The following is a 113,066-nucleotide window of genomic DNA, read 5'->3' on the forward strand; positions in this document are numbered from 1 at the left end:
CACCACACCCCTACGGCCCCGCCGCCCAGGGTGAAGGTGAGCAGCCAGGCACTCGGCGCCCCCACCAGCCAGTAGCAGCACAGCCCGATCAGGAAGGTGGTCTTGGCGTCCTTCAAACCCCGTATCGAGCCCATGGCTATGGTCTGCATGCCATCGAACAGCTCAAACCATGCCGCCACCATCAGCAACTGCACCGCCAGCTGATAGATCGCGGCGAAGCCGGGGTCGCTGCGGTCGATGAACAGCCCCACCAGCGCCTCCGGCATCAGCAGGAACAACGCTGCAAAGGCAAACATGATCGTTGCGCCGAAGCCGATCCCCACCCGCCCGGCGCTGCGTGCGGCCAACAGATTGCCGGCACCGTAGTACAGGCCCACGCGCATGGTTACCGCATAGGACAGCCCGGTCGGCACCATGAACGCCGTGGAGACGATCTGCAGGGCAATCTGGTGTGCCGCCAGTTGCGTGCTGCCCAGCACGCCCATGCACAGTGCGGCGAAGGCGAACAGCCCGACTTCCACCATGTAGGTGCCGCCAATCGGCAGGCCCAGCCGCCACAGCTCGCGCAGGGCCGGCAGCGAAGGGCGCGACAGCCCTTTGCGCAGCGGATAGGCGGCATAGGCAGGGTGCCAGCGGATGTACAGCGCCAGCGCGATGGCCATGCCCATCGACACCACGGCCGTGACCAGGCCGATACCCATCAGGCCCAGCTTCGGCAGGCCGAACATGCCTTCGATCAGGGCGATGTTGAACAGGTAGTTGAGCACTGTGCCGACCAGGCTGATGACCATTACCGGGGTCGAGCGCCCTAACGCGCTGGTGAAGCCGCGCAGGGCCATGAAGGTCAGGTAGCCGGGCAGGGCCAGCGGCAGCAGGGTGAGGAACTCGGCTGCCGAATTGACGTTCTCCGGCTGCTGGCCGAACAGCAGCAGTACCGGTTTCAGGTTCCACAACACCAGCGCTGCCACCAGTGCCAGGCCCCAGGCCAGCCACAGGCCGTTCTGCGCCAGGCGCGTGGCGCCCTCGATGTCGTTGGCACCCTTGCGAATCGCCACCAGGGTGCCGACTGCGGCGATCACGCCCAGGCAGAAGATCGACACGAACGAATAGCTCGCCGCGCCCAGCCCGCCACCGGCCAGGGCCTGCGGGCTGATGCGAGCCATCATCAAGGTGTCGGTGAGCACCATCAGCATGTGCGCCAACTGCGAGGCGATCAGCGGCCCGGCCAGGCGCAGCAAAGCCTTGAGTTCTGTGGTGGGCGCGACGTGCATGGGTGAGGTCCTTGTGCCTGATGCTGTGAGCGAGGGACGATTCTGAGGCTTCGGTCAACTTTGCACAAAAGGATAAATGCGATGGTTGGCATGAGTTGAACTCATGCATATATGATTCAGTGCATTCCATTCCCGACCCCGTATGACAGGTGCCCCATGTCCCGCCAGCTGCCTCCCCTGTATGCACTGCGCGCATTCGAAGCGGCTGCGCGGCTGAGCTCGTTCACCCGGGCCGGTGAAGAGCTGTCGATTACCCAGAGCGCGGTGAGCCGGCATGTTCGTACCCTCGAAGAGCATTTCGCCTGTCGGCTGTTCGTGCGCAGTGGTCGCAGCCTGCAACTGACCGAGGCGGCCCGGGTGCTGCTGCCCGGTGTGCGCGAAGGCTTTGCTGCGCTGGAGCGGGCCTGCGATACCTTGCGTGGGGAAGACGACATCCTGCGCATGAAGGCGCCGTCGACCCTGACCATGCGCTGGCTGCTGGCGCGGCTGAGCCGCTTCCGGCACCTGCAACCTGGCAACGAGGTGCAACTGACCAGCGCCTGGATGGATGTCGACCATGTCGACTTCAACCAGGAACCGTTCGATTGCGCGGTGCTGCTCAGCGACGGCATGTTCCCGGCGGATTGGGAGGTGCGTCGGTTGTTTTCCGAGCTGTTGATCCCGGTGGGTGCGCCGGACCTGCTGAAGGAGGGGCGGTGGGACGAGCGGCGCTTGGCGAGCATCGAGTTGCTGCACCCGACGCCCGACAAGCGTGACTGGCGCGAATGGCTGGAGCGCATGGGCCTCAGCGACAAGGTGTCGCTCAAGGGCGGGCAAGTGTTCGACACCCTGGAGCTGGGCATGATCGCTGCTGCGCGGGGATACGGCATTTCAATGGGCGATCTGCTCATGGTCGCCGAAGATGTGGCCCAAGGGCGCCTGAGCTTGCCTTGGCCGACGGCGGTACCCAGTGGCATGGATTACTACCTGGTATGGCCGCGCACCCGGCCTGGCGGGGAGCGGCTGCGGCGCTTGAGTGTGTTTCTGCAGGAAGAAGCGGCGGCGATGGACTTGCCAGCTGTGGAAATCCTGCCACCGCTTTGACAGCCTCCCAAAGGCGATACAGAAAGGGAAAACGTTTGCGAATACCCCGGTCCGACACTCAAGTATTCAGCTACGACGCCGATCCAATGGCACCAGCGTCCCGGAAGAGGGCGCGATTTCCCGACTAAAACAAGCGGGTGGTCAGCGTGATCAGGATGATCCCGGCCTCTTGTCAGGAGCTTCATCATGTCTCAACCGCGTGCCCGAATTGCTTCGCAGCTCGGTGTCGCCCTCGCCATCGTGCTGGCGTTGGTGATTTCCGGCAGTACCCTGTTCGCCCTGCGTGCGCTGGATGACGCCAACCTCGCCACCCGCCAGGCCCACCTGGCCAGCGAGGCGCGACTGCTGGCCGACCAGCTCGATACCTTCCACGGGTCTCTCAAGGACAACACCCAGCGCCTGAGTGGCCTGTTCGAGCGCCGCTTCGCCTCGGGCCTGTCGCTGCACCCTGGCGAAACCGTGCAGGTCGCCGGTCAAAGTACGCCCGCCCTGTACCTGGGCGACCAGCTGCTGAACAACGACTTCCAGGTGGTCGACGAATTCCAGCAGATGACTGCCGGCATCGCGACCCTGTTCGTGCGCAGCGGTGATGACTTCGTGCGCATCAGCACCAACCTGAAGAAACAGGACGGCACCCGCGCCATCGGTACCCAGCTCGACCGTCAGCACCCGGCCTACAGCAAGCTGCTGGCCGGGCAGATGTACGTCGGCCGCGCGGTGCTGTTCGAGCGCAACTACATGACCCGCTACGTGCCCGTCAGCGACAGCAGCGGCCGGGTGATTGCGGTGCTGTTCGTCGGCTTCGACTACACCGACGCCCAGAATGCCCAGTTCGCCAACCTCAAGCGCTTCCGCATCGGGGCAACCGGTTCGTTGGCCATTCGCGATGACCAGGGCCAATGGCTGGTGCCGCCGGCCAACGCCGACCAGGACCTGTTCAGTGCCAGCGCGCCGTTCGCCGAGGGCCCCTGGACCGTGGTGGCGAGCATGCCCAAGGCGGAAATCCGCGAGGTGACCTGGAGCGTCGGCCTGCGTCTTGCCATCGGCAGCCTGCTGGCGATGCTGCTGGCCGTGGCCGCCACCCTTTGGCTGCTGCGCCGCAAGCTGCGCCCGCTGGATGACCTGGTGCGTCAGGCCGAGGCACTGGGTGCCGGCGACCTGAATGCGCGCCTGAATGTGACCAGCCATGACGAGATCGGCCAGCTGGCCCGCAGCTTCAACCAGATGGGCGAGGCGCTGGCGACCATGGTCGAGCACATCCGCAGTGCTTCCGAGCAGGTCAGCAGCCGTGCGCGTTCGCTGTCCGGGTTGTCTACCGGTGCCTGTGAAGGCATGGACCAGCAGTCCGGCGAGATCACCAGCATGGCCGGTGCGGTGGAGGAATTCAGCGCGACGTCGATGAACATCGCCGACAACATGGCGGGTACCGAGCGCATGGCCCGTGACAACGCCCAGCAGACCCGCATCGGCCGCAGTGCCATGGACGAAGCGTCGAGTTCGCTGCGCCAGATCGCCGAAGCGCTGGGTGGTACCGCCACTGTCATGGACAGCCTGGGCGCTCGTTCGCAGGAGATCGGCGGTATCATAAGCGTGATCACCGCGATTGCCGAACAGACCAATCTGCTGGCATTGAACGCCGCCATCGAGGCTGCCCGGGCCGGTGAACAGGGCCGTGGATTTGCCGTGGTCGCGGATGAGGTGCGTGGGCTGGCCGCGCGCACGCGTCAGGCAACCGATGAGATTTCCGGGATGATCACCAGCATCCAGCAGCAGACCGGGCACGCCATCCATACCCTGGAGCAGGGTAACCTGCTGATGCAGGAAGGGCTGGCGCGCAACGACAAGGTCGCCGAAGCGCTGGCGCGGATTGATGAGCAGAGCCGTACGGCGGGTGAGCAGTTTGCCGTGATCAGCACGGCGACCCAGGAGCAGAGCAGCACGGCCACCGTGCTCAGCCGCAACCTGCAGAGCATTGCCCAGGCCAACAGTGAGCAGCGTGATGTAGCCAATGAGCTGGCCTTGACCGCGCGCGAGCTGGAAGGGTTGGCGGCGCAACTGCGCCATGAAGTGGACCGCTTCCGCTGAGATTGGACGGGGCCGCTTTGCGGCCCATTCGCGGGTAAACCCGCTCCTACAAGTAGAGCGCAAGCCTCCAGCCTGTGGTGGTCCTGGGGGAGAGCGCAAGCCTCCAGCCTGTGGTGATCCTGGGGGAGAGCGCAAGCCTCCAGCCTGTGGTCATCCTGTAGGAGCGGGTTTACCCGCGAATGGGGCGCAGAGCGCCCCCGGCAATCCTGAGCCTTACAACGAACCCAGGTTCAGCGCCTGGGCGCAAGCCTGCAACGAGCGGCGCTCGCTCTGCGCATACAGCGCCAGTTCATCCTGCACCTGCAGCCCCAGCGCCGCCTCGAAGGCCTCGCGGTTGGCATTGCTGCCATACTCGGCCTGGCCCTCATCCCCCAGGTTCGACTGGAAGATCCCCGCCGCACTCACCGGCAGGAAGTCCTCGTACACCAGTGCCTCGTAGTGCACATGGCCGGCCGCGATCAGGCCTTCCAGGGTGGTCGGGCGATCCGCCTGCTCCCGCGCGGCCAGGCCCTGCTCGGTAGCAAAGTAACGGAAGTAAGCCAGCCCCTGCTCACGCATCTGCGCCAGGTCATCCGGGAATGCAGCGAAGCTTTCCTGCAACAGCGCCATGTAGCGCTCGGCATTGGCCTCGGCTGGCGCTCCTCCCAAGGCGGCGCGGGTGGCATCGAGCAGCGTGTCGTACAGCTGTCGGCCCTTCGGCGTCAGTGCCGCACCGCGCTGTTCGATTTCGCCGAAACGTGCGGTGTGGCTACCCTGGTGGTCGCTGAATGCAACCTTCTCCTGCAGCGCCTTGAAGCTGGTCTGGCGCAGCAGGATCGGGTGGCGGCGAGTGGGTGGCCCTTCGACCACGGCTTTCGGCGGGATGCCCTTGGCCGGCATGCCGGCCTGGATCGCGTCGATGTCCAGGGTGCGTGGGGTCAGGTGGTTGATGTGCGGGCCTTTGAAGGCCACCACGTCGGCAATCAGGCGGTGCTGGTCATGCAACTGCTGATACTGCTCGGCCGTGACCGTGGCGTCGTGGTGCCAGCGGAAGGTGTGCAGGGCTTCACGAACGAACTCGCCGGCATCGGCCTCGTTCAGGCCGCCATCGCGCTCGCATCGGGCAATCAGTTCGAGTACCCGGGGGGTGAAAATCTGACGCTTGGCCAGGATGCCCTGAGCCAGTTCGCGCAGCGGCAGGTTGTCGATCAGCTCCAGGCGCAGCAGCGAGGTGAACACGCGGAACGGGCTGACATGCAGCGACTGCTCATGCACAGCGCGGAACGCGGTGGAGTGCACCGGCACGCCAGCTGAGCTGAGGTCGTAATAGCCGACCGGCGCCATGCCCATCACCGCGAACAGCCGGGCGATGGTGGCCAGCTCTTCGGCGGTGCCGACGCGGATGGCGCCGTGACGCTCCTGGTCCAGGCGTTCGATCTCGCCGGTCCAGCGCAGGGCCTCAGCCAGCTTGGGCTGCTCGGCCAGGACCCGCTGGTTGATTTCGCTGACCAGCTCCAGCAGCGTGCCGTACAGCGGCACTTCCTGTTTGTACATGAGCGACATGGCGGCAGAGAACTGCGCACGGATGCTGTCGGGGCTGACGAAATCGTGGGCGGGCATCGCTAGCTTCCTGGTTAGGTTTGGACGCTTACATGAAAGCTGGGAATGCACTTGGCTCACAAGCGAAAAAAAGTGAGTCAGTCATTCCATTTTTGATCGACCTCAAGGGCCTCTCGCGGCTAAAGCCGCTTCTACAGGTCCTGCACGGCGTTGCTCAGTACCCGGTGGGGGCAGCTTTAGCCGCGAAGAGGTCCTCAAGCGTGAAGCTGCTCGCGAATCCATTCCACCAGGGCCCGTACCTTCGGCACCTCCGCCGCATGCTCGGCATACGCCAGGTAGTGCTTGCCGGCACTGGGCATCGCATGATTCCACGGAATGACCAAGCTCCCTTCCGCCAGCTCCTTGGCCACCAGATACCGTGGCACCAACGCTACCCCGCACCCGGCCTGCGCCGCACTCAATGCCATGTAGAACGTATCGAAGCGCGGCCCGTGGTAGGCACTGACACTGTGCAGCCCGAGCTCCAGGAACCACTCATGCCAAGCCTCCGGCCGCGACGTGCTCTGCAGCAACACCATGTCCGCCAACTCACCGGCATCGCCCAGCTTGCGCCCGGCCAACAGCTCCGGCGCGCACACCGGCACCACCTGTTCACCGAACAGCTCCACGCAGGTGGCCCCCGGCCAAGTGCCCTGGCCATAGAAGAACACCACATCCGCCGAGCCCTGCAGCAAGGCAAACGGTTCCATCTCGTTGCGGATGTCGAGGTGGATGTTGGCGTGCCGTTTGCCAAAGCCCTTGAGGTGCGGGATCAGCCAGCGCACGCCAAAACTGGGTTGAGTGGCTACTTTCAATATCTCGGTCTGCTCGCCGTAGGTGAGCACGTAGCGGCTGGACATGTCGACCTGGGTAAGGATCTTGTTGACCTCGGCCAGGTACAGGCTGCCCGCAGGGGTGAGTTGCAGGCGCCTGCGGATACGCAGGAACAAGTGGTGGCGCAGCATCTCTTCGAGCTGCGCCACTTGCTTGCTGACCGCGCTCTGGGTCAGGTGCAGCTCTTCGGCGGCGCGGGTAAAGCTCAGGTGACGGGCTGCAGCTTCGAAGCACTGCAGGGCGGTCATGGAGGGCACCAGGCGTTTGGACATAGCGTTCTCTGCGGCTCAAATCATTACCTGACGGAATGATATGCGGAATAAAGGTCGTTTGTTGCACCGGTGTGATCGGATTAATACTGATCCACATCATTTTTCCACCCCATCACCCGATGTAGGAGAAGCACAAATGGTTGCTGGATTGCTCGAGCGCCTTGGCGTTGCCGCCGAGGCTTACACCCAGGGCGACTACCCTGTTCACACGCCGATCGACGGCAGCCAGATCGCCTCGGTGAAACTGCTCGGCAAGGCCGAGACCCTCGCCCGCATCGATCAGGCCCAGAGCGCCTTCGAAGCCTGGCGCAGCGTGCCGGCCCCGCGCCGTGGCGAGCTGGTGCGCCTGTTCGGTGAAGTGCTGCGTGAGCACAAGGCCGACCTCGGCGAGCTGGTCTCGATCGAAGCCGGCAAGATCACCCAGGAAGGCCTGGGCGAAGTGCAGGAAATGATCGACATCTGCGACTTCGCCGTCGGCCTGTCGCGCCAGCTGTATGGCCTGACCATCGCTTCCGAGCGCCCGGGCCACCACATGCGTGAAACCTGGCACCCGCTGGGTGTGGTCGGCGTGATCAGCGCCTTCAACTTCCCGGTTGCGGTATGGGCCTGGAACACCGCGCTGGCCCTGGTGGCTGGTAACTCGGTGGTGTGGAAGCCGTCCGAGAAGACCCCGCTGACCGCACTGGCTTGCCAGGCGCTGTTCGACAAAGCCCTGAAAGCCTTCGGTGATGCCCCGGCGGGCCTGGCCCAGCTGGTGATCGGTGGCCGCGAAGCTGGCGAAGCCATGGTCGACGACCCACGTGTACCGCTGGTCAGCGCCACCGGCAGCACCCGCATGGGCCGTGAAGTCGGCCCACGTGTGGCCGCCCGCTTCGGCCGCAGCATTCTGGAGCTGGGTGGCAACAACGCCATGATCCTGGCCCCGAGCGCCGACCTCGACCTCGCCGTGCGCGGCATCCTGTTCTCCGCTGTCGGCACCGCCGGCCAGCGCTGCACCACCCTGCGTCGCCTGATCGTGCACCGTTCGATCAAGGATGAAGTGGTAGCCCGCGTCAAAGCCGCCTACGGCAAAGTGCGCATCGGTGACCCTCGCAAGGACAACCTGGTCGGCCCACTGATCGACAAGCAGTCGTTCGACGCCATGCAGGGTGCACTGGCCAAGGCCCGTGACGAAGGTGGCCAGGTATTTGGTGGCGAACGCCAGCTGGCCGAGCAGTACCCGAATGCCTACTACGTGTCGCCGGCCATTGCTGAAATGCCGGCCCAGAGCGACGTGGTGCGCCATGAAACCTTCGCGCCGATCCTCTATGTGCTGGCCTACGACGACTTCGAAGAGGCCCTGCGCCTGAACAACGAAGTACCGCAAGGCCTGTCGTCGTGCATTTTCACCACCGACATTCGCGAAGCCGAGCGCTTCCAGAGTGCTTCGGGCAGTGACTGCGGCATCGCCAACGTCAACATCGGTACCAGCGGCGCCGAGATCGGCGGCGCGTTCGGTGGCGAGAAGGAAACTGGCGGAGGTCGTGAGTCTGGTTCCGATGCGTGGAAAGGCTACATGCGCCGCCAGACCAACACCGTGAACTACTCGCGCGAGCTGCCGCTGGCACAGGGTATCGTGTTCGACTGATGGAATGATGCTGCATGGCCGGGGGCCTAGCCCCCGGTTCGCGGGCAAGCCCGCTCCCACAGGGACCTCACAGCTTTCGAAATCTGTGAGGTCACTGTGGGAGCGGGTTTTACCCGCGAATGGGCTGCGAAGCAGCCCCTACAAGAACAACACTGCTGGAGCCGGGCCATGTCCGAACTGCGTCAACAATGCTTGTGGGAACACGTCAGCCAACCGACCGTTGCCACCCAGGCCCTGGCCGGCGAGCACAAGGCCGATGTCTGCGTGATCGGCGGCGGCATCACCGGCCTGTCGGCGGCCATCCACCTGCTCGAACAGGGCAAGTCGGTGATCCTGCTGGAGGCCTGGAAGATCGGCCACGGCGGCTCTGGCCGCAACGTCGGCCTGGTCAACGCCGGCACCTGGATCCGCCCCGACGACGTCGAGGCAACCCTCGGCCAGAAGCAGGGCAGTCGCCTGAACAAGGTGCTCGGTGAGGCTCCGGCTGAAGTGTTCGCCATGATCGAACGCCTCGGCATCGACTGCCAGGCCCGGCACAAAGGCACGCTGCACATGGCCCACAATGCTACAGGCATCGCTGACCTTGAGGCCCGCCACGAGCAATGGCGCCGCCGTGGTGCCGACGTCGAGCTGCTGACCGGCGCCCAGTGCCAGGAATACTGTGGTACCGACAAGATTTCCGCCGCGCTGCTCGACCACCGCGCCGGCACCATCAATCCGATGGGCTACACCCAGGGCCTGGCCGCCGCCGTGGCGCGCCGGGGCGGCAAGCTGTTCCAGCAATCCTCGGTCGAAGGCCTTGAGCGCGATGGCGATGCCTGGCGGGTGAAGACCGCACGCGGCTCGGTACGCGCCGATAAAGTGGTGATTTCCACAGGCGCCTACACCGAAGGCGACTGGAGCAACCTGCAGAAGCAGTTCTTCCGTGGCTACTACTATCAGGTGGCGTCCAAGCCGCTGCAGGGCGCGGCAGCTGACAAGGTGCTGCCGCACGGCCAGGGCTCCTGGGACACCCGCACCGTGCTCAGCAGCATCCGCCGTGACGATCAGGGCCGCCTGTTACTGGGCAGCCTCGGCCGGGTCGACAACAAGCCGGCCTGGTTCGTGCGCAGTTGGGCCGACCGGATTCAAAGCCATTACTACCCGGAACTGGGCAAGGTCGAGTGGGAAATGCACTGGACCGGCTGCATCGACTTCACCCCGGATCACCTGATGCGGTTGTTCGAGCCGGCGCCGGGGCTGGTGGCGGTGACGGGCTATAACGGCCGCGGCAACACCACCGGGACCGTGATTGGCCGGGCGTTTGCCGAGTTTCTGCTGAAGGGCGAGGCGGACAGCCTGCCGATCCCGTTCTCGCCGATGAAGGGCGTGAGTGCGCCTTCGCTGCGTACGGCGTTCTATGAGTCCGGGTTTTCGCTGTACCACGCAGGGCAATGCCTGAGAGTTGTGCTGTAACCACTGGTCTCTTCGCGCCGAACCGCCGCGAAGAGGCCGGCACGGGTTTACTTGTGCAACCAGCTAAGGAAGCCGCCTTTCTTGATCGAAACCGGCTTCTGCAGCAGCAGCGACTCCCGACTCTGGCGCCGGAACCGTTGCAACTTGCTCAGCGCCGTCTGCACTTCCCCGCGCTGCTCCAGGCAGCTCTTCACCTGTTCCTTCTCGATCCGATACAGTACGCAACTGGTCAGGGTTCGGAACTCGGCAAACGATTTATCTTCATCGATGATCCCCTCGATCCCCAACACCTCACCTGGCCCCATGCGGCCGGCCTCCAGCAGCTTGTCACCATCGCGCACCGACGCTGAAACCACGCCGCTGCCAATCACCAGCAAGTGGTCGGACTGCTCGCCCACTTCGAGGATCACCTGGTCAGCCAGGTACTCCACAGCGGTCATGCGCTGGCTCAAGGCATCCCGCTCTTCGTCAGTCAGCGAGCGGAACACCCGCACCTCGTCCAACACTTCGCGTTGGCGGCTGCGCGGAGGCATCGCCAGGTCGACGTTCCACATCACCCCGCTGGCTTCCAGATGGCGGTGCGCCAGATCGAACAGCTGGTTACGGGCATCGGTCTTGCCGGCCATGTCCGCGATGAAGCCGCTGGCCTCGTATTCCACAGACTCCAAGGTCGAGGCCTTCACCGTGACCTTGGGCTTGGGTGAGGCGAGGATTGCGCTGGTGCCCTGCAGGGCTTTTTCCAGCGCGTCGAAAACCCGCTTGGGGCGTACCTTGGCCGGCACCACCACACAGATCGACACCCCGTTCACATCGGCCGGGCGGCTGTGGTTGAGCAGCCGCGCCTTGGCCGCCACCGAGTTGGGGATCACCGCCAGGCTGCCACTGCCGGTGAGCAAGCGCGTGGCGCGCCAGTCGATATCCAGCACCTTGCCCTCGGTGCCGTCGATGGAGATCGAATCGCCAATCTGATAGGGCCGCGTGGTGTTCAGCACGATGCCGCTGAACACGTCGGCCAGGGTGCTTTGCAGCGCCAGGCCGATGACGATGGCCATCACCCCGGAAGTGGCCAGCAGGCCCTTCACCGGCAGTTGCAGCACATAGCCCGCCGCCGCGACCACGGCCGCGAGAAAGATCAGCGCCCCCAGCACATCCTGCAGCAGGCGCCCGCCGTGGCTGCCACGGGCGACCAGCAGCAAGCCGAACACTACCGTCACCGTGCGCGCGCCAAACAGCCACCAGCCGATGGCCAGTACCGTGGCGATGAGGTTGCGCGAGACGTCATCGGGCCACGGCGGCGGTTGCAGCGGGCTCATGCCAGCGGCCACCAGTACCGCGCTGAACAGCAGGAAGATCACTAGACGCGTACCGATGCGCCAGGCCCGGCGCTGGATCGGGATCAACTGCCAGAGCACGAGGTCGAGCAGAATCAGGGCGGTGCCGAGCAACAACGGGGACGACTGGATGAACGCCAGCATGGAGGTCTCGGAGGTGAGATGAGGGCTGTGCGTAGTAATAGAGCAGCTTGGGCGGGCAAGCAATGAGGCCAGCAAAACCACTGCCAACAGATCGTTCCTTAAATGGAACGCTAAAGCCAAAAAGCACTATCTACCGCGCCAAAGGTGATGGTTTTAATCTTCTCCCATCAACGCGAAACACCCCACTTACTGAACATCAAAACCCTTAGGAGCTACCACCATGACTAACTTCAAATACAACCGCCTGAACAAAGACGACGCCGCCGTTCTGCTGGTCGACCACCAGGCTGGCCTGCTGTCCCTGGTCCGCGACATTGAACCGGACGCGTTCAAGAACAACGTCCTGGCCCTGGCCGACCTGGCCAAGTTCTTCAACCTGCCGACCATCCTCACCACCAGCTTCGAGCAAGGCCCCAACGGCCCGCTGGTGCCGGAACTGAAAGCGCTGTTCCCGGATGCCCCTTACATTGCCCGCCCTGGCCAGATCAACGCCTGGGACAACGAAGACTTCGTCAAGGCGGTGAAGGCCACTGGCAAGAAACAGCTGATCATTGCCGGCGTGGTGACCGAAGTGTGCGTAGCGTTCCCGGCGCTGGCTGCGCTGGAAGAAGAGTTCGAGGTGTTCGTGGTGACCGACGCTTCCGGCACCTTCAACGAAATGACCCGTGATGCCGCACACGACCGCATGAGCCGGGCCGGTGCGCAGCTGATGACCTGGTTCGGCGTGGCCTGTGAGCTGCACCGCGACTGGCGCAACGACATCGAAGGCCTGGCCGCGCTGTGCTCCAACCACATTCCGGACTACCGCAACCTGATGACCAGCTACAACGCCTTCAACGCCAGCAAGTAAGCCGCTTTCCCGGGCACCGCCAGACGGTGCCCGGCAAGGGCAGCACACCCATCCAATCCTCCGCCCGTCCGCCGTTGCAAAGTGGATGCGGGCAAGCTCATCCCAAGGAACGCCGATGAACACCGCACTCCAAGACAACCGCAACGTGGTGACCCTGGTCATCCAGCACAAGGCCCGTGCCGAGTCGCTGGCGGCCTACGAAGCGTGGCTCAAGCGCACGGTCAGCGCCGCCCGCAGGCAGCCTGGGCACCTGGACGTCAACGTTATCCGCCCTGACGAAGGCGGGCTGCACTTCACTACCGTGGTGCGCTTCGCCGACGCAGGTCTGCTGCAGGCCTGGGTCAACTCGGCCGAACGCCAGGCGCTGGTCAACGAAGTATTGCCGTTGCTCGACGGCGGTGACCAAACCCAGGTGCACGACGATCCGGAGTTCTGGTTCACCCCGCCTGCTTCCAACGCGGCGCAACCGCCGCGCTGGAAGCAGGCGCTGCTGACTTACCTGGTGATCTGCCCGATGACCCTGGTCATCCCGCAACTGCTGGCGCCATTGTTCGCGCGCTTCCCGCAGCTCGGCGGCCCGATCAGCGGCAACCTGATCGGCAACCTGTTCGTCATCCTGCCCGTGGTGTTCTACATCATGCCTTGGGTAACCCGCCGCTGCGCCACCTGGCTGCGCGGTTGAGCCAACGCCTTCAACGACGCTTTCAACTGCAGACTTTCAAGGAGATACCGACATGACCACTCTCGTTACCCGCGACGGCACTTCGATCTATTACAAGGACTGGGGCAGCGGCAAACCGGTGCTGTTCAGCCACGGCTGGCCACTGGACGCCGACATGTGGGACTCGCAGATGGAGTTCCTGGCCAGCCGCGGTTACCGCGCCATCGCTTTCGACCGTCGTGGCTTCGGCCGTTCGAGCCAGCCGTGGACCGGCTACGACTACGACACCTTCGCCGACGACATCGCCCAGCTGATCGAACACCTCGATCTGCGTGAAGTGACCCTGGTGGGCTTCTCGATGGGCGGCGGTGATGTCAGCCGCTACATTGCCCGCCACGGCAGCGAGCGGGTAGCGGGCCTGGTGTTGTTGGGTGCGGTGACGCCAGTGTTCGGCAAGCGTGATGACAACCCGGAAGGCGTCGACCTGTCGGTATTCGAAGGTATCGTTGCTGGCCTGCGTGCTGACCGTGCGCAGTTCATTGCCGATTTTGCCACGCCGTTCTATGGCCTGAACCATGGCCAACAGGTGTCCCAGGGCGTGCAGACTCAGACGCTGAACATTGCGCTGATGGCTTCGATCAAGGGCACCCTGGATTGCGTGAGCGCATTCTCGCAGACCGACTTCCGCCCGGACATGGCCAAGATCGATGTGCCAACCCTGGTGATCCATGGCGATGACGACCAGATCGTGCCGTTCGAAGCCACCGGCAAGCGCGCGGCGGAGCTGATTCGCGGGGCTGAGCTGAAGGTGTATGCCGGCGCGCCGCACGGGTTTGCCGTGACTCATGCGCAGCAGCTGAATGAAGACTTGCTGGCGTTCCTTCAGAAGTAATCGTGCCGGGGCATTCGCGGGTAAACCCGCTCCCACAGGGATAGCACAGGCCTTGAGCCTTGCGCTGTACCTGTAGGAGCGGGTTCATCGGGGCGCCGAACCGCCGCGAAGAGGCCAGCCCTGGCAGCACAAAGCTTGAGCAGGGCTAACCTTCTACAACCCACCGCACATCCATCCAAGCCCCGACCCTGTATCAGCCGGCATGCTCTGCAGTTGCGCCTGCCGCCGCCGCACCCAGACGGAGAAGCCCATGCCCCAGGATCGCAACGACAAGACCCGTCGGCAGTTCCTCGCCACCAGCACCGTGCTAGGTGCCGCCGGCGCCCTCTGGTCCGCATTGCCCTTCACCGGCCAAGCCGGTTCCGCCCACGCATCCACCCAAGGAGGTTCCATGACCGCCGACCTGATTCTGTTCAACGGCAAACTGCACACCGTTGATCGCGAAAAGCCCACCGCCACTGCCGTTGCCATCAAGGACGGCCGCTTCATCGCCGTGGGCAACGACGCCGAGGCCATGGCCCACAAGGGCAGCGCCACGCAGATCATCGACCTCAAGCAGCGCACGGTCATCCCTGGCCTTAACGACTCGCACCTGCACCTGATCCGGGGTGGCCTGAACTACAACCTGGAACTGCGCTGGGAAGGCGTGCCATCGGTGGCCGATGCCTTGCGCATGCTCAAGGACCAGGCCGCGCGGACACCGACGCCACAATGGGTGCGCGTGGTCGGTGGCTGGAACGAATTCCAGTTCGCCGAAAAACGCATGCCGACGCTGGAAGAAATCAACCAGGCGGCCCCAGACACCCCGGTGTTCCTGCTGCACCTGTACGACCGGGCGCTGCTCAACCGCGCCGCGCTCAAGGCTGTCGGCTACGACAAGACCACGCCAAACCCACCGGGAGGCGAGATCCAGCGCGACAAGTTCGGCAACCCGACCGGCATGCTCATCGCCCGCCCCAACGCGATGATCCTCTACGCTACCCTGGCCAAGGGGCCGAAGCTGCCACTGGAGTACCAGATCAACTCCACCCGCCAGTTCATGCGCGAGCTGAACCGCCTGGGGCTGACCAGTGCGATCGACGCCGGTGGCGGTTACCAGAACTTCCCCGACGACTATTCGGTGATCCAGGAGCTGGCCGACAACAATCAGCTGACCGTCCGCATCGCCTACAACCTGTTCACCCAGAAGCCCAAGGAAGAGCTGGACGACTTCCGCAAATGGACCTCCAGCGTCAAACTGCACAGCGGCACCGACTTCCTGCGCCACAACGGCGCTGGCGAGATGCTGGTGTTCTCCGCCGCCGACTTCGAGGACTTCCTCGAGCCGCGCCCGGACCTGCCGCAGACCATGGAAGAAGAGCTGGAACCGGTGGTGCGCCACCTGGTCGAGCAGCGCTGGCCGTTCCGCCTGCACGCGACCTACAACGAATCGATCACGCGCATGCTCGACGTGTTCGAGAAGGTCAATCGTGACATCCCGTTCAATGGCCTGCCGTGGTTCTTCGACCACGCCGAAACCATCACTGCGCAAAACATCGAGCGCGTGCGTGCGCTGGGCGGCGGCATCGCCATCCAGGACCGCATGGCCTTCCAGGGCGAGTACTTCGTCGACCGTTACGGCGCCAAGGCCGCCGAGCAGACACCGCCGATCAAGCGCATGCTCGAGATGGGCGTGCCGGTGGGTGCCGGTACCGACGCCACCCGCGTTTCCAGCTACAACCCGTGGACTTCGCTGTATTGGCTGGTCAGTGGCAAAACGGTTGGCGGTATGGAGCTGTACAAGGAAGGCCTGGACCGCGAAACCGCACTGCAGCTGTTCACCCAGGGCAGTGCCTGGTTCTCCAGCGAGCAGGGCAAGAAGGGCCAGATCAAGGTGGGCCAGCTGGCCGACCTGGCGGCGCTGTCGCTGGACTTCTTCAGTGTCGATGAGGAAGCGATCAAGGGCATCGAGTCGGTGCTGACCGTGGTTGATGGCAAGGTGGTGTACGGCGCGGCCGAATTCGACAAGCTCGGCCCACCGCAGGTGCCGGTGCTGCCGGAATGGTCGCCGGTGGCCAAAGTCCCAGGGCACTGGCGTGCAGGCACGCCGTCGCTGGCGGCAGCCGTGCACCAGTGCTCGGGGCCGTGTGGGGTGCATGCGCACAGCCATGACAAGGCGCGTAAGTCGAGTGTGCCAGTCAATGACTTCCAGGGCTTCTGGGGGGCACTGGGTTGCTCGTGCTTCGCGTTCTAAGCTGATGTGATGTCGAAAGGAAGGGGCCGCGATGGCCCCTTTTTTTGCTTTTGCCCAGCCTCGGCAATCAGCGCCGTCTGCTGACGGCATGAGCTCAGAAACTGCCTTTGAGCGGGTACTCGATGATCAGGTAGAGGCGGTCGATGTCATCGCCGCCCTGGGCCTGGTTGGCTCTGTGGCTGACGTGTGAAAACGACAGGCTGAGGTCTTTGGCCGCGCCCGACTGCACCACGTATTTCAGGTCGATGTCGCGTTCCCAGTGCTTGCCGCCCTGGCCGTACTGGTCCACGTAGGCGCCACCCGCAGGTGCATGGCTGCCATCGATGCCACGGCCGCTGACATAGCGGCCCATCAGGCTCAGGCCGGGCGCACCGAGGGTGGCGAAATTGAGGTCGTAGCGCAGTTGCCACGAGCGTTCGCCGGGGCCGTTGAAGTCGGCGTACTTGATCGAGTTGGCCAGGTAGATGGAATCGCCGCCGACGAAGTCGAACGGGGTCTTTCCCTCGACCTTCTGGTAAGCCACGCTCAGCGCCTGAGCGCCGAAGCTGTATTTGGCCAGCACACTGTACGCGAGGGTGTCGATTGCTCCTGCGCTGGCGTTACCGGTATCGCGGGTCTTGTAGATGTTGCCGTCCAGGCGCCAATTGCCTTCGGTCAGGTTCAGGTTGAGGTAGGCCTGGCGCCAGGTGTCTTCCAGCTCCCCGGCGTACAACGCGCCACCGAACGGGCCGTGCGGCGCGAAGGTGGCGCCGGCCAGGCTGATGGCCCGATTCTCCGTCGTCGCGCCATAGCCGCTGAAGTCATCATGCGTCGAGCTATTGTCCTGATTGTTGAAGGCAGTGAAACGGCCTGCCTGCAAACGCCAATCGGGCAGATCTGTGTTCTCCAGCAACCAGCCGGTGGCGTATTCCGGGTGCAGACGTTTGTCGCCTGTGTCGAACACAGGGGTCTCCACCATCATTTCACCGTAGTGCAGCTGGGTGTTGCCCAGGCGCAGCTTGAGTGCGGCGCCGGCACTGGCGTAGTCGGATTCGGCGCGGCCATCGCTGTCGCGGGGCAGCAGGCCGGTGCCGGCATGGCCGCGGCCGCCGTCGAGCTTGAGGCCGAGGAAACCGTGGGCGTCGAGGCCGACGCCGAGCATGCCCTCGGTGAAACCTGAGCGTACCTCGCCGATGAATCCCTGAGCCCATTCCTGGCGGTAGTTCTGGCCGCTGGCGGAGGGCGAGCGAAAGTCGCTGTGCAGGAAGTAGTTGCGGCTGAGCAGCGACCAGCCGGGTTCATCAGCCTGGGCAATGGCGGGGCAGAGGGCGAGGGCGGCGAACAGGGCGCGGCCTGGCCCGTGATTGGCGCGGATCATGGAGGCTCCGAGGGGGATGATCCGGGACTGTGGCGCAATGGCAGGCCAAGGGTCTTGCACGCGTGTGCTGGCGTTGGGGCTGCCTGTGGCAGCGCCTTCGCGAAGCGACCTATTGGCCGAAGGCCTGCGCAATCGCCTCGATCACTACCCGCACCCTTGCCGTATGACGCACATCCTGATGGGTCACCAGCCAGATGTCGTAAGGCCTGCCGTGAGTCCAGACCTGCTGCAAGCCCGCCCGTTGCCCCATCGGCACGGGGAGTTCACCCAGGCCTGTTCCGCAGGCCAGCGCGTGGCGCACCATCAGTCCTGAGGTGCAGGTCATGGCGATGTTCCCTTGGTCAATCGGCTCACCGGCCAGTGTCACCTCCTTGCCACTGTCCAGATACGGTTGATACACCACCAGTTCGTGCCCGGCGAACGCACTGCCCGGCGTAGGCTCGCCACGCCGCTGCAGATACTCATGCGAAGCGAATAATCCGGTGCGCCAGCGCGCCAGGCGTCGTACGACCAGCTCGGGGTTGTCCGGCTTGAGCGTGCGCACGGCGATATCCGCCTCGCGCTGGCTGAGGTTGAGCATCTGCGTGGATGCGTGCAGTTGCACCTCGATCCCAGGGTGCTCCAAGCGCAACTGCGCGACCGTCGGAATGATGAATTCCGATGCAAAGGCATCGGTACTGGTGATGCGCACCACACCGCTCAGGCGTTCATCCAGCCCAAGGATCTGCCGCTGCAGGCCGGCGGCGGCGGCCTCCATCTCCAGCGCAGCTCGCATTGCGACCTCGCCGGCGCTGGTCAGCGAATAACCGCTGGAGGTGCGCAGGAACAGCGTGGCATCCAGCGCGCCTTCCAGCGAAGCGAGTCGGCGGCCCACGGTCGCCTGGTCTACGCCCAGGCTGCGGGCGGCACCACGCAAGGTTTGCTCGCGGCACAACGCCAGAAAAACGCGGGTGTCGTCCCAGTTCATCGAAGCCTTCCTCGGTGATGCAAAAATGCAGCGCAGAGATGAAAACTCGCTGCGTTATTTCTTCGTTCGGCGAATTTATGCTTTTCCCATCACCATCAGCAAGCGCCGAGCAGGGCGCAAGGGAAGATCATGAACGCTTCGATTCCACGAGCGCCCTGGTTGCCGATCTGGGCCGGGCTGTGCGCCAGCCTGGTTGGGATCGGCCTGGCACGGTTTGCCTATACGCCACTGATCCCGGCGCTGATCAATGCACACTGGTTTGCCAATGCCGCGGTGGTCTACCTTGGGGCAGCCAATCTGGCCGGCTATCTGGTCGGCGCGCTGATCGGCCGGCCGCTGGCCAAGCGTTGGTCGGGCGCAACGGTGCTGCGCGGCATGATGGTGCTGGTAAGCCTGACATTCCTCGCCTGTGCCTGGCCACTGTCAGTGAGCTGGTTCTTTGCCTGGCGTATGCTGTCGGGTGTGGCTGGAGGGGTGATCATGGTGCTGGTGGCAAGCGTCATTTTGCCCCATGTCAGCGCCACGCGGCGGGGCCTGGCCAGCGGCGCCATCTTTCTGGGCCTGGGGTTGGGCGTTGCAGCTTCGGCAAGCCTGGTGCCTTGGCTGCTGGAGAAAGGGCTGCCACAGACCTGGCTGGGCCTGGCCGCGCTGGCGCTACTGCTGACCTTCAGCAGCTGGGCCGGCTGGCCCGCCGAGCATGGCCCTCAGCCAGCGGCACCTGCATTGCCAAAATCAGTGGTTTCACCTGCGATTCTCGTACTATTTGGGCAGTACGCCCTGATGGCTACGGCGTTGGTGGCGCCGATGATGTTCCTGGTCGACTACGTGAGCCGTGGCCTGGGCGCAGGCTCTCATGCGGGCGCTGCCATGTGGGGGCTTTATGGCCTTGGCGCGATTGTCGGCCCGGTGTTGTATGGGTTATTGGCCGACCGCCTGGGGGCACGCGCCGGCATTCGTCTGGTGCTGCTGGCGCAACTGGCCGCGCTCGGTGCCTTGCTGGCGAGTCACGACCTGCGTGTGTTGGGTGCTGCTGCGTTGCTGATCGGCTCGTTTCCGCCGGGCATCGTACCGCTGGCGCTGGCTCGGGTGCATCAACTGGTCGAAGGCCACGCCCAGCAGAACGCGACCTGGAGCCGGGCGACAGTCTCGTTCGCCAGCTTCCAGGCCATTGCCGGTTACGGCTACTCGGCGCTGTTCGCCGCCACGGATGGCCACTACGGCGCGCTGTTCGGCGTGGCAGCCGGGGCTGTGGTGCTGGCGCTGCTGGTCGACGTGCTGCTCAAGGAGCGTCAGGCCATGTCGCTGATCGCAAACTCCTCGGCCAGGTGATCGATCAGCGCCCGTACCGAGGGCAGCAACCCACGCCGCGACGGGAAGATCGCATGCACGATGCCGCAGCGCGGGTGCCAGTCCGGGATCAGCTCCACCAACCTTCCTGCCGCGAGGTCCTCGCGCACCGCCACCCGTGGCAGGTGCGCGATACCCACCCCGGCCACCACGAAGTGGCGCAGGGCAAACAGGTCATCCGTCACCATGCGCGGGGTATAGGGGATGACGATGCTGCGGCCGCTGTCCTCGCCCTGGAACAGCTCCCACTGGTACTCCCGCTGGGCGCTGCCCCAGTGCAGGCTCGGCAGGGTGCTCAGCAACTGCGGGTCAAAGTTTTTTGGCAGTTGCTCGAGGTACTGCGGCTGGCCGACCAGGCACTGGGTGCTGTTGCTCAGCACCTTCATCACCATGTCGGTGTTCTCCAGCGGCGGGAAGCGCACCCGCAGGGCAATGTCGAAGCCCTCGTGCAGCAGGTCGACGCGGCGGTTGGTGCTCTCGATGAACAGTTCGACCTGCGGATACTTGAGCATGTAGCGCGTCAGCATCGGCCCGACCCAGGAGTTGAGCAGGGTGGTCGGGCAACTGATGCGCACCAGGCCGCGCGGTTCGCTGCGGTTGCGCTCGATGATCTCTGCCGCGCCTTCGGCCTCCACGCGCATGGCCAGGCAGCGGTTGTAGTAGGCCTGGCCGATCTCGGTCAGTGAGCAGTGGCGGCTGGTGCGGTGAAGCAGGCGAACGCCCAGGCGCTCCTCAAGGTCGGCGATGCGCCGGCTGAGCTTCGACTTGGGCATGTCCAATGCCCGCCCGGCAGGGGCGAAGCCACCGTGTTCCACGACTTGGGTGAAGTAGTACAGGGAGTTGAGGTCTTCCAATCATCGTTCTCCAAATGGAACGCTAAAGGCAATTTTCGCAGTCTACCGCCTTAAAGTTGATGATTTTAATCTGTGCCCATCAACCCGAAACACCCCCGATTGCTGAAAAATTCATAAACCTTAGGAGCACAGACCATGAGCAAATTCACCTACAACCGCCTGAACAAAGACGACGCCGCCGTGCTGCTGGTCGATCACCAGGCTGGCCTGCTGTCGCTGGTGCGCGACATCGAACCGGACAAGTTCAAGAACAACGTGCTGGCCCTGGCCGACCTGGCCAAGTTCTTCAACCTGCCGACCATCCTCACCACCAGCTTCGAGCAAGGCCCCAACGGCCCGCTGGTGCCGGAACTGAAAGCACTGTTCCCGGATGTCCCGTACATTGCCCGCCCTGGCCAGATCAACGCCTGGGACAACGAAGACTTCGTAAAGGCGGTGAAGGCCACTGGCAAGAAACAGCTGATCATTGCCGGCGTGGTGACCGAAGTGTGCGTAGCGTTCCCGGCGCTGGCTGCGCTGGAAGAAGAGTTCGAGGTGTTCGTGGTGACCGACGCTTCCGGCACCTTCAACGAAATGACCCGTGATGCCGCACACGACCGCATGAGCCGGGCCGGTGCGCAGCTGATGACCTGGTTTGGCGTGGCCTGCGAGCTGCACCGCGACTGGCGCAACGACATCGAAGGGCTGGCGGCGCTGTGCTCCAACCATATTCCGGATTACCGCAATCTGATGACCAGCTACAACGCGCTGACTGCTGGCAAATAACAGCAAGTTTTTGCGGTTCGACAGGCCGACCCCGATTGCGGGGTCGGCCTTCTTCGTTTGTCTGTTTGATGGCTGCGATGTGCCTGTCTTGATGGAGTGTCAGGGCTGGCATGTGCCGGGCTGTAGACAGTATCAGGGCTGACAGGTATATGCCTTTAGCTCTTCAGCGCCTTTGAGATCGAGCGCCGCCCGCGCGGCGCATCGCGGGCAAGCCCGCTCCCACATCTGTTTCGGGCCAATCTCTCCTGTGAAGCCAACAGGGACCGCCTTGTAGGCATGGCGATACATCTCGGTGGAGGCCAACAGGGGCATGGCGATGCATCTTGGTGGGCGCTGATGCTGTTCCACCTGTCTCCAGTCATGCACCAAGGCGGATCCTGTTGGCGGTACAGGAGTGACTGGCCCGAAACAGATGTGGGAGCGGGCTTGCCCGCGATGCGCCGCGCGGGCGGCGCTCGATCTCAAAGGCGCCACAACCATCAAGGCATGCACCTGGTAGCCCCGACACTCCCTCAAGGCATGCACCTGGTAGCCCCGACACTCCCTCAAGGCATGCACCTATTTGCCCTGACTCTGTTTAGAGGCAGGCACCTCACCTGCCTCCTGAATCCAAAAACAAAAAAAGAGGGCCTAAGCCCTCTTCTCATATCGCTGCGCCAACCCTCAATCCGCATCCGAATCAAACAACCGCGCCAATTCCACCCGCGCCTCCTTGGCCGTCTGCATCACCTTGGCCCGGTCATCGCGCACGAGCCCCTGTGCCTCCAGCACTTCCTCGTCATGCTGGGCAAACCGCTCGATCCGGTCCGCCGCCTGTTCGTCGCTCAAGCCCAGCCCGACCAGCGCCCGGCGGGTCATCTCCAGGCTTGAGTAGAACGTTTCGCGAATCGGCTCGGCGCCTACATCCGCCAACTTGTGCACATGCTGGCGGTTACGCGCCCGGGCCAGCACTTTCAGGTGCGGGTACTGGCGCTTCACCCGGTCTGCGGTATGGATGGCGGCCTCAGGGTCGTCGATGGTGATGATGAAGTACTCCGCCTCACCGACCTTGGCCGCATGCAGCACCTCGGGGCGAAGGGGGTCGCCGTAGAACACCGGCACCTGCTCGAACATGCGCGTCATCTCGATGGCGTCCACCGAGGTTTCCAGGGCAATGAACGGGATCTTCTGCGCGCGCAGGATGCGCGCAACGATCTGCCCCATGCGGCCCATGCCGACGATCACCACGCGCGGCGTGCCGGCGTCGATGGCCTTGTACTGCTCGGGCACTTCACGCGCCGGTTGTGGGCGTTTCAGGGCGCGGGCGCAGCCGAGCATCAGCAGTGGAGTGATGGCCATCGACAGGGTGATGGTCATCAGCAGCAGGTCGTAGGTCTGGGTGTCGAACAGGCCCTGGTCCTTGCCCAGCTTGAACACCACGAAAGCGAATTCGCCACCGGCAGCCAGCACCATGCCCAGGCGCAGTGCGCTGGCGCTGTTCAAGCCACCGGCCAGGCGGCCGACGCCGATCAGCAGCACCAGCTTCACCGCCACCAGCAGCAGGGTCAGGCCCAAAAGCACCAGCGGCATTTCCAGCAGCAGGCTGAGGTTGGCGCCCATGCCGACGCTGATGAAAAACAGCCCCAGCAGCAGGCCCTTGAACGGCTCGATCTGCGATTCAAGCTCGTGACGGTACTCCGAGTCGGCCAGCAGCAGGCCGGCGAGGAAGGCGCCCAGGGCCATGGAAATGCCGGCTTCCTCCATCAGCCAGGCGGTGCCGATCACCACCAGCAGTGCGGTGGCGGTGGACACTTCCGGCAGGCCGGTGCGAGCCACGGTGCGGAACACCGGGCGCAGCAGGTAGCGGCCGCCGATGATGACCACGGCGATGCTGGCGAATACCTTCAGGCCGTGTTGCAAGCTGTCGCCGTGGCTGGTGTCCGGGCCGCTGGCGGCCAGCAACGGGACCAGGGCGATCAGAGGGATCGCGGCGATGTCCTGGAACAGCAGGATGGCGAACGCCAGGCGGCCATGGGGCGCATTGAGCTGCTTGGTTTCGGCCAGGCTTTGCAAACCGAGGGCGGTGGACGACAGCGCCAGGCCGAGGCCGAGCACGACGGCCGCCGGCAGCGACTGGCCGAAGCCGAACAGGGCAATGGCGCCGATCACCGCGCCGGTCAGCAGCACCTGGGCGGTGCCGACGCCGAACACCGACTTGCGCATCAGCCACAGGCGCTTGGGCGACAGCTCAAGGCCGATGATGAACAGCAGCAGGACCACGCCCAGCTCGGAAATGTGCGCGACGCTTTCGGTATCGCGGATCAGGCCCAGCGCCTGCGGCCCGATGGCCACGCCAGCGAGCAGGTAACCGATCACGGCCCCCAGTTGCAGGCGCTTGGCCAGTGGGACGGCGACGACTGCGGCGAGCAGGAAGATCACCGCGGTTTGCAGAAGGCTGCCTTCGTGTGGCATTGGCTCGTACTCCATGAGCTGCCGGGGCAGCATTTGAACAGGTTGACGGACCATTCTGGAGGCTGGTCATGGCTCAGACAATCTGCTGCCGGGAAGAAACATTGTCCCGTATGGGTTGACAGCCTCAGCTCCCACCAAACTGTGCCCGGTACTGCGCTGGCGTCATGCCGATCCGCTCACAGAACACCTTGCGCATATGCCGGTCACTGCCAAACCCGCATCGGGTCGCCACCACCTTCAACGGCAGATCGCCGCATTCGAGCAGCTTGCGCGCCTGGTCGATCCGCGCGTTCTGCAAGTACTGCAGCGGCGTGATCCCGACCTCACGCTGAAAAATCCTGGCAAAGTTGCGTCCGCTCATGGCCACCAGGTCGGCCATCTTCTGCACCGTAAATGGCTGGTCGATGTGGTCGACGATGTAGGCCTGGACCCGGGCAATCGGCGAACCATCCCGGGGGACCGCCGCCAGCAGCGGCCCATAAGGCGTCTGCCCGCCTTGGCGGTGACGTGCCACCAGCAGCACCTTGGCGACTTCCAGCGCCAGTGCCTTGCCGTGATCCTCGGCGACGATGGCCAGCGCCAGGTCGATGCCCGCCGTGATGCCACCGGAGGTGATCAGGTCGCGGTCCGTCACATAGATGTGCTCGGTCTCGACCCTGGCATCGGGAAATGCCTGGGCCAGGCGCTCCACATAATTCCAGTGGGTAGTGCAGCGATAGCCGTCGAGCAACCCGGCACGCCCGAGCACGAACGCCCCGGTGCAGATCGCGCCGAAGCGCCGTGCCCTGTCAACGGCGGCAGGCAGCCAGCGCTCGATCGCCGGCAGCGCGACGTGGTAGGCCCCCGGCCCACCCGGTACCAGCAGCAAGTCGATGCTGGCTGGCAATTGCTCCAGGCGCAGGTCGGCCATTACCTTCAGGCCGCAGGACCCGCGGATGGTCCCCTGGCCCTCGGCCACGGTCACCAACCGATAATGGTTGTCTTCAGGCAGGAACCGGTTGGCAATGGCAAAGGCATCCATCGGCCCGGTCACATCCAGCATCAGCACATCATCGAACAGCACCATGGCCACGGTGCGTTGGGTGTGGTTTTCCTGCATACCTCTTTCGCCTTGAATGCTGACCGCTTGTGGCGGCATGAAGCTGAGTAAGAAACGCATCTTAAGGTATCGGCCAAAAGGCCAGGGCCAGCAGCGCACAATTAACAACAATTCAGGTTTGCCTCAGGACTTTGTCATGCCCCGGCGGCGAGACTTTCTGCATTGAACAGGAGAGTCGCCATGCACCCTGGGACGCCCCAAGCGCTTCTGCACACTCCCGGCGCGCTGACACCCGCGCGGCTGCGTCAGGCCAAGGAATTGATGTTGCACAGTTCGCTGTCGATCATCGAAATCGCCGCTGTATGCAACCTCACCCGCAGCCATTTTTCCCGTGCCTTCAAGGTCAATACCGGCCTCTCGCCCCAGGCCTGGCGCCTGCTGGCGCGCATGGAAAAGGCCAAGCGCCTGCTTGTCACCGAGGCGCCGATCACCCACGTGAGCCTGGAGTGCGGCTTCTGCGACCAGGCCCACTTCACCCGTGCCTTCAGCCGCCTGGTCGGCCAACCGCCGAAGGCCTGGCGCCGGGCGCAGGCATTTCCTTAAGCCGGCTCTATCCGCCGGTATAAGCCCTTGGGACAAGCCACCCGGTAAGTCCCGCTCCGTTTTCCCAACCCAAGGAGTCACCCCATGAGCCAACCTGATTACAAGCGCCTGAACAAGGACGATGCCGTGGTCCTGCTGGTCGACCACCAGACTGGCCTGATTTCGCTGGTGCAGGACTTTTCGCCCAACGAGTTCAAGAACAACGTGCTGGCCCTGGGCGACCTGGCCAAGTTCTTCGGCCTGCCGACCATTCTCACCACCAGCTTCGAGCAAGGCCCCAACGGCCCGTTGGTGCCGGAGTTGAAAGAGATGTTCCCGGACGCGCCGTACATCGCTCGCCCAGGCCAGATCAATGCCTGGGACAACCAAGACTTCGTCAAGGCGATCAAGGCCACTGGCCGCAAGCAGCTGATCATCGCGGGTGTGGTGACCGATGTGTGCGTGGCGTTCCCGACGTTGTCGGCGCTGGCCGAGGGCTTTGAAGTGTTCGTGGTGACCGATGCTTCGGGCACCTTCAACGAGACCGTGCAGCAGGCGGCGTGGGTGCGCATGACCCAGGCGGGTGCACAGATGATGAACTGGTTCTCGGTGGCCTGTGAGCTGCACCGCGACTGGCGCAACGACATCGAAGGGCTGGGCAACCTGTTGTCGCAGCGGATCCCCAACTACCGCAACCTGATGAACAGCTATGCGGCGTTGAGCTGAACCTGTACCGGCCCTTTCGCGAGTGTGCCCGGGAAAGGGCCGGTACAGGTCAAGAAGAACTCACAGGCAGCGTGAAGCGAATCCGGCACCCGCCGAAGTCTGACACCAAGGCCTGCAACTGCCCGCCATGGGCCTGGACCACCGAACTGCAGATCGCCAACCCCATCCCCAGCCCGGCTTGCTTGGTGGTATGGAATGGGTCAAACACCCGTGCCCGCTCCTCTGCAGCAATGCCAGGCCCGTTGTCATCGACGCAGATCTCGATCCCATCGCCGGTAACGACAGACGCAATCCGCAGCACACCATCACTGCGATAGCCCGCCAGCGCCTCCAGCGCGTTGGTGATCAGGTTGAACACCAACTGCTGCAACTGCACCGGGTCGGCCATCACGCTCACCCCAGCCTGCAGTTGCGTCTGCACGTCGACCGTGTACTTGGCCGCGTCGGCCGAGGTCAGGCGCAGCACCTCGCGAATCAGCTCGTCGACCTTGACCACCTTGAGCTGCATCGGTGCCTGCTTGGCCAGCGAGCGCAGTGCGCGGACGATGTTGGCGGCGCGCTCGCTGTCGTTGCGGATATCTTCCAGGCCAGCCATCGCCTCTTCCAGGTTGGGTTCGGCACGCTTGAGCCAACGCAGGCTGGCCGCGGCGTTGGAGGCTATCCCCAGCAGCGGTTGGCTGATCTCGTGGGCAATGGACGCCGAAAGCTCGTTCATCACCTGCAGATGGGCGCTGCGCGCAAGTTCGGCGCGTGATCGGCGCAGTTCTTCTTCCATTTGCGCACGGACCTGATTGTCCTCGGCCAGGCGGGTATACAACTTGGCGGTCTGTAGCGACACCGCCGCCTGCGAGGCGAGGATCTCCAGCATGGCCAGGCGCTGGCTGCCGAACAGGTTGGGCACCAGGCGGTTTTCCAGGTACACCAGGCCGATCAGGACCCCCTGGATCACCAGCGGCAGGCACAACACCGAGCGGGCATTGCGCGTGTGCAGCTCCTGGCGGAAGGCCTCGGGGCAATCGCTCTGGGCGTCGTTGAGTACCAGCGGCTTCTTGGTGCGCATGGTGGCGTTGATGATCGACCGTGGCGCCTGGGTCATGAACTTCTGGCAATTGTCCATATTCACGTGCAAGCCGGCATCGTCGATATAGGCGAGGGCGGCCATCTGGAACTCAGCGCCACTGACGATCAGCAGTGCACCGTGATCGGCGCCGGAATGCTGGGTGAGGTGACCCATCAGCGTTTCGATCAGGCCTTCGAGCAGCACTTCTTCGGACAACGCCCGCGCCGCCTCGATGCCGGCCTCCAGGTCCAGCTTGGCCTGCTGGGTGGCGCGGTAGGTCTCCTGAACGGGCTGGGTGCGCAGGAACGGGTGAAGGGCCTCCAGCTGGTGCACCTTGCCGGTCGCCCCCCAGATGTGGAAGCAATCGCGGGCGATGCGCAGGTGCAGGTTGGCGCCGGAGATCAATCCGCTGGGGATGCAGACCTCGGCCAGCTGTTCATGGGCCAGCGCCTGTTCGTGGATGAAACCGGCAGCGGTCGCGGCGATTTGCGCCTGGTCGAAGCAACGGATGGCCGTCAGGCCGTCGCCTTCGAGCTTGGCGATCACCCCTTCGATCAGCAGCAGCTTGTTGCGAAAGGTCACCGGGTTGAAACAGGCCCAGCGGCTGAAGCGCTCGCGCAGGGATTGCAGTACGGCCAGCTTGTCGGCCAGGCTGCCGGGGGTTTCCGGGCTGCCCAAGGCCAGGCCGCGGAACAGGTGATAGTCTGCCAGGTTGATGTGCGCAGGTGCCGCCCAGGCGTTGTCGCCCGCTGCGCTCAGGCTGCGCATGGCTTGCGCGATATCACCCAGGTAGAACGCTGACATACCGTTGAACAGGTGCTGGAAGAACAGCGTGGTGGGTGAGTCGACATGCAGGGGCGAGGCCGTGCCGGGCATTCCGCTCAGGCTGGCGACGAACCCCTGCTGGGCGTGCAGGATCTGTTCGATATCGCTGTAGCCGAAACTGCGCACAGTGGCCAGACCCTGTACCACTTCCTCGGCGACCTCCGGCAGGTAGCGGCCCATGAACAGTGAGTCGGAAACCAGATGGTTGCAGGCATAGCAGGTCATCGCCAGGTCGCCGCTCAAGCGGGTCGAATCAATGGCTTCCAGCGCCGTGCGGCGGGCGAACTCCATGGGTGAGGTCCAGGCGCTGACCTGATCCAGGGCCAGCAGGGCGCTGGTGAGATCAGCTTCGAAACCGTGTCGCTCGATCAGCTTCAGCGCTGCCAGGCAGCAGGCATGGCCGTCGTGGTAGTTGCCGAAGCGATCGGCGATCATCACCCCGTACCAGGCCAGACCGTAGGTGCTGCCCGGGGCGACCCCCTGCAGCAACGACAGCTCCATGAGCTTGGCCAGGTGCAGGAAGCGGATATCGTCCTGCACGAAAAACGACGACGACAGGGTGGCCAGCAGGCCGATGGCAACTGCCACTTCCTCTGAGTCGGTGCGCGGTAGCGAGGCCAGGCAATGACGCCCTTTCTGTTCGATCAGGGCCTCTACCTGCGCATGGCTGGCCTCCACCTGCTGTGGGGCGACACCGCGAGCCAGGCTGATACCCAAAAGCTCGAGGCCGTCGACGGCGGTGGTGATGGCGGCCTGGTAGTCGCCGCGCAAGGTCTGCAGGCGTGCCTGCAGCTTGCAGACCCGCGCACGGTCCAGCGGCGAGCATGCGCGCCGAAGGCATTCGGTGAGCCGCCCCTCGGCAGCGGCCACGCGCGACAGTTGCAAGTCGCATTCCGCCGCCATGCAGGCGATAGCAAAGGCATGGGCGGCGTGGCTTTGCGGCGTTGCGCCGTGGAGCAGCAACTGCTCGCACACCTGCAGATGAGCGGCCGATTGTTCACACGCACCGCTGTCGCGCGAGCGCAGCGCCGCTTCACGCAAAAGCTGCAAGAACACATCGCGTTCATCCGCTGCAAACCCGCGGTGGCTGGCGCGTTGCAGCTGACTGGCGATCTCGAAAACCACCTCCTGCAAGTCGTTGTGCCAAAGCTGGAGCATGGCTTGGGCAATGCGTGCATGCAGTTGAGGGCGATCACGCGACGGCGTGAGTTGGTAGGCGGCTTCCATCACTCTGTCATGGGCGAAGCCCAGGCCTTTCTGACCCGGTAGCAGGAAACCCGCGTCGACCAAGGCCTTCAACGGTTTGCCCGGCAGCGGTGCAAGCAGCAGGCGCAGTAGCCGCTCATCGCAGCGGCCGCCTGCCGCGCTGGCGACCCGTAGCACATCGCGCTGGGGGGCCGGCAGGCGTGCCAGGCGGTGGATCATCAGGTCGGCGACGTTGTCGGCGTAACGTTGCCGGGCCACGGCCTGCAGGCACCATGACCAGCGCATGGCCTGGGTGTCGAAAGTGAACAACCGGTCCTCGACCATGGCCCTGAGGATCTGGTTGATAAAGAACGGGTTGCCGGCGGTCTTGTCGTGTACCAGTCCGGCAACCTGCAACGCCTCGTCGGGGCTGACGTGGTAGCGCTCGCTGATCAGTTCGGTGACTGCACCGACGTCCAGTGGGCGCAGGTCCAGCGTGACGTTGCGCAGCGTTGCGGGCGTGGCCAGCGGCGCACCAGCCGTTGGCGTATCGTTGCGTCGGGTGAAGATCAGCAGCAGGTTGTCCGGCGTCCGGGCGAGCAACTGCGCCAGTAGCTGCCGTGTGCCATTGTCAGCCCACTGCAGGCCATCGAAACACAGCACCAGCGGGTGGCCGGGGCAGCTGAAGACCTGCAGGAATTCGACGATTGCCCGCTGTTCTTTCTGCAATACCAGGCGCGTGGGCTGTTCTGGCAGCTCGGGCAGTGGGCCCAGGATCAGTTGCAGGTCCGGTGCCAGTTTGCCGAGCAATCGCCCGTGGCCTTCGATGCGCTGCAGGATCTCGCGGCGCAGGGTGTCGAGGTCCTGGCTGTTCTTGGCGAGCAGCTGGGTGGTCAGCGAACCGAGGATTTCGACCCAAGGGGCATAGGGCACGACCTGGTCCGGGCTGTTGCACTTGCCGACCGCCCAGTAGCCTTCGGCATGTGCTTTGAGTGTGGCCTCGACCAGGCTGGATTTGCCCAGACCAGCAGCGCCGTTGATGAATAGCACCTGGGGCTTGCTGTCACGTCGCTGAGTATCGAGCATCAGGGCGATCAGCTTCTGTTCGGCAGTGCGGCCATACAGGCGCTCACGACTGGGTGAAACCGGGTCGGCGCAGCCGGGCTCGAAGGGGGCGATGGCTTTGCTTGCGTCCCACTGCCGTTGGCAATGAGCCAAGTCCACGGCCAGGGCGCGGGCGCTCTGGTAGCGGGCGTCGGGTTCCTTTGCCAGGGCCTTGGCCAGGATCCGGCTCAGTGGCAGCGGTACCTGGCTGTCGACCTCACAAGCCGAGCGTGGCTGAACGCCGGCGTGCAACTGGCGCCAGTGCTGGGCATCCCGCCCGGCCAGCGGCAGCTCGCCCAGCAGCAGCTGGTAGAGAATCGCGCCCAGGGCGTAGATATCGCTGCGCCGGTCGCTGCTGCTGCCGTGGGGGCAGATCTGCTCCGGCGCCAGGTAGGCCCAATTGCCGAGCGCGTTGCCCTGTTCGCTGATCAGCTCTGGAGTGTCGGCACGAAAACAGCCCAGCCGCACCCGCTGGTTCGCCTGCAGGCAAACATGTTCGGGCTGCAACGCACCGTGCAGCACATTGCGTTCGTGGGCCTGAGCCAGGGCGTCGGCCGCATTTACCGCGATATCGAAGAACAGAGGCAGGTCAACCGGGCCTTCACTGATCAGGTCGGCGATGGAGCGGCCGGTCGGATACACCAGCAACGGGCCTTCGGCGCAGCGGACGAACGCTGAGGGGATGACCGCCCACTGCGGGTCCAGTTGCAGGCGGTAGTCACGCTCCAGGCGCTGGCAGGCTGCGGGCGCTTCGAGCGGGGCGCGCACGGCGATCCAGGCCTGGCGAGAGACAGGGTCGTGCAAGCGGAAATAGCTGAGCTCACCGTCCTGGCCCAGCTGCGTGATGTTGCAGCGATTCAGCCAGCCGTCATCGATCGACTGGTCGAAATCGATAGGCCTGTTGGCGAGGCGTTCATCAAGCATAAAGCACCCCCTGCTAGCGACATCCTGGCGCACGAGTATACGCAGCCGCCCGCTCAAGAATGGGCGCTGCGGACGGCTTGGCAGGAACGGGCACGCTGTTGTCCGTTATCAATACCTGGCGGCTGGAGGGCGCTTGTATAGTGAAGAGGCCACCTATCCCTCGGGATAATTGTCTGAGTGCGTGTGTTCGCCTAGGCTGCCCGAGGCTGCGCAGATGCCCATGCCCGCGAGAGGAAACCATGATCCGAATAGGCAACGCCCAGGTGTCGCTCGAGCGACGAGAAGCCTTTCTCGATGGCAAACCGATCCTGTTGGGCGGGCGGGCATTCGAGGTGCTGGCCACGCTGATCAAGGCCAAGGGCCGGGTGGTTGGCAAGGATGAGCTGTTCAGCCAGGTGTGGGCCGGCACGGTGGTCGAAGACAACAACCTGCAGGTGCAGGTGTCGCTGTTGCGCAAGGCTTTCGGTGACCGCGGGCTGATTCAGACCGTGCCGCGGCGGGGTTACCGCTTGGCTGCGCAGGTCAGCTTCGATGTCCCTTGCCTGGCGCTGGGCCAGTCACCGTTGTGCGCCATGGCCGAAGCCAGCGAACCGTGCAACGACGTTGCCAACGTGCCTGTGCTGGTAGTGGATGACGACCCTTCGGTGCGCAAGGCGCTCGGTCGCCTGCTGGGGTCGCGGGATATTCCACACCGGTTGTTCGCCAGCGCCGAAGCGTTGTTCGACGCTCGCCTGGAAAACCCCTGCGCCTGCCTGCTGCTGGACATGCACCTGGCCGACACCACTGGCCTTGAGGTTCAGGCTGCGTTGCGCCGGCTGGCGCTACCCTGGCCGATCGTGTTCATGACCGGCTTCGGCACCATCCCCATGACGGTCCAGGCCATGCGCGCCGGGGCCGTCGAGTTCCTGACCAAGCCCTTCGACGAAGACCAGTTGCTGGTGCTGCTTGATTCGGTACGCGCACGCGCGGTGATCGAGGGGCGCAAATGGCAGCATGCGCGACAGGTCGAGGAAAAGTACCAGCACCTGACCCAGCGCGAGCGCCAGGTGTTCTCGCTGGTGGTCGGCGGCTTGTCGCACAAGCAGATCGCCAGGGAAATCGGCACCAGTGAAGTGACCACCAAGGTGCACAAGAAGAACATCATGAACAAGATGCAATCCCGCTCGTTACTGGAGCTGGTAGCCATGCACAACGTCATCGAAGCCCGGCCCGGCGCATGAGCAGAGCGGTGTGCATCGTCGATGATGATGCTTCGGTGCGCAAAAGCCTGGGTAACCTGCTGCGCTCAGCGGGGTTCGAGTGCCTGGCGTTCGCGACAGGGGAGATGTTCCTGGCCTCGAGCCTGGTGCGCGAGGCAGGCTGCGTGCTGCTCGACCTGAAAATGCAGGGAATGAACGGGCTGGACGTGCAGCAGGAGCTGGTGCGGCGGGGTTGGCTTTTGCCAGTCATCTGCATGTCGGCGCACTGGGACGAGCGGGCGCTGCAGGCGGCGCTGCGCAATGGCGCACGGGGTTGTCTGGGCAAGCCGTTTTCCGAAGAGGTGCTGCTAAGGCTGGTCGAAGAGGCGTTGGCAGGAGAATGAGCACACCTGAACAATCAATCGCTGGGCAGGCGGGCGATGCTCGCTGGCTTGATAGAAACGCGAGACCTTTGCCATGCCACGCCTCAAGACCTTCCTCGAGCCGCAATCGCCGGCCTTGACTGCCAGCGGCCTGCTGTTCATGCGGGTGATGGCTGCTGGGCTGCTGTTTTCCATCCACGGGTTGCCCAAGCTGCTGGACTGGAGCGGAGAATTGCAGCGCATCGAAGACCCCTTTGGCCTGGGTGCGCCGCTGACCCTGGGCCTGGCGGTGTTTGCCGAGGTGGTTTGCCCGGTGTTGCTGGTGCTGGGCGTGGTGGCGCGGCTGGCCTGCCTACCGGTGCTGGCAGTATTGCTGGTGGCGCTGGTGGTGGTGCATCCAGAGTGGTCACTGGAGCAGGGGCAGTTTGCCTGGTTGCTGGTGGCCCTGTATGGCGGGCTGGCATTGACCGGGCCTGGGTTGTACTCGGTGGCTGGATTGATCGGTCGAAACAGGTTGGCCTGACCTTTTGGCGGCAAAGCAGCCCGAAAGCACTAACTGCTCCCCGGCCGGTACTGCAACGCCTCGGCCAGATGCCCCCGGCGGATCGCCTGGCTACCCTCCAGATCCGCCAGTGTACGTGCAACCTTCAACAGCCGGTGTGCCGCCCGCAAAGAAAGCGTTAGCCGCTCGCAGGCACTTTCCAGCCAAGCCTGGTCTGCCGCTGCCAGCTGACAATGGCTGCGCAATCCGTCGAGGTCCAGAAACGCATTGGCACAGCCTTGCCGTCGCTGCTGCACTTCGCGGGCCTCCGCTACCTTGGCGGCTACGTCGGCGCTGGTTTCCCCGCTTGGCTGGTGGCTGAGCGTGGTAGTCTCGCGGGCCACGGTCAGGTGCAGGTCGATGCGGTCCAGCAACGGCCCCGACAGCTTGTTGCGATACCGTGCGATCTGCTCGGTACTGCAGCGGCAACGGCCGGTGGGGTCGCCCAGATAACCGCAAGGGCACGGGTTCATCGCCGCCACCAGCTGGAAGCGCGCCGGAAAACGCACCTTGTCGCGCGCCCGGGCAATCACGATCTCGCCCGATTCCAGCGGTTCGCGCAGCACTTCCAGCACGCGCCTTTCAAACTCTGGCAGTTCGTCGAGAAACAGCACGCCATGGTGCGCCAAGGTGATTTCGCCTGGCTGTGGCCGGCTGCCACCGCCTACCAGCGCCGGCCCCGAGGCCGAATGGTGCGGGTGGCGAAACGGCCGCTGCGGCCAGCTGCTCAGCGGCGTATGGCCACTGACCGACTGGATCGCCGCGACTTCCAGCGCCTCATGCTCATCCAGCGGCGGCAGCAGGCCGGGCAGGCGGCTGGCGAGCAATGTCTTGCCCGTACCGGGTGGCCCGGTGAACAGCAGGTTATGGGCGCCGGCTGCGGCCAGCAGCAATGCCCGCTTGGCCGCGACCTGGCCCTGTACCTCGCTGAGGTCCGGATAAGGCTGTTGCTTCAGGACCAGGCCATTGGCGGCAAACGGGGCTAGTGGCACCTGCCCGTTGAGGTGCGCCACCAACTCGAGCAGGTGCCCCACTGCATACACCACAAGCCCGCCGGCCAGGCTGGCTTCCTCGGCATTTTCCCGGGGCACCACCAGCGCCCGGCCGGCCTCGCGCGCCGCCAATGCTGCCGGCAACACGCCCTGCACCGGGCGCAATTTTCCCGACAGGGCCAGCTCGCCCAGGCATTCCATTTCCGCCAGGGCAGGCATCGGCACCTGGCCATCGGCGGCGAGGATGCCCAGGGCGATAGCCAGGTCATAACGCCCGCCGTCCTTGGGCAGGTCGGCCGGGGCGAGGTTCTGGGTGATGCGCCGCTGCGGGTAATTCAGCCCGGAATTGACGATAGCGCTGCGCACACGGTCCTTGCTCTCCTTGACCGTGGTTTCCGGCAGGCCGACCAGGGTGAGGTGGGGCAGGCCATTGGCCAGATGCGTTTCGACGCTGACCGCCGGGGCCTGCACGCCGACCTGGGCGCGGCTATGGACGATGGCGAGGGACATGGACGCTCCGTTGTCGCTGGATACAAAGCCGCTTCCTGCGGGTTGTCACAGCCTAGTGAGTTTCTGCAAGGCCGGCGCAAGAGAAATGCGACTCAACGTTGCACGACAGGTTTTTCCCCTGCTTTTCACGTCCTCGCAAATACTGGATCCAATACTTTGCGAAGATCCCGGCTATGGCTTAGTGTTCAAGTGCGACTGTTGTTGCCAGTGGATGGCAACGCGACCCTTAAATGGACTTAAGGTACTGCCCGTGCAAACCCTCATTCGCACCCGCCAGCAGCTCCGAGAACGGATGCAGGCCAATGAATACGCTGAGCTCAACCGCCTTTACGATGCGCTCCAGGCGCAATGGCTGCAGGCGCCAGCCGGTGAGTGCCCGGTCTACCTGGAAGCTGTACAAGGCCACCTGCTGGACTGGGACGCACAGGGCGGCAAGGCCCTGACACAATCCCTCAAGGCGTGGATCGACGCCACGCCCAAGGCTTATCACCCGCATGTGGTGATGGGTTTTCACTGCTTCAGCCGTGCCTGCCAGATCCGTGGGCCGGCTGGCTGCCATGAAGTGTCCGAAGAACGCTGGCTGGCTGCTGAACAGGCGTGCGAGCAGGCCGCGGCGCATTTTTTGCGTGCCATGGCGCTTGGCGCACAGCCGGTGGCGGCAGTGATCGGCATGCTGCACATCAGCTCGCGCCTGGGCGAGCCAGGCTGGCTGGTCGAACTGTTCGATGGCCAGGTGGCGCGTTATCGGCCCAGCGCACATGCCGATGTGGAGGTGCAGGAGGCCGCTGCGCCATTGTTGGTCAAATTCGGCCTGACGCCTTTGCAGGTGCTGCCGCAGGCATTGCCTGCCAGCTTGAGCGCGCGCTTGCACGAGCGGGGCGAGAGCGCCCGGGATTACTGGCTGCGCCATGCGCTGGCCTGGTTCACCGGCTGCTTCGAGGCGATCGAGGCCTATGCCACTTACCTGACCCCACGCTGGGGAGGCAGCGATGAGGCGGTCGATGCACTGGCCAGTGGGCCGCTGTGCCACGCTTGGCCTGAAGCACAGCGCAATGCGATCCGTTGGCTGGCTCTGCAAGAGACATTCTGGCTGCCGCATGCCAGGCAGCTGCCGCAGATCGCGGCTTGGCAAACAACCTTTGCCCAATGGGCACAGCGCGAACTCCGGCCCAAGGAGCGTGCCACGCTGCTGGCCTGGCGTGGGGCACTGAGGCGCTATTCGGTGCGTGACTACGCCGGGGCGATGCGCGACTTTGCCGATAGCGTCGCGCTCTACCCAGGCCACGGCTTCGTCACGACCATTGGCGAGCCTTTCCGCAGTCTGGTGTGCCTGGTGCTGTTTCACGAGGCGGAGGACGATTCGCAGGTGCTGCGCACCGTCATCGAGCGGCTGTGCGATGACCGCCGACAGGTAGCGGCCTGTGCGCTGCGGGCTGTAGGGCACCAGTTTGGACTATGGGGCTTTGGGCAATCCGCCGAGCAGGCACGCACGTGGTTGCGCATGGCGGTCAGGCGCCAGTGCGGCGGCGACGGGCAGGGCTTCGATGTGCTCGATGTGCCGCGCCTGCTCTGGGCTGCCAGCCTGCATGAGGCCGCGTATTTCCTGTATGAAACCTGTGCGGAGCTGAAACTGCCGAATGCTGCCATCGCGCTGTACGATCTGCACCGTGGCTGGTTGGACAACACGCCCGCGCATTACCTCGATGGCAAGGCTGCTGAGCACTGGCTGCTGTGCGCGGCGGAGTCTGGCCACCTGCAGGCCAGGTTCGAGCTGGCCTGCCAACGCATGGCCGCCCTCAAAGGGCTGGAGGACCGCAAAGCAATGCTGGCGGTCAAGCGGCTGCTGCTCGACGCCATGGGTGAGCCGAACATCCATGCCAGGGCGCAGTTGCAGTTAGCCATCTTGTTGCGCCAGTACGGTGATGCGCGAGAGCGTGTCGAGGCAGTGAACTATCTGCTCCAGTTGGCCGAGCACCCCGATGCCTGTACCGCCGCGCGAGCCTGCGCGGAACTTGGGCTGGCGTGGATGCAGGGCTGCGGCACGCGCAAGCAGAGTCGCTTCGCGGCAATCGAATGGGTTGATCGTGCCGTTGCGCTGCAGTCGAGCGATCCGCTCATCGAGGAAATACAGGCCGAGATCCGCAATTCGCACAGCCGGGTGAAGACGCTGTTCACGGTGTGCGGTGCGGCGTTGTTCCGTGGCGGCTTGCGTGCCAGCGAGCTACCGCCCAAGGCCAGCGGCCAGCACCGGGCTTCGGCCTGATTCAAACGGGGTGCTGCAATGCAGCACCCGAGTTTTACCTGGCGCCTTGCTTGGCGATTGTCATTCCTGCGCAGCACTTGGCAGCCGGGCTTCCAGCTCAGCCACTTGCTTTTCCAGGGCTTCGAGTCGGGCGCGGGTGCGGGCCAGGACGACCATCTGGCTGTCGAATTCTTCGCGGCTGACCAGGTCCAGCTTGCTGAAGGCCCCTTGCATCAACACTTTGAACTGGCTTTCCAGTTCGGCGCGGGGCTGGGCGGTATCGCTGCTGAACAGGCGCGAGGCCTGGTCGCTCAGGGCGTCGAGAAGGGCTTTGGGCGCGAGCATGTTCGGCTGTCCACTGAAACTGAGAAATGGCCCGCAGTGTAGCACGGGCCAACCTGCATCCTGGACTGCGGGCCACTGCACGCTTTTTGAGCAGTTGGCCGGGCCCGCCTGCACCGAAGTTGTGCATGATTGCCATGCTGGCGACTGGCCAATCCCGACTGACTCACATAACCCGCTGTTTTCCGCTGCTTTAACGGAACTGGCAAGGTTTCTGCAAAGACCTGTACGAGCCATGCACTGATGCAGTTCCTTGTGACCAGGCAGTGCGCACGCGGAGCCGGATGCCGACGACGCGTTACAAAGCCAACCGCTGCGCTTAGACTTGAGACGGGTTTGTTTTCCTGGGGCAAGTCCACCAAATCGGGAGAGAGTTTCATGAAGCTAGTCACAGCCATCATCAAGCCGTTCAAGCTGGACGACGTGCGCGAGTCGCTGTCGGAAATCGGCGTGCAGGGCATTACCGTCACCGAAGTCAAAGGTTTCGGCCGGCAGAAAGGCCACACCGAGCTGTATCGCGGCGCGGAGTACGTGGTCGATTTCCTGCCAAAAGTGAAGATCGACGTCGCCATCGACGACAAGGACCTTGATCGAGTGATCGAAGCCATCACCAAGGCGGCCAACACCGGCAAGATCGGTGACGGCAAGATCTTCGTGGTGAATCTGGAGCAGGCGATCCGCATCCGTACCGGCGAAACCGATACCGACGCGATCTAAGCGCCGAAAAAGCCTCACCAAACCCAACGCCCCAGGAGAAAACAACATGACTCTGCGTAAGATCGCAGGGCTAGGAGCCCTATTGTCCCTCGTAATGCCCGGGCTCGCCCTGGCAGAGGAAGCAGCTGCCCCGGCGCTGAACTCCGGCGACACCGCCTGGATGCTCACCTCGACAGCGCTGGTGCTGTTCATGACCATTCCAGGTCTGGCCCTTTTCTACGGCGGCATGGTGCGTTCCAAGAACGTGCTGTCGGTGATGATGCAGTGCTTCGCCATCACTGGCCTGATCAGCATCCTCTGGGTCATTTATGGCTACAGCATGGCCTTCGATACCACCGGTATGGAAAAGGGCGTGCTCAACTTCAATTCGTTCGTCGGCGGCTTCTCCAAGGCGTTCCTGAGCGGCGTCACGCCGGCCAACCTGACTTCGGCCACTGCATTGTTCCCTGAAGCAGTGTTCATCACCTTCCAGATGACCTTCGCCATCATCACCCCGGCACTGATCGTCGGTGCCTTTGCCGAACGCATGAAGTTCTCGGCGATGCTGGTGTTCATGGGCATCTGGTTCACCCTGGTCTACGCGCCGATCGCGCACATGGTCTGGAGTGGTGACGGCGCGCTGCTGTGGGACTGGGGCGTGCTCGACTTCGCTGGTGGCACCGTGGTGCACATCAACGCCGGTATCGCTGGCCTGGTCTGCTGCCTGGTCATGGGCAAGCGCAAAGGCTACCCGACCACCCCGATGGCTCCGCACAACCTGGGCTACACCTTGATGGGCGCGGCCATGCTGTGGATCGGCTGGTTCGGCTTCAACGCCGGTTCCGCCGCCGCCGCCAATGGCACTGCCGGCATGGCCATGCTGGTGACCCAGATCGCCACCGCTGCTGCTGCGCTGGGCTGGATGTTCGCCGAGTGGATCTTCCACGGCAAACCCAGTGCCCTGGGCATCGCCTCGGGTGTGGTCGCCGGCCTGGTCGCCATCACGCCGGCCGCCGGGACCGTGGGCCCTATGGGCGCCCTGGTGATAGGCCTGATCTCCGGTGTGGTCTGCTACTTCTGCGCCACCACCCTCAAGCGCAAGCTGGGTTATGACGACTCCCTGGACGCCTTCGGCGTGCACGGCGTCGGCGGCATCATCGGTGCCATCCTGACCGGCGTGTTCGCAGCACCGGCCCTGGGCGGCTTCGGTGCAGTCACCGATATCGGTGCCCAGGTCTGGGTTCAGGCCAAGGGCGTGATCTTCACCGTGGTCTATACCGCCATCGTCACCTACGTGATCCTCAAGGTGCTGGATGTGGTGATGGGCCTGCGGGTCAACGAAGAAGAAGAGTCGGTCGGCCTCGACCTGGCTCAGCACAACGAACGCGGCTACAACCTGTAACCGCGACGCTGGTAAAACTTGCCCGGTTCGCCGGGCATTTTTTTGTCTGTTTTTTGTCATTTCGCGCAGTGCAAACGGTTTATCACTCACGTTCGCGACGTAGGCCAAAAACTTACAAGTCTTCGGGCATTTATGGTGCTTTGCTTTTTCCACGAGCGCGCTAGAATGCGCGCCAAAGAGTGTTGGGTGAGTAGTCCCCACGCTTCTCCAGCCTTTGCTAGGCTTGCCAATAGCGTGTGGCCAGCAGGGTTCAAGGATTTGTCAGGTCTTGCCAGGAGCAGGGCCTGCTGGGTGCCGCCTCCCATCAGGAGCGCCGACCCAAGGGCAGTGGCCTAACCCACGGCCAGTTGAATTTTCACTGGTGGCTGCCGGTCTACGGCTGCACCGGTCTATAACTAACCTGCTTTTCGCAAGTCATGAGGTAGAACATGAGCGACGACGATCTGGAAAATGATGACCTCGAAGTAGGCGACGAAGACGAGGCTGATGAAGGCCTCGAAGCGGCGGCTGACGATGGCGTGGAAGATGCTGGCGATGACGACAGCAGCCCGGCACCGACTGCCAAGGGCAAATCCAAGGCCGCTGTCTCGGTAGACGAGATGCCGAGCATGGAAGCCAAGCAGAAGGAGCGTGATGCCCTGGCCAAGGCGATGGAAGAATTTCTTTCGCGCGGTGGCAAGGTGCAGGAAGTCGAGGCCAACGTGGTCGCCGACCCGCCCAAGAAGCCGGACAACAAGTACGGCAGCCGCCCTATCTGAGTGGCTGCATACAAAAAAGCCCGCCGTCGCTGCGGGCTTTTTTGTGCCTGGTGTCCTGCACGGCCCCAGTCAACGCCAGCGCGCGAGTACCTCGGGCAGCTGGGACAAGCGCTGGATCTCTGCATCCGGCGCCCGGTCACCCGCCCAGGCCTTGCCCTGCGGGTTGAACCACACGGCGCGCAAACCTGCGCGCTGGGCGCCGGCGATGTCGTCGCCCGGGTGATCGCCAATATGCACCGCCGCGCTGGCCTCGGATTCGCCACGCTTGAGGGCCTCCATGAACGGTGCCGGGTCCGGCTTGCCGATGCCCAGGTCTTCCGCACACAGGGCGAAGCGGAAGTAATCCGCCAGCCCCAGTCGGCGTATATCGGCGTTGCCGTTGGTGACCACGCCCAAGGTGTAGTGACGGCGCAGGACTTCCAGTACCGGCTGTACCTCGGGGAACACTTCGACCTGGTGGCGGGCATGCAGGAAAACTTCAAAGCCCTCGTTCGCCAGCTCCTGCGCCTGCTTCTCGCTGTAGCCGACTTCCTCCAGGGCGTGGAACAACACACGTCGGCGCAGGGCGCTGATGCGGTGCTTGAGGCCCGGCTCGGCTTGCACCAGGCGTTCGCGGATGGCGAACAGGTGCTCCACCGGCACGCCGCCGAGGACGGGGGCGTTGGCTTCGAGCCAGTCGCGCAGCACGACCTCGGCACTGGCAATCACGGGCGCGGTGTCCCACAGCGTGTCGTCGAGGTCGAAGGTGATCAGCTTGATGCTCATGAGTCTGTGCCTTTGCTGCGTTTGGCCCGAGGGTGGGCACTGTCGTACACCGCGGCCAGGTGCTGGAAGTCCAGGTGGGTGTAGATCTGCGTGGTGCTGATGTCGGCGTGGCCGAGCATTTCCTGCACCGCACGCAGGTCCTGGGACGATTCCAGCACGTGGCTGGCGAAGGAGTGGCGAAGCATGTGCGGGTGCAGGTGCTGGCCTAGCTCGCGCTCGCCGGCAGCCTTGACCCGCAGTTGGATGGCCCGTGGGCTCATGCGATTGCCCTGGCGGGTGATGAATACGGCGCTGTCACGCGGCGCGCCGATGCCACGCAGCTTGAACCAGGCCTGCAACGCCTCACGGGCCTTGCGCCCGACCGGTAATACCCGGGTCTTGCTGCCCTTGCCGAGTACTTGCACCAGGCCGGCAGCCAGGTCGAGCTGCTCGAGGTCGAGGTTGTTCAGTTCGGACAGGCGCAGGCCGGAGGAATAGAACAATTCGAGGATGGCCTGGTCACGGCGGGCGATGAAGTCGTCATCGACGCCGCCATCGAGCAGCTGCAGGGCTCGGTCGGTGTCCAGCACCTTCGGCAGCCGGCGTTCGCCCTTGGGCGCGCTCAGGCCGTTGGCCGGGTCGTGCTGGCACAGGCCTTCGCGATTGAGGTAGCGGTACAGGCCGCGCACCGCCGACAGCAATCGCGCCAGGCTGCGCGATGACTGGCCGTGATGGTGCAAACGGGCGATAAGCTGGCGCAGCTGCTGAATCTGCAGGGCGCCCCAGCCGGCGATGCCCTGGCTGTTGCAATATTCGATGACCTTGTCGAGGTCGCGGCGATAAGCCAGCAGGGTGTGTTCGGACACCTGGCGCTCGTTGCGCAGGTGTGCGCAATAAGCCTCCAGCTGGCGTTCCATCAGCGCACCGAACGCAGGGTCTGGGTCACGCGCGGTACCACGCGGCCAAGCACTTCGGCGATGTAGCCGAGGAACAAGGTGCCGACGCTGCTCTTGTAGTGCTGCGGGTCGCGGCTGCCGATCGCCAGCACGCCATGCAGCCCTTGATATTCGAGGGCGGCAACCGCACTGGAGCCGACCTCCTGCTGCTGCTCCTTGCCGAACAGGAAGGCCAGCTCGTGCTCGCGCAGGTTGCCGCTGACCGTCTTGCCACCGCCCAGCAGGCCACCGATGGCTTGCTGAGCTTCGGCATTGCTGACCCAACGGCCTACGGGCGCTGCGTTGTCGCCGAACAGGATCAGGCTGACGAAAGGCACCTGGAATTCCTGGCGCAGGCTGTCTTCGACGGCCATCACCACTTCTTCCAGGCTGCCGGCGTCGAGCAGGTCGAGGATCAGCCGACGGGTCTTGTCGAACAGCCGGTCGTTGTCCCGGGCCACGTCCATCAGTTGCGACAGGCGATGGCGCATCTCGATGTTGCGGTCGCGCAGCAGCTTGAGCTGGCGTTCCACCAGCGACACGCTGTCACCGCGCTGGTGGGGGATGCGTTGGTCGATCAACAGCTCGTCGTGCTCGGCGAAGAAGGTGGGGTGAGCGCGCAGGTAGGCGACCACCGCTTCGGCATCGAGCTCATCGGGCTGCTGGGGTACTGGCTGATCGGTCATGGCGGTTACTCGCTTAGAGACGAACCTGTCCTTCGAAGACGCGTACGGCTGGGCCGGTCATCAACACGGGCTTGCCTGGGCCGGCCCATTCGATATGCAGGCGGCCACCGGGCAGGTCGAGGGACACCGGAGAGTCCATCCAGCCCTGGCTGATGGCGGCGACGGCTGCGGCGCAGGCGCCGGTGCCACAGGCCTGGGTCTCGCCGGCACCACGCTCCCACACCCGCAGGTTGGCGCGATGGCGGTCGATGACCTGGAGGAAGCCGGCATTCACCCGCTGCGGGAAGCGCGGGTGGTTTTCGATTTTCGGGCCCAGCTCATGGACCGGCGCGGTGTGCACGTCATCGACGCGCAGCACGGCATGCGGGTTGCCCATGGACACGGCGGCGATCGAATACACCTGGCCGTCTACCTCCAGCGGGTAGCTCACTGCCTGTTCGTCGGCAATGAAGGGGATTTCTGCCGGGACGAAGCGCGGCGGGCCCATGTCGACACACACCTGGCCGTCGTTCTGCACGTCCAGCTCGATGATGCCGCCCTTGGTTTCCACGCGGATGCGCTTTTTCGCGGTCAGTCGCTTGTCCAGCACGAAGCGGGCAAAGCAGCGCGCGCCGTTGCCGCACTGCTCGACCTCGGAGCCGTCGGCGTTGAAGATCCGGTAGCGGAAGTCCACTTCCGGGTTGCTCGGCGCCTCGACGATCAGCAGCTGGTCGAAGCCGATACCGGTGTGGCGGTCACCCCACTGCTTGGCGTGCTTGGGCTGGATGTGCGCGTGCTGGCTGACCAGGTCGAGGACCATGAAGTCGTTGCCCAGCCCATGCATCTTGGTAAAGCGCAGCAGCATGGGCTCACTCCGGCAGCAGGCTTTCGCCAGCGTACAGTTCGGCGATGGTCTCGCGGCGGCGGACTTCGAAAGCCTGGTCGCCGTCGACCAGGATTTCCGCACAACGGCCACGGGTGTTGTAGTTCGAGCTCATGACGAAACCATAGGCGCCCGCCGACTGTACGGCCAGCAGGTCACCTTCGGCCAGGTTCAGCACGCGGTCCTTGGCGAGGAAGTCGCCGGTTTCGCAGATCGGGCCTACCAGGTCATAGGCACGGCCTTCGCCCGCCCGCGGCGTGACCGCGCTGACGCCCATCCAGGCCTGGTACAGGGCCGGGCGGATCAGGTCGTTCATCGCTGCATCGATGATGGCGAAGTCCTTGTGTTCGGTGTGCTTGAGGTATTCCACGCGGGTCAGCAAGGCACCGGCGTTGGCCACGATGTAGCGGCCTGGCTCGAACACCAGGGCCAGGTCACGGCTGCCGACGCGCTCACGGATGGCCTTGATGTAGTCGGCCACCAGCGGCGGCTCTTCGTCGCGATAGCGCACGCCAACGCCGCCGCCCAGGTCCAGGTGACGCAGGTGGATGCCGCACTCGGCCAGGCGATCGACCAGGGCCAGCAGGCGGTCCAGGGCATCGAGGAACGGGTCGACGGTAGTCAGCTGCGAGCCGATGTGGCAGTCGACACCCACCACGTCCAGGTTCGGCAACTGCGCAGCGCGCACGTAGATGGCTTCGGCGTCGGCGATGGCGATACCGAACTTGTTCTCTTTGAGGCCGGTGGAAATGTACGGGTGAGTGCCGGCATCGACGTCCGGGTTCACGCGCAGCGAGACCGGCGCAACCTTGCCCATCTCGGCGGCTACCACTTGCAGGCGTTCGAGTTCGTCGGTGGACTCGACGTTGAAGCAGTGCACGCCGACTTCCAGGGCGCGGCGCATGTCTTCGCGAGTCTTGCCGACGCCGGAGAAGACCACGCGATCGGCGCGGCCGCCAGCGGCCAGCACGCGCTCGAGTTCACCGCCGGAGACGATGTCGAAACCCGCCCCCAGGCGCGCCAGGACGTTCAGCACGCCAAGGTTGGAGTTGGCCTTGACGGCGAAGCAGACCAGGTGATCGGTACCTTGCAGGGCATCGGTGTAGCTGCGGTACTGGGCTTCGATGTGGGCGCGCGAGTACACGTAGGTCGGGGTGCCGAAGCGTTCGGCGATGGCCGACAGGGCGACGCCCTCCGCGAACAGTTCACCGTCGCGGTAGTTGAAAACGTTCATCTGAATTCCTTACTGCTCTGGCGTCTGCTCGGGCTGGATTGGCTGCTCTTCCTGCGGCTGGACCGCTGGAGCATGCTGGTGCTGGTGCGACTTTTTCGGGCCTTTGCCGTCCTTGCCGTCTTCTGGCAGGTACAGGGGGCCCTTCTGACCGCAGGCCGAAACGAGGCAGGCAACCGCGACCAGCGCCGCGAGCGAGGAAATCAGGCGCTTCATGGGTGAAATCCTTTGAAATATGCAGTATTGCGCCCGAGTATACCGAGCGACCGGCGGATTGCCTATGCAAGAGCCGGTCCGTCGGGCGGGCTATGCTCAGGGGCGCTCGCCAGGGTAATGGGGCCGGTGGCGAGCGCGGCTAAACCTTTGCATTCATGGCCCGGCGCCCGTATCTTGCCGGCTTGCCCGTAAAGCAGCCAATTCGAGGTTCCTGCAATGAGTTTGAGCGAAGCGCGTTTCCATGATCTGGTCGACGCGACCCAACAGGCCCTGGAAGACCTGTTCGACGAGAGCGGCCTGGACCTAGACATGGAAAATTCTGGCGGCGTGCTGACCGTCAAGTTCGAAGGCGGCGCCCAGCTGATCTTCAGTCGCCAGGAGCCGTTGCGCCAGCTGTGGCTGGCCGACCGTTCCGGCGGCTTCCACTTCGACTACGACGAAGAAAGCGGCAAGTGGGTGTGCGAGAAGAGCGAAGAACTGCTGAACGAAATGCTCGAGCGTATCGTCTGGGAGCGGGCCGGCGAGAAGCTGGACTTCGACGAGATCTGACATGACCAGCCAGGCGCGGCCACCCAAGCCGCTGTACAGCAACGTCAGCCCGGCGGTGCCGTCGCCCTGCATCAGCGTCTGCCGGCTGGATGAGCAGCGGGTGTGCACCGGCTGCCATCGGCATGTCGAGCACATTCGCGAATGGCGCTCGGCCGACGACGAACGGCGCCGGCAGATCTGCCGCGAAGCCCAGGCCCTGCGCGCACGGGCTTGAGTATTTGCCCGGCTGTGGTAGTGTCGGGTTGTGCGTCGGTGACGCAAAAGCATCCACAAACCCCGCCCTTGGGCGGGGTTTTGCTTTATCTGCCCGCAGCAAACCGCCTGTTCAAAGGAGTCTGACTGGATCATGAGCACCAAGCCTTCCCTCATCCTCACCCGATTGGACGTACAACGTCTCGAGCGCCTGATCGACAGCCTCGACGAGAATACGCCGGGTGTGCTCGCCTTGCAGGAGGAGCTGGACCGTGCCGCTCAGGTAGTCGGCCATGAGGAAGTGCCCGCCGGAGTGGTGACCATGAACTCGCGGGTGCATTGCCGTGAGCAAGCCAGCGGCAAGGACTACCACCTGACCCTGGTGTACCCGAAAGATGCCGGTGGAGAAGGCACGGTTTCGATCCTCGCGCCGATCGGTTGTGCGCTGCTGGGCTTGTCGGTGGGCGAGCAGATCGACTGGCCGGCACCGGGGGGCAAGACCCTGAAACTGAAGTTGCTGGAAGTCGAATACCAGCCTGAAGCGGCTGGCGATTTCGACCTCTGAGATCCTTGGGCTGCGCAGCAGCCCTTGAATTTTCAAGGTTTCAGAGAGGCCTGCAACTTCGCCAGTCCATCATTCAGCGCCTGCTCCAGCTCGCGCTTGTAGCGCAGGTAGAGGCAGGTCGACCCCTGCTCGTCCTCGAGCAGCTCGGACAGGTCCAGGTCGGTGATGTAGCAGCGGTAGTGCCCGGCACTGCGGCGCTGGCCAAGGATCTGCCGGGCGACCACCTCATACAGTTGGTCGCCATGCTCCAGCTCGGAAAATTCCTGCTGGTCGCAATACAGCGTCACATGCACCCCATCCCCCGCGCCGGCCTGCAGAATGGCCTGAACCTCGTAATAGGGTTGGTCGACGCTCGCACTGGGTGCCGGGCGAGGCTCGATGCTGCGTGCCTTGCCTGGGCCGGAAGGCAGCAGCTGGGCGTAGTGGATAGCCAGTGAAGCCTGTTGCAGATGGTCGAGTGGGAGGCGGGCATCGTGGCGCACCACCACCGAACGCAGAAAACGTTGTAACGGCAGCAGCAGGTGGCTTTCGTCAAACAATGGCAGGCGCTGTTGCCACAGGGCGTTGTATTCGTCCAGCACGTACAGGTCGGCCCAGCCATCGAGCAGGCGGTAGAACACCTGGATGCAATTGCGCCGACCTTGTTCCAGTAGCAGAGGCAGGTCGCAGTCCTGCAGCGCATTGCCATCCAGGTGCAACGGGCTGTAGCGGCTGCGCACTTCGCCCAGGTGATCGAGCACGGCATCATGCCCCGCCAGGGTCGCCAGGCTGACTTGGCCGGGCAACAGCTCAAGGACGTGTGTGTACTGCGCCACTTGCAGCAGGTAGCGGTGATTCAGGCCCTGGTCGAGCAGCAATTGTGCCGTGTCGAAGATCTCCTCGACCCGCTGAGCGATGGCCTGGGCGCGGTTGTGGCAGAAACAGCGCACCCGCACCTGCGGACGGTGGCTGCGCTGGCCAAGGCTGTTGAGGAAATCCCGCAGGCAGCGCAGTAGCGCGTGATCACCGTCGTAGCGCTGCACCAGCACTTCGTTCCAGCTGTTGAGCGTGACTTGGTCGAGGGTCAGCACCAGGTTCTCGCGCACACCGGCATAGCTCAGCGAGTCGGTGCGCTCGGTGGTCATCAGGATGTTCAGGTCGCGGTGATGGCGCAGCGGATCGACGCCGACATTGACCAGCAGCAGGATCTCGTCCGCCACGCTCGGCTGCAGCAGGCGTTCTTCGCTGACGCTGGCCAGGGGCAGCGGAATACTCTGCTGCAGGCTGCCCAGCAGGTTGAACAGCTCGAATTCGCTGAGGTCGCTGTCGCCGGGGTGCAGCGCCAGGCGTGTGGTGTGGTCGATGACGCCATTGCGGTGGGCCCAGGTCAGCAGCTCGAGCAACTCACGGCAGCGCTTGATCGGGCTGAAATGCTCCCATTCGTATACGCCCAGGTTGCCGTTGTACAGGCCCCAGTGATGGCTGCCAGGCTCCTTGCGGTTCGGGGACTGGACCAGCGTCATGGTGTCTTCGGCAATGTCCGGGGCAATGCCCGGGTTGATCACTTCGATCTTGCCGGCGCGGCGCTCGAAGGCGGCGTACAGGCGCCGGCCCAGGACATTCAGGTCACGCTGGTCGGCGCGGCTGGTGGCACCCTGGTTCTGCGCGAACTGGCCGAGGAAGCGATAGCTATGGTTGAGCTCCGCCACCAGCTCACGGCGTTCGAGGGCGACCTGGCGCACCTTCCACTGGCTGCGGCTGTCGAGCATGAGCAACTGGCGTTCGTCCCAGCCCCACTCATCGGTCAGGCGCTGCAACAGTTGGCGCTGCCAGCCGTTGTTACGGCTGCGGTCCAGGCCACTGAGCTTCTTGTTGACCTTCAGGTAAAGGCTGCGCCTGACCAGCTCGAGCCGAGCGGTTTCCCCGCGTTGCTGCAGATAGCGCTCGATGCGCCGGTACACCATCACATAGGGGTCGAGTTCGTCGAGGTTCAGATGGTTGGCGAACACCGCCTGTTTATAGTCCAGGCACAGGCAGCGCACGGTCGGGTGCTCACTGGCATAGACTTCGGTCAGCAGCAGCTTGAGCAGTGACTTGTAGGGCGAGTCGATGCCCTTGAACAACTGCCAAAGCCCGGCGCCGAGGTACTCGCCTGGTGGAATATGGGCAAGGTTGCCGAGGTCGAGGGCGTCCTGATTGCGGATGAAACGCTTGGACAGCAGGGTCTCGGTGTAGGCCTGATAGTTGTGCTCTTCATAGACCGGCACCAGCCACCACAGCGGCGTGCGCCCGGCCAGCCAGATGGCCGTGCGATAGAACTCGTCGAGCAGCAGGAAATGTTGCGTGGTGCCGCAGTCGTCGGAGCTGAGCTGGCTGTCGCGCTGGCCCTGGGAGAAGCTTTGCGGGTCGATCAGGAAGAAGTGAGCCTCGGCGCCCTGGCTGGCCGCCCAGGCCTCCAGCAGCTGGCACTTGCGGCGCAACTCTTCGCGCTCGGCCTCGCTCAGGCCAGGGGCATGGCATACCCAGAGGTCCATGTCGCTCTGTTCGGCCTGGGCCAGCGTACCGAGACTGCCCATCAGGAACAGGCCGTGGATCGGGCGTGGCGGGTTGCCATGACGGGTTTTGTAGGCGAACGAGCGAGCCAGGCGCTGGGCATCGGCGACCTGCTCGGCATCTGGCTCGAACCCCGCCACCCCGGCCGGAGTGGCGCCGGATACGTAACCGGGCAACAGCGGGTGGTTGACGTGGAACAGCAGCGGCAGCAGGGTCAGTACCAGCTGCTGGCGGCTCGACAGGCCCTCCATTGCACGTTCGAGCCGGCACTGGTTGATGTGCAGGAAGCGCGCACGCAATGTCGCCAGCACCTTGCGGTCGATGCCTTCGTCCAGGTCAGGGCGGATTTCGTGGGGGTGGTTCATTGCACACTCAGGGCGGGCCAGGAAAGCTGTGGCGAGTTTAGCCTGAGTGGGGCAGTCGGATAAGCGGAATATGGATTATTGGCGCCATTTTTCTATCGCATTTCGGCGCGGCCTGTGTAGGAGCGAGTTCACTCGCGAACAAGGGCGTAGCCCTTGCCATGCACCGTAGTGCTTGCTTCGCGGGTAAACCCGCTCCCACAGGGCCGGTGCAGGGTCAGGCGGGCTGTGGGGCTTTGAGGACGTTCAACAGCAACTGCACGCTCTCCACCGCATCATGCCCCAGGCTGGTCAGGTAACCGCCATCGGGTTGATCGGTCAGTTGCTTGGCATGCAGGCGCTTGGCCGCGGCGACCAGGGCGGGGGAGGCATTGGCGTGAATCTTGATGCCTTCCTGGTTGCTGTCCAGGTTGAACAGGGCGAGCACTTCCAGTTCGGCGATCAGTTCGGGGCTAAAGGACATGGCGACTCCTGACTTCCAGACAAGGATGGCGGCACCGCCAGCGGTGCCTGATCCAAGAGTGTAGTCGGGTTATTCGTCGTCGCTTTGACCCATCTCAGGCGGCAGCTCGGGCAGGGCACGCAGGGCGGTCTCATACCACTCGCCGTTGAATGCGCGGTCCTCCTGGAGCATGTTGTCGATTTCGAAGGCCAGAACGTGGGCCATGAGGTTGAGGATGTCTTCGCGCTCATAGCCGACCAGGGTCAGCTTGTTGAAGGTGGCCTTGGCCGCTGGCGGCTCGCCGCTTTCGATCTGGTTTTCGATGGCTTCGGTCAGCGTCGCTTCGGCGAAGGCTTCGTCGTCATTGTCGATTTCGTCGTGTTCGCTCATGGCGCTACTCCTGTGGGGGGACGCACAGTTTGCCACGCCTGCGTTGGCAATGCCTGGTCATCGACAGGGCGCATGACGCTGGTCAGGCTTGTGTGGACGGTTTATAAGAACCGAGCCATCCCCACACGGCCTGGAGGCTGTAACCCGATGCTCAAGCTTTACGGATTCTCGGTCAGCAACTACTACAACATGGTCAAGCTGGCCCTGCTGGAGAAAGGCCTGCCTTTCGAGGAAGTCACCTTCTACGGCGGGCAGGCGCCGCATGCGCTGGAAGTCAGCCCGCGGGGCAAGGTGCCGGTGCTGGAAACCGAACACGGCTTCCTCAGCGAAACCAGCGTCATCCTCGACTATATCGAGCAGACCCAAGGTGGCAAGGCGCTGCTGCCCAGCGACCCGTTCGGCCAGGCCAAGGTGCGCGAACTGCTGAAGGAAATCGAACTGTACATCGAGCTGCCGGCGCGTACCTGCTACGGCGAGTCGTTCTTCGGCATGCCGGTGGAGCCGCTGGTCAAGGAGCGCGCCCGTACCGACTTGCTGGCGGGGTTTGCCACGCTCAAGCGCAATGGCCGTTTCGCGCCTTATGTGGCGGGTGAGCACCTGACCCTGGCCGACCTGATGTTCTGCTTCTCGGTGGACCTGGCGTGCGCGGTAGGCAAGAAAGTGCTGGGTATCGACTTCCTGGCGGACTTCCCGCAGGCGAAGGCGTTGCTGCAACTGCTGGGCGGGAACCCGCACATGGCGCGGATCGTGGCGGACAAGGAGGCCTCGATGCCGGCCTTCATGGAGATGATCCGCAGCGGCAAGCGCTGAGACCGCGTTGGAGTCATCGCGGGTTAACCCGCTCCCTCAGGTACTGCACTGCTTTTGGCGCCTGTGCAATACCTGTGGGTGCGGGTTCATCGAGGCGTCGAACCGCCGCGAACGAGGGCGAAGCCCTCGCAATGGGCTTTAGCGCGAAGCCAGCAGGGCCTTGCCGCGAGCCACGGCAGCACGCACCTGGGCTGGCGCGGTTCCACCGATGTGGTTACGGGCATTCACCGACCCCTCCAGGGTCAGCACGGCAAACACGTCCTGCTCGATCTGGTCGCTGAACTGGCGCAGTTCGTCCAGGCTCATCTCGGCCAGGTCCTTGCCCGTGTCGACGCCATACTTCACCGCGTGGCCGACGATCTCGTGGCAGTCACGGAACGGCAGGCCGCGGCGAACCAGATAGTCGGCCAGGTCGGTCGCGGTGGAGAAACCGCGCAGAGCCGCTTCGCGCATGATGGCGTGCTTGGGCTTGATCGCCGGGATCATGTCGGCAAAGGCGCGCAGCGAGTCGCGCAGGGTGTCGGCGGCGTCGAACAGCGGCTCCTTGTCTTCCTGGTTGTCCTTGTTGTAGGCCAGCGGCTGGCCTTTCATCAGGGTCAGCAGGCCGGTCAGGGCGCCGAATACACGGCCGCTCTTGCCGCGCACCAGCTCCGGTACGTCCGGGTTCTTCTTCTGCGGCATGATCGAGCTGCCGGTGCAGAAGCGATCAGGCAGGTCGATGAACTGGAACTGCGCGCTGGTCCACAGCACCAGTTCCTCGGAGAAGCGCGACAGGTGCATCATCGCCACGCTGGCGGCCGCGCAGAATTCGATGGCGAAGTCACGGTCCGAGACGCCGTCCAGCGAGTTGCCGGCCACGGCTTCGAAGCCCAGCAGCTTGCAGGTCAGCTCACGGTCGATAGGGTAGGTGGTGCCGGCCAGCGCGGCACTGCCCAACGGCATGCGATTGGCGCGCTTGCGGCAGTCGACCAGGCGCTCGTAGTCGCGGCTGAGCATTTCGAACCAGGCCAGCAGGTGGTGGCCGAAGGTGACCGGCTGGGCAGTCTGCAGGTGGGTGAAGCCAGGCATGATGGTTTCGGCTTCGCGTTCGGCCTGCTCCAGCAGACCCTGCTGCAGACGGGTGATCTCGGCCAGGATCAGGTCGATCTCGTCACGCAGCCACAGGCGGATGTCGGTGGCCACCTGGTCGTTGCGGCTACGGCCGGTGTGCAGCTTCTTGCCGGTGATGCCGATGCGGTCGGTCAGGCGTGCTTCGATGTTCATGTGCACGTCTTCGAGGTCGACACGCCAGTCGAAGCTGCCAGCCTCGATTTCGCCCTGGATGGTTTTCAGGCCATCGATGATGGTGTCGCGCTCGGCATCGCTGAGGACGCCGACCTGTGCCAGCATGGTGGCGTGGGCGATCGAACCCATGATGTCGTGGCGGTACAGGCGCTTGTCGAAGTCGACCGAGGCGGTGAAACGGGCGACGAAGGCGTCGACGGGCTCACTGAAGCGGCCGCCCCAGGACTGGTTGGTCTTGTCGGTGCTCATGGATTCACTCTATGCAGGCGTGAACGAAAAAGTGGCGCCGATAATAGCAGGGTTGGGCCTGACACCGCAGGACATCGGTCGACAGAAACCGGTGGCAAACATCGGTAAAGGTGGGCGAAGACGATATTCACCGATTGAACGGCAGTGTTCCACGGACCGTCTACAGTTGGACAGAGGACTGGCAGCTATTCTGCTGGCTCAGTGAATCTTTGGCCTTCGTATCGGTCTAGAGCGTGACCGCAGCGTCGCTCGACCTGCTCTTGTCTACGCTATACCTGTGCGAGACTCACTCAGGAATCCAGAGCAATTATGAATGTCCTGATCGTTGATGACGAACCCCAAGCCCGTGAACGCCTCACACGGCTATTCGCTGAACTGGAGGGTTACACCGTGCTGGAGCCCAGCGCCACCAACGGCGAGGAGGCTCTGACACTGATCGAAAGCCTCAAGCCGGATGTGGTACTGCTGGACATCGGCATGCCAGGCCTGGATGGCTTGCAGGTTGCTGCTCGCCTGTGCGAACGCGAAGCGCCACCGTCCGTGGTGTTCTGTACCGGCGACGATGAATACGGTGCCGAGGCGTTCAAGGACAGCACCCTCAGCCACGTGACCAAGCCAATCCAGCCTCAGGCCCTGCGCGATGCCTTGCGCAAGGCCGAGAAGCCCAACCGTGCCCAGCTGGCGGCCTTGACCCGGCCTGGCAGCGAAGGCGGTGGGCCGCGCAGCCATATCAGTGCGCGTACGCGCAAGGGTATCGAGCTGATTCCATTGCCCCAGGTGATCTATTTCATCGCCGACCACAAGTACGTGACCTTGCGCCACGAAGCCGGGGAGGTGCTGCTCGACGAGCCACTCAAGGCGCTGGAGGATGAATTCGGCGAGCGATTCGTGCGTATCCACCGCAATGCGCTGGTCGCGCGCGAACGCATCGAACGCCTGCAGCGCACGCCGTTGGGGCATTTCCAGCTATTCCTCAAGGGCCTCGACGGCGACGCCCTGACTGTCAGCCGCCGGCATGTGGCAGGCGTGCGCAAGATGATGCAAACACTCCAAGGCTGAGCCTGCATGGCAACGGCTGCGCCCTTGTGCGCGGCTGAAGCCGGTCCCACAGGTACGGCGCCGCCTGTAGGAGAGGCTTTGGCCGCGAAGGGCCCAGACGCTGATCCACATCTGCTGGCGATGCCGGTGATGCTGTTATCATCAGCGGCATTTCTCTGGATCGGGGCGTTTCATGTCCACTCGCGAAATCCGCATTGCCACCCGTAAAAGTGCCTTGGCCTTGTGGCAGGCCGAATATGTCAAAGCCCGCCTCGAGCAGGCGCACCCCGGTCTGCGGGTGACTCTGGTACCCATGGTCAGCCGCGGCGACAAGCTGCTCGACGCACCGCTGGCGAAAATTGGCGGCAAGGGGTTGTTCGTCAAAGAGCTGGAAACAGCGCTGCTGGACAACGAAGCCGACATCGCCGTGCATTCGATGAAGGATGTGCCCATGGACTTCCCCGATGGCCTGGGCCTGTTCTGCATCTGCGAGCGCGAAGACCCGCGTGATGCGTTCGTTTCCAATACCTTCGCCAGCCTCGACGCCCTGCCAGCCGGCAGCATCGTCGGCACCTCCAGCCTGCGCCGCCAGGCTCAGTTGCTGGCGCGTCGGCCGGACCTCAAAATCCACTTCCTGCGCGGCAACGTCAACACCCGCCTGGCCAAGCTCGATGCCGGCGAATACGACGCCATCATCCTCGCCGCCGCAGGCTTGATCCGCCTGGGCTTCGAGGATCGCATCAGCGATACCCTCAGCGTCGACCACAGCCTGCCAGCCGGTGGCCAGGGCGCGGTGGGTATCGAGTGCCGCAGCGCCGACACTGAAATCCATGCCCTGCTGGCGCCGCTGCACCATGCCGATACCGCCGACCGTGTAGTTGCCGAGCGTGCCTTGAACAAGCGCCTCAACGGCGGCTGCCAGGTGCCGATCGCCTGCTATGCGGTGCTCGAAGGCGATCAGCTGTGGTTGCGCGGCCTGGTTGGCCAGCCAAGTGGCGGGACCTTGCTGGTGGCGGACGCCCGTGCGCCGCGTGCGGCTGCCGAGACCTTGGGCGTGCAGGTCGCCGAAGCCCTGCTGGGTCAGGGCGCCGAAGCCATTCTCAAGGAAGTCTACGGCGAGGCCGGGCATCCGTGAGCTCCTGGCGCCTGCTGCTGACCCGGCCTGAAGAGGACTGCGCGGCACTGGCGCAGAGCCTGGCCGTTGCCGGTGTGGCCAGCAGTTGCCTGCCGTTGCTGGCCATCGAGCCTGTCGCGCTGGCTGACGCGCAGCGTCGGCAGCTGGCCGGGCTGGCGCAGTACCAGGCGATCATCGTGGTCAGCAAGCCGGCGGCACGGCTGCTGCTTGGGCAGCTGCAGGGCGCTGGCTTGCAAGCGCCCACCGCAGGCTGGTTTACCGTGGGTGAGGCGACCGCGGCAGTGCTGCAGTGCGCAGGCCTTCAGGTGACATTCCCCGTGCAAGGCGACGACAGCGAGGCCTTGCTCGCGCTCCCGGCCCTGCGCCAGGCTATTGCGGCGCCTGAGGCCCGCGTGCTGATTGTTCGTGGCGTCGGAGGTCGCGAACTGCTGGCCGAGCGTCTTGCAGAGCAAGGTGCTAGTGTCGAATATCTGGAACTGTATCGTCGCTGCCTGCCGGCGTACCCGGCGGGCACGCTGATGCGCCGCATAGAAGCGGAACGCCTCAATGGCCTGGTGGTCAGCAGTGGGCAGGGTCTTGAACATTTGCAGCAGATGGCTGGCGCCGACTGGCCGCAGGTAGCCAGGCTGGCGTTGTTCGTGCCCAGCCCGCGGGTCGCTGAACAGGCCCGGGCCGCCGGGGCCCAACAGGTTGTGGATTGCCGTGGCGCGAGTGCCACGGCCTTGCTGGCAGCCGTGCAGCGCAGCGCTGTACCTGCCTCTCAAGGCGCTTCGCACTAGCGCGAGGCGCCCCCATGCAAAGGATGGATACGTGAGCGAAACTGTCTTACCCAACAATGATCAGCCGTCGGCGCAGGAGCCGGCGCAACCCGTCACCGACAAGCCTGTAAAGCGCTCTGGCAGTGGTCTGGCCGTGCTGGCGCTGTTGCTGGGTGCGGCCGGGGTCGCAGTAGGGGGTTGGGGTGTCTGGCAGGTGCGACAGCTGCAAGGCAGCGAGGTGAACCAGGGTCAGCACCTTGAAGCCCTGAGCCAGCGCGCCGCGGCGCTGCAGCAGCGTGAGCAGCAGATCAGTGCACAACTGGCCAGCCTGCCGGCCGCCAGTGAGCTGGAAGACCGTCGCCGCCTGGTGGCGCAACTGCAAGGCGACCAGCAGCGTCTCAGCCAGCGTCTGGAAACCGCGCTTGGCGAAAGCCGCAAGGAGTGGCGCCTGGCCGAGGCCGAGCACCTGCTGCGCCTGGCTACCCTGCGCTTGTCGGCGCTGCAGGACATCACCAGCGCCAAGGCCCTGGTCGAAGGGGCCGACGAAATCCTCCGTGAACAGAGCGACCCTGGCGCCTTTGCCGCCCGCGAGCAACTGGCGCGCAGCCTGGCCACGCTCAACAGTACCCAGCAGCCGGACCGCACCGGTCTGTTCCTCAAACTCGCCGCCCAGCGTGAGCTGGTGCAACAGCTCAGCGCCCAGTCTCCCGAATTCGCCAGCAACGCCGATGCGCTTGGTGCGCTGACCGCCGATGGTGACGGGGCCAGTCGCCTGTCGCAGTGGTGGGCAGAAATCTCCAAGTACTTCCAGATCGACTTCAACGCCGATGACAATGTGCGGCCGTTGCTGGCTGGCCAGCAGCTGAACCAGTTGCGCCTGGCCCTGAGCCTGACCATCGAGCAGGCGCAGTGGGCTGCGCTCAATGGCGAGGCCAAGGTGTACAACCAGGCCCTGGATGATGCCCGTAGCGTGCTGCTGGCCAACTTCAATGCCGACAACCCGCAAAGCAAGGCGATGCTCGACAGCCTCAACGCGTTGGCTGAGCAGCCCGTCTCGGTAGTGACCCCGGACCTGAGCGAAAGCCTGGCGGCGGTGCAGGCGTACATTCAACGCCGCCATCTGCCAGCCGAGGCTGAAGGGGGCAAGCCATGAAGCGTGTCTACCTGCTGGCCGTACTGGCGATCGTGGTTGCCGCGGCGCTGGGCATCGCGGTGGCCAAGCACAGTGGTTATGTGCTGATTGCCTACGGTGGTTTCCGTTACCAGTCCGGATTGTGGGCGGCGCTCGCGGCGCTGGCGGCGGTGGTCGTCCTGCTGTTGCTGCTGCGTTATCTGGTCAGCTTGGTCCTGACCTCCAGTGGCGTGGTCAACCCGTGGTCGCGGCGTAACCGCAGCCGGCGCGTGCGGATCGCCATCGAACAGGGCCAGCTGGACCTGGCCGAGGGCCGCTGGGCCAGTGCCCAGCGCCACCTGCATCGTGCTGCCGAGGCCGAGCGCCAGCCGTTGCTGTATTACCTTGGCGCCGCCCGTGCCGCCAACGAACTGGGGCGCAAGGAGGACAGCGACAACCTGCTGGAACGTGCGCTGGAGCGCCAGCCCCAGGCGGAACTGGCCATTGCCTTGACCCATGCGCAACTGCAGATGGACCGCGGCGAGCGGGATGCTGCGTTGGAGACCTTGCTCGCCATGCAGGAGCGCCATCCGCATAACACTCAGGTCCTGCGCCTGTTGCAACGCCTGCATCTGGAGCGTGGCGATTGGTCGGCGCTGATCCGCCTGCTGCCGGACCTGCGCAAGAGCAAGGTGTTGCCGGCCGATGAGCTGGCCGCGCTGGAGAAACGCGCCTGGGGCCAGAACCTTGGCTTGGCGAGCACCCGTGGTGAGGATCCGCAAAGCGCCCGTCAGGCCCTTGAGCGTGCCTGGCAGCAGCTGACTGCGGCCCAGCGCCAAGAGCCGCAACTGGTCCTGGCCTATGCCGAACAGCTACGTCAGGTGGGTGCCCAGGGCGAAGCCGAGCAGGTGCTGCGCACCGCACTCAAGCGTGAGTACGAAAGCCATCTGGCGCGCCTGTATGGCCTGGTACGGGGTGATGATCCGGCGCGTCAGCTACAGACCGCCGAAGGCTGGCTGAAGGCCCACCCGGACGATCCGAGCCTGCTGCTCACTCTCGGCCGCCTGAGCCTGCAGAACCGCCTGTGGGGCAAGGCGCGCGACTATCTCGAAAGCAGCCTGCGAATGGAGCGTAATCCGGAAGCCTGTGCCGAGCTTGCGCGCCTGCTCGCCAGCCTGGGCGAGACCGAACGCAGCAATCAGTTGTTTGAAGAAGGCCTTGGGCTGCTCGATGAGCGTCTTCTGGCCCTGCCGTTGCCAGAAGCTGTACGCGCCTGAGCCCTGCATGAGCCCGCCCAACGGCGCGGGCTCATGGGTCGGGTAACCTGTTCTGCGGTGCAAGTTGGATTTGCAGTCTGTTCTTAGGAAGTTTCCTACAGCTTGTATGGACATTTCTCTTCCAATACAGCGACTTGTCACTCCAGTAGTGCCTTGAAACAAGCCCGGCCTTTCCTCTACCGTTCCAAGCCACTTCAACTTTCCCGGGACCTTTTTTCCCATGCCGATGGCCAGTCTGCGCACGCTTTTCATTCCGGCATGCCTTGCTTCGCTGGCAGTGTTGGGCGCTTCCTTTTATCTCGAAAGTGTCCTTGGGCTGGTGCCTTGCCCGCTGTGTTTCAGCCAGCGGCTATTGTTGGGGATCTATGCGCTGGTCTGTCTGAGCGCGGCGCTGCATGCACCCGGTATTACCGGGGTTCGGCTTTATGCGCGAACGGCAATGCTGAGCGCGGCCAGCGGCGCCTTGCTGGCGGCGCGGCATGTGTGGTTGCAGGGTGCAGGTGATGCGAGCCACCTGTGCCCTTTGCCGATCGGGCGCATGTTCGAGCTGTCCTGGCGTGAAGCTGTGCGACAACTGCTGCTCGGCGGTCCCGATTGCCGCTCGCTGACCTGGAGCTTCCTCGACCTGACCCTGCCGGAATGGAGCCTGCTGGCGTTTCTGTTACTGGCGGCACTGCCCCTGAGTTGCCTGCTGGCGTATCGTTTCCGCTCACTTGGCAATCCTTGACCTGGCGCATGCCGGTGGCCAATAGCGGACCAATGGTGGTGTCTCACGGTATTAAACGCTTGTATGAACTTTGTCCGCTGCGTACCTTGATGCTAAGCACGCGCGGGAATAATCTCCCAGCACGCATACTGAAAACACAACTGCTCGATGCCGTCCTGCTGATGTCACCTTTGTGCTGCACGGTCGTGGTGCGAGGTGCAGCGGCATCTACCCAGAAGGGAAGAGATCGCCATGCTCGATAGTTGTCAGAACGCCCAGGAACGCTGGGGCGGGGTTCACAAGCTGATCGACCGTTGGCTCGCGGAGCGAGAGGAGCTTGTCCAGGCTTTCCGTACCTTGCGTGTCGCCAAGCCGGCCTTTGCCGACAAGGAAAAGAACCGCGACTTCTGTGCGGTGCTGGTCGACTACGTGTCAGCCTGGCACTTCGAAGTGAGTGAGCAGCTGGTCACCGAGGCCAAGGCATTCGGGGATGAGAAGGCGCTGAAACTGGCCGAAGAGATCAACCCGCGGATCAACGACATTACCCAGATCGCACTGGCCTTCAACGATCATTGCGAGAAGGGCGAGTGCAAGGACACCGAGCGCTTCGCCGAGAAGCTCGGCAAGTTGGGCAGCCTGCTGCACGAACGCTTCGAGCTGGAAGACTGCCTGATCGAAGTGCTGCATAACGCGCACAAGGAAGAGGGCGCGGTCGAAGCCTGAAGGTCGGCGTCAGTTGCCGACCGCCAGTAACTCGATTTCGAATACCAGCGGCGTGTAGGGCGCGATCAGATCACCTGCGCCCTCGGCACCGTAGGCCCGTGCCGATGGGATCACCAGGCGCCAGGTCGAACCGGCTTTCATGTGTGGCAGGGCCACCTGCCAGCCGTCGATCACCGAGTCCAGGCTGAACCACTGCGGCTGCTGATTCTGGTCGAACACCGAACCATCCGGCAGCCTGCCGACATAGCGCACCTGCACCTTGCCGCCGGCTGTGGGTTGCGCCCCATTACCCGCTTTCAATTCGCTATACAGCACGCCTTCGGGCAGTTCGTGCACACCGGCACGCGCCCGCTCGTTGGCCATGAAGCGTGTTTCGACGGCCTGCAGTTTGACGACTTCGGCTTGTTCGGCGGCGCTATCGGCCTGTTCCTCATGCTGCTGGAGGATGGCCTCCATCCGTGCCTTGTCGAGTTTCAATGGCTGGCCCTGATAGGCCTGGCGCAGGCCCTCTACCAGCGCATCCAGTTGCAGACCGGGCACTTCCTGACGCAGGCGCTCCCCCAGGCTGGCGCCGAGGCTGTAGGCCAGGTCATGATCGTTGGCAGGGGCGGTATCGTTGGCGGCCAGGGCGAATGGCGCCATCAGGCATAGGCCAAAAGCAAGATAACGTGACATGGTTGGGTTCTGTTCCAGATGTGTGTAATGGCTCGGGTGTTTGGCGTGATTGATTTGTTGTCGTCGAGATCGAGCGCCGCCCGCGCGGCGCTCGATCTGCGCAATGATAAATGACCAGGTCATACACCCGGAAAGTCCCGGCATCAGGCAAAACCCTGCAACGTTTTGTTAAGCAACTACACTTGCACGGAGCTGCAAGATAACAACTTTGCCCAGGCATGCAACGCGGCACCCTCAATACTGTCAACATGCCCTAGCGGCGGTAGCAGCAGAAGCATAGTATGAGCCGCAATCTCGTCAGCCAGGAGGTAAACCATGTCGGCTAAAAAGAAGCCAGTAAGTACGCCGTTACACCTGCTCCAGCAACTTTCGGGCAGCCTGCTCGAACACTTGGAAGAGGCCTGCTCACAAGCGCTGGCTGATGCGGAGAAATTGCTGGCCAAGTTGGAAAAGCAGCGCGGCAAAGCCCAGGAAAAACTGCATAACGGCCGCCTGAAGTTGCAGGATGCGGCGAAGGCAGGCAAAGCCAAGGCGCAGAACAAGGCGCAGAAGGTGATCGGTGAACTTGAAGAACTGCTCGATTCGCTCAAGGAACGCCAGACCCAGACCCGTACTTACATTCAACAACTCAAGCGTGATGCCCAGGAAAGTTTGAAACTGGCTCAAGGTGTCGGCAAGGTGCGCGAGGCTGCAGGCAAGGCACTCGACCAGCGTGCAGTGGCGGCCAAGACTGCGAAACCAGCTGCTGCCAAAGCACCGGCCCGCAGCACCGCCAAGCCAGCGGTCGCCAAGGCCTCGACCAAACCAGCCGCTGCCAAGGCTCCAGCCCGCGCTGCTGCCAAGCCAGCCGCCAAGGCACCTGCTCGCGCTGCCAATGCCAAGCCGGTTGCCAGCAAGGCCCCAGCCAAAACCGCTGCCGCCAAACCGGCTGCCAAACCTGCTGCTGCCAAAACTCCAGCCAAGTCAGCGGCCGCCAAGCCTGCAGCAGCCAAAGCGCCGGCCAGAACCGCCTCGGCGAAGCCGGCCGCCAAACCTGTCGCTGCACAATCCACTGGCGCCAAGCCAGCCGCCAAAGCTGCTGCTGCCAAGGCTCCAGCCAAGCCTGCGGCAGCCAAACCCGTAGCAGCCAAAGCGGCCGCAAAGCCAGCGGCAGCCAAACCAGCAACAGCCAAGCCAGCGGCAGCCAAAGCACCGGCCAAGTCCGCTGCAAAACCTGCAGCGAAGGCCCCGGCAAAACCCGTTGCAGCCAAAACTGCAGAAGCCAAACCGGCTGCGCCCGCTGCCAGTGCGCCAGCGACCAACTCGGCCGCTCCCGCTACTGCCTCGGTATCCACCAGCACTCCCGCTCAGACGCCGTCTTCGGCTTCCTGAAGCGCTGCCGCTGCGACGCGCAAGTCAACCAGCGCGTCGTGGCCGCGTGCCTGGTCCGGCGCCAGCCGGTCAAGCCAATCGTCCGTAGGCTCTAGCGAGCCTATGGGCCATTGTTGCGCACAGGTTTGCAGCCGTTGCAGCAACTGCTTCTCCGCTTCCAACTCCAGCCCCTTCAATTGCTCACGCAACGCCGCCAGGTGCGTATCGTGTTGTGCAGGCGAACGCCATTGCTGGCGCAGGCTACGTAACGGCGCCACCACATCGTGTTGCCATGGCCCGGCAATCGCACGCAGGGCCTGAGCGCGTTCTTCGCTGAAGGGCACTGCACGCGCCTGCAACCAGGTTGCACACAGCAGCAGGCAGACGTCGCCCCCCATCGCCTGAACATTCAGACAAGCCGTTTCGACGCCCGGGCGGGCATACAGCGCCAAGGCGTGATTCCACAGGTCGGTGTACATGATTCCACTCACGCTGCGGGCCGAGGAAGCTGGTAGACTCCGCGACCACTATGATCAGACTATCCAACCTCACTTTACAGCGTGGTCCGCAGCGCTTGCTAGAAGGCGCCGAGATGACCCTGCACGCCGGTCACAAGGCCGGCCTGATCGGCGCCAATGGCGCCGGAAAATCCAGCCTGTTCGCCCTGCTGCGCGGCGAGCTGTCGCCTGATGCCGGCGATTGCCAGCTGCCCGGCGACTGGCGCATTGCCCACATGCGCCAGGAGGTCGATACGCTCGACCGCCTGGCGGTGGACTATGTGCTCGACGGTGACGCCCGCCTGCGCAAGGTCCAGGCCGAACTGGCCGTTGCCGAGCAGGCCCATGACGGCACTGCGCTGGCGCGCCTGCACAGTGAGCTGGAAGTTGCCGACGGTTACACCGCTGATGCCCGCGCTCGTAAATTGCTGGCGGGCCTGGGCTTCACCAACGAGCAGATGGACCGCCGCGTCGGTGACTTCTCCGGTGGCTGGCGGATGCGCCTGAACCTGGCCCAGGCGCTGATGTGCCCGTCTGACCTGCTGCTGCTCGACGAACCTACCAACCACCTCGATCTTGACGCGATCCTGTGGCTGGAAGACTGGCTCAAGGGTTACCCGGGCACGCTGTTGCTGATTTCCCACGACCGCGATTTCCTCGATGCCGTGGTCGACCATGTGCTGCACGTCGAGCAGCGCAAGCTCAACCTATACAAGGGTGGTTACACCGCCTTCGAGCGCACCCGTGCCGAGCGCCTGGCGCAGCAGCAGCAGGCCTACGAGAAGCAGCAAGCACAGCGCGCGCACATGGAGAAGTACATCGCCCGCTTCAAGGCCCAGGCCACCAAGGCCCGCCAGGCACAGAGCCGGATCAAGGCCCTGGAGCGCATGGAAGAGCTGTCGGCCGCGCATGTCGATTCGCCGTTCGACTTCGTGTTCCGCGAATCGCAGAAAATCTCCAGCCCGCTGCTGAGCCTGTCCGAAGGCCGCCTGGGCTATGGCGACAAGGCGATTCTCGACAAGGTCAAGCTGCAGCTGGTCCCGGGTGCACGCATCGGTCTGCTCGGGCCCAACGGCGCCGGCAAGTCGACCCTGATCAAGAACCTCGCCGGTGAACTCGAGCCGCTGTCGGGCCGCCTGGTACGTGGCGAGAACCTTGCCGTCGGCTACTTCGCCCAGCACCAGCTCGACTCGCTGGACGACAAGGCCAGCCCGCTGCTGCATCTGCAGCGCATCGCACCCACCGAGCGCGAGCAGACCCTGCGCGACTTCCTGGGTGGCTTCGACTTCCACGGCGACCGCGTCGACGAGCCGGTGGTGAACTTCTCCGGTGGTGAGAAGGCCCGCCTGGCCCTGGCGCTGATAGCCTGGGAGCGGCCGAACCTGCTGCTGCTCGACGAACCGACCAACCACCTCGACTTGGAAATGCGCCTGGCGCTGACCATGGCCCTGCAGGAGTTCGCCGGTGCCGTGGTGGTGGTTTCCCACGACCGTCACCTGCTCAAGAGCACCACCGACGACTTCCTGCTGGTGGCCGATGGCAAGGTCGAGACCTTCGATGGCGACCTCGACGACTACGGCCGCTGGCTGGTCGAGTACCGCCAGCGCAGTGCGCCGGCCAGCAACGCCCCGGTCAACCCGGACAAGACCGACAAGAAGGCCCAGCGCCAGGCTGCGGCAGCCTTGCGCCAGCAGTTGGCACCGCACAAGAAGGCGGCCGACAAGCTGGAGACCGAGCTCAACCAGGTGCATGCGCAACTGGCCGAGATCGAGACTGCGTTGGGTGACGGTGGTGTGTATGAGGCGGCGCGCAAGGATGAATTGCGTGATCTGCTGGCTCGGCAGACCAAGTTGAAGCAGCGTGAGGGCGAGCTTGAGGAAGCCTGGATGGAGGCGCTGGAAACGCTGGAGAGCATGCAGGCTGAGCTGGAAGCGCTTTCCTGAAAGGTCTCTATCGCCTGGGCTGGCCTCTTCGCGGATGAATCCGCTCCTGCAGGGGCCCGTGCAGGCGATGGAATGCCCGCAGAATTTGCTGGTTATTTTTTCGCCAAAACCTTAGCTTAACGTTTTGCAACAGTTGTTGAGCGAGGTGTGAAATGTCGATGGAAGTGTGGCTGGGCTTCTTTGCCGCCTGCTGGGTGATCAGCCTGTCGCCGGGTGCCGGGGCGATTGCCTCGATGTCCAGCGGGCTACAGTACGGCTTCTGGCGTGGCTACTGGAATGCCCTGGGCCTGCAGCTGGGCCTGATCATGCAGATCGCCATCATTGCCGCCGGCGTCGGCGCAATCCTCGCTGCATCCGCCACCGCTTTTCAGCTCATCAAGTGGTTCGGCGTGGGCTACCTGGTCTACCTCGCCTACAAGCAATGGCGCGCCTTGCCCATGGACATGACCGATGAAGCCGCCGTGCGCCCGATTGGCAAGCCGCTGAGCCTGGTGTTCCGCGGCTTCCTGGTCAACGTCAGCAACCCCAAGGCGCTGGTGTTCATGCTGGCCGTGCTGCCGCAGTTCATCAACCCTCACGCGCCGTTGCTGCCGCAATACATCGCGATCACCGTGACCATGGTCAGCGTCGACATGCTGGTGATGGCGGGGTACACCGGGCTGGCTTCCCGCGTGTTGCGGCTGTTGCGCACGCCCAAGCAGCAAAAGCGCCTGAACCGGACCTTTGCCGGGCTGTTCATCGGCGCGGCGACCTTCCTCGCCACCCTGCGCCGGGCGCCAATCTGATCGAATCCCGGGGCTGCCCTGCGGCCCCGGTCATTTCTGCTTGTCCACCAGCCCCTTGAGCAAGTCGACCGGTAACGGAAAGACAATGGTCGAGCTCTTGTCGCCGGCAATCGCCCCCAGCGTCTGCATGTAACGCAACTGCATGGCCCCCGGCTCTTTGCTGAGCATCTGCGCGGCCTGCATCAGTTTCTCTGACGCCTGCAGCTCGCCCTCGGCATGGATTACCTTGGCCCTCCGTTCACGTTCGGCCTCCGCCTGACGGGCAATGGCGCGGACCATCGACTCGTTGAGGTCGACGTGCTTGATCTCGACGTTGGCGACCTTGATGCCCCAGGCATCGGTCTGTGCGTCCAGTACCTGGCGAATGTCCGAATTCAGCTGCTCGCGCTCGGCCAGCAGCTCGTCCAGCTCATGCTTGCCCAGCACCGCACGCAAGGTGGTCTGGGCCAACTGGCTGGTGGCGACGAGGAAGTCTTCGACCTGGATGATCGCCTTCTGCGGGTCGAGCACGCGGAAATACACCACCGCATTGACCTTTACCGACACGTTGTCGCGGGTGATCACATCCTGTGGCGGCACATCCAGCACCACGGTACGCAGGTCGACCCGGACCATCTGCTGGATCACCGGGACCAGCAGGATCAGCCCCGGCCCCTTGACCTGCCAGAAGCGCCCCAACTGGAACACCACGCCACGCTCGTACTCGCGCAGGATGCGAAATGCCGACAGCAACAGCATCACCAGCACGATCAGCACGGCACCGAACCCCACTTGCATGAACATGTCAGTCTCCTTGCGCCGCAGGCGCGGCGGCACTTACTTCCAGTGTCACGCCATGGCGTGCTATAACCCGGACGTGCTGCCCGGCCTGCAGCGGCGTGGTGCACTGGGCTTGCCATTGTTCGCCCTGGGCCTGGACCGAGCCGCAGAACGGGTTGTCCGCCATCACCTGGGTCACCGTCACCAGGCTGCCGACCAGCCCGGCGTCACCGCTGACCAGCGCCCGTCGGCGCGCCTTGATGGCCATGCCTGCCACGCCGCCGATCAGCAGGGCCGAAAGGACGGCGAGGGTGCCTATCAGCACCACGGGGATGCCGAAACCCGGGGCATCGGTGTCGATCAGGATCACGGCGCCAGCGATGAAGGCCACGATGCCGCCGAAGCCGACCACGCCAAAACTGGGCAGGAACGCCTCGGTGACCATGAAGGCGATGCCGAGCAGGATCAGTGCCACGCCGGCGAAGCTCACCGGCAACAGCTGCAGGGCATACAGCGCCAGCAGCAGGCAGATGCCGCCGACCACTCCGCCCAGTGCGGAACCTGGGTTCATGAACTCGAACAACAGGCCGTATACGCCGATCATGATCAGGATCAGCGCCACACTGGGATGGGTGATCACGGCCAGCAGGCGCGTGCGCCAGTCCGGCAGGCGTTCGATCACGGCAGCATCCCGGGTCTGAAGCCGCTGTGGTTGGCCGGCGGCGACCAAGGTCTTGCCGTCGATCTGGTGCAGCAGCGCAGGCAGGTCGTTGGCTACCTGGTCGATCACGTTCAGGCGCAGTGCTTCACTGGCCGGCAAGCTGACCGCCTCACGCACCGCTTGTTCTGCCCAGTCGGCATTGCGCCCGCGCAGCTGGGCCAGGCCTCGGATATAAGCGGTGGCGTCGTTGACCTGTTTGCGGGCCAGGGTCTGTTCATCGTCGCTCGGCTTGGCCTTGTCGTCCTTCGGCGCACCGGGCAGGCCACCCATCTGCACGGGCGTGGCGGCACCGAGGTTGGTCCCGGGGGCCATGGCGGCGACGTGGCTGGCATAGAGGATGTAGGTGCCAGCGCTGGCGGCACGGGCGCCGCTGGGGGCAACGTAACTGACGACCGGCACGGGGCTTGCCAGAATCGCCTTGATCATCAGGCGCATGGCACTGTCCAGCCCGCCGGGGGTATCCAGGCGCAGCACCACCAACTGGGCACCTTGGGCCTTGGCCTGGTCGAGATTGCGAACCAGGTAGTCAGCGCTGGCCGGGCCGATGGCGTCATCAATGCCCAATACCCAGACGCTACCGGGCGCTGCCAGGCTCGCCGGGGCAAGGCCAAGCAGCAACAGCAGCAGCCAGCGGCAACATCGAGTGATCACCTGTCGTCACCTCGTTGACCTCTCTGCTTGAAGTTTAGCCATGCCTGCCGGCCCAAGGCCTAAAATTGAAGGTTGGGGGCGAAACCGGAGGTGCATCATGCGTATGGCCAAGACCCTGCAGCAGCGCCTGGACCAGGCCAACTGCGACTACGACATCATTCCCCACCCACACTCGGCCACCAGCCTGGAGTCGGCGCGCACGGCGGGCGTACCTGCCGAGCGGGTGGCCAAGTCGGTCATGCTCGACGACCGTCATGGCAACTACATCATGGCCGTGCTGCCGGCCAATCGGCACATGGACATGAGCAAGGTGCGCATGTCTGGCGCCTGGCAACTGACTCGCGAAAGCGCCTTGCCGATGCTGTTCGGCGATTGCGAAAGGGGCGCCATCCCGGCAATGGGTGACGCCTATCAGATAAAGATGCTGCTCGATTCGAGTCTTACCCGCCAGGGCGATGTCTACCTGGAGGCAGGTGACCACGATCACCTGATCCACATGAGCATGGAGCAGTACCTGAAACTGGTACCGCAAGCCGAAGTACGAGAACTGTGCTGATGACAACCAACCCATGCCGGGCCGGGCGCACTGCTGGCCGGCCCGGTGCTAAGGAGGCAACATGGAAAAACCGAACCACCACTTCTCGGAAATCTTCAAGCAACTGGGCCTGCCTGATGACCCAGTCGAAATCGAGCGCTTCATCACCACGCACTCGCCGCTGGATGACGGCGTAAAACTGGTAGACGCGCCTTTCTGGACGGAAGGGCAGCGGGCGTTTCTCAAGGAAAGCTATACCGCCGATGCTGACTGGATACCTATGATCGACCAGTTGAACGAGGCACTTCATCCCAAGAAAAAATAAGTGCCGAGCGGCACCTGACGAGTGATCGGCCGTTGCTATGCTCAGGAAAAACAACAGGGGATAGCGTGATGAAAGATCCCTACGCACCAGGTTTCTGGTGCTCCGTGACGATCCTGGGCACCCTGACGGCCGGCTACTTCTACGGCATACGCCACACCCAGCAGATGAACCAGGCCATACAGTTTCTCTACGCCGCCGCCGCCGTCACTGGCGCGGTGGCGTTGCTGGCCCTGACCTGGATTGCCTGGCAGCAGTTACGCTTGAACAAGCGTGAAGTGATTCAAGGCCGAACGTTGCTCACCATCTGGGACACCAAGGTTGCACTGCGCCGTGTCGAGACGGTGTTCGACCGCTATTTCTGGGGCAGCTACTGGCATTCCGGGCGCACCTTCGAGGAAGTGATGGGCGAACTCAAGGGTACGCCGCTGGAGCAGAGCCTGGATGCATTGAAGCGCCAGTGCCGGGCGCTCGACCGGGAAATCCACGACCATCATCACCACTGGCTGGCCAATGCCCGCGACCTGTCCAGCGTGGCCACGGCCATGGCCCGCGAGCGGTATCAGCTGGATCTGTGCGAGCCGTCGAGCAACGGCCATGGCAATACCGCCGTGCTCAACCGTGACCTGGAAGTGTTGGTGTACACCTGGTCGGCGCGCCTGCGCAGTTTCGACCATCAGTTGGACGAACTGGAGCGCGCCTACCATTGAGGCCGGCTATTCGCCGCGAATGTAGCCTTCCAGCTGCTTGATCAGGCTGGCCTGCTCGGCGATGGTTTCCTTCACCAGGTCACCGATCGATAGCAGCCCGAGCAGCTTGCCTTCCTCGACGACTGGCAGGTGGCGCAGATGGCGGTCGGTCATCTGTTGCATGCAGTAATCCAGACTCTTCCTTGGGTCCACCGTGATCACCGGCGCGCTCATGATCTCGCGCACCGGTGTGGCGGCCGAGGAGCGGCCCCTGAGTACCAGCTTGCGGGCATAGTCGCGTTCACTGACGATGCCCACCACCTGATCGTTCTCCACGACGGGCAAGGCACCGACGTTCTTCTCCGCCAGCAGTTTCAGGGCGTCGAGCACCGAGTCATCCGGGCCGATGGTGTATACGGTCTGGTGCTGGGACTTGGTCTTGAGGATTTGGTCGACGGTCTTCATACGGGCCTCTGCGGGGGAAAAAGACGAGCTCCTGGGGTAAATAAAGCATCCGGGACGCCGGCCTGCACGGCAATGCAGGAAACGGCATCGAGTCGATTGAAAAACGTCATGGGTAGTGCCTGTACCGGCCTCAACGCGGCTAAAGCCGCTCCTGCAGGTATGCGCGAACATCCGGTGGAGCCGCGAAGAGGCCGGTACAGCTGACTTAGAGCTTCGGCATCTGCCCAATCCGCGCGACCATCTCGCTCACCACCTGCAGGTCGAGCATGAACTGTTCCACGGTCTTGAACTCGTTGTCGTTGTGCCCGGTGTACTTCACATCCGGCATGGCCAGACCGAACTGCACGCCGTTGGGCAGGTCATGCACCGACGTGGCGCCGGCCGAGGTGCCGAATTCGTGTTTCATGCCCAGGTTTTCGCTGGCCACATCGAGCAACGCCTTGACCCATTCGCCCTCGGGGTTGCGGAACATCGGCTCGTCGAGGCTGTAGTCGAAGGCCACCGAAGTGTGGCTCTGGCGGGTCCATTTGCCCAGTTTGTCGGCCAGCTGGTCCTTGATCAGGGCCAGTGGCTTGCCTTTGGGGATGCGCAGGTTCACGGCCAGCTTGAGGCCCTTGTCGTCCACGCCGACGAAGGTAAGCGAGGTGGTCAGCGGGCCCATGAACGCGTCCTCGAAGCCAATCCCCAGTTTCTTGCCCAGGTAGTCCAGGCCCCAGTTGTCGGCGGCGTAGCGGGCGGCATCGGTGAAGTGGTTGTGCTTGAGTGGTACCTGCTGGCCCAGGCCATTGAGGAAATCGAGCATGCGCGCCACCGGGTTGACGCCGGACTCTGGCTCCGAGGAGTGGGCAGACACACCGGTAACGGTGAGCAGCACGTTCTTGCCGTCGACCTTGGCGGTGATGCTGAAGTCATTGCCATGACGCTTCACATAGTCGGCCCCGGCCGTCTCCAGGTGCTTGGCAAGTTCCGCCGGGTTGTCGGCAACCAGGGTCGCCACCGACGTGGTCGGAATCTGGTTGGTCGCCAGGCCGCCGGTCAGGTTGACGATTTCCGCACCTTTGCCTGTGGCCGGGCGTTTGCTGAAGCTGGCCATGACCGTGCCGTAACCTTTTTCGGCAATCACCACCGGGTAGCCGCCATCGAGGGCCAGGTTGTAGTCGGGGGTAGGGTTGCGCTCGAAGTAGTAGGGGATGGCATCGCCACTGGTTTCTTCGGTGGTGTCGATCAACAGCTTGAACTGCCGGGCCAGTGGCAGCTTTTCGTCCTTGGCCACTTTCAGCGCATACAGCGCAACGATGATGCCGTTCTTGTCATCCTCGGTGCCACGGCCGTACATGCGGTCACCGACCAGGGTGACCTTGAACGGGTCGAGGCGGGTGCCGTCGGCAAGTTTCCAGTTGTCCGGGTTGACCGGCACCACGTCAGCGTGGGCGTGGATGCCGACCACTTCCTTGCCTTCACCCAGCGAGATCTCGTAGACGCGGTTGTCGACATTGCGGAAGGCCAGGCCGAAGCTCTCGGCCAGCGCCTTGATCTTGTCGGCGATCTTCACGAATTCGGGGTTTTCGTGCTGCGGCACCCCGTCGACGCTGAAGGTGGGGATGGCGACCAGCTCGCGCAGGTTTTCCGTGGCGGCCTTGGCGTACTTGATGCGGGTGTACAGGCCGAGCAGGCGGTTGATCTCATTCTGTTGCTCGGCTGCGAGCGGCTTGCCGGCCAGGTAGGCGTCGAGCGTGGCTGCGAGGTTGTCGGCCTTGGCCAGGTCGCTGCCTTGGAGTTTACCGAGGAATTGCTTGAAGTCGGCCGGGTTGCTGCCGTCGAAAGCTTTGACGATGGCGGCAGACTGTTGCTGGGACAGGTTGGCCTGGGCCGGTTGGGTGAACAGGCCAATGCTGGCCAGCATCAGAGCGGTGGAGAGTTTTTTCAGGTGCATGAGCACGCATTCCTTCGCGAATCATTGTTATGGGATACCCGTCGGGACGGGAGGGGACCCACGCTAACATCAATGACCCATGGCACGGGAGTGCCAGAAACGCGACATGTCGCACAAATGAAAAAGCCCCGGGCATGATCCCAGGGCTTTTCAGATATGGCGCACTCGGCGGGATTCGAACCCACGACCCCTGCCTTCGGAGGGCAGTACTCTATCCAGCTGAGCTACGAGTGCAACGCGCACGCATGATACCCATCTGATTCGGCGGCGTCCATCGCCTTGATCTATCGCTATTTTCTCGCCTGGCCCTTCGCGGCCAAAGCCGCTGCCACAGGTACTGCGCTGTCTGTAGCAGCGGCTTCAGCCGCGAGAGGGCCGGTACAGGCCGCCACAAATCCATCTATCCATATGCAATTTCAGTATTTCCTCAGCGGTTCTTATGTCCTCTATCCTCTGGTCACAACTTGTTATAACAAGTAATCGATCAGCGAAGAGAATCATGGCCGAACTGCTCCCCCTGTCCCCGGTACCGCTCTACACCCAGCTCAAGGAACTGCTGCGCGAGCGCATCCTCGACGGTACTTATCCACCGCACAGTCGCATGCCCTCGGAAAGCGAGCTGGGCAAGGCTTTCGAGGTCAGCCGTATCACCGTGCGCCAGGCGCTGGGTGACCTGCAGAAAGAAGGACTGATCTTCAAGATTCACGGCAAAGGCACCTTCGTCGCCAAGCCCAAGGCGTTCCAGAACGTCAGCACCCTGCAGGGCCTGGGCGAGTCGATGACGCAGATGGGCTACGAGGTGATCAACCGCCTGCGCAGCTTCCGTCATGTGCCGGCCAATGCGCTGGTCGCTGCGCGGCTGCAGGTCGAGGAGGGTAGCCTGGTTACCGAGATCCGCCGGGTGCGCTTGATCAACCGCGAGCCGGTGTCGCTGGAGCTGACCTGGCTGCCCAAGGCCGTCGGCGAGAAGCTGGAAAAGGCCGACCTGGTCACCCGCGACATCTTCCTGCTGCTGGAAAACGACTGCGGCATTGCGCTGGGCCACGCCGACCTGGCCATTGACGCGGTGTTGGCAGACAGCGACCTGACCCAGGCGCTGGAGGTGGAAGAAGGCGCGCCGATCATGCGCATCGAGCGCCTCACCCACGCTGCCGACGGCACGCCGCTGGACTTCGAACACCTGTATTACCGCGGCGATGCCTTCCAGTACCGCCTGCGCATCGACCGTCAGAAGGGGAGCAAGGCATGAGCATCGAGACCCAGGACTACGACATCATCGTCATCGGTGGCGGCACCGCCGGGCCGATGGCGGCGATCAAGGCCAAGGAGCACGACAAGCGCCTGCGCGTACTGCTGCTGGACAAGGCCAACGTCAAGCGCAGCGGCGCCATCAGCATGGGCATGGACGGCCTGAACAACGCCATCATTCCCGGCCATGCCACGCCCGAGCAGTACACCAAGGAAATCACCGTGGCCAACGACGGCATCGTCAACCAGGCCGCCGTGCATGCCTATGCCACCCACAGTTTCGAAACCATCGAGCAACTCGACCGCTGGGGCGTCAAGTTCGAAAAGGACGAGACTGGCGACTACGCGGTGAAGAAGGTCCACCACATGGGCGCCTATGTGCTGCCCATGCCTGAAGGTCACGACATCAAGAAAGTGCTCTATCGCCAGCTCAAGCGCGCCCGGGTCGAGATCAGTAACCGCATGGTTTGCACCCGTGTGCTGCTCGACGCCGAAGGCGCGGCTGCCGGTGTCATGGGTTTTGATTGCCGCACGGGCGAGTTTCGCGTGGTACGGGCCAAGGCGGTGATCCTTGCCTGCGGCGCTGCCGGGCGCCTGGGCCTGCCATCCTCGGGGTACCTGATGGGCACCTACGAGAACCCGACCAATGCCGGCGACGGCTATGCCATGGCCTACCACGCTGGCGCCGAGCTGGCCAACCTCGAGTGTTTCCAGATCAACCCGCTGATCAAGGACTACAACGGCCCGGCCTGCGCCTACGTCACCGGCCCCCTTGGTGGCTACACCGCCAACAGCAAGGGCGAACGCTTCATCGAGTGCGATTACTGGAGCGGGCAGATGATGTGGGAGTTCCACCAGGAACTCGAAGGCGGCAACGGCCCGGTGTTCCTCAAGCTCGACCACCTGGCCGAAGAAACCATCCAGAACATCGAACAGATCCTGCACAGCAATGAGCGCCCCAGCCGCGGCCAGTTCCATGCCGGGCGTGGTACCGACTACCGCCAGCACATGGTCGAGATGCATATCTCCGAGATCGGCTTCTGCTCGGGGCATTCGGCGTCAGGGGTGTGGGTCAACGAGAAGGCCGAGACCAGCGTCAAGGGGTTGTATGCCGCCGGTGACATGGCTGCAGTGCCGCACAACTACATGCTCGGTGCGTTTACCTACGGCTGGTTTGCCGGTGTGAACGCGGCAAAGTACGTGGCCGAGCGGGAACTGGCCGAGGTCGATGCCGGGCAGGTCGAGCGCGAACGCACGCGAGTGTTCGCCCCGCTGCAGCGTGAGCATGGCCTGCCGCCGGCGCAGGTCGAGTACAAGCTGCGGCGCATGGTGAACGATTACCTGCAGCCGCCAAAGGTGACCAGGAAGATGGAAATCGGCCTGGCGCGCTTTGCCGAAATCGAACGTGATCTCGAACAGATGAAAGCCAGCAACCCGCATGAGCTGATGCGGGCGATGGAGGTCTCGGTGATTCGCGACTGTGCCGAGATGGCGGCGCGGGCCTCGCTGTTCCGTGAGGAGAGCCGCTGGGGCCTTTACCACCACCGCGTGGACTTCCCCGAGCGCAATGATGGTGAATGGTTCTGCCATTGCCATCTGAAAAAAGGCGAAGACGGTGAAATGACCAGCTTCAAGAAAGCCGTCGAACCGTACCTGATTGCGCTGGATGCCCAGGAACAGACTGCCTATGACCGGCTGCGGGTGAAAGCCGACGCTGCCTGAATGAAACAGAGGGCCGAAGGCCCCAAGGACCCCGTGAAATGGCCTACCAGCCCCAGGAAATCTTGTTCCGCAGCAGCGCCCCGGTAACCATCGACGAAGACAAGTGCATCGCCGAAAAGGGCTGCACCGTGTGTGTCGAGGTCTGCCCTATGGACCTGCTGGCGATCAACCCAGCCACGCAAAAGGCGTACATGGCATTCGACGAGTGCTGGTACTGCATGCCTTGCGAGAAAGACTGCCCCACCGGCGCGGTCAAGGTCGACATCCCGTACCTGCTGCGTTGACTCATCTGCGCCATCCGGGGAGCCACCGGACGCGCCCTCCTGCAATGCCCCTCGTTTCCCACCCCCAAGCCGGGCGGCGGAGACGATTCCAGCACTCAAAACGATTCGAGGGGAAACATCCATGCGCCTTGTAGCAACCGTGGCCGGCCTCGCGCTGGCGCTCACCGGGCTGAACGCCAGCGCCGAAACCATCCGCATCGCCATCGGTACCCAGGACACCACCATCAACTGCGCCACGGGCGGCCTGCTGATTCGCGAGCTGGGTCTGCTCGACAAGTACCTGCCGCACGATGGCAAGTACAAGGACGCCCACTACCAGATCGAGTGGAAGAACTTTACCAGCGGTGCACCGCTGACCAACGAGATGGTCGCCGGCAAGCTCGACTTCGGCGCCATGGCTGATTTCCCCGGTTCGTTCAACGGCGTCGCGCACCTGGATGCCGGCAAGCGCAGCCTGTTCATCAGCGTGCTGTCGGGCAGTGTGCATGGCAGTGGCAACGGTATCGTCGTGCCGGCGGCATCCAAGGTGCAGTCGCTGGCAGAGCTCAAGGGCAAGACCATCTCCGTGCCGTTCGCCTCGACCGCCCACGGCATGCTGCTGCGCGCCGTGGCAGCCCAGGGCTGGGACCCGCAGAACGACGTGCGGATCATCGCCCAGGCGCCGGAGATCGCCGGTTCCGCCTTGCGCAGCAACCGTATCGAAGCCCACGCCGACTTCGTACCGTTCGCCGAGCTGTTCCCCAATCGCGGCTTCGCCCGCAAGATTTACGACGGTGCCCAGGCCAACGCGCCGACGTTCCATGGCGCCCTGGTCGATGCCGACTACGCCAGGAAGTACCCGGAAGTGGTCACCGCCTACCTGCGCGCCAGCCTTGAAGCGGACCGCCTGATCGCGGCCGAACCGGAAAAGTACAGCGAGCTGATCGAAAAGGTCACCGGCATCGAGGCCGAGGTCAATTACCTGTTCCACGGCCCGCTTGGCCTGCAGACCCGTGACCTGACCTGGAAGCCTGAATACCGCCAGGCAGTGGCGACCTCCATCGACACGCTCAAGCTGCTGAAAAAGACCGATCGCGGTCTCGACACCGACCAGTTCATCGACGACCAGTACATCCGCGCAGCCTTCAAGCAGGACGGCCTGGATTACGACAAGGCGCTGAACAACTATGCGCCGCTGCCACTCAAGGCCAACGACGCGCTCACGGGCAAACCGATCACCGACTTCAGCCGCCTGGCGCAGATCTGGGTGCGCGGTGAGGCCAAGGTGCGCCACTACGCCTCGCCGGAAGCCGCCCTCGGCGCGCTGGCTCAGCTGGAACAGGACGGCAAGGACATTCGCGCCATCTACGCCCAGGCTGCCGACAGCGGCATCAAGCTGCTGGCCAATCAGGCCTGGTTCGTGCGCAATGCCAAGGGCGAACTGGCCGCCTTCCTGCTCAAGGACCAGGCCGAGCAGTACGCCAAGGCCCATGGCGGCGAAGCGCTTGACTTTGTCAGCGCCAACCAGAAGCTGGTCGCCCAGCGCTGACCGGGAGGCATCGAGATGACCCGCGACCTCAAGCGCTGGCCCGTGCGTCTGGTTTCGCTGCTGGCCTGCCTGCTGTTCTGGCAGGCGGCGGCCAGTGTCAAGCTGGACCTCGGCCTGCTGACCTTCACCTATGTTCCCACGCCGCAGGCGGTGCTGAGTGCGGCCTGGCAGTTGCTGACCTCCAGCACGCTGCTGGCGCACCTGGGCAGCAGCCTGTCGCGGGTGTTTGCCGGTTATGCCGCTGCTGCGCTGCTGGGTGTGAGCCTGGGGCTGCTGATCGGCCGCTCGAAATGGGCAGAGGACACCTTGCTGCCGCCGCTCGAAGTGCTGCGGCCGATACCGGCGGTGGCGTGGATCCCGCTGGCAATCCTGATGTTCCCGTCGTCGGAGCTGTCGATGGTGTTCATCACCTTCACCGGCGCGCTGTTCCCCATCCTGCTCAACACCGTGCATGGCGCGGAGGCCGTCGACCCGCGCCTGGTAGCCTCGGCGCGCAGCCTCGGTGCCGGGCGTTGGGCAATCCTGCGCGAAGTGGTATTGCCTGGCGCGTTGCCGAGCATCGTCACCGGCCTTGCCATCGGCATGGGCACCTCGTGGTTCTGCCTGGTCACTGCCGAGATGATCGCCGGGCAGTTCGGCATCGGCTACTACACCTGGGAGTCGTATACCTTGCAGAACTACCCGGACATCATCGTCGGCATGCTGCTGATCGGCGTACTGGGCATGGGCAGTAGCTCGCTGGTCAAGCACTTGGGTGCGCTGGTCACGCCCTGGTACCGCACACGGAGGGCTGCCTGATGAACCCCTGTCAACAGGCGCCGGGGCGGATCGAGGGGCAGGGCCTGTCGATCCGTCTGGGGCAGGGCGCTGAGGCCTTCGAGGCGGTGCAGCGCCTGGACTTCGCTGTGGAGCCGGGGGAGTTCGTCTGCATCCTCGGGCCTTCCGGTTGCGGCAAGTCGACCTTGCTCGGTGCCCTGGCCGGGCATCTGGTGCCCAGCAGCGGCCAGCTGAGCGTGGATGGCCAAGCCATCACCGGGCCCTCGCCGCAGCGCGGCATGGTATTCCAGCACCACACCTTGCTGCCGTGGCGCAGCGTGCTCGACAACGTCGCCTTTGGCCTGAAGATGCAAGGCCTGGGCAAGGCCGAACGCCGCCAACAGGCATACGACATGTTGCAACTGGTGGGCTTGGCGGACTTCGCCGAGCGCTGGCCCAGCCAGTTGTCCGGTGGCATGCAGCAGCGTGCCGAGATCGCCCGGGTGCTGATCAATCGCCCGCGCCTGCTGCTGATGGACGAGCCTTTCGGCGCCCTCGATGCGCAAACCCGTGCACGCATGCAGGAACTGCTGCTGGATATCTGGGGGCGCATTCGCACCACCGTGGTGTTCGTCACCCACGATATCGACGAAGCCTTGTTCCTGGCCGATCGCCTGCTGGTGATGAGCCCACGCCCCGGTCGCTTCATCGAGGACCTGCGCCTGGACTTTGCACGCCCGCGCCGTGCCAGCCTGCTGACCAGCGCTGAGTTCACCCACCTCAAACGCCATTGCCTGGCCTTGTTACGCCATGAAGAAGGCCGCGAATTGCCGCGCCTGACGCCGCTCGGCCTGCCGACCACTGAACACCCACCGTTAAGGATTGCGCTATGACGGAACGAAGCACCGACAACCCCGAAATTCTTGACCTGCTGCCACGCCTCGAAGCCGACGACGCGGGTGTGCGACGCATTGCCCTGATCGCGCTGGCCGACCTGGAAGACCCTGATGCCTTGCCGTGGCTGACCGATGCGCTGTTGGTCGATGGCGCCGACGAGGTGCGTGCCGAGGCCGCGCGGCTGCTGGAGGCCTGGGAAGAACCGGAAGTGGTGCAGGCACTGTGCGCGGCGCTGGCGGATGGCGCCGAAGCGGTTCGCCTGGCTGCCGCGCAGAGCCTCAGCGAGTTGAAGACCCCGGAAGCCGGGCAACTGATTTTGCCGTGGACGACCCATGCCGATGCTTTTGTCCGCGCCAGTGCCTTGCGCGCCCTGCGCGAACTGCGCCTGGAGGACGCTGCCAAGCCTGCGTTGCGGGCACTGGAGGACCAGGATGCGCTGGTGCGGCGCGAAGCGGTGGGGATCCTGGGTTGGCTCAAGCACGAGCCCGCGCTGCCTGCCTTGGCGAGACTGGCCGAGCATGAGCCCGACACCGAGGTACGTCGCGCAGCGATTGGCGCTTTGGGGCTTGCGCGTGACCTGGTCGTGTTGCCGGCGCTGGTTGGCGCCTTGCGCGATCCCGCCTGGCAAGTACGCGAAGAAGCCGCGACGACGCTGGGCAAGGTTGGCCATGCCCAGGCGGGGCCCGCCTTGGTGGTGGCGCTAGGGGATGACTTCTGGCAAGTGCGCTTGCGCGCTGCGCGCTCACTGGGCCGCCTGCGTCACACCGAGGCGCTGGATGCCTTGGCCGCCCTGTTGGGCCATGCCATCGCCAACCTGCGCAAGGAGGCGGCGCTGGCGCTCGGCGAACTGGGCCAGGCCCGTGCCCTGCCGGCGTTGCAGGCGGCTGAGGCGGACAGCGATCCGGAAGTGCGCAAGGCCGTGCGCATCGCCTTGGCGCAGCTGCGCGGGGCTGCGTGATGAACAGCCCCAGCGCAATCCGCAACCAACGCGAGGCGGGGCTGCTGAGCGTGCAGTGGCAGGATGCCGAGCAGGTCATCAGCCATGCGCGCTTGCGCGGTGCCTGCCCGTGTTCGCACTGCCGCGCCGCCCGCCTGCGCGGCGCTATTGGCGTGGTGCAGGACGATGTGCGAGTGGAGCACATCGAGCCGCAGGGTTACGGCGTGCAACTGCTGTTCAGCGATGGGCACCAACGGGGTATCTACCCCTGGGAATACTTGCGCGGACTGGGGGTGGCATAGGGGTATCCCCTTCCTCTTTTCGGGGCGGAGCAGCATCAAGGCTCTCGAACCGAGGAGCATGGGCATGACCGATCCATACGCGCAGAGCCTTGAGTGGCTAAAGGACGCCAAGACCATCCTGGAAAAGACCCGACGGTACCGTGAGGCGTTTCCTGACCTGCATTCACTGGCGCACGAGCAGGCAAGCGCTTACCTGCTGATGCAAACCGGCATGGCGCTGGACCCCGACCAGGTCTGGTGGCACCACTTCCGTAAGGGGGACAACCGGCGAGCCCGCAGTTTCACCGGGTGGACGCACCATCACGCACCGATCAGCTCACTGACCTTCACCGAGCTGTGGATCAGGCGTCTCGATGTCGAGTTGCAGGACGAAGATGCCGATACGATCTTTCGCCTGAACGGTTTTTACCGTGATGGCCCGGGTGCGCAGGCATTCGATGCGCAGAACGAAGTGAAGCTTGACCCGGTGAAGGTCAGGAAGCATTTCTGGGAGCTCGACTTTGCCAATGTGGTGCGTGAGCGCACGGATCGGTTCTGGAGCAATGAAGGCAAGGATCTGCCTGTGCTGCTCAAGGTCAGCTTCATCGCTGCCATCGAGAGCAGCCTGGTGGCTGGCCATGTCACCACCGAGGATCGCCAGCGGTTATGGGCGTGGATGGGGCTGGAAGCCGGGAAGCGCCTGAGCCTGGCCGGTTTGCGTGGCCCAGGCGGCACTGGCGATTACTCGGTTCGGCACTACCCGATGCACGGAGGAGGGCACTTGTTGACCTTCGCGCTGCGCAACGGCCGGTTTCTTCTGTATACCCCGACGGCGGACGTGGTGCTGCAGGCATTCGACGACGTGGCAGCCTTGCGCATCTGGGTTTCCAGGCAGTTGCATGGGGAGGAGGGCCAGAGCTGGTACGACTCCCTGCACAAGCCCTACGCCGAGGTTGACGAGGCCACGCGCAAGGCCGGGCTGCAGCGACTGCGCGAGCGCAGCGGTACCGGGCCGGCGCCACACTGGCCGTTCGGCCTGGGCGCCGAAGTGGCTCGGCCGCTGTTTGAACAGATGAGCGAATGGGTCAGGCATGACGTCGAGGCCAGCCATCGCATACTGGTCTCCAACAGCGACCTGCACAAACAATACTGGCGCCATGAGCTGGGGATCGCGATCACCGTGTTGAGTGTATTCGCCTTGGGGTGGCAGCCTCTCGGCATGGTGCTGTTCATGCTTGGCAGCGTTCGCCTGGGGCTGGATATTGATGCGTTGGTGAATGCTCCCAACAGGGTCCAGCGCAATGAAGCGTTCACTTCAGCCGTGTGCGACCTGCTGGTAATAGCGTTTTCCGTATATTCGGTGCTGACGGAATCGACGCCTGAGCAGTGGGATACCTACATGGAGGTGGACCAGGCTTCCAGCGACCTGGTTTCACGCGCTGTACGCCAGCGTCACAAAGCGTTGCTGAACCAGGCCGAGCTACCCGGGTTCGAGGGGCACATGGCGCCGACGGACGAGTTCGGTACGCCCCATGTGGCGCGTCAAGGCGAGCGCTTTTACAGCTTCAGGCACGAAGGTGAGGTGCACAACAACCTGATCGAGCAATACAGTGGCCACATGGCCAAGGTCAACGATGTGTTCAGTATCGGCAGGCAGCGCTTGGCCGCGGTACCTGAAGACGAGCTGCGGGCATTCCTCGACAACCTGTTCGACTCGATGGAGCAACTCCCACGCAGCGGCGCCAAGGTGCTGTGGCGTGGAGGCCGTGGCCCGCGAGTGACCATCGGAGCACGCTGGCGGGCCGGTGCAATTCGCCGAGGCGATGTGCTGGTCAGCACCGACATCACGTCGTTTACCGAGAGCCCCTACATCCCCCGACGGTTCATGCTGCCCAAGGAGGCGGTCGACCTGCCGTTGGCGCAGGTGGCGGAGCATTTCGATGACAACACCGTGTTGTACGAGCTGCTTGCCGATGGCCAGGCCAGCGGCGTGCCGGTGGCATCCCTGTCGTTGAACTGGCAGGAGGCCGAGGTGCTGTTCACTCCAGGGCGCTACTTTCGGATCGAGTCCGCCGGCGAGGTCAGCGGTACGCATTACCGTTTTCTGCGCATCCGCTTGCGCGAAGTGCCCAAGCCCACCGACAAACCGATCTACGCCATGCGCACCGGCCTGCCGTTCGATCGTCATGCCTACCAGCAGCTGGTGCAGCATGACGCTGTGGTCGAGCGCTTCTTCCCCGCAGCGGCTTGGACCTAAAGAGCGATCAGTTCAGGCCGCAGACCTTCCACCCGACGTGCTGGCGGCGGCAGGTAGCCGCCGTCACCGGTGATCTGGTGCAGAACCCGCTCGCGCAATCCGTGCAGGGCCACACCGGTACGCAGGCGCGGGTGCGGCAGGTCGATGTCCACCACCGACTTGATCCGCCCGGGGCGTGGTTCCAGCACCACGACCCGGTCGGCAAGGTAGGTGGCTTCTTCAGCGTCGTGGGTCACCAGCAATGTGGTGATACCGGCACGTTCGCGAATGGCCAGCAGTTCGTCCTGCAGCTGCTGGCGGGTCAGAGCGTCAAGCGCGCCGAACGGCTCGTCGAGCAACAGGATGCGCGGGCTGGCCACCAGGCCACGGGCAATCGCTACACGCTGGGCCATGCCGCCGGACAGCTGGTGCGGGTAGGCCGACTCGAAACCGACCAGGCCTACCAGTTGCACGAACTCGTGCACACGCCGGGCGCGCTCGCCCTGGGTCAGGTGTTCGTTGACCAGGCCCAGGGCGATGTTCTGTTCGACCGTCAGCCAGGGGAACAGCCGATGCTCCTGAAACACGATGCCGCGCTCGCCGCCGATGCCGCTGACCGCCTGGCCATCGATGCGGATGCTGCCGCTATAGTCGGTGTCCAGCCCGACCAGCAGGCGCAGCAGGGTCGACTTGCCGCAGCCCGAGGCGCCGACGATGGCGATGAACTCGCCTTCGTTGATGGCCAGGTTGAAGTTGCGGATGGCCTCGAAGGGCTGGCCATCGACGCTGAAGACCTTGCCGACGCCTTCGAAGCTGACCAGCGGCGGTGTGGTGTCGGCCTGATTGGCCGCGTGCAGGTGTGAAGCATTGAAGGCGTTCATGCGGTTCTCCAGCGCGTGGCGCGCGATTCGAGGCGTTGGCCGAGGGTGCCGAGCAGGGCGCCGACCAGGCCGATCAGGACCATCGCGGCCATCACCTGGTCCATGCGGAACAATTGCTGCGCGCCGATCATCAGGCTGGCGATGCCACCGTCCGAGGGCATGAAGTACTCAGCACCGATGGTGCCCAGCCAGGCGTAGATCAAGGACAGGCGCAAGCCGGCGAATATCGCCGGTGCGGCGCCGGGCAGCACCAGCAGACGCAGGCGTTGCCACAGGTTCAGGCGCAGTGTGCGGGCCGCTTCGCCCAGCTGTGGCGAGAGGCTGGCGATGCCGCGCTGGGTGGCGATCAGCAGCGGGAAGAATGCCGCCAGGCCGACGAACACGTGCTTGGCCCCTTCGCCGAGGCCGAACCAGGCCGTGAGCAAGGGGACCCAGGCAAACAGCGCCACTTGCCGCAGGGCCGATAGGCTTGGCCCGAACAGGCGTTCGGCCTTTGGCGACAGCCCCAGCAGCAACCCGCTCAGCAAGCCGGCGCCGCCACCCAGGAGCAGGCCGGTCAGGGTGCGCTGCAGGCTCAGCAGCATGGCTTCTGGCAGCGAGCCGTCGGCCAGGCCGCTGAACAGCGCGCGCAGCACATCCAGCGGCGAAGCGAGGATGTTCGGGTCGATCCAGCCCAGGCTATTGCTCGCCTGCCACAGCGCCAGCAATGCCACTGGCAGCAGCAGGCTTTGCCAGCCCCGTGGAATGGGCCCGCGCTGCTGTTCGCCGGTGGCCGGTTGAGGCCAGAACAGCAGGCGCTTTTCCAGGGTCGAGAAGCCGCGCTCCAGCAGTGCACCGACCAGACCGATCACCAGGATGCACAACAGCACCAGATCGAGCATGAACAGCTGCCTGCCCCAGACCATCAGGTAGCCGATGCCCTCGCTGGAGGCCAGCAATTCCACGGCGAGCAACGACGTCCAGCCGGTCGCCAGGGCCAGGCGCACCCCAGTGAGGAAGGCGGGCAGGGCCGCTGGCAGCAACAGGCGCAGAAACAACAGGTGACGCGGCAGGCGCAGCGCGGCGGCGGCTTCGCGCAGCTTCGGCTGCGCGTCGCGCACGCCGACCAGCGTGTGCAGGGTGACCGGCACCACGACGGCTTTCACCAACACCACCAGCTTGAGCAGTTCGCCGATACCGAAGAACAGCATGAACAGCGGAATCCAGGCCAGGGTAGGGATTTGCGCCAGGGCCACGAAGGTTGGCAGCACCCAGGTCTGCGCGTGGCGTGAGGTGCCCAGCCATGTGCCGAGCAGCAAGCCACAGCCGACGCCCGTCAGCAGCCCCCAGAACAGCCGCTGCAGACTTATCCACAGGTGCCCCCAAAGCTCACCGGAGCCAAACTCCAGCGCGCTTTGCCACACCAGTGAGGGCGCCGGCAGGATCTGCTCGCTCATCCAGCGCTGCTGGCTCGCCACGCACCACAGCAGGGCAATGCACACCGGCACTGCCCATGGCAAGACGCGACCCACGCGGGAGCGGCCGTGCGCCGTGATTGGGGCGCGCAGTGGCCAGCGAAGCCAACCCCGCCCTTTGGTCAGAACTCCATTCATCGGCCATCTCTCGAAGCGTTTCAATGTTATTCACTTATGGAATTAAAAAATTACACAAGCGATATTCAAGAGATAAGAGCATGCAAGCCATGCATGCGGAACCCCCTCGCCGTTGCGTTTTCCTCATATTTTCCATGCGTTTCCCGCAAGCCACCCCGCGCCCCGCATGAATCCTCGTTTATGTCTTTCCGTTACTGAAAAATGAAGTTTTGATCTTTGTAGGTTCTAACCAGACCTGCCTAGCTTCTGGCCAACGCGCCGGCCATCGCCGGTGGCAGCCTGCCAAGGAGCCTTGCCATGAAAACCCCGCTTCGCCACCTGATCACCGCACTCGGCCTGGCCTTTACCCTGGGCGCCCACGCAGCCGAGCCGGCCAAGCCGGAAAGCATCCGCATCGCGGTGCCCGACCTCAGCGCCGGCAGCAAGCACAGTGCGGGCGGTGTGGTCGACGTACTGCGCGACCAGCAGCTGCTGGAAAAGGAATTTGCCAAAGACGGCATCCGCATCGACTGGCACTTCTTCAAGGGCGCAGGCCCCGTGGTCAACGAAGCCCTGGCCAATGGCCAGGCCGACTTCGCCTACCTGGGCGACCTGGCGGCGATCGTCGGCAAGGCCAACGGCCTCGACACCCGTGTGCTGTCGGCCGGGGTGCGTGGGGTGAAGAGCTATCTGGGCGTAGTGCCGGGGTCCGGCATCAAGTCCCTGCACGACCTCAAGGGCAAGCGCGTGGCGGTGTTCCGCGGCACCGCCAACCAGTTGTCGTTCGCCAGCGCGCTGGCCAGCCAGGGGTTGTCCGAGCGCGACCTGAAAGTGATCAACCTCGACTTCAACGCCGCCAACGCTGCGCTGGCTGCAAAACAGATCGACGCCACCTGGGGGCTTTCCAACCTGTTGTCGCTGCGTGAGCGCGGGCTGGTCGAGCTGCCGGTCAACTCCCGCGACCTGGCGGGCGCCGGCAGCACCCAGGCGGTGTTGCTCGGCACGGGCGATTTCATTCGCAAATACCCCGAGCTGGTGCAGCGCCTGGTCAATGCCCAGGAGCAGGCCACCAACTGGCTGCGCGACGAGCGTAACCGCGAGGCTTACGTCGAGCTGGTTGCGAACAACGCCAACTGGCCACGCAGCATCCTCAGCGATGACCTGGCCAACGAAGACCTGGCCCATTACTTCGATCCTCGCCTGGACGCCGATTTCATCGCCCAGTTGCAGCAGGGCGTCGACCTGGCCGCACGCGAGCGCCTGATCCGCCGTGGCTTCCAGGTTTCAGAGTGGGTCGAACCGCGTTTCCTCGATACCGCACTGCAATCCCAACAGGCCGTGCAGGCCGCCCGCTGAACCCCAAAACCGACCATGACCGCAAGGACCACGACCATGAGCAATGCCGCACTAGCCTCAGCGCCACACGCCCTCGAACTCGACATCCAACCGGTTGCCGGCCGCATCGGCGCCGAAATCCGTGGGGTGAAGCTGTCTGCCGACCTCGATGCCGCCACCGTCGACGCCATCCAGGCGGCGCTGGTGAAGCACAAGGTGATTTTCTTCCGTGGCCAGACCCACCTGGACGACCAGGCCCAGGAAGGCTTTGCCAAGCTGCTCGGCGAGCCGGTCGCCCACCCCACCGTGCCAGTGGTGGACGGCACCAGCTACCTGCTGCAACTGGACGGCGCCGAAGGCCAGCGGGCCAACTCCTGGCACACCGACGTGACCTTCGTCGAGGCCTACCCCAAGGCCTCGATCCTGCGTAGCGTGGTGGCGCCGGCTTCCGGCGGCGACACCGTCTGGGCCAACACGGCCGCGGCCTACCAGGAGTTGCCTGAGCCGCTGCGCGAGCTGGCTGACAAGCTGTGGGCGGTGCACAGCAACGAATATGACTATGCGAGCGTCAAGCCTGATGTCGACCCGGCCAAGCTTGAGCGTTATCGCAAGGTGTTCACCTCGACCGTCTACGAGACCGAGCACCCGGTGGTGCGCGTACACCCGATCAGTGGTGAACGGGTGTTGCAACTGGGCCATTTCGTCAAGCGCATCAAAGGTTATTCGCTGGCTGACTCGCAGCACCTGTTTGCGCTGTTGCAGGGGCATGTGACGCGGCTGGAGAACACCGTGCGCTGGCGCTGGCAGGCGGGCGATGTGGCGATCTGGGATAACCGCGCCACGCAGCATTATGCCGTGGATGACTACGGCACCCAGCCACGCGTGGTGCGGCGGGTGACGTTGGCCGGTGAAGTGCCGGTGGGCGTGGATGGCCAGTTGAGCCGGACAACCCGCAAGGGGTAGGCCTGGTATCAAGGCCTTGAGATGGACCCTGTGGGAGCGGGTTAATCGGAGCGCCGAACCCGCTTCCACAGCGAATACGGTCAGTCCTCAGATTTCGGCATCACAGGCGATCAACTGCCTGACCAACCCTTGAGCCAGCGGCGACAAGCCATACCCCACCCGGCTCACCACCCCATAGCGGGTGTAAAACGCCTCTTCCTGCTCCGGTAGCAGGTCCACCAGTTTCAACGCCACCAGTCCCCCCTCCCTGTGGTAGGGCCGCAAGTTGGCATTGCAGGCAATGCCAATGGTGTCCGATTGCATCACCACGTTCAGCAGGGCGTACCCATGCTCGCATTCCACCGTTGGCAGAAAGTCCTGGCGGCCGCTCAGGTCGCTGAGGATCTTGCGGATGTTTGGCGGCCGGAAAGTGGTGGCCAGCGGGTAGTCGAACACGTCCCGCGCACGCACTTCATTCTGCTCGGTCAGCGGGTGCCCGGCCCGACAGCAGAAGTGCCAGCGCTGCGGTGCCAGCTTGTGCACGCGGTAGTCCGGGTCGGACTCGAACTGGCGCGTATCGGCAACGAAGAATTCGATCTCCTCGGCGATCAGCTTGCGGTTCAGCGCCTGCCAGTTATCCACCTGAAAGCAGGTGCGCGCCGCCGGGTATTCGGCCACGAAGCGCGCCACGGCCTTTGGCACCAGGCCGCCAGCCGGAGCCGGGCCGGAGCCGAAGCGCACCACGCCGGTGGTGGCGCCATTGAACTGGTGAATCTCGTTGACCAGGTTATGCGCGCCATGCACCAGGCGCCGCGAATGCTCCAGCACCAGCAAGCCCTGTCGAGTGGGTGAAAGCTCCTTGCTGGCACGGTCGACCAGACGACAGCCGATGTTGTGCTCCAGGGTCTGGATGCTGCGGCTGAAGGCCGATTGCGACAGATTCACCGCAGCCGCCGCAGCGACGAAACTGCGGTGTTCGACAAGGGCGATGAAGTGGCGGAGCTGGCGTAGGTCGATATGCATTTTCTACATGAAAACTTTCGGTCGAATGCAATTGATGAAGAGGGTCAGCCCCCTTATAAAGGGAGTCACTTATTCCACAAAATATGATTTACAAATATTTATATCTCTTAAAAGAATATAAGCCCAACTGACCGCGATTCGGTTCCGCCAACGGAAATGCTCGCCCAGGGCCGCAGCCTCAAGGAGCACTTGCATGTCCGGACTTTCCCGTTGGCCTGCGCGCGCGTCGCGCTTTACCTTGCAACCCTTGGCCGCCGGCGTGTTGCTGGCAGCATCCAGCGGCAGCTTTGCCGAAGAACCCGTCAGCACCACGCCGGCCGTGGAGCAGGAAGCCAAGCTCGGTACGGTCACGGTCAATGCCCGCCGCCGCGAGGAAACCGCGCAGAGCGTGCCCACGCCCATCAGTGTGCTCAGCAGCGAAACCCTGGAAACCCAGCGCATCTACCGTGTGCAGGATCTGCAACAGCTGGTGCCCAGCACCAACGTCGCCTACGTGCATGCACGGCAGTCGAGCATCTCGATTCGTGGCCTGGGCAACAATCCGGCCAGTGATGGCCTGGAAGGCAGCGTCGGCATCTATCTGGACAACGTCTACCTCGGCCGGCCGGGCATGGCGGTGTTCGACCTGCTCGACGTCGACCAGCTGGAAGTGCTGCGCGGCCCGCAGGGTACGCTGTTCGGCAAGAACACCACGGCGGGGGTGCTGAACATCACCACGCGCAAACCGACCTTCCACCCCGAGGGGAGCATTCAGCAATCGATTGGCGAGGACGGCTACCTGCAGACCCAGGGCAGTTACTCCGGGCCGATCACCGAGACGCTGGCCGGGCGCATCAGTGCCTACCACACCGAAGACGATGGTTATGTAAAGAACATCCACAACGGCGACGAGCTCAACGGTGGCAAACGTCAGGGCTTTCGTACCCAGCTGCTGTTCAAGCCGAGCGAAACCTTCAACCTGCGCTGGATCGGTGAGTACAACGAAGAAGATTCCAACAACGGCATCCTCAGCCTCTACAGCACCGGGCCGACCATCAATGGCGTCAACCGCTACGAAAGCCTGGCCGCCCAGGCGGGCGCGACGCTGGTATCGGGCAAGGACCGCAAGGTCAATTTCGATGCCGACCAGCAGGTGACCGTGTTCCAGGGCGGTACCTCGGTGGAGGCCAACTGGACCCTGCCCAATGACTTCACCCTGACTTCGATCAGCGCCTACCGCTGGTGGGACTTCACCCCGCGTAATGACGACGGCCTCAATGTGCCGGTGTTCTACAGCGCCGGGGTGTCGGTACGCGACAAGCAGTACTCCCAGGAAATCCGCCTGGCGTCGCCCACCGGTGGCGTCTTCGACTATGTGCTCGGCGCGTACTACTTCAAGCAGGACCTGGACAACAAGTCCTTCACCTATTACGGCCCTCAGGCGGACATCTGGAACATCACCCCGGCCGGCGCCCTGGCCAACGTCAATACCATCGGCAATGGCCATATCGATACCGACAGCTACGCGCTGTTCACCCAGGGCACCTGGCACCTCACCGATCGCCTGGACTTCACCGCCGGCATCCGCGGCACCTACGAGGAAAAGAGCGCCTGGGTGACCCGCGACGCGCCAACCGGTGGTGCTGCCGTAACCGGTGCGGCCGCCGCTGCGCGCCAGGGCAGGGTGGGGGCGTACGATTCGGGCGACCTCAACCAGTACAGCTTCAGCCCTTCCGGGCTGCTGGGGCTGAGCTATCGCTTCAACGAGCAATTGCTCGGCTACGCCACCCTGACCCACGGCGAGAAGTCTGGTGGCGTCAACCTCACCGTCGGCGCCGCGCCGCGCCTGGGCACTGACTCGTTGCTGGTCGGCACCGAGCGCGCCAACAACGCCGAGTTGGGCCTCAAGAGCACGCTGTTCGATAACCGCCTGCAGCTCAACACCAACCTGTTCTGGACCGAGGTGCATGGCTACCAGGCCAACGTCTACGACCAGATCAACCGCGTGCAGTACCTGGCCAACGCAGGCAGCGTGCGCTCGCGAGGCCTGGAGTTCGAAGCCACGGCGCTGCCGATCAAAGGCCTGACGGTGAACTTCAACGGTTCGTGGAACGACGTGCGCTACCTGAAGTACGACGACGCACCGTGCCCGCCGGAAGTGAGCCTGGCCAATGCCACGGCCACCTGCGACCTGTCCGGCCACCAGGTGGTCGGCGCTTCCAAGTACATCGCCAACCTCAACGGCGAATACAAGTGGCAGGCCAGCCAGCATGTCGAGCCATACGTCACCGCGAGCTACGCGTTCCGCTCGAGGGCGGTGGGCACCATCGATGATTCCGACTTTGGCCAGATCCCCAGCTACGCGCTGGTCAACCTCTCCGCCGGTGTGCGCCTGGATCAAGGCGACGGCCTGATCGACCTGTCGCTGTGGGTGAAGAACGCCGGCGACAAGACCTATTTCACCAGCCTGTGGAACTCCGCCAATGGTGGATATGCCGGCGTGCTCGGTACCCCGCGCACCTTCGGCGCCACCGCCCGTTACGACTTCTGAGTAAAAAGGAGCTTTGCCATGAACGCCAAGACTGAAACCCCGATACTGCCCGAAGGCGCCTGCCTTACTGCCAAGGTCCCCGAGCGCACCGATGCGCTGCTCGGCGATGTGGTGGTCAACCCGTACCGCCTGGCGCCGCTGACCGCGATCATCCGCGATGGTGGGCGCAGCCTGAGCGCCGCCCATGTGCGGGTGCGCGGCAAGGGCGAGCGCGGTGTGGACATTGCCTACGAGGTGTCCGAGCGCTCGCTGTGGACCTATGGCGGCATCCCTGTATTCGGCCTGTACCCGGACTACGTCAACCAGGTGGAAGTGACCTACAAGCTCGACGGCGAGCGCATCCGCGAGCAGTACCAGATCTATGCTCCGGCCGTGCGCCTGCCGGTGGTGGCGAAGCAGACCGCCGCGCTGCCGGAGGTCGAACCGGTCAAGGTGGCGCCAGGCTTCGAGCAGCGCCTGTACCTGTTCAACCACCTGCAAGGTGATATTCCCGGTGGCCGTGCCTTCAAGTGGAACGGCCTGGGCGGCGCCGCGGAATGGGACCAGGTCGGCAACAACTGGATCTCCGACAGCAATGGTGACGTGCGCTGGTACCTGGACATCGAGCAGATCCACGACTCCAACCGCCGCGACGGCCTGGGCGGGACCATGGGCTTCCAGCAGACCCGCGACGGCAAGCTGATCTGGGGGCAGGGCCAGACCTACTCCAAGTTCGACCTGCTGGGCCGGCGTATCTGGCAGCGCAACCTGCCGGACAAGTTCGCCGACTTCTCCCACGAGATCCGCGAAACCGCCAACGGCACTTACCTGCTGCGCGTCGGCACCAGCGATTACCGGCGCCCGGACGGCAAGCGGGTGCGTTCGATACGAGACCACATCATCGAGGTCAACGAAGCCGGCGACGTGCTGGACTTCTGGGACCTGAACCAGATTCTCGACCCCTACCGCGGCGACTTGCTGGAAACCCTGGGCAAGGCGGCGATCCAGCTGCCAGAAGGTGTACAGAAGCAGGACGACCGCCTGGCCAACGAACTGGCCGAAGGTGACCTGCCGTTCGGTGATACCCCAGGGGTGGGCACCGGGCGCAACTGGGCCCATGTCAATGCCATCGACTACGACGCCGATGATGACAGCATTATCGTTTCAGCTCGCCATCAGGGTGTGGTGAAGATTGGTCGTGACAAACAGGTGAAGTGGATTCTCGCATCCCCTCAAGGCTGGCCGCAGCGCCTGCGCGAGAAGGTGCTGACCCCCGTCGAGAGCGAAGGCTTCGACTGGTCCTGGACCCAGCACACCGCCTGGCTTACCGGCAAGGGCACGCTGACCGTGTTCGATAATGGCTGGGGGCGCGACTTTGCCCCGACCAAGCTCAGTGGCAACTACAGCCGGGCGGTGGAGTACAAGATCGACGAAACCAAGGGCACGGTCGAGCAGGTCTGGGAGTACGGCAAGGAGCGCGGCGACGAGTGGTACAGCCCGGTGACCTCGGTGGTGGCCTACCGGCCGGAGACCGACACGCAGTTCATCTATTCGGCTTCGGTCAACTTCCTCACGCCCGAGAAGCTGACCACCACGGTGCTCAACGAGGTACGCCGGGGGACTCAGGAGGTGCTGGTGGAGCTCAAGGTACACAGCCGCCAGCCGGGGTCCGTTGGCTACCGGGCCCTGGTGATCGACCTGGCCAAGGCGTTCTGAGCTGGGTGGGCATGACGTAAATTCTGTATGGATGCATGCATCGAGCGCCGCCCGCGCGGCGCTCGATTCCGCAGGCACTGAAAATGCCATGGCAACCCCCGCCTTTCACATGTCTCCGCGCTCGATCGTCTAACCTGTAACGGCTTTTTCGGACTGGGTGTTCAACCATTCGTTCTTTTTTTCGAACAGCCTATTGTCCAACACCCCAGCACCCGCTTAGGATTCGTTTGAGATTTCAAACGCTCGATGCCCTGCCTTGGGCGCTTTTTACACAATCAACAATTCGGGAAGCCGACATGCAGCTCAAAGACGCTCAGTTGTTCCGCCAGCAAGCCTTCATCAACGGTGAGTGGCTGGATGCGGACAGCGGCCAGACCATCAAAGTGACCAACCCGGCCACTGGTGAAGTCATCGGTACCGTGCCGAAGATGGGCACCGCGGAAACCCGCCGCGCCATCGAAGCCGCCGACAAGGCCCTGCCGGCCTGGCGCGCACTGACCGCCAAGGAGCGTTCGGCCAAGCTGCGTCGCTGGTTCGAACTGATGATCGAGAACCAGGACGACCTGGCTCGCCTGATGACCACCGAGCAAGGCAAGCCACTGGCCGAAGCCAAGGGCGAAATCGCCTACGCCGCCTCGTTCATCGAGTGGTTCGCCGAAGAAGCCAAGCGCGTCTACGGCGACACCATCCCGGGCCATCAGCCAGACAAGCGTCTGATCGTCATCAAGCAGCCGATCGGCGTTACCGCGGCCATCACCCCGTGGAACTTCCCGGCCGCCATGATCACCCGTAAAGCCGGCCCGGCCCTGGCCGCTGGCTGCACCATGGTGCTCAAGCCTGCTTCGCAGACCCCATACTCCGCCTTGGCCCTGGTCGAGCTGGCCAACCGTGCCGGCATCCCGGCTGGCGTGCTGAGCGTCGTTACCGGCAGCGCTGGCGAAGTCGGCGGCGAGCTGACCGGCAACTCCCTGGTACGCAAGCTGTCCTTCACCGGCTCGACCGAAATCGGTCGCCAGCTGATGGAAGAATGCGCCAAGGACATCAAGAAGGTTTCCCTGGAGCTGGGCGGCAACGCTCCGTTCATCGTGTTCGACGACGCCGACCTGGACAAGGCGGTCGAGGGCGCGATCATCTCCAAGTACCGCAACAACGGCCAGACCTGCGTCTGCGCCAACCGTATCTACGTGCAGGATGGCGTCTACGACGCGTTCGCCCAGAAGCTGGCCGCTGCTGTCGCCAAGCTGAAGATCGGTAACGGCCTGGAAGAAGGCACCACCACTGGCCCGCTGATCGACGGCAAGGCTGTCGCCAAGGTCCAGGAACACATCGAAGACGCCGTAGGCAAAGGCGCCAAGGTGCTGTCCGGTGGCAAGCTGATCGAAGGCAACTTCTTCGAGCCGACCATTCTGGTCGACGTGCCGAACACCGCTGCTGTCGCCAAGGAAGAGACCTTCGGCCCACTGGCACCGCTGTTCCGCTTCAAGGACGAAGCCGAAGTGATCGCCATGTCCAACGACACCGAGTTCGGTCTGGCCTCGTACTTCTACGCCCGTGACATGAGCCGTGTGTTCCGTGTCGCCGAGGCCCTGGAATACGGCATGGTCGGCATCAACACCGGCCTGATCTCCAACGAAGTCGCGCCATTCGGCGGCATCAAGGCTTCGGGCCTGGGCCGCGAAGGTTCCAAGTACGGTATCGAGGACTACCTCGAAATCAAATACCTGTGCATCAGCGTCTGATCGCCAGGTAAAAGGCTTTACCTCTGCCAGCGGGGCGCGAGAGCGACGTCTCGCTGGCCTTTTTGACATCGCAGTACCTGGTGGGCAGGGCGTTTACGGCAGTCGATCAACGAATACTGTTCGCGAACACACCCGGCCACCCCCGAATAAAAGCGCCGCTGTCGGCGCAATGAGGGCTTTATGAGCAAGACCAACGAATCCTTGATGCAACGTCGTGTAGCCGCCGTCCCACGTGGCGTCGGCCAGATTCACCCGATCTTCGTGGAATCCGCGAAGAACTCGACGGTGATCGACGTTGAAGGCCGCGAACTGATCGACTTCGCCGGCGGCATCGCAGTACTCAACACCGGCCACCTGCACCCGAAAGTGGTTGCAGCTGTGCAAGAGCAGCTGACCAAGGTCAGCCACACCTGCTTCCAGGTGCTGGCCTACGAGCCTTACGTCGAGCTGTGCGAAAAGATCAACAAGCTGGTCCCAGGCGACTTCGACAAGAAGACCCTGCTGGTTTCCACCGGCTCCGAAGCCGTTGAAAACGCCGTCAAGATCGCCCGTGCTGCCACCGGCCGCGCTGGTGTTATCGCCTTCACCGGCGGCTACCACGGCCGTACCATGATGACCCTGGGCCTGACCGGCAAGGTCGTGCCGTACTCCGCTGGCATGGGCCTGATGCCAGGCGGCATCTTCCGCGCCCTGTTCCCGAGCGAACTGCACGGTGTCAGCGTTGACGACGCCATTGCTTCGGTCGAGCGCATCTTCAAGAACGATGCCGAGCCGCGCGACATCGCCGCGATCATCCTCGAGCCAGTCCAGGGCGAAGGCGGCTTCCTGCCAGCGCCGAAAGAGCTGATGAAGCGCCTGCGCGAGCTGTGCGACAAGCACGGCATCCTGCTGATCGCCGACGAAGTACAGACCGGCGCTGGCCGTACCGGCACCTTCTTCGCCATGGAGCAGATGGGCGTCGCGCCTGACCTGACCACCTTCGCCAAGTCCATCGCTGGCGGCTTCCCGCTGGCCGGTGTATGCGGCAAGGCCGAAATCATGGACGCCATCGCTCCGGGCGGCCTGGGCGGCACCTACGCCGGTTCGCCGATTGCCTGCGCCGCGGCCTTGGCCGTTATCCAGGTGTTCGAGGAAGAGAAACTGCTGGACCGCAGCAAGGCTGTTGGTGAGCACCTGACCACTGGCCTGCGCAAGATCCAGGAAAAGCACCCGATCATCGGTGACGTCCGCGGTCTGGGCTCGATGATCGCTGTGGAAGTCTTCGAGAAAGGCACCCACACCCCGAACGCTGCTGCCGTTGCCCAGGTTGTGGCCAAGGCGCGTGACAAGGGTCTGATCCTGCTGTCCTGCGGCACTTACGGCAACGTCCTGCGTATCCTGGTTCCGCTGACCGCCGAAGACGCGCTGCTGGACAAAGGCCTGGCTATCATCGAAGAGTGCTTCGCTGAACTCGCCTGATGTGATGCGCTTCATGAAAAAACCCGCTTAGGCGGGTTTTTTTTGTGCCCAGAAAAGCCGGGTGAGGCTATGGTGGTGGAAGGGATTCGCCTTGGAAGCTGCGAAGGACTGTGTGTCAGGGATATTCAGGAGTTGGCCATGAGTGCTGCAGACCCCACCCCACCTTGCGTATTGATCGCCGAGGGCGACCCTTGGGTACGCGAAATGCTGAGCGAAATGCTGCTCAGCGTGCGTTGCGACGCCCGTTTGCAGGTCTGCGCCGACGGCTCGCAGGCGCTGACTGCGCTGGCCAGCAAACCTGACCTGATCATCGCAGCCCGTGAGTTGGCAGGCTGCGATGGCCTCGACCTGCTGCGCAACGTGCGCGCCAAAGGCGCCGAGCTGCCTTTCATTCTCATGAGCAACCGCAGCGATAGCGCCAGTGTGCGCGAAGCGCTACCGCTGCACCCCACGGCTTACCTGAGCAAACCGCTGAACCTGGACAAGCTGCGCAAAAGCCTGGAAGAGTTGCTGCTGGCCGTGGGCGAGCGGATCACCTGCCCGGTGCCGCCGTTGCAGCCTGGCGCCAACCTGCCGGCTTACCTCGAACAACGTCGCGCCACTGCCGATGGCGGGCCGTTGTTCGCCGACGTGCAGGTGGCGATCAAGCGCGCACTCAACCCGCAGGGCCTGAACCTCAAGGTGCTCGAAGAGGAAGTGCGCGACGACCCGCAGATCACGGCGGTGCTCATCGCCGCGGCCAACAGTGCCAGCCTGCACCGTGACGCACCGGTGCAGACGCTGATGCAGGCGCTGAACAAGCTCGGCAGCACCCAGAGCATGAACCTCATTCTCGGCCTTGCCCTCAAGCGCAGTGCGCGGCTGAGCGACCCGCTGCTGACGCAACATGCCACGCATTACTGGAACCTGTCGCTGCACACGGCCGAATACGCCCGCACGCTGGCGCGCATGCTCGAACTGGATCAGGAGCGCTGCTACTGTGCCGGCCTGTTGCACTGCCTGGGCGACCTGGCGGTGCTTCGTTGCCTGCAGGAGTGGCGCCTGGCCGGGGGCGAGCTGGACGAAGACCGGGTGCAGCTGTCGCTCAACGAGTTCGGCGCAGCGTTCGGCTCGGCGCTGCGAACCCGCTGGCGCTTGCCGCTGAGCCTGCGTGAGCTGATCGCGGCAATCTATCAGCTGGGTGGCGGGGTGTATTCGCGGGAGATCCTCGCCTTGAACCTGGCCGGGCAACTGGCGCGCCTGCCGGCGGATCAGGGGCTGGAGAAGATCGCCAGCAGCAAGACGGCGCGTTTGCTGAAGGTTGGGCTGCCGGAGCTGAGCCGGTTGCGCAAGGTGGAGAGTCCAGAGGTGGGGCCGCAGGAAGCTCAGACGCAAGCTGACCCTGTGAACACCAAGCCTGACGGTTTGGTTGACGGAGCGGAGACTGAAAACATCGCGCCCTGAAATGACAAAACCCAGCCAAGGCCGGGTTTTGCAAGTCCCTCAAAGGGGGATAAAACGCTAAGTGCCTCTATGGGCTACGGGGGCAACAGTAAGGAGGATGGGGCAGGCTGTCAACCGCTCAGTAGCGAGCCTGCGTTCATGACCCTGATAATTGCGCGTTGCACCTGTTCGACCACTTCACGAGCGAGCGTCTGATCGAGGCAGCCCCTGCCGGCTTGCCTCGGTTTGAACAGGCGTTCCCTGCTAACTTGTGCGACAAGATCGGCCTTGGCCCATCGTGTCTGCTGTTTGAAATAGGGCAATTCAGCGATCAAGGCTGCCGAAAGCTCAACATGCCATCCGCGGCTTAATTTTCCTGAATCCTTGGTGGTTGATAACGGGACCACTATGCAGGCGTTGGAGTCGATTCTTCCGTTGATCACAATAGCAAGCCGGTTCTTGACCATCTCTGGCTTGAGCCGAAAATCGTAGTGAAAGGGTGCAGCTACTTCTTCGCTGCCGCTTCTGTAGTCACCATAATTGCATTCGAGTATTTGGCCGACTTTGGGCTCGAACCTGATTGCCATGTCCCATCCTGAGGCCTTGGTTTCGGCCTCATGATGTCACGGGACTTGCGCCAAATGAGCTGATCGCAGTCCTTCAAAGCAAATCGAGACCATTCCTACATGGGGCTTCCGCAGATCTGCAGGATTTTTCTGATCTCGATTCCTCTAGCCCCGGACAATCTGATTCTTACCCTGCCGCTTGGCCCGATACATCGCCGCGTCGGCGCGGGCGAACAAGCTGTCCAGCGACTCGTCTTCCTCCGTCAGCCCGGTCAGCCCCTGGCTCACCGTAACGTTGTACACCTCATCGCCATGGCTGAAGCCCTGGCGCTGAATTTCTCGCTGCAACCGCTCGGCAATCTGCTCGGCGACCTGTGCATTGCAGCCTGGGAACACCGCGGCGAACTCCTCACCACCGATGCGCCCGAACAGGTCACCGCGACGTAGCACGGCCTTGCCGCTGTCGGCGATGCGCTGCAGCACCTGGTCACCTTCCTGGTGCCCGTAGTTGTCGTTGATACGCTTGAAGTCGTCGATGTCCAGCAGCAGGAAGGCCAGAGGCGTGCCGTCCTCCCGGGCACTGTCGAAGGCCTGCTGGGCACACTCGAAGAAGTGCCGGCGGTTGCTGCTCTGGGTCAGGACGTCGGTGGTGGCCAGGCGCTGCAGTTCGCCTTCGAGCTGCTTCTTTTCGGTGATGTCTTCGGCGATGCCGACGATGATCACCCGCTCGCCTTCGCTCTGCTGGTTGATGTAGCACTTGTCGCTGAGCCAGCGTACCTGGCCGCTGGCGTTGAGGATGCGGTACTCGCGGTCTTCCACGGCGCCCTTGAGCAGCACCTGGGCCAGGCTGCGTTCGGCGAACTCCAGGTCGTCGGGGTAGATGCTGTCGCGCCATTCGTTGTAGTCGGCCAGCACCAGGCTGGCCGGGCGACCGAAGATGCGCTCGTAGGCCGGGCTGACATAGAGCACCTGGCGGGTTTCCCAGTCGAACGCCCAGAGTACGGCGTTGACGCTGTCGAGCAGCGAGCTGTAGAGCTGTTCGCGCTCACTCAGGCGGGCGACTTCGCCCTGGGCATGGAACAGGGCCAGCAAGGTTTGTGCAGCTTCGGGAGGCGGTGTACCTGAAAATGACGAAGGAGGGGTTCTGGCCATGAGCACGGAGCAGTTCTCATTGATGAGGCGCGCGGCCACTAACCGGCCCGCCACGCGGGCGATGTGCCGGGTTTGAGTGGATTTTCAGCGGGGAAGTTCCAGCAGGCACGCCCCGTTGCCGGGCGTGCCGATCAGCGGCTATCAGGCGCCGGTGGGGCGCAGGGAATAGGTTTTCAGCTGTGCCGCGAAGTCGCGCAGGGCATGGATGCCGCTGGCCTCGGCCTCGTGTACCCAGTCCTTCATGGCCGCGAGCATATCGTGGCCGTTGGCACTGGTGCGAGCCCAGATCTGTTGCAGGGCCAGACGTTTCTCGTAGATGGTTTTCAATGCCTGGCTGTGGGCAAGCATGCGCTCGATGCGCACGTGGTGGCGGTCTTCCAGCAGGCTGGTTTCACGCGAGAGCAGGCGCTTGGCACGGCGGAAGCGGTGGCGCACCGAGGCATCGACCTTGGCCAGCTCCTGCTTGACCAGCGGGCCGATCACCAGTTTGCGGTACTGGGCCATGATCTGGAAACGGTTGTTGAGGATGGCCATGGCTGTGTCCATGTCTAGGCTGGCCTTGCCCTCGACGCGGTGGGCAATGGGTGCGACACGCTGCACCTTGGCCAGGCGCAGCAGGCAGAACAGGCGGATCCACGCCCAGCCCATGTCGAACTCCCAGCGCTTGACCGAGAGCTTGGCCGAGTTGGGGTAGGTGTGGTGGTTGTTGTGCAGCTCTTCGCCACCGATGACGATGCCCCACGGCACCAGGTTGGTGGCGGCGTCGCGGCATTCGAAATTGCGGTAGCCGACCGCGTGGCCCAGGCCGTTGACCACGCCGGCGGCCCAGAACGGAATCCACATCATCTGTACCGCCCAGATGGTGATGCCGAGGGTGCCGAACAACAGCAGGTCGATGACCGCCATCAGCACGATGCCGCCGAGCTTGTAGCGAGAGTAGAGGTTACGCTCGATCCAGTCTTCCGGGCAGTTCTTGCCATAGATGCGCAGGGTTTCGGGGTTGCGTGCCTCTTCGCGGTAGAGTTCGGCGCCTTTGCGCAGAACCGTGCCCAGGCCCTTGTACACCGGGCTGTGCGGGTCGTCCGGGGTTTCGCACTTGGCGTGGTGCTTGCGGTGCACGGCCGTCCATTCGCGGGTGTTCTGTGCCGTGGTCAGCCACAGCCAGAAACGGAAGAAGTGCTTGAGCGCGCCACTGAGCTCCAGGGCACGGTGGGCGGAGTAGCGGTGCAGGTAGAGGGTGACGCTGACGATGGTCACATGGGTCATCAGCAGGGTGACGCCAACCAGTTGCCAGGCCGACAAGTCGAGCAGACCGTTGTACCACATAGGTGTAGAAGCCCTCGGGAATGCAGGGAGAAGGGGGTGATTATCCCTTGGCAGGGAAATAAAACCAGTCACCCTTTCAGATAGGAAGTCACGGCATGTTTCAGCCTTTATAATGCCCCATCTTTTTTCATGGGCTTTCCCCCCCGACATGTCTGTTTCCGTTCGCGACGCCTTGCGCATGGCCGCGCTGTATGTGGTGCTCTCGTTCCTCTGGCTGGTGCTGGCCGAGGTGGTCCTGCGCAGTATGTCTGACGACCCGCTGGCGTTGACCGTGGGCCGGCAGATCAACGTGGTGGTGTGGGTGCTGGTCAGTGCCTTGCTGATCTTCGTGTCCCGCGCCCGTCTGCTCAATTTCATCGGTATCGGCGCGCGCCTGCGCAGCGAGGACCGCGAGCGCCTGCGCATGGCGGCGGCGGTGTTCGACAGCACCTTGGAGGGCGTGCTGGTCACCGACCGCCAAGGCCTGATCGTGCATGTCAACCGCGCCTTCATGCGCATCACCGGCTATCAACAGGATGAAGTGCTGGGCCATCGCCCCAGCAAGTTCAAGTCGGGCCGCCACGGCGTGCCGTTCTATCAGCAGATCTATGCCGCCCTGGCCGAAAAGGGTGAGTGGAGTGGCGAGATCTGGAACCGCCGTAAAAGCGGTGAGATCTATCCGCAGTGGCAGACGATTTGCGCCATCCGTGACGACAGTGGCGAGCTGAGCCATTACGTGGCGGTGTTCAGCGACATCAGCGCGATCAAGCATTCCGAACAGGAACTGGCCTACCTGGCCCACCATGACCCGCTCACCGGGTTGCCCAACCGCCTGCTGTTCAACGACCGCGCCGAGCAGGCGCTGGCTTCGGCGCAGGCCAACAAGCGCGGCTGTGCCTTGCTGCTGCTCGACCTGGATCACTTTCAGAGCATCAACGACGGCCTTGGCCATACCATTGGCGACCAGTTGTTGAAGCTGGTAGGCGAGCGTCTGCGTGAGGCCGTTGGCAGCAACGTGACCCTGGCGCGCCTGGGCGGTGACGAGTTCGCTGTGCTGGCCGAGAACTGCCAGCAGGTTGGCCAGGCCGGCAAGCTGGCACAGGGCATCATCGAACGCATGCGTGAGCCCTTCGAATTCGATGATCACCGGCTGTTCATCAGTGCCAGCGTGGGCATCAGCCTGTTCCCCACCGACGCCCTGAGCGCCGAGCAATTGTTGCGCAATGCCGATTCGGCGCTGTTCAAGGCCAAGGGTAATGGCCGCGCCTGCTATGCGCTGTACACCGAAGAGCTGACCGCTCACGCCCAGCACCGGGTGGAAACCGCGAGCGAGTTGCGCCGGGCGCTGGCCAATGATGAGCTGCGGGTGTTCTACCAACCGGTGCATGACCTGTTCACGGCGCAGAGGGTCGGTGTCGAGGCCTTGGTCCGTTGGCAGCACCCGCAGCGTGGGTTGGTTCCGCCGAGCGATTTCATCCCCATCGCCGAACGCACCGGCCTGATTGCCGAGATCGATGCCTGGGTGTTGCGCGAGGCCTGCCGGCAGATGGTGCGGTGGCGGGAGGATGGGCGGAGGTTGGCGTTCGTTGCCGTCAATATCTCCAGCCGCTTGTTTGGCCAGCGTGAGTTGTACCGGCAGGTGGCCGATGTACTGCATGAAACTGGGCTGGACCCGGCGCTGCTGGAGCTGGAAGTGACCGAGAGTGCGGTCATGGAAGACCCGGAAGTGGCACTGGAACAGCTGCATCGCCTGCGCGAGCTGGGGCTGAACCTGGCCATCGATGACTTTGGCACGGGGTACTCGTCGTTGCTGCGGCTCAAGCGCCTGCCGGTGCAGAAGCTCAAGATCGACCAAGGCTTCGTGGCCGGCTTGCCGCTGGATGATGATGATATTGCCATCGTCCGGGTGATCGTCGCGCTGGCGCGGAGCATGGGCATGCAGGTGCATGCCGAGGGGATCGAACAGGCGGAGCAGGCGCGGTTCCTGCTGGAGCAGCAGTGCCAGTTGGGGCAGGGGTACTGGTTTGGGCGGCCGGTGCCGGCTGGGGATCTGCGCTGGGGCTGAGGGGTATGGCGGGTGTTGTTCAGCGCCTGCGAGATCGAGCGCCGCCCGCGCGGCGCATCGCGGGCGGCGCTCGGTCTCACAGGCGCAGAAAATGTTATGGCAGGCACGTCAACGCTTGTTCAAGCCTTTCGCCAACCGGTCCCCTCCCAGCTGGATCAGTGCCACCAACGCCACCAACATGGCAATCACGGTCAGCATGATCTGGCTGTCGAAACGCTGATACCCATACCGATAGGCAATATCCCCCAGCCCACCCGCACCAATCGCCCCGGCCATGGCTGACGAGTTGATCAGCGTCACCAGGGTGATGGTGAACCCACCGACGATCCCGGGCAGCGCCTCGGGCAGCAGGACGTGCCAGACGATGTGCCAACGCCGGCAGCCCATGGCCTGCGCTGCCTCCACCAGGCCATGGTCGACTTCCCGCAGGCTGACCTCGGCAATCCTTGCAAAGAACGGCGTCGCGGCGATGGTCAGTGGCACCACGGCAGCCCACACGCCATAGGTGGTCCCTACCACCAGCCGGGTGAAGGGAATCAGTGCGACCATCAGGATCAGGAACGGGATCGAGCGGAACAGATTGACGAAGGCGCCCAGCACTCGATTGAGCAGCGGTGCCTCGAAGATACCGCCCTTGTCGCTGGTGACCAGCAGCACCGCCATCGGCACCCCCACCAGCAGTGCGACCAGCGAGGACACGCCGACCATCAGCAACGTGTCGAGCAAGCCTTCAAGCAAGCGATCAAACCACATGGCCCAGTACCTCCACGTCTTCGGCCCAGCGGCGGGCGCGTGCGAGCAATTGATGGGTGTCATGCGGCGAGCCTTGAATCGACAGGATCAGCTGCCCGAGCGCATGCTCGCCGATGGTCTCCACACCGCCCTGGAGCAGGCGCACGCGTCCGCCCAGTTCGCTGAACAAGTCGGACAATGCCGGCTCGCCCAGCAGGGTGAGCTTGAGCACCACCGCGCTGTCATGGCCCGCTGGGCTGGCGCGCAGCTTTGCCTGCAAAGCCGCGGGCAGCTTGGTCTGCAACGGGGCGAGCAGGGTCCGGGTGACGTCATGGTGTGGGTTGCCGAACACGCGCCAGACTTCGCCCTGTTCGACGATAGCGCCACGTTCCAGCACCACCACGCGGTGGCAGATGTCGCGGATCACTGCCATTTCGTGGGTGATCAGCACCACGGTCAGGCCCAGGCGCTGGTTGATGTCGCGCAGCAGTTCGAGGATCGACGCCGTGGTCTCCGGGTCCAGCGCCGAGGTGGCTTCGTCGCACAACAGGATCTCGGGGTCATGCACCAGCGCCCGGGCGATGCCGACGCGCTGCTTCTGCCCGCCAGACAGCTGCGCCGGATAGACGTGATGCTTGTCCTGCAAGCCAACCATCTCCAGCAGTTCGCGGACCTTGTGCTGGCGCTCGGCCTTGGCCACGCCCGCCACCTTCAGTGGCAGCTCGACGTTCTGCCACACGGTCTTGGCCGACATCAGGTTGAAGTGCTGGAAGATCATGCCGATGCGCCGGCGCAGCGCCACCAGGCGCTCCTCGTCGAACGGCGCAATGTCTACCTGATCAATCAGGACACGGCCCTGGCTCGGCTGTTCGAGGCGGTTGATGGTGCGCAGCAGCGATGACTTGCCCGCGCCACTGCGGCCGATGATGCCGAAGATTTCACCACGGCGGATGTTCAGGTCGATGCCCTGCAGTGCCGGTTGTTGCTGGCCAGGGTAGGTCTTGCCAAGGCCGATGAAGCGGACGTGGGCTTCGTTGACCTCCGGGCGCAGGGCCTGCTCCCTGGCCGTTGGCGGCGATGGTTGTGCGGTGGGCGCCCTGAGCGCGTTGGCCTGGCTCATGTCAGCCTTCCCAACCGGCCTGGTACAGGTTGCCATGGGCCTTGTTCAACGCTGCACGCACGGCAGGCGAGTGTTGGTAGATGTCGACGAACTTTGCCAGGCGCGGGTCGTCCTTGCTTTGCGGGCGGATGACGAACTGGATCACGTATTCCTTGTTTTCCAGGCCATCGAACAGCAGCGCCGAGGTGGCATCGAAGCTGTTGGCCAGGCGGATGTAGGCCGGGTAGCCCTGCACAAGGTCGGCGTCGTCATAGGCGCGCACCAGTTGCACGGCTTCGACCTGCAGGATCTTGAGCTTTTTCGGGTTGGCGACGATGTCGTCTTCGGTGGCTTTGTAGCCGACACCCGGCTTGAGGGTGATCAAGCCGGCCTTGGCCAGCAGCTGCAGGCCACGGCCGCTGTTGATCGGGTCGTTGGCGATGGCCACGCTGGCGCCTTCGGGCAGTTCGGCGAAGCTCTTGTACTTCTTCGAGTACAGGCCGACGTTGTTGATGATCCCCGGAGCGTAGGGCACCAGGTTGAAACCGGCGGCAGCCTTGGCATTCTCGAGGAAGGGGATGTGCTGGAAGTAGTTCACGTCGATGTCGCCGCTGTTGAGGCTGACATTCGGCGCGATCCAGTCGCTGTACTCGATCAGCTTCACTTCCAGCCCTTGCTTGTGGGCTTCTTCCACCGCCGCTTCCAAGGGGATGGCAAAGGCCGCCGTGGTGCCGATCTTCAGGGGCTCGGCGGCGAACGCGCTGGTGCACAGGCCGAGGGTGATGGCGATGGCCGCGACGGGCCGGAACAGTTTCTCAAGCATGGTGCAGGGCTCCAGTCGGGGCAGGGGTTGGGTTGTTGCGGTAAGTGGAACCAGGGTGGTCGGCGGGCAGGTGCGGGTGGTCGCTGGCGAACAGCTTCTCGCGCAGGGTGCCGTCGGCGTAGGCGGTCTTGTAGCGACCACGTTGCTGCAGTTGCGGGACCACCAGGTCGATGAAGTCCTCGTAGCTTTCCGGGGTGACGGTACGGGTCAGGTTGAAGCCGTCCAGGCCGGTTTCGTCGATCCAGGCGATCAGCTGTTCGACCACCTGATCGGGGGCGCCGACCAGGGTGACATAGCGCCCGCCGAGGGCGTGCTGCTCCAGCAGGCGGCGGCGGGTCCAGGCGTTTTCCTGCAATTGGCGGGTGGCCGACTGGATGGCGTTGCCCTTGCTGGCGCCGATCGGCTCGTCCAGCCCGTAGGCGGCAAAGTCGATGCCGGTCGAGGCGGCGAAGTGCGCCACGCCGGCTTCGGCGCTGGCATGCTGCAGGTACTCGGCATATTTGGCCTGGGCCTGCTGCTCGGTGGGCGCGACGATCACCGTGATGCCCATGAACACCTTCACCGCCTGTGGATCGCGGCCGGCCGCCTGGGCGGCCGCGCGTACCTTGTCGACCTGGGCGCGGGTAGCGGCCTTGTCCTGGCCGCTGATGAACACGCACTCGGCATGGTTGCCGGCAAAGGCCAGGCCGCGCGGCGAGCTGCCCGCCTGGAACAGTACCGGCGTGCGCTGTGGCGAGGGTTCGCACAGGTGGTAGCCCTCGACCTTGTAGAACTCGCCCTGGTGGCGCACCTTGCGCACCTTGCTCGGCTCGGCGTACACCCGCCGCTCGCGGTCGTTGACCACGGCGTCATCGGCCCAGCTGCCTTCCAGCAGCTTGTACAGCACCTGCAGGTATTCGTCGGCCTGGTCGTAGCGGCGGTCGTGCTCGGGCTGTTGCTCCAGGCCCATGGCGCGGGCGGCGCTGTCGAGGTAACCGGTGACGATGTTCCAGCCGACCCGGCCATTGCTCAGGTGGTCGAGGGTCGAGAGGCGTCGGGCGAACAGGTACGGCGCCTCGTAGGTAAGGTTGGCGGTGAGGCCGAACCCGAGGTGGCGGGTGACGGCAGCCATCGCCGACACCAGCAGCAGCGGGTCGTTGACCGGCAGCTGGATCGACTCCTTCAGGGTTACGTCCACGGAATTGCCGTAGATGTCGTAGGTGCCGACGATGTCGGCGATGAACAGGCCGTCGAACAGCCCACGCTCCAGCAGGCGCGCCAGGTCGGTCCAGTATTCCAGGGTCTTGTACTGGGTCGAGGTGTCCCTTGGGTGGGTCCACAGGCCGTGGTTGATGTGCCCGATGCAGTTCATGTTGAAGGCATTGAGCAGGATCTGCTTGGGCATCAGATAGTCCCCCGGCGTGGAGGGTTTGCGTTGTTCAGGTAGTAGTTGCCGATGGCGTGGTACTTCCAGCGCACCGGGTCGTGCAGGGTGTGCACGCGGGCGTTGCGCCAGTGGCGGTCGAGGTTGTGTTCGGCCAGGGTGGCCTGGCTGCCGGCCAGTTCGAACAGCGTGGTGCCGGCGGCAAGGGACACTTCCGTACTGATGGCCCGTGCTTCGGCAACGGCGATGGAGGCAGCGGCCACGGTGTCGGCATTGCTGTCGGCCTGGGCGCGGTCAAGGATCTCGCCGGCGCGTTCGAGCAAGGCTTCAGCGGCATGCAGGCGGATTACCAGCTGGCCGAAGCTTTTCAGCGTCAGTGGGTCGTCGCTGGCCTTGTCCAGACCGGAGTCGACCCATGGCCGGCTGCGCGTGCGCACGAAGTGCAGGGCGTCCTCCAGCGCGGCGCGGGCGATACCGGTGTCGATGGCAGCGTGGAGAATCTGCGCCAGCGGGCCGACCGGCGTCGGGCGCTCGAAAGCACTCTGGAACGGCACCACGTCGTTGGCATCGACCCAGACGTTGTCGAAGCTCACCGAGCCGCTGCCAGTGGTGCGCTGGCCGAAACCGCTCCAGTCGTCGATCACCTGCAGGCCCTGACTGTCGGCGGGGACGAAGGCCAGCTGCTGGCGGCCTTGGTCGTCGATCACCGAGGTCGGGATCCGTTGCGCATAGAGCGCCCCGGTGGCGTAGAACTTGCGGCCGTTGATGCGGAAACCGGCGCCGTCGTGGGTCAGGCGGGTGGTGCGGTCATGGGCGGTTTTCGTACCCAGTTCGGCCAGCGCATTACCGAAACGGCGGCCGGCCAGGACTTCGGCGTACAGGCGCTGCTGCTGCTCGGGGCTGCCATTCACCCGCAGCACTTCGAGGGCATAGAAGTGGTTCTGCGGAATCTGGCCAAGGGAGGCATCAGCCTGGGCGATGCGGGCGATGACCTGGGCCAGGGTGACGTTGGACACACCGGCGCCGCCGAAGCTTTTCGGGACGCTGATGGCCCACAGGCCGGAGAGAGTGAACAGCTCCAGTTCGGCGTGCGGCAGGCGGCGTTCGCGGTCGCGCAGGGCACTGTCGCGCTTGAGCTGCTGGGCGACTTGCTCGGCGACAGCCAGGGCCTGGCTGTCGCTGGTGATTACGGATGTTGTCATGCTGTTCTCCGGGGCCATGGGGCTGCAACGCAACCCCTGGGCCCGCCAATCAGATCCAGGAATGCCGGGCGGGCAGGGTGCCGTTGAGGTGGTAAGCGCCCACTGCGTGGTACTTCCAGCGCACCGGGTCGTGCAGGGTGTGCACCCGGGCATTGCGCCAGTGCCGGTCGAGGTTGAACTCGGCCAGGGTGGCGCGGCTGCCGGCCAGCTCGAACAGCTTCTCGCTGGCCTGCAGCGAGATCTCCGTGGTCAGTACCTTGGCCTCGGCCACGGCAATCGACGCCCGCGCTGCGGCAGCAGCATCGATCGGCCCGGCATTGACCTCGTCGAGTACCCGCGCGGCCTTGCGCAGCAGCGCCTCGGCGGCATGCAGTTCAAGTTTCAGGCGGCCGATGTCGGCTATCACGTAAGGGTCATCGCTGGCGCGCTCGACCTTGGCCTCGATCCATGGCCGGGATTTTTCGCGGACGAAGGTGATGGCGTCGTCGATGGCTGCCTCGGCGATGCCGGCATCGATGGCGGCCTGAATCAACTGCGAGGCCGCGCCCTGGATATTGGGGATATCGCGCTGGCGCCAGTTGTCGATGACCAGTTCGGCATCGACCGGGACCTGATCGAGCAGCACGGTACCGCTGGCGGTGGTGCGCTGGCCGAAGCCGGACCAGTCGTCGACGATGCGCAGCCCCGGGCTGCCACGGCGGACAAAGGCCAGGCGCTGGCGGCCTTCGTCGTCCAGTGCCTTGACCGCCACCCAGTGGGCGAACAGCGCGCCGGTGGAGTAGAACTTCTCTCCACTGATGCGATAGCCGTCACCGCTGCGGGTGATCCTTGCCTTGAGCGTCAGGGTGTCCTTGGTGCCGCGCTCGGGGCCGGCATTGCCGATGCGCCAGCCGTCCAGCACGCTGCGGAAGATCAGCGCCTGCTGGGCCTCGGTAGCGGTCAGGCGCAGCAGTTGCAGCATGCCGAACTGGTTCTGCGGGATCTGTCCCAAGGCCGGGTCGGCGGCGCTGATCAGGCGGAACACTTCAGCGACCGTCTCGAACGAGACGTCGGGGCCGCCATAGGCCTTGGGTACGCTGATGCTGCCCAGGCCGCTACGGGTGAACTGTTCGATTTCTGCCCAGGGCAGCTTGCGTTGCTGGTCGCGGCGGGCGGCCTGCTCGCGGGCGGTCTCGGCGAGCTCACGGGCGGCTTGCAGGGCTTCGGCGTCGTTGCGCAGAACCTTGGCCGGCAGCAGCAGGGGCGAACTGTCGAGATCGCTGTGGAATGGGGTATTTGGCTGGGTGGTCATCAGAACCGAACCTCACAAAGTGGATGCGTCGCTTCAGCTGATGGCGACAGACTTTTGCTGGTCCGGTGGTCCGGTTCATATACCCTAATGGCTTATCAAAGGTTTATGAACTAACTCTTTGGAATATGTATAGAAGATAGGATTTGCGATGGGCGTGCTGGCGCTATCGCGGATAAATCCGCTCCTACAGGACAGCGTTGTTGTAGGAGCGGATTTATCCGCGATGAGGCCAGAGAGGGGATTACTCGGAAGCAGCAGTCCCGAGGAACTTGCGCAGGAATTGCCGGGTACGCTCTTCCTTGGGATTGGCAAACAGCGCCTTGGCCTCACCCTGTTCCACGATCACGCCCTTGTCGAAGAAGATCACTCGGTTCGCGACATCCCGGGCAAAGCTCATCTCGTGGGTGACGATGATCATCGTGCGCTTCTCCTCGGCCAGGCCGCGGATGGTCGCCAACACCTCGCCGACCAGTTCCGGGTCGAGGGCCGAGGTGGGCTCGTCGAACAGGATCACTTCAGGCTCCATGGCCAGCGCGCGGGCAATTGCCACGCGCTGCTGCTGGCCACCGGAAAGGCGCCTTGGATAGGCGTCTTCCTTGCCCGCCAGGCCGACCTTGGCCAGCAACCGTCGACCCAGGTCGATGGCCTGTTGGCGAGGGGTCTTCTTGACGATCACCGGGCCTTCGATGACGTTCTCCAGCGCAGTGCGGTGGGGGAACAGGTTGAAGTTCTGGAACACGAAGCCAGCTTGCTGGCGCAGGCGGCGGATCGCACTCTGCTGGCCGCCGAGCGGGCGGTTGGCATCGATGCTGATGTCGCCGATCCGAATCTGCCCGGCATCCGGGGTTTCCAGCAAGTTGAGGCAACGCAGGAAGGTGGTCTTGCCCGAGCCGCTGGGGCCGATGATGGCCACTACTTCACCGGGTTGCACGGTCAGGTCGATACCGTTGAGCACGGTCTGGCCCTTGAACTGCTTGGTCAGGCCTTTGGCGACGATCATCTCATTGCTCCTGGTCGTGCTGGTTGACCCGCGCTTCCATGCGGTTCTGGAAGTGCGCGAGGATGCTGCAGAGGACCCAGTAGATCACTGCAACGGCCAGGTACATGGTGAACACCTCGAAGGTGCGCGCGGTAATCAGCTGGGCCTGGCGGAACAGCTCGGGCACCTGGATGGTCGCGGCCAGCGCGGTGTCCTTGACCAGCGAGATGAAGCTGTTGCCCAGGGGTGGCAGCGCGGTGCGCAGTGCCTGGGGCAGGATCGCCCGGCGCATGGCCTGGGTGCGGGTCATGCCGATGCTGGCCGCGGCTTCCCACTGGCCACGGTCGATCGAGGAGATCGCCGCCCGCAGGATTTCGCAGATGTAAGCCGCCATGTTCAGTGACAAGCCGATCAGCGAGGCCGGGATCGGGTCGAGCTCGATGCCGACCTGTGGCATGCCGAAGTAGATCACGAACAGCTGCACCAGCAGCGGCGTGCCACGGAAAAACGACACGTAGATGCGTGCCAGCCAGTTCAGCGGCAAGATCTTCGACAGCCGCATCAGCGCCAGGGCAAAGCCCAGCACCAGGCCGAAGAACATGCCGCCCACACTGAGCAGCACCGTGTAACCCGCGCCCTTCAGCAGGAAGGGCGTGGAGTCGGCGACGAGTTGCAGGCTTTCAGCGATCATTTGGTGACATCGGCACCGAAGTATTTCACGGACAGCTTGGCCAGCGTGCCGTCGGCCTTGAGTTTGTCGATGGCCTTGTTGATCGCCTCCAGCAGCTCAGGCTCGCCCTTGCGCAGCGCTACGCCGCTTTCCAGGCGCGAGAAGGCGTCGCCAGCCAGTTGGGTGTCCTTGGCCTTCTGGGCGTACTCAAGCGCTGCCAGGCGGTCGATGAGGATGGCGTCGATCCGGCCGTTGCGCAGGTCGGCGAACTTGCTCGGGTCGTCTTCATAGGTGCGCACGTCTGCCTTTGGCACGTCCTGCTTCACCCATTGCTCGTAGTTGGTACCCAGGCCGACACCGACTTTCTTGCCGGCCAGGTCCTGCGCGCTCTTGATGTTCAGCTGCTCGGCCTTCTTCTTCAGGATCAGCGCCTGGATGCCGGAGATGGTGTAGGGCTCGGAGAAGTCGTATTTCTTCTTGCGCTCCTCGGAGATGGTCACCTGGTTGACCACCACGTCCAGGCGCTTGGATTCCAGGGCGGCGAGGATGCCGTCCCACTTGGTCGGCTGGATCTTGGCCTTGACCCCCAGCTCCTTGGCCAGCAGCTCGGACAGCTCGACCTCGAAGCCGGTCAGCTTGCCGTTTTCATCCTGGAAGCTGAACGGTGGGTAGGTACCTTCGAGACCGACGTTGATCACGCCCTTGTCCTTGATGGTCTTCAGTTGCTCGCCGGCGAAGGCATGGCTGAGCAGGCCGGCACCTAGCAGGATGGCCAGGCTGGCGTTGAGAAGCGGTTTGGCAAATTTCGACATGGCATGGCCCCGCGCTTGTTGTGGAAGTAGTGGGTGGCGACTATAGAGTTGGCTTTATAGGTCAGGAAATAATAAAAACTTATTTTGTTATATCTATTTTGATCTGTGCCGGGTTTTGACTGCTTTGAGGGTAGGCCAGGATGCTGGCACCGTCATCGCGGCTTATGCCTGACTTAGCGCAGGATGGAATAAAGCGTTGTTTTTTCCAAGAGGCGGATTGCCGTAGAGTGGATTGCATAACGACAGATTGGCCACCCTGGGCAGGAGAACACCGTGAGCGAACAACCATCATCTGGGCACTGGCAACTGCACAGCATCGTCAGTGGCTTGCGCGGCGCCCGCGAACAATGGCGTAGCCGCAACGGCCGCAGCAGCGGCGAGCAGGGCGGGCGCGAGCTGCCGTCGCGCGAGGCCATGCGGCAGATTCTGGAACAGCTGTGCGGGGCGCTGTTCCCGATGCGTCTGGGCCCGGTCGACCTGCGCGAAGAGAGCGAGGATTTCTATGTTGGCCATACCCTCGACGCGGCGCTGACCGCGTTGCTGGCCCAGGCGCGGCTGGAACTGCGTTACGCCGCCCGCCAGAGCAAGACGGAGCTGGAGGGCGTCGATGCCCACGCCCTGCGCCTGATTCAGGACTTCGCGGCGGCCCTGCCGGGGCTGCGCGTGCTGCTCGATACCGATGTGCTGGCGGCGTATCACGGCGACCCGGCCGCGCGCAGTGTGGATGAGGTTCTGCTGTGCTATCCGGGGATCCTGGCGATCATCCATCACCGCCTGGCTCACCACCTTTACCAGGCCGGATTGCCGCTGCTGGCGCGGATCAGTTCGGAACTGGCGCATTCGGCCACCGGCATCGATATTCACCCCGGTGCGCAGATCGGCAAGAGCTTCTTCATCGACCACGGTACCGGTGTGGTGATTGGCGAGACCGCGATCATTGGTGAGCGGGTGCGTATCTATCAGGCGGTAACCCTGGGTGCCAAGCGCTTCCCGAGCGATGAGTCGGGTACGCTGCACAAGGGCCTGGCGCGCCACCCGATCGTCGAGGACGACGTGGTGATCTATGCCGGGGCGACGATCCTGGGGCGGATTACCATCGGCAAGGGCTCGACCATTGGTGGCAACGTGTGGCTGACGCGCAGCGTGCCGGCCGAAAGCAACATCACCCAGGCCAACCTGCAGCTGGATTGCCAGGACAAGAACTGAGTTACAAGGGGCGCCAATCGGCGCCCCGGTTCGCTTTGAAAGCCGATCCATGTTTAACTTGAACGCTTGTTCAATGAAAAACGCTGGTCCGCTGCCGGTGTTCAACAGGAGGATTCCTTTGCTGAACCCGTTCATTCCGAACCTCACGTCGATCGACGAGGTGCCTGTCTCATGAGTGCACCGTCCCCATCCCTTGCCTCTGGCAAGATCCGCATGAACCCGCCGGTGTTCTACTTCGCGGCGACTTTCATTCTTCTCTTCGGGCTGGTGGTCATAGCCTTCCCGCAGGCTGCCGGCGAGTGGCTGCTGGCGGCGCAGAACTGGGCGGCCAACACGGTCGGCTGGTACTACATGCTGGCCATGACCCTGTACCTGGTGTTCGTGGTGGTCACCGCCTTGTCTGGCTACGGCAAGATCAAGCTCGGTGCCGACCATGACGAACCCGAGTTCAGTTACCTGTCCTGGGCCGGCATGCTGTTCGCCGCCGGTATCAGCATCACGCTGTTCTTCTTCTGCGTATCCGAACCGCTGACCCACATGCTCAGCCCGCCCCAGGGCGAAGGCGGCACGGCCGAGGCCGGGCGCCAGGCGATGGAAATCCTGTTCCTGCACTGGGGCCTGCATGGCTGGGGCGTGTTCGCCTTCGTCGGCATGGCGCTGGCCTACTTTGCCTACCGGCACAACCTGCCACTGGCGTTGCGTTCGGCCCTGTATCCGTTGATCGGCAAGCGCATCAACGGCCCGATCGGCTATGCCGTGGATGGGTTCGGCATCATCGCCACGGTATTCGGCCTGGGCGCCGACATGGGGTTCGGTGTGCTGCACCTGAACGCCGGCCTCGACTACCTGTTCGGCATCAGTCATAGCCAATGGGTACAGGTGATCCTCATCGCGCTGATGATGGGCGCGGCAGTCGCGGTCGCCGTGGCGGGGGTGGAAAAGGGCGTGCGGGTGATGAGCGACATCAACCTGTTCCTGGCCTGCGCGCTGCTGCTGTTCGTGCTGTTCGCCGGGCCTACCCAGCACCTGTTCAATACCCTGATCCAGAACCTGGGCGATTACCTCGGCGCCTTGCCGCGCAAGAGCTTCGATGTGTATGCCTATGGTGAGCAACGTGACTGGCTGGGTGGCTGGACGGTGTTCTACTGGGCCTGGTGGATCGCCTGGGCACCGTTCGTGGGCTTGTTCATTGCGCGCATCTCGCGTGGCCGCACCATCCGTGAGTTCGTCTTCGGCGTGTTGCTGATTCCGCTGGGCTTTACCCTGGCGTGGATGTCGATCTTCGGCAACAGCGCGCTGGACCAGGTGATCAACCATGGCATGACCGCGCTCGGCCAGTCGGCGTTGGACAACCCGTCGATGAGCCTGTACCTGCTGCTGGAAAGCTACCCGTGGAGCAAGGTCGTCATCGCCGTGACGGTGTTCATCAGTTTCGTGTTCTTCGTCACCTCGGCCGACTCCGGCACGGTGGTGCTGTCGACCTTGTCCGCCAAGGGCGGCGGTGCCGACGAAGACGGGCCGAACTGGCTGCGCATCTTCTGGGGCGCGATGACGGCGCTGATCACCAGCGGCCTGCTGTTCGCCGGCAGCATCGATTCGCTGAAGTCGGCAGTGGTGCTGACCTCGCTGCCGTTCTCGCTGATCTTGCTGTGCATGATGTGGGGGCTGCACAAGGCTTTCTACCTGGAGGGCCAGCGGCAGATCGCGCAGATGCACTCGCTGGCACCCTTCGCCCAGTCACGCCGTGGCCGCGGTGGCTGGCGCCAACGCCTGAGCCAGGCCGTGCACTTCCCGTCGCGGGACGAGGTGTATCGCTTCATGGACGACGTGGTGCGCCCGGCGATTGCCGATGTGCGTGAGGTATTCGAGCAGAAGGGCCTGGTGCTGGTGACCCAGGATGACCCGAGCCATGACAACGTCAGCCTGAAGGTAGGCCATGGCGAGGAGCAGCCGTTCATCTACCAGGTGCAGATGCGTGGCTACTTCACCCCGTCGTTCGCACTGGGTGGGCTGGGCACGCAGGAGTTGAAGAACCGCCGTTACTACCGGGCCGAAGTGCACCTGAGCGAAGGCAGCCAGAACTACGACCTGGTGGGCTACAGCAAGGAGCAGATCATCAACGACATCCTCGACCAGTACGAACGGCACATGCAGTTCCTGCATCTGGTCCGCTGATACCTGTACCGGCCTCTTCGCGGGCGAGCCCGCGAAGAGGCCGGAGCAGGAAGTCTCAGAACGGTGCATCCCCCAGGATGGTCGCCCGGTGCATTACCCGCCGATTGGGCCGGTAGTCATCCACCGCAAAATGCTGGGTCACGCGGTTGTCCCAGAACGCCACGTCATTCTCCTGCCAGCGCCAGCGAATGCTGAACTCCGGCCGCGTCGCATGGGCGAACAGCAGCTTCAACAGTGCTTCGCTCTCCAGTTCGCTCAGCTCATTGATGCGCGTGGTGAACCCTTCATTGACGAACAACGCCTTGCGCCCGCTCACCGGATGCGTGCGCACCACCGGGTGCGACAGCGGCGGGTTGTTGCGCCGGGTCGCCTCCCAGCGCGCCAGGTCCTCGGCCGTGGTACCAAAACGCTCCAGGGGGAACGACTTGGTAAAGTCATGGGTGGCGGTCAGGCCATCGAGCATCTCGCGCAGC

99 protein-coding genes, 1 tRNA gene and 1 pseudogene (1 of these 101 running past the window's edge) are annotated in these 113,066 nt (G+C 63.9%); 56 read left to right on the plus strand and 45 right to left on the minus strand.

The window, feature by feature from the left end:
• On the minus strand, positions 1-1,271 hold a 1,271-nt coding region (locus tag L6D64_RS11560; protein ID WP_236192420.1), incomplete at its 3' end, for a NorM family multidrug efflux MATE transporter.
• A gap of 156 nt (positions 1,272-1,427) precedes the next feature.
• Between L6D64_RS11560 and L6D64_RS11565 the strand changes: the two genes are divergently transcribed.
• The 3 genes and pseudogenes from L6D64_RS11565 (at position 1,428) to L6D64_RS28520 (ending at position 4,439) form a co-directional block, all read left to right on the plus strand.
• A complete protein-coding gene (locus tag L6D64_RS11565; RefSeq protein WP_176510456.1) occupies positions 1,428-2,354 on the plus strand; it encodes a LysR substrate-binding domain-containing protein in 927 nt (308 codons plus the stop codon).
• A gap of 186 nt (positions 2,355-2,540) precedes the next feature.
• Positions 2,541-3,581 (plus strand): annotated as a pseudogene (locus L6D64_RS28515) (Cache 3/Cache 2 fusion domain-containing protein); the annotation flags it as partial.
• Between the two features lie 135 nt (positions 3,582-3,716).
• On the plus strand, positions 3,717-4,439 hold the full coding sequence (locus tag L6D64_RS28520; protein WP_373874238.1) for a methyl-accepting chemotaxis protein: 723 nt from the start codon (positions 3,717-3,719) through the stop codon (positions 4,437-4,439).
• A gap of 213 nt (positions 4,440-4,652) precedes the next feature.
• On the opposite strand, the gene hglS is transcribed toward L6D64_RS28520, so the two are convergent.
• Together hglS and L6D64_RS11580 are read right to left on the minus strand one after the other, a co-directional pair.
• A complete protein-coding gene (gene hglS / locus L6D64_RS11575; protein ID WP_236192423.1) occupies positions 4,653-6,038 on the minus strand; it encodes a 2-oxoadipate dioxygenase/decarboxylase HglS in 1,386 nt (461 codons plus the stop codon).
• Positions 6,039-6,232: 194 nt separating this feature from the next.
• Positions 6,233-7,123 (minus strand): LysR family transcriptional regulator, encoded by an 891-nt coding sequence (locus L6D64_RS11580; protein WP_186601467.1) that lies wholly within the window; start codon positions 7,121-7,123, stop codon positions 6,233-6,235.
• Between the two features lie 136 nt (positions 7,124-7,259).
• Here L6D64_RS11580 and amaB point away from each other — a divergent pair, with 136 nt between their 5' ends.
• Together amaB and amaA are read left to right on the plus strand one after the other, a co-directional pair.
• A complete protein-coding gene (amaB, locus tag L6D64_RS11585) occupies positions 7,260-8,750 on the plus strand; it encodes an L-piperidine-6-carboxylate dehydrogenase (protein ID WP_186601466.1) in 1,491 nt (496 codons plus the stop codon).
• 168 nt (positions 8,751-8,918) lie between these two features.
• Entirely contained in the window at positions 8,919-10,205 is a 1,287-nt protein-coding gene (gene amaA, locus L6D64_RS11590; RefSeq protein ID WP_236192425.1) for an L-pipecolate oxidase, read from the plus strand.
• A gap of 47 nt (positions 10,206-10,252) precedes the next feature.
• Here amaA and L6D64_RS11595 read toward each other — a convergent pair whose 3' ends face one another.
• Complete coding sequence (locus L6D64_RS11595) at positions 10,253-11,680, minus strand: mechanosensitive ion channel family protein (protein WP_186601464.1); 1,428 nt, start codon at positions 11,678-11,680, stop codon at positions 10,253-10,255.
• 220 nt (positions 11,681-11,900) lie between these two features.
• Here L6D64_RS11595 and ycaC (L6D64_RS11600) point away from each other — a divergent pair, with 220 nt between their 5' ends.
• The 4 genes from ycaC (L6D64_RS11600) to L6D64_RS11615 all read left to right on the plus strand — a co-directional run bounded on the left by ycaC (L6D64_RS11600) (position 11,901) and on the right by L6D64_RS11615 (position 16,316).
• The gene (ycaC, locus tag L6D64_RS11600; protein ID WP_236192427.1) at positions 11,901-12,530 is read left to right on the plus strand and encodes an isochorismate family cysteine hydrolase YcaC; all 630 of its coding nucleotides are present in this window, start codon (positions 11,901-11,903) and stop codon (positions 12,528-12,530) included.
• A gap of 115 nt (positions 12,531-12,645) precedes the next feature.
• A complete protein-coding gene (locus tag L6D64_RS11605) occupies positions 12,646-13,212 on the plus strand; it encodes an antibiotic biosynthesis monooxygenase (protein WP_236192429.1) in 567 nt (188 codons plus the stop codon).
• Between the two features lie 52 nt (positions 13,213-13,264).
• Entirely contained in the window at positions 13,265-14,083 is an 819-nt protein-coding gene (locus L6D64_RS11610) for an alpha/beta fold hydrolase (protein WP_236192431.1), read from the plus strand.
• Positions 14,084-14,474: 391 nt separating this feature from the next.
• A complete protein-coding gene (locus L6D64_RS11615) occupies positions 14,475-16,316 on the plus strand; it encodes an amidohydrolase (protein ID WP_236192460.1) in 1,842 nt (613 codons plus the stop codon).
• A gap of 94 nt (positions 16,317-16,410) precedes the next feature.
• Here L6D64_RS11615 and L6D64_RS11620 read toward each other — a convergent pair whose 3' ends face one another.
• Positions 16,411-17,673: an OprD family porin gene (locus tag L6D64_RS11620; protein WP_236192433.1), complete on the minus strand. Its 1,263-nt coding sequence runs from the start codon at positions 17,671-17,673 to the stop codon at positions 16,411-16,413.
• Between the two features lie 109 nt (positions 17,674-17,782).
• Entirely contained in the window at positions 17,783-18,640 is an 858-nt protein-coding gene (locus L6D64_RS11625) for a LysR family transcriptional regulator (protein WP_236192435.1), read from the minus strand.
• A 129-nt stretch (positions 18,641-18,769) separates the two neighbouring features.
• On the opposite strand from L6D64_RS11625, the gene L6D64_RS11630 reads away from it, so the two are divergent.
• Positions 18,770-19,969 carry a YbfB/YjiJ family MFS transporter gene (locus tag L6D64_RS11630; protein ID WP_236192437.1) on the plus strand — a complete coding sequence of 400 codons (1,200 nt, stop codon included), beginning with the start codon at positions 18,770-18,772 and terminating at the stop codon, positions 19,967-19,969.
• On the opposite strand, the gene L6D64_RS11635 is transcribed toward L6D64_RS11630, so the two are convergent.
• Entirely contained in the window at positions 19,930-20,841 is a 912-nt protein-coding gene (locus L6D64_RS11635; RefSeq protein ID WP_236192439.1) for a LysR substrate-binding domain-containing protein, read from the minus strand. The genes L6D64_RS11630 and L6D64_RS11635 overlap by 40 nt on opposite strands.
• 135 nt (positions 20,842-20,976) lie before the next feature.
• On the opposite strand from L6D64_RS11635, the gene ycaC (L6D64_RS11640) reads away from it, so the two are divergent.
• On the plus strand, positions 20,977-21,606 hold the full coding sequence (ycaC, locus tag L6D64_RS11640; RefSeq protein WP_236192441.1) for an isochorismate family cysteine hydrolase YcaC: 630 nt from the start codon (positions 20,977-20,979) through the stop codon (positions 21,604-21,606).
• A gap of 663 nt (positions 21,607-22,269) precedes the next feature.
• Here the strand turns inward: ycaC (L6D64_RS11640) and L6D64_RS11645 are convergent.
• Together L6D64_RS11645 and L6D64_RS11650 are read right to left on the minus strand one after the other, a co-directional pair.
• The gene (locus L6D64_RS11645; protein ID WP_176509201.1) at positions 22,270-24,057 is read right to left on the minus strand and encodes a monovalent cation:proton antiporter-2 (CPA2) family protein; all 1,788 of its coding nucleotides are present in this window, start codon (positions 24,055-24,057) and stop codon (positions 22,270-22,272) included.
• Positions 24,058-24,181: 124 nt separating this feature from the next.
• The gene (locus L6D64_RS11650; protein ID WP_236192443.1) at positions 24,182-25,156 is read right to left on the minus strand and encodes a GlxA family transcriptional regulator; all 975 of its coding nucleotides are present in this window, start codon (positions 25,154-25,156) and stop codon (positions 24,182-24,184) included.
• 180 nt (positions 25,157-25,336) lie between these two features.
• On the opposite strand from L6D64_RS11650, the gene L6D64_RS11655 reads away from it, so the two are divergent.
• Both L6D64_RS11655 and ycaC (L6D64_RS11660) read left to right on the plus strand, forming a co-directional pair.
• Positions 25,337-25,699, plus strand: coding sequence for a helix-turn-helix domain-containing protein (locus tag L6D64_RS11655; RefSeq protein WP_176509199.1), 363 nt, complete (start codon positions 25,337-25,339; stop codon positions 25,697-25,699).
• 84 nt (positions 25,700-25,783) lie between these two features.
• The gene (ycaC, locus tag L6D64_RS11660; protein ID WP_236192445.1) at positions 25,784-26,404 is read left to right on the plus strand and encodes an isochorismate family cysteine hydrolase YcaC; all 621 of its coding nucleotides are present in this window, start codon (positions 25,784-25,786) and stop codon (positions 26,402-26,404) included.
• Positions 26,405-26,453: 49 nt separating this feature from the next.
• On the opposite strand, the gene L6D64_RS11665 is transcribed toward ycaC (L6D64_RS11660), so the two are convergent.
• Positions 26,454-31,502 (minus strand): trifunctional serine/threonine-protein kinase/ATP-binding protein/sensor histidine kinase, encoded by a 5,049-nt coding sequence (locus L6D64_RS11665; RefSeq protein WP_176509197.1) that lies wholly within the window; start codon positions 31,500-31,502, stop codon positions 26,454-26,456.
• A gap of 239 nt (positions 31,503-31,741) precedes the next feature.
• On the opposite strand from L6D64_RS11665, the gene L6D64_RS11670 reads away from it, so the two are divergent.
• The 3 genes from L6D64_RS11670 (at position 31,742) to L6D64_RS11680 (ending at position 33,586) form a co-directional block, all read left to right on the plus strand.
• Complete coding sequence (locus L6D64_RS11670) at positions 31,742-32,722, plus strand: response regulator (protein ID WP_176509196.1); 981 nt, start codon at positions 31,742-31,744, stop codon at positions 32,720-32,722.
• Positions 32,719-33,084, plus strand: a complete 366-nt coding sequence (locus L6D64_RS11675) for a response regulator transcription factor (RefSeq protein ID WP_176509195.1) — start codon at positions 32,719-32,721, stop codon at positions 33,082-33,084. Before L6D64_RS11670 ends, L6D64_RS11675 begins: the two co-directional genes overlap by 4 nt.
• A 73-nt stretch (positions 33,085-33,157) precedes the next feature.
• Positions 33,158-33,586, plus strand: coding sequence for a DoxX family protein (locus tag L6D64_RS11680; protein WP_176509194.1), 429 nt, complete (start codon positions 33,158-33,160; stop codon positions 33,584-33,586).
• A gap of 29 nt (positions 33,587-33,615) precedes the next feature.
• Here the strand turns inward: L6D64_RS11680 and L6D64_RS11685 are convergent, their stop codons facing one another.
• Positions 33,616-35,106: a YifB family Mg chelatase-like AAA ATPase gene (locus L6D64_RS11685; RefSeq protein WP_176509193.1), complete on the minus strand. Its 1,491-nt coding sequence runs from the start codon at positions 35,104-35,106 to the stop codon at positions 33,616-33,618.
• Positions 35,107-35,356: 250 nt separating this feature from the next.
• Between L6D64_RS11685 and L6D64_RS11690 the strand changes: the two genes are divergently transcribed.
• The gene (locus L6D64_RS11690) at positions 35,357-37,369 is read left to right on the plus strand and encodes a DUF4034 domain-containing protein (protein WP_176509192.1); all 2,013 of its coding nucleotides are present in this window, start codon (positions 35,357-35,359) and stop codon (positions 37,367-37,369) included.
• Between the two features lie 60 nt (positions 37,370-37,429).
• Here the strand turns inward: L6D64_RS11690 and L6D64_RS11695 are convergent, their stop codons facing one another.
• Entirely contained in the window at positions 37,430-37,693 is a 264-nt protein-coding gene (locus tag L6D64_RS11695) for an accessory factor UbiK family protein (protein WP_054886467.1), read from the minus strand.
• 375 nt (positions 37,694-38,068) lie between these two features.
• On the opposite strand from L6D64_RS11695, the gene glnK reads away from it, so the two are divergent.
• The 3 genes from glnK to sutA all read left to right on the plus strand — a co-directional run bounded on the left by glnK (position 38,069) and on the right by sutA (position 40,546).
• Positions 38,069-38,407 carry a P-II family nitrogen regulator gene (glnK, locus tag L6D64_RS11700; RefSeq protein ID WP_002555808.1) on the plus strand — a complete coding sequence of 113 codons (339 nt, stop codon included), beginning with the start codon at positions 38,069-38,071 and terminating at the stop codon, positions 38,405-38,407.
• A 46-nt stretch (positions 38,408-38,453) separates the two neighbouring features.
• Complete coding sequence (locus L6D64_RS11705; RefSeq protein ID WP_176509191.1) at positions 38,454-39,788, plus strand: ammonium transporter; 1,335 nt, start codon at positions 38,454-38,456, stop codon at positions 39,786-39,788.
• 428 nt (positions 39,789-40,216) lie between these two features.
• Positions 40,217-40,546 carry a transcriptional regulator SutA gene (gene sutA / locus L6D64_RS11710; protein ID WP_054886465.1) on the plus strand — a complete coding sequence of 110 codons (330 nt, stop codon included), beginning with the start codon at positions 40,217-40,219 and terminating at the stop codon, positions 40,544-40,546.
• A gap of 69 nt (positions 40,547-40,615) precedes the next feature.
• Here sutA and L6D64_RS11715 read toward each other — a convergent pair whose 3' ends face one another.
• From L6D64_RS11715 to lptM, 6 genes are read right to left on the minus strand one after another with little or no spacing between them, the layout of a single operon-like run.
• On the minus strand, positions 40,616-41,311 hold the full coding sequence (locus L6D64_RS11715; RefSeq protein ID WP_176509190.1) for an HAD family hydrolase: 696 nt from the start codon (positions 41,309-41,311) through the stop codon (positions 40,616-40,618).
• Complete coding sequence (gene xerC / locus L6D64_RS11720) at positions 41,308-42,207, minus strand: tyrosine recombinase XerC (RefSeq protein ID WP_099813893.1); 900 nt, start codon at positions 42,205-42,207, stop codon at positions 41,308-41,310. Before xerC ends, L6D64_RS11715 begins: the two co-directional genes overlap by 4 nt.
• On the minus strand, positions 42,207-42,911 hold the full coding sequence (locus L6D64_RS11725) for a DUF484 family protein (RefSeq protein WP_176509189.1): 705 nt from the start codon (positions 42,909-42,911) through the stop codon (positions 42,207-42,209). The genes xerC and L6D64_RS11725 overlap by 1 nt, the downstream gene beginning before the upstream one ends.
• A 13-nt stretch (positions 42,912-42,924) precedes the next feature.
• Positions 42,925-43,755, minus strand: coding sequence for a diaminopimelate epimerase (gene dapF / locus L6D64_RS11730; protein ID WP_176509188.1), 831 nt, complete (start codon positions 43,753-43,755; stop codon positions 42,925-42,927).
• Between the two features lie 4 nt (positions 43,756-43,759).
• Entirely contained in the window at positions 43,760-45,007 is a 1,248-nt protein-coding gene (lysA, locus tag L6D64_RS11735) for a diaminopimelate decarboxylase (RefSeq protein WP_176509187.1), read from the minus strand.
• Positions 45,008-45,016: 9 nt separating this feature from the next.
• Positions 45,017-45,220, minus strand: coding sequence for an LPS translocon maturation chaperone LptM (gene lptM, locus L6D64_RS11740; RefSeq protein ID WP_054886459.1), 204 nt, complete (start codon positions 45,218-45,220; stop codon positions 45,017-45,019).
• Between the two features lie 216 nt (positions 45,221-45,436).
• Between lptM and cyaY the strand changes: the two genes are divergently transcribed.
• The 3 genes from cyaY (at position 45,437) to rnk (ending at position 46,526) form a co-directional block, all read left to right on the plus strand.
• On the plus strand, positions 45,437-45,769 hold the full coding sequence (gene cyaY / locus L6D64_RS11745) for an iron donor protein CyaY (protein ID WP_054886458.1): 333 nt from the start codon (positions 45,437-45,439) through the stop codon (positions 45,767-45,769).
• Between the two features lies 1 nt (position 45,770).
• Positions 45,771-45,983, plus strand: a complete 213-nt coding sequence (locus L6D64_RS11750; protein ID WP_176509186.1) for a DUF1289 domain-containing protein — start codon at positions 45,771-45,773, stop codon at positions 45,981-45,983.
• A 132-nt stretch (positions 45,984-46,115) separates the two neighbouring features.
• The gene (gene rnk / locus L6D64_RS11755) at positions 46,116-46,526 is read left to right on the plus strand and encodes a nucleoside diphosphate kinase regulator (protein WP_176509185.1); all 411 of its coding nucleotides are present in this window, start codon (positions 46,116-46,118) and stop codon (positions 46,524-46,526) included.
• A gap of 32 nt (positions 46,527-46,558) precedes the next feature.
• Here rnk and L6D64_RS11760 read toward each other — a convergent pair whose 3' ends face one another.
• The 3 genes from L6D64_RS11760 to L6D64_RS11770 all read right to left on the minus strand — a co-directional run bounded on the left by L6D64_RS11760 (position 46,559) and on the right by L6D64_RS11770 (position 50,252).
• Complete coding sequence (locus L6D64_RS11760; RefSeq protein ID WP_176509184.1) at positions 46,559-49,423, minus strand: class I adenylate cyclase; 2,865 nt, start codon at positions 49,421-49,423, stop codon at positions 46,559-46,561.
• Between the two features lie 214 nt (positions 49,424-49,637).
• A complete protein-coding gene (locus tag L6D64_RS11765; protein ID WP_176509183.1) occupies positions 49,638-49,883 on the minus strand; it encodes a TIGR02647 family protein in 246 nt (81 codons plus the stop codon).
• Positions 49,884-49,952: 69 nt separating this feature from the next.
• The gene (locus tag L6D64_RS11770; RefSeq protein WP_099813889.1) at positions 49,953-50,252 is read right to left on the minus strand and encodes a hypothetical protein; all 300 of its coding nucleotides are present in this window, start codon (positions 50,250-50,252) and stop codon (positions 49,953-49,955) included.
• Positions 50,253-50,399: 147 nt separating this feature from the next.
• On the opposite strand from L6D64_RS11770, the gene L6D64_RS11775 reads away from it, so the two are divergent.
• Positions 50,400-51,062, plus strand: a complete 663-nt coding sequence (locus tag L6D64_RS11775) for a glutathione S-transferase (RefSeq protein ID WP_176509182.1) — start codon at positions 50,400-50,402, stop codon at positions 51,060-51,062.
• A 138-nt stretch (positions 51,063-51,200) separates the two neighbouring features.
• Here L6D64_RS11775 and argH read toward each other — a convergent pair whose 3' ends face one another.
• Positions 51,201-52,595, minus strand: coding sequence for an argininosuccinate lyase (gene argH, locus L6D64_RS11780; protein WP_176509181.1), 1,395 nt, complete (start codon positions 52,593-52,595; stop codon positions 51,201-51,203).
• A gap of 309 nt (positions 52,596-52,904) precedes the next feature.
• Here argH and L6D64_RS11785 point away from each other — a divergent pair, with 309 nt between their 5' ends.
• The 7 genes from L6D64_RS11785 to rsd all read left to right on the plus strand — a co-directional run bounded on the left by L6D64_RS11785 (position 52,905) and on the right by rsd (position 59,343).
• A complete protein-coding gene (locus L6D64_RS11785; protein WP_176509180.1) occupies positions 52,905-53,654 on the plus strand; it encodes a LytR/AlgR family response regulator transcription factor in 750 nt (249 codons plus the stop codon).
• A gap of 172 nt (positions 53,655-53,826) precedes the next feature.
• Positions 53,827-54,768: a hydroxymethylbilane synthase gene (gene hemC / locus L6D64_RS11790; protein WP_176509179.1), complete on the plus strand. Its 942-nt coding sequence runs from the start codon at positions 53,827-53,829 to the stop codon at positions 54,766-54,768.
• Entirely contained in the window at positions 54,765-55,547 is a 783-nt protein-coding gene (locus L6D64_RS11795; RefSeq protein WP_176509178.1) for a uroporphyrinogen-III synthase, read from the plus strand. Before hemC ends, L6D64_RS11795 begins: the two co-directional genes overlap by 4 nt.
• Positions 55,548-55,578: 31 nt before the next feature.
• Positions 55,579-56,679 (plus strand): uroporphyrinogen-III C-methyltransferase, encoded by a 1,101-nt coding sequence (locus L6D64_RS11800; protein ID WP_176509177.1) that lies wholly within the window; start codon positions 55,579-55,581, stop codon positions 56,677-56,679.
• Positions 56,676-57,914 (plus strand): heme biosynthesis HemY N-terminal domain-containing protein, encoded by a 1,239-nt coding sequence (locus tag L6D64_RS11805; protein WP_176509176.1) that lies wholly within the window; start codon positions 56,676-56,678, stop codon positions 57,912-57,914. The genes L6D64_RS11800 and L6D64_RS11805 overlap by 4 nt, the downstream gene beginning before the upstream one ends.
• A gap of 220 nt (positions 57,915-58,134) precedes the next feature.
• Positions 58,135-58,641 (plus strand): disulfide bond formation protein B, encoded by a 507-nt coding sequence (locus L6D64_RS11810; protein WP_176509175.1) that lies wholly within the window; start codon positions 58,135-58,137, stop codon positions 58,639-58,641.
• A gap of 231 nt (positions 58,642-58,872) precedes the next feature.
• Entirely contained in the window at positions 58,873-59,343 is a 471-nt protein-coding gene (gene rsd, locus L6D64_RS11815; RefSeq protein WP_176509174.1) for a sigma D regulator, read from the plus strand.
• Positions 59,344-59,352: 9 nt separating this feature from the next.
• On the opposite strand, the gene L6D64_RS11820 is transcribed toward rsd, so the two are convergent.
• Positions 59,353-60,018 carry an FKBP-type peptidyl-prolyl cis-trans isomerase gene (locus L6D64_RS11820; RefSeq protein ID WP_176509173.1) on the minus strand — a complete coding sequence of 222 codons (666 nt, stop codon included), beginning with the start codon at positions 60,016-60,018 and terminating at the stop codon, positions 59,353-59,355.
• A 315-nt stretch (positions 60,019-60,333) separates the two neighbouring features.
• On the opposite strand from L6D64_RS11820, the gene L6D64_RS11825 reads away from it, so the two are divergent.
• Positions 60,334-61,389: an AlgP family protein gene (locus L6D64_RS11825; RefSeq protein WP_176509172.1), complete on the plus strand. Its 1,056-nt coding sequence runs from the start codon at positions 60,334-60,336 to the stop codon at positions 61,387-61,389.
• Here L6D64_RS11825 and L6D64_RS11830 read toward each other — a convergent pair.
• Entirely contained in the window at positions 61,365-61,847 is a 483-nt protein-coding gene (locus L6D64_RS11830; RefSeq protein WP_176509171.1) for a TIGR02444 family protein, read from the minus strand. The two genes, L6D64_RS11825 and L6D64_RS11830, sit on opposite strands and share 25 nt — an antisense overlap.
• A 50-nt stretch (positions 61,848-61,897) precedes the next feature.
• Between L6D64_RS11830 and L6D64_RS11835 the strand changes: the two genes are divergently transcribed.
• Both L6D64_RS11835 and L6D64_RS11840 read left to right on the plus strand, forming a co-directional pair.
• Entirely contained in the window at positions 61,898-63,808 is a 1,911-nt protein-coding gene (locus L6D64_RS11835) for an ATP-binding cassette domain-containing protein (RefSeq protein WP_176509170.1), read from the plus strand.
• Positions 63,809-63,960: 152 nt separating this feature from the next.
• Positions 63,961-64,593 (plus strand): LysE family transporter, encoded by a 633-nt coding sequence (locus tag L6D64_RS11840; RefSeq protein WP_176509169.1) that lies wholly within the window; start codon positions 63,961-63,963, stop codon positions 64,591-64,593.
• A 30-nt stretch (positions 64,594-64,623) separates the two neighbouring features.
• Here L6D64_RS11840 and L6D64_RS11845 read toward each other — a convergent pair whose 3' ends face one another.
• Complete coding sequence (locus tag L6D64_RS11845) at positions 64,624-65,376, minus strand: slipin family protein (protein WP_176509168.1); 753 nt, start codon at positions 65,374-65,376, stop codon at positions 64,624-64,626.
• A 1-nt stretch (position 65,377) separates the two neighbouring features.
• A complete protein-coding gene (locus L6D64_RS11850; RefSeq protein ID WP_176509167.1) occupies positions 65,378-66,724 on the minus strand; it encodes an NfeD family protein in 1,347 nt (448 codons plus the stop codon).
• Positions 66,725-66,821: 97 nt separating this feature from the next.
• Here L6D64_RS11850 and L6D64_RS11855 point away from each other — a divergent pair, with 97 nt between their 5' ends.
• The 3 genes from L6D64_RS11855 (at position 66,822) to L6D64_RS11865 (ending at position 68,291) form a co-directional block, all read left to right on the plus strand.
• A complete protein-coding gene (locus L6D64_RS11855; RefSeq protein ID WP_027916942.1) occupies positions 66,822-67,280 on the plus strand; it encodes an aminoacyl-tRNA deacylase in 459 nt (152 codons plus the stop codon).
• Positions 67,281-67,341: 61 nt separating this feature from the next.
• Entirely contained in the window at positions 67,342-67,584 is a 243-nt protein-coding gene (locus L6D64_RS11860; RefSeq protein WP_054886437.1) for a DUF2789 domain-containing protein, read from the plus strand.
• 68 nt (positions 67,585-67,652) lie between these two features.
• Entirely contained in the window at positions 67,653-68,291 is a 639-nt protein-coding gene (locus tag L6D64_RS11865) for a hypothetical protein (protein WP_054886436.1), read from the plus strand.
• Positions 68,292-68,297: 6 nt separating this feature from the next.
• Here the strand turns inward: L6D64_RS11865 and L6D64_RS11870 are convergent, their stop codons facing one another.
• The 3 genes from L6D64_RS11870 to L6D64_RS11880 form a co-directional block, all read right to left on the minus strand.
• Complete coding sequence (locus L6D64_RS11870; protein WP_176509166.1) at positions 68,298-68,735, minus strand: CBS domain-containing protein; 438 nt, start codon at positions 68,733-68,735, stop codon at positions 68,298-68,300.
• A gap of 205 nt (positions 68,736-68,940) precedes the next feature.
• A complete protein-coding gene (locus tag L6D64_RS11875) occupies positions 68,941-70,668 on the minus strand; it encodes a dipeptidase (RefSeq protein ID WP_176509165.1) in 1,728 nt (575 codons plus the stop codon).
• Between the two features lie 157 nt (positions 70,669-70,825).
• Positions 70,826-70,902: transfer RNA gene (locus tag L6D64_RS11880), tRNA-Arg, on the minus strand.
• Positions 70,903-71,167: 265 nt separating this feature from the next.
• Here L6D64_RS11880 and L6D64_RS11885 point away from each other — a divergent pair.
• From L6D64_RS11885 to L6D64_RS11925, 9 genes are all read left to right on the plus strand, one after another.
• A complete protein-coding gene (locus L6D64_RS11885; RefSeq protein ID WP_176509164.1) occupies positions 71,168-71,917 on the plus strand; it encodes a GntR family transcriptional regulator in 750 nt (249 codons plus the stop codon).
• Positions 71,914-73,638 (plus strand): fumarate reductase/succinate dehydrogenase flavoprotein subunit, encoded by a 1,725-nt coding sequence (locus tag L6D64_RS11890; RefSeq protein WP_176509163.1) that lies wholly within the window; start codon positions 71,914-71,916, stop codon positions 73,636-73,638. The genes L6D64_RS11885 and L6D64_RS11890 overlap by 4 nt, the downstream gene beginning before the upstream one ends.
• Before the next feature lie 38 nt (positions 73,639-73,676).
• Positions 73,677-73,922, plus strand: coding sequence for a 4Fe-4S dicluster domain-containing protein (locus tag L6D64_RS11895; protein WP_054887076.1), 246 nt, complete (start codon positions 73,677-73,679; stop codon positions 73,920-73,922).
• A gap of 121 nt (positions 73,923-74,043) precedes the next feature.
• Positions 74,044-75,450 (plus strand): ABC transporter substrate-binding protein, encoded by a 1,407-nt coding sequence (locus L6D64_RS11900; RefSeq protein WP_176509162.1) that lies wholly within the window; start codon positions 74,044-74,046, stop codon positions 75,448-75,450.
• Positions 75,451-75,465: 15 nt separating this feature from the next.
• Positions 75,466-76,248 (plus strand): ABC transporter permease, encoded by a 783-nt coding sequence (locus L6D64_RS11905; protein WP_176509161.1) that lies wholly within the window; start codon positions 75,466-75,468, stop codon positions 76,246-76,248.
• Positions 76,248-77,099 (plus strand): ABC transporter ATP-binding protein, encoded by an 852-nt coding sequence (locus L6D64_RS11910; RefSeq protein ID WP_176509160.1) that lies wholly within the window; start codon positions 76,248-76,250, stop codon positions 77,097-77,099. Before L6D64_RS11905 ends, L6D64_RS11910 begins: the two co-directional genes overlap by 1 nt.
• Positions 77,096-78,061: a HEAT repeat domain-containing protein gene (locus L6D64_RS11915; protein WP_176509159.1), complete on the plus strand. Its 966-nt coding sequence runs from the start codon at positions 77,096-77,098 to the stop codon at positions 78,059-78,061. The genes L6D64_RS11910 and L6D64_RS11915 overlap by 4 nt, the downstream gene beginning before the upstream one ends.
• Positions 78,061-78,342: a DUF971 domain-containing protein gene (locus L6D64_RS11920; protein ID WP_176509158.1), complete on the plus strand. Its 282-nt coding sequence runs from the start codon at positions 78,061-78,063 to the stop codon at positions 78,340-78,342. The genes L6D64_RS11915 and L6D64_RS11920 overlap by 1 nt, the downstream gene beginning before the upstream one ends.
• Before the next feature lie 64 nt (positions 78,343-78,406).
• Positions 78,407-80,578, plus strand: coding sequence for a dermonecrotic toxin domain-containing protein (locus L6D64_RS11925; protein ID WP_176509157.1), 2,172 nt, complete (start codon positions 78,407-78,409; stop codon positions 80,576-80,578).
• Here the strand turns inward: L6D64_RS11925 and L6D64_RS11930 are convergent.
• Positions 80,575-81,438 carry an ABC transporter ATP-binding protein gene (locus L6D64_RS11930; protein ID WP_176509156.1) on the minus strand — a complete coding sequence of 288 codons (864 nt, stop codon included), beginning with the start codon at positions 81,436-81,438 and terminating at the stop codon, positions 80,575-80,577. The two genes, L6D64_RS11925 and L6D64_RS11930, sit on opposite strands and share 4 nt — an antisense overlap.
• Positions 81,435-83,030 carry an ABC transporter permease gene (locus L6D64_RS11935; protein WP_236192447.1) on the minus strand — a complete coding sequence of 532 codons (1,596 nt, stop codon included), beginning with the start codon at positions 83,028-83,030 and terminating at the stop codon, positions 81,435-81,437. Before L6D64_RS11935 ends, L6D64_RS11930 begins: the two co-directional genes overlap by 4 nt.
• A gap of 297 nt (positions 83,031-83,327) precedes the next feature.
• Between L6D64_RS11935 and L6D64_RS11940 the strand changes: the two genes are divergently transcribed.
• On the plus strand, positions 83,328-84,365 hold the full coding sequence (locus L6D64_RS11940; protein ID WP_176509155.1) for an ABC transporter substrate-binding protein: 1,038 nt from the start codon (positions 83,328-83,330) through the stop codon (positions 84,363-84,365).
• 36 nt (positions 84,366-84,401) lie between these two features.
• A complete protein-coding gene (locus tag L6D64_RS11945) occupies positions 84,402-85,307 on the plus strand; it encodes a TauD/TfdA dioxygenase family protein (RefSeq protein WP_176509154.1) in 906 nt (301 codons plus the stop codon).
• An 87-nt stretch (positions 85,308-85,394) separates the two neighbouring features.
• Here L6D64_RS11945 and L6D64_RS11950 read toward each other — a convergent pair whose 3' ends face one another.
• A complete protein-coding gene (locus L6D64_RS11950) occupies positions 85,395-86,309 on the minus strand; it encodes a LysR family transcriptional regulator (RefSeq protein WP_176509153.1) in 915 nt (304 codons plus the stop codon).
• Between the two features lie 193 nt (positions 86,310-86,502).
• Here L6D64_RS11950 and L6D64_RS11955 point away from each other — a divergent pair, with 193 nt between their 5' ends.
• The 5 genes from L6D64_RS11955 (at position 86,503) to L6D64_RS11975 (ending at position 95,174) form a co-directional block, all read left to right on the plus strand.
• The gene (locus L6D64_RS11955) at positions 86,503-88,839 is read left to right on the plus strand and encodes a TonB-dependent receptor (protein WP_176509152.1); all 2,337 of its coding nucleotides are present in this window, start codon (positions 86,503-86,505) and stop codon (positions 88,837-88,839) included.
• An 18-nt stretch (positions 88,840-88,857) separates the two neighbouring features.
• Entirely contained in the window at positions 88,858-90,534 is a 1,677-nt protein-coding gene (locus L6D64_RS11960) for an aryl-sulfate sulfotransferase (RefSeq protein ID WP_176509151.1), read from the plus strand.
• A 296-nt stretch (positions 90,535-90,830) separates the two neighbouring features.
• Positions 90,831-92,273: an NADP-dependent succinate-semialdehyde dehydrogenase gene (gene gabD / locus L6D64_RS11965; RefSeq protein ID WP_176509150.1), complete on the plus strand. Its 1,443-nt coding sequence runs from the start codon at positions 90,831-90,833 to the stop codon at positions 92,271-92,273.
• Positions 92,274-92,453: 180 nt separating this feature from the next.
• Positions 92,454-93,731: a 4-aminobutyrate--2-oxoglutarate transaminase gene (gabT, locus tag L6D64_RS11970; RefSeq protein ID WP_054887246.1), complete on the plus strand. Its 1,278-nt coding sequence runs from the start codon at positions 92,454-92,456 to the stop codon at positions 93,729-93,731.
• A gap of 138 nt (positions 93,732-93,869) precedes the next feature.
• Entirely contained in the window at positions 93,870-95,174 is a 1,305-nt protein-coding gene (locus L6D64_RS11975) for a response regulator (protein WP_176509149.1), read from the plus strand.
• A 110-nt stretch (positions 95,175-95,284) separates the two neighbouring features.
• On the opposite strand, the gene L6D64_RS11980 is transcribed toward L6D64_RS11975, so the two are convergent.
• From L6D64_RS11980 to desA, 3 genes are all read right to left on the minus strand, one after another.
• Positions 95,285-95,740 carry a type II toxin-antitoxin system PemK/MazF family toxin gene (locus L6D64_RS11980; protein ID WP_176509148.1) on the minus strand — a complete coding sequence of 152 codons (456 nt, stop codon included), beginning with the start codon at positions 95,738-95,740 and terminating at the stop codon, positions 95,285-95,287.
• A 144-nt stretch (positions 95,741-95,884) separates the two neighbouring features.
• Positions 95,885-96,871 carry a GGDEF domain-containing protein gene (locus tag L6D64_RS11985; RefSeq protein ID WP_176509147.1) on the minus strand — a complete coding sequence of 329 codons (987 nt, stop codon included), beginning with the start codon at positions 96,869-96,871 and terminating at the stop codon, positions 95,885-95,887.
• 141 nt (positions 96,872-97,012) lie between these two features.
• Positions 97,013-98,197 (minus strand): delta-9 fatty acid desaturase DesA, encoded by a 1,185-nt coding sequence (desA, locus tag L6D64_RS11990; protein ID WP_176509146.1) that lies wholly within the window; start codon positions 98,195-98,197, stop codon positions 97,013-97,015.
• Between the two features lie 148 nt (positions 98,198-98,345).
• On the opposite strand from desA, the gene dibA reads away from it, so the two are divergent.
• Entirely contained in the window at positions 98,346-100,241 is a 1,896-nt protein-coding gene (gene dibA / locus L6D64_RS11995) for a phosphodiesterase DibA (RefSeq protein ID WP_176509145.1), read from the plus strand.
• Positions 100,242-100,349: 108 nt separating this feature from the next.
• On the opposite strand, the gene L6D64_RS12000 is transcribed toward dibA, so the two are convergent.
• The 9 genes from L6D64_RS12000 to tcyJ all read right to left on the minus strand — a co-directional run bounded on the left by L6D64_RS12000 (position 100,350) and on the right by tcyJ (position 109,212).
• The gene (locus L6D64_RS12000; protein WP_079230410.1) at positions 100,350-100,994 is read right to left on the minus strand and encodes a methionine ABC transporter permease; all 645 of its coding nucleotides are present in this window, start codon (positions 100,992-100,994) and stop codon (positions 100,350-100,352) included.
• Positions 100,984-102,093, minus strand: coding sequence for a methionine ABC transporter ATP-binding protein (locus L6D64_RS12005; protein WP_176509144.1), 1,110 nt, complete (start codon positions 102,091-102,093; stop codon positions 100,984-100,986). Before L6D64_RS12005 ends, L6D64_RS12000 begins: the two co-directional genes overlap by 11 nt.
• Position 102,094: 1 nt before the next feature.
• Positions 102,095-102,895 carry a MetQ/NlpA family ABC transporter substrate-binding protein gene (locus tag L6D64_RS12010; protein WP_176509143.1) on the minus strand — a complete coding sequence of 267 codons (801 nt, stop codon included), beginning with the start codon at positions 102,893-102,895 and terminating at the stop codon, positions 102,095-102,097.
• Positions 102,888-104,279, minus strand: coding sequence for an LLM class flavin-dependent oxidoreductase (locus tag L6D64_RS12015; RefSeq protein WP_176509142.1), 1,392 nt, complete (start codon positions 104,277-104,279; stop codon positions 102,888-102,890). The genes L6D64_RS12010 and L6D64_RS12015 overlap by 8 nt, the downstream gene beginning before the upstream one ends.
• The gene (locus tag L6D64_RS12020) at positions 104,279-105,460 is read right to left on the minus strand and encodes an SfnB family sulfur acquisition oxidoreductase (protein WP_176509141.1); all 1,182 of its coding nucleotides are present in this window, start codon (positions 105,458-105,460) and stop codon (positions 104,279-104,281) included. The genes L6D64_RS12015 and L6D64_RS12020 overlap by 1 nt, the downstream gene beginning before the upstream one ends.
• Before the next feature lie 49 nt (positions 105,461-105,509).
• Positions 105,510-106,751 (minus strand): SfnB family sulfur acquisition oxidoreductase, encoded by a 1,242-nt coding sequence (locus L6D64_RS12025; RefSeq protein WP_176509140.1) that lies wholly within the window; start codon positions 106,749-106,751, stop codon positions 105,510-105,512.
• 241 nt (positions 106,752-106,992) lie between these two features.
• Complete coding sequence (gene tcyN, locus L6D64_RS12030) at positions 106,993-107,751, minus strand: L-cystine ABC transporter ATP-binding protein TcyN (protein ID WP_176509139.1); 759 nt, start codon at positions 107,749-107,751, stop codon at positions 106,993-106,995.
• A 1-nt stretch (position 107,752) separates the two neighbouring features.
• Positions 107,753-108,421, minus strand: coding sequence for a cystine ABC transporter permease (tcyL, locus tag L6D64_RS12035; protein WP_176509138.1), 669 nt, complete (start codon positions 108,419-108,421; stop codon positions 107,753-107,755).
• On the minus strand, positions 108,418-109,212 hold the full coding sequence (gene tcyJ / locus L6D64_RS12040; RefSeq protein WP_176509137.1) for a cystine ABC transporter substrate-binding protein: 795 nt from the start codon (positions 109,210-109,212) through the stop codon (positions 108,418-108,420). The genes tcyL and tcyJ overlap by 4 nt, the downstream gene beginning before the upstream one ends.
• Positions 109,213-109,485: 273 nt before the next feature.
• On the opposite strand from tcyJ, the gene epsC reads away from it, so the two are divergent.
• Complete coding sequence (gene epsC, locus L6D64_RS12045) at positions 109,486-110,418, plus strand: serine O-acetyltransferase EpsC (RefSeq protein WP_176509136.1); 933 nt, start codon at positions 109,486-109,488, stop codon at positions 110,416-110,418.
• Positions 110,419-110,631: 213 nt separating this feature from the next.
• On the plus strand, positions 110,632-112,593 hold the full coding sequence (betT, locus tag L6D64_RS12050; RefSeq protein WP_176509206.1) for a choline transporter BetT: 1,962 nt from the start codon (positions 110,632-110,634) through the stop codon (positions 112,591-112,593).
• 55 nt (positions 112,594-112,648) lie between these two features.
• On the opposite strand, the gene tauD is transcribed toward betT, so the two are convergent.
• On the minus strand, positions 112,649-113,066 hold the 3' portion of the coding sequence (tauD, locus tag L6D64_RS12055) for a taurine dioxygenase (protein WP_176509135.1). 416 nt of this gene lie beyond the right edge of the window; only the last 418 of its 834 coding nucleotides appear in the window; the start codon falls outside the window, past its right edge — the gene reads right to left on this strand; its stop codon occupies positions 112,649-112,651.

Origin of the sequence: Pseudomonas urethralis (assembly GCF_021602465.1) — a bacterium.
GTDB lineage: Bacteria > Pseudomonadota > Gammaproteobacteria > Pseudomonadales > Pseudomonadaceae > Aquipseudomonas > Aquipseudomonas vlassakiae.

Bases quoted from the DNA above. Each gene is read 5' to 3' on its own strand.
- L6D64_RS11565 (WP_176510456.1), top strand. From the start codon at position 1,428: ATGTCCCGCCAGCTGCCTCCCCTGTATGCACTGCGCGCATTCGAAGCG.
- L6D64_RS28520 (WP_373874238.1), top strand. From the start codon at position 3,717: ATGGCCGGTGCGGTGGAGGAATTCAGCGCGACGTCGATGAACATCGCC.
- hglS (WP_236192423.1), bottom strand. From the start codon at position 6,038: ATGCCCGCCCACGATTTCGTCAGCCCCGACAGCATCCGTGCGCAGTTC.
- L6D64_RS11580 (WP_186601467.1), bottom strand. From the start codon at position 7,123: ATGTCCAAACGCCTGGTGCCCTCCATGACCGCCCTGCAGTGCTTCGAA.
- amaB (WP_186601466.1), top strand. From the start codon at position 7,260: ATGGTTGCTGGATTGCTCGAGCGCCTTGGCGTTGCCGCCGAGGCTTAC.
- amaA (WP_236192425.1), top strand. From the start codon at position 8,919: ATGTCCGAACTGCGTCAACAATGCTTGTGGGAACACGTCAGCCAACCG.
- L6D64_RS11595 (WP_186601464.1), bottom strand. From the start codon at position 11,680: ATGCTGGCGTTCATCCAGTCGTCCCCGTTGTTGCTCGGCACCGCCCTG.
- ycaC (WP_236192427.1), top strand. From the start codon at position 11,901: ATGACTAACTTCAAATACAACCGCCTGAACAAAGACGACGCCGCCGTT.
- L6D64_RS11605 (WP_236192429.1), top strand. From the start codon at position 12,646: ATGAACACCGCACTCCAAGACAACCGCAACGTGGTGACCCTGGTCATC.
- L6D64_RS11610 (WP_236192431.1), top strand. From the start codon at position 13,265: ATGACCACTCTCGTTACCCGCGACGGCACTTCGATCTATTACAAGGAC.
- L6D64_RS11615 (WP_236192460.1), top strand. From the start codon at position 14,475: ATGACCGCCGACCTGATTCTGTTCAACGGCAAACTGCACACCGTTGAT.
- L6D64_RS11620 (WP_236192433.1), bottom strand. From the start codon at position 17,673: ATGATCCGCGCCAATCACGGGCCAGGCCGCGCCCTGTTCGCCGCCCTC.
- L6D64_RS11625 (WP_236192435.1), bottom strand. From the start codon at position 18,640: ATGAACTGGGACGACACCCGCGTTTTTCTGGCGTTGTGCCGCGAGCAA.
- L6D64_RS11630 (WP_236192437.1), top strand. From the start codon at position 18,770: ATGAACGCTTCGATTCCACGAGCGCCCTGGTTGCCGATCTGGGCCGGG.
- ycaC (WP_236192441.1), top strand. From the start codon at position 20,977: ATGAGCAAATTCACCTACAACCGCCTGAACAAAGACGACGCCGCCGTG.
- L6D64_RS11645 (WP_176509201.1), bottom strand. From the start codon at position 24,057: ATGCCACACGAAGGCAGCCTTCTGCAAACCGCGGTGATCTTCCTGCTC.
- L6D64_RS11650 (WP_236192443.1), bottom strand. From the start codon at position 25,156: ATGCAGGAAAACCACACCCAACGCACCGTGGCCATGGTGCTGTTCGAT.
- L6D64_RS11655 (WP_176509199.1), top strand. From the start codon at position 25,337: ATGCACCCTGGGACGCCCCAAGCGCTTCTGCACACTCCCGGCGCGCTG.
- ycaC (WP_236192445.1), top strand. From the start codon at position 25,784: ATGAGCCAACCTGATTACAAGCGCCTGAACAAGGACGATGCCGTGGTC.
- L6D64_RS11665 (WP_176509197.1), bottom strand. From the start codon at position 31,502: ATGCTTGATGAACGCCTCGCCAACAGGCCTATCGATTTCGACCAGTCG.
- L6D64_RS11670 (WP_176509196.1), top strand. From the start codon at position 31,742: ATGATCCGAATAGGCAACGCCCAGGTGTCGCTCGAGCGACGAGAAGCC.
- L6D64_RS11675 (WP_176509195.1), top strand. From the start codon at position 32,719: ATGAGCAGAGCGGTGTGCATCGTCGATGATGATGCTTCGGTGCGCAAA.
- L6D64_RS11680 (WP_176509194.1), top strand. From the start codon at position 33,158: ATGCCACGCCTCAAGACCTTCCTCGAGCCGCAATCGCCGGCCTTGACT.
- L6D64_RS11685 (WP_176509193.1), bottom strand. From the start codon at position 35,106: ATGTCCCTCGCCATCGTCCATAGCCGCGCCCAGGTCGGCGTGCAGGCC.
- L6D64_RS11695 (WP_054886467.1), bottom strand. From the start codon at position 37,693: ATGCTCGCGCCCAAAGCCCTTCTCGACGCCCTGAGCGACCAGGCCTCG.
- glnK (WP_002555808.1), top strand. From the start codon at position 38,069: ATGAAGCTAGTCACAGCCATCATCAAGCCGTTCAAGCTGGACGACGTG.
- L6D64_RS11705 (WP_176509191.1), top strand. From the start codon at position 38,454: ATGACTCTGCGTAAGATCGCAGGGCTAGGAGCCCTATTGTCCCTCGTA.
- sutA (WP_054886465.1), top strand. From the start codon at position 40,217: ATGAGCGACGACGATCTGGAAAATGATGACCTCGAAGTAGGCGACGAA.
- L6D64_RS11715 (WP_176509190.1), bottom strand. From the start codon at position 41,311: ATGAGCATCAAGCTGATCACCTTCGACCTCGACGACACGCTGTGGGAC.
- xerC (WP_099813893.1), bottom strand. From the start codon at position 42,207: ATGGAACGCCAGCTGGAGGCTTATTGCGCACACCTGCGCAACGAGCGC.
- L6D64_RS11725 (WP_176509189.1), bottom strand. From the start codon at position 42,911: ATGACCGATCAGCCAGTACCCCAGCAGCCCGATGAGCTCGATGCCGAA.
- dapF (WP_176509188.1), bottom strand. From the start codon at position 43,755: ATGCTGCTGCGCTTTACCAAGATGCATGGGCTGGGCAACGACTTCATG.
- lysA (WP_176509187.1), bottom strand. From the start codon at position 45,007: ATGAACGTTTTCAACTACCGCGACGGTGAACTGTTCGCGGAGGGCGTC.
- lptM (WP_054886459.1), bottom strand. From the start codon at position 45,220: ATGAAGCGCCTGATTTCCTCGCTCGCGGCGCTGGTCGCGGTTGCCTGC.
- cyaY (WP_054886458.1), top strand. From the start codon at position 45,437: ATGAGTTTGAGCGAAGCGCGTTTCCATGATCTGGTCGACGCGACCCAA.
- L6D64_RS11750 (WP_176509186.1), top strand. From the start codon at position 45,771: ATGACCAGCCAGGCGCGGCCACCCAAGCCGCTGTACAGCAACGTCAGC.
- rnk (WP_176509185.1), top strand. From the start codon at position 46,116: ATGAGCACCAAGCCTTCCCTCATCCTCACCCGATTGGACGTACAACGT.
- L6D64_RS11760 (WP_176509184.1), bottom strand. From the start codon at position 49,423: ATGAACCACCCCCACGAAATCCGCCCTGACCTGGACGAAGGCATCGAC.
- L6D64_RS11765 (WP_176509183.1), bottom strand. From the start codon at position 49,883: ATGTCCTTTAGCCCCGAACTGATCGCCGAACTGGAAGTGCTCGCCCTG.
- L6D64_RS11770 (WP_099813889.1), bottom strand. From the start codon at position 50,252: ATGAGCGAACACGACGAAATCGACAATGACGACGAAGCCTTCGCCGAA.
- L6D64_RS11775 (WP_176509182.1), top strand. From the start codon at position 50,400: ATGCTCAAGCTTTACGGATTCTCGGTCAGCAACTACTACAACATGGTC.
- argH (WP_176509181.1), bottom strand. From the start codon at position 52,595: ATGAGCACCGACAAGACCAACCAGTCCTGGGGCGGCCGCTTCAGTGAG.
- L6D64_RS11785 (WP_176509180.1), top strand. From the start codon at position 52,905: ATGAATGTCCTGATCGTTGATGACGAACCCCAAGCCCGTGAACGCCTC.
- hemC (WP_176509179.1), top strand. From the start codon at position 53,827: ATGTCCACTCGCGAAATCCGCATTGCCACCCGTAAAAGTGCCTTGGCC.
- L6D64_RS11805 (WP_176509176.1), top strand. From the start codon at position 56,676: ATGAAGCGTGTCTACCTGCTGGCCGTACTGGCGATCGTGGTTGCCGCG.
- L6D64_RS11810 (WP_176509175.1), top strand. From the start codon at position 58,135: ATGCCGATGGCCAGTCTGCGCACGCTTTTCATTCCGGCATGCCTTGCT.
- rsd (WP_176509174.1), top strand. From the start codon at position 58,873: ATGCTCGATAGTTGTCAGAACGCCCAGGAACGCTGGGGCGGGGTTCAC.
- L6D64_RS11820 (WP_176509173.1), bottom strand. From the start codon at position 60,018: ATGTCACGTTATCTTGCTTTTGGCCTATGCCTGATGGCGCCATTCGCC.
- L6D64_RS11825 (WP_176509172.1), top strand. From the start codon at position 60,334: ATGTCGGCTAAAAAGAAGCCAGTAAGTACGCCGTTACACCTGCTCCAG.
- L6D64_RS11830 (WP_176509171.1), bottom strand. From the start codon at position 61,847: ATGTACACCGACCTGTGGAATCACGCCTTGGCGCTGTATGCCCGCCCG.
- L6D64_RS11835 (WP_176509170.1), top strand. From the start codon at position 61,898: ATGATCAGACTATCCAACCTCACTTTACAGCGTGGTCCGCAGCGCTTG.
- L6D64_RS11840 (WP_176509169.1), top strand. From the start codon at position 63,961: ATGTCGATGGAAGTGTGGCTGGGCTTCTTTGCCGCCTGCTGGGTGATC.
- L6D64_RS11845 (WP_176509168.1), bottom strand. From the start codon at position 65,376: ATGTTCATGCAAGTGGGGTTCGGTGCCGTGCTGATCGTGCTGGTGATG.
- L6D64_RS11855 (WP_027916942.1), top strand. From the start codon at position 66,822: ATGCGTATGGCCAAGACCCTGCAGCAGCGCCTGGACCAGGCCAACTGC.
- L6D64_RS11860 (WP_054886437.1), top strand. From the start codon at position 67,342: ATGGAAAAACCGAACCACCACTTCTCGGAAATCTTCAAGCAACTGGGC.
- L6D64_RS11865 (WP_054886436.1), top strand. From the start codon at position 67,653: ATGAAAGATCCCTACGCACCAGGTTTCTGGTGCTCCGTGACGATCCTG.
- L6D64_RS11870 (WP_176509166.1), bottom strand. From the start codon at position 68,735: ATGAAGACCGTCGACCAAATCCTCAAGACCAAGTCCCAGCACCAGACC.
- L6D64_RS11875 (WP_176509165.1), bottom strand. From the start codon at position 70,668: ATGCACCTGAAAAAACTCTCCACCGCTCTGATGCTGGCCAGCATTGGC.
- L6D64_RS11885 (WP_176509164.1), top strand. From the start codon at position 71,168: ATGGCCGAACTGCTCCCCCTGTCCCCGGTACCGCTCTACACCCAGCTC.
- L6D64_RS11890 (WP_176509163.1), top strand. From the start codon at position 71,914: ATGAGCATCGAGACCCAGGACTACGACATCATCGTCATCGGTGGCGGC.
- L6D64_RS11895 (WP_054887076.1), top strand. From the start codon at position 73,677: ATGGCCTACCAGCCCCAGGAAATCTTGTTCCGCAGCAGCGCCCCGGTA.
- L6D64_RS11900 (WP_176509162.1), top strand. From the start codon at position 74,044: ATGCGCCTTGTAGCAACCGTGGCCGGCCTCGCGCTGGCGCTCACCGGG.
- L6D64_RS11905 (WP_176509161.1), top strand. From the start codon at position 75,466: ATGACCCGCGACCTCAAGCGCTGGCCCGTGCGTCTGGTTTCGCTGCTG.
- L6D64_RS11910 (WP_176509160.1), top strand. From the start codon at position 76,248: ATGAACCCCTGTCAACAGGCGCCGGGGCGGATCGAGGGGCAGGGCCTG.
- L6D64_RS11915 (WP_176509159.1), top strand. From the start codon at position 77,096: ATGACGGAACGAAGCACCGACAACCCCGAAATTCTTGACCTGCTGCCA.
- L6D64_RS11920 (WP_176509158.1), top strand. From the start codon at position 78,061: ATGAACAGCCCCAGCGCAATCCGCAACCAACGCGAGGCGGGGCTGCTG.
- L6D64_RS11925 (WP_176509157.1), top strand. From the start codon at position 78,407: ATGACCGATCCATACGCGCAGAGCCTTGAGTGGCTAAAGGACGCCAAG.
- L6D64_RS11930 (WP_176509156.1), bottom strand. From the start codon at position 81,438: ATGAACGCCTTCAATGCTTCACACCTGCACGCGGCCAATCAGGCCGAC.
- L6D64_RS11935 (WP_236192447.1), bottom strand. From the start codon at position 83,030: ATGAATGGAGTTCTGACCAAAGGGCGGGGTTGGCTTCGCTGGCCACTG.
- L6D64_RS11940 (WP_176509155.1), top strand. From the start codon at position 83,328: ATGAAAACCCCGCTTCGCCACCTGATCACCGCACTCGGCCTGGCCTTT.
- L6D64_RS11945 (WP_176509154.1), top strand. From the start codon at position 84,402: ATGAGCAATGCCGCACTAGCCTCAGCGCCACACGCCCTCGAACTCGAC.
- L6D64_RS11950 (WP_176509153.1), bottom strand. From the start codon at position 86,309: ATGCATATCGACCTACGCCAGCTCCGCCACTTCATCGCCCTTGTCGAA.
- L6D64_RS11955 (WP_176509152.1), top strand. From the start codon at position 86,503: ATGTCCGGACTTTCCCGTTGGCCTGCGCGCGCGTCGCGCTTTACCTTG.
- L6D64_RS11960 (WP_176509151.1), top strand. From the start codon at position 88,858: ATGAACGCCAAGACTGAAACCCCGATACTGCCCGAAGGCGCCTGCCTT.
- gabD (WP_176509150.1), top strand. From the start codon at position 90,831: ATGCAGCTCAAAGACGCTCAGTTGTTCCGCCAGCAAGCCTTCATCAAC.
- gabT (WP_054887246.1), top strand. From the start codon at position 92,454: ATGAGCAAGACCAACGAATCCTTGATGCAACGTCGTGTAGCCGCCGTC.
- L6D64_RS11975 (WP_176509149.1), top strand. From the start codon at position 93,870: ATGAGTGCTGCAGACCCCACCCCACCTTGCGTATTGATCGCCGAGGGC.
- L6D64_RS11980 (WP_176509148.1), bottom strand. From the start codon at position 95,740: ATGGCAATCAGGTTCGAGCCCAAAGTCGGCCAAATACTCGAATGCAAT.
- L6D64_RS11985 (WP_176509147.1), bottom strand. From the start codon at position 96,871: ATGGCCAGAACCCCTCCTTCGTCATTTTCAGGTACACCGCCTCCCGAA.
- desA (WP_176509146.1), bottom strand. From the start codon at position 98,197: ATGTGGTACAACGGTCTGCTCGACTTGTCGGCCTGGCAACTGGTTGGC.
- dibA (WP_176509145.1), top strand. From the start codon at position 98,346: ATGTCTGTTTCCGTTCGCGACGCCTTGCGCATGGCCGCGCTGTATGTG.
- L6D64_RS12000 (WP_079230410.1), bottom strand. From the start codon at position 100,994: ATGTGGTTTGATCGCTTGCTTGAAGGCTTGCTCGACACGTTGCTGATG.
- L6D64_RS12005 (WP_176509144.1), bottom strand. From the start codon at position 102,093: ATGAGCCAGGCCAACGCGCTCAGGGCGCCCACCGCACAACCATCGCCG.
- L6D64_RS12010 (WP_176509143.1), bottom strand. From the start codon at position 102,895: ATGCTTGAGAAACTGTTCCGGCCCGTCGCGGCCATCGCCATCACCCTC.
- L6D64_RS12015 (WP_176509142.1), bottom strand. From the start codon at position 104,279: ATGCCCAAGCAGATCCTGCTCAATGCCTTCAACATGAACTGCATCGGG.
- L6D64_RS12020 (WP_176509141.1), bottom strand. From the start codon at position 105,460: ATGACAACATCCGTAATCACCAGCGACAGCCAGGCCCTGGCTGTCGCC.
- L6D64_RS12025 (WP_176509140.1), bottom strand. From the start codon at position 106,751: ATGACCACCCAGCCAAATACCCCATTCCACAGCGATCTCGACAGTTCG.
- tcyN (WP_176509139.1), bottom strand. From the start codon at position 107,751: ATGATCGTCGCCAAAGGCCTGACCAAGCAGTTCAAGGGCCAGACCGTG.
- tcyL (WP_176509138.1), bottom strand. From the start codon at position 108,421: ATGATCGCTGAAAGCCTGCAACTCGTCGCCGACTCCACGCCCTTCCTG.
- tcyJ (WP_176509137.1), bottom strand. From the start codon at position 109,212: ATGTCGAAATTTGCCAAACCGCTTCTCAACGCCAGCCTGGCCATCCTG.
- betT (WP_176509206.1), top strand. From the start codon at position 110,632: ATGAACCCGCCGGTGTTCTACTTCGCGGCGACTTTCATTCTTCTCTTC.